Genomic DNA, 115,343 nt, shown 5'->3' on the forward strand with positions numbered 1-115,343 from the left:
CCGTCCGCCCGACCGACCGACCGACCGATCAGCAGCCCGACCGACCGACCGACCGACCGCGACCTCCCAATTACCGGCTAATCCGAGCATAAGCGTGGGCTTTTGCACCCAAAAGCTAAGCTTTCGACCGCAAAACGGGCGATTGACGAGGCGGAACGCTGTAATACCATTGGGTGATATTTAATTGCCTCCACAAGGAAAAGTATATGGCGTCACGCTGCGTAGGGCTGGTCATCACTGCAAGTGATGTGACGGTGGTTGATACGACGATCCCGGACGACCGGGATGCTCCGCTCATCCTGAACAGGGACGAGACCTGGAAGCTTGCAGGGGGCGATCGCGCGAAGGCCTATGAAACGCTGTTCCATCGCTGCACCGGGTACATCCAGCAGAACGGCATAACCCAGGTCGTTATCAAGGCCAGCGCTCTGCCTCAGGGCGGTGGTGGCAGCGGAATCCTGGACGGTGCTGAACTGCGGGGCGTGATCATGTGTGCAGCAGCTTCGGCTTGTGCGACTCGCATACTCGAAAAGAGCTGGATGAGCAGAACCTATAAGCGCAAGGTGGACGAGGTTCTCAAGGACGACGCTTTCTGGGAGCAACAACTCGACGGGGCGAAGCTGCGCAAAGGAAGCCGAGATGCAGCCATGCTGGTCGTCGCCCATAGGAACCGACCATGAGCAGCGTCGTACCTGAACTGGAAATCATCAGGAAGCTGGGCAACGGCCACTTCGGAGAAGTCTTCCTGGGAAAGTGTGGCGTCCATGGGGATGTAGCGGTCAAGGTTGTGTCTCGGCAGCCCGAGCATGACGACGCAAAGTGGCTGGCCACCAAGCAGGGTTTTTTGGCTGAAGCCAAACACCTTTCAACCGCCTCTCATCGCAACGTGGTGCAGGTATACGGCATCGAGGAGTTCGACAACAGCATCCGATTCACGATGGCGTACTGCCCTGGTGGTTCGCTGCAGGCCCTGTACGAGCAAGGCCCTATGACCTTGGCCCGCGTACATAAAGTGGCGACTGATGTGTTGATTGGTCTCGATGCCTTGCATGGAAAAGGGATGCTGCATCGGGATATCAAGCCGGGAAACATTCTGCTCGATCAGGCCGGCCTGGCGAAGCTGGGTGACTTCGGGCTCGTCACCGATGACTTGCTTCTTGGCTATGGCTCCGCAGCAGGGTATCGCGATCACATTGCGTATGAGGTTTGGCAGGGTGCAGGAACTAGTGTCAAAACCGACATTTGGGCGTTGGGCATGACCTTGTTCCGACTGCTGCACGGCGAGACCTGGTACGTCTTCCAGAATGAGGCGCCGGGAGAGATCGTGCACGAAGGTGGATTCGTGGAACACTTGCGTTGGTTGCCGCACATTCCTAAGCCGTGGCGGCGAGTCATCCGCAAAATGCTCTCGGATGATCCATCGGCCCGGTATGCCACTACCGGTGAGGTTCTGAACGCGATATCTGGGCTGCCGATCGATCCATCATGGGAGACCTCAGTGACTGCGGATGTGGTGCGTTGGGAGCTGGCCGCGCCCAAGCGCGTAAAGGTCGTCGAATGGATTCTGCACTCAGATAGGCGCCATGAGTGGAAAGCATGGAGCCAGCCACTGGAAGCGGGGCGCATTATGACTCTTGGCCAATCGCCAGGTGTCGTCGGGCGCAGGCAGGTTGATCGGGAGCTGGAAGCCTTCTTCGGGTAGCCGGAAATCTCAGCCAGCTGAGCGCAAACGCCGGGGCAGCAGATACCCATCGACAAAGTCGGGAGCGCTCAATGGTTTGAGTTGGAAATGAGCTTGGGCAGCGGCCCGACGCTGATCCGCGCAATTCGGGCAATACGTCGCGACTGCATCGATGCCTTCTGCCGGGTGCCATACGGCTCCGCAGAATGTGCATCGAGGCGACGTGAGCCTCAGGTTGGGATGGCGCTTGCTCATTTGGATCCTACCTGTCGCGAAGGCGACATATGTCGGGCATGGACGAACGAGTGTTTGTGGGCGGCAGAGCTTATACGAGTTCTTCTGGTTTGGCCTCGGTAATTGCCAAAAGGTCAATCACGTTGAGCACCTGCTATCTATACTGTATGCATGAACAGTTAATGAGGCAAGCGCCGTTACAAATCCTGTTTGCAAATCCTGTTTGCCAAGCATCAAGTAGCTTCACACCATGAGGTGTAGCAGATAACCGCAATTCCGCATGCCAACAGACGCCTGGTGCAGTCGCTCGGGCATGTTCAAGCGCTCCAAGGCACAAGAGCATTCGCAGCAGAGCATTTTCCCGGCATCATCCCGTGACGTAACTACGGGGGCATGTATGAGCGAAGGGAAGACCAAGCGTAAGAAGGCTGGCGGTGCAGCGGGAGAGGTACCCCATAAACGCCATGACTTCACTCAGGCAACCGTGCAGCGCCTGCGTGATCGGGCAGGTAACGTCTGTTCGTTCCCTGATTGCCATGTTCATACCCACGGTTCGGCTTTTACGGGCGATAAGGTGGTGGGGATTGGTGTGGCGTGCCACATCAAAGCGGCTGCGCCTGGTGGGCCTCGATACGATGCCAAGCAAACCAAGGAGGAGCGCCGCCACTTGGACAATGGCATCTGGATGTGCCAGACGCATTCGAGGCTGGTCGATGCCGATGACTCTGCCTACAGCATTGAGAAGCTGCTGGAATGGAAGCAAAAAGCGGAGGCGCGTTCAAACAGCCTGCTCAACCAGAAAACCTTAACCCAACAGGAGGTGAGGGCTGCGGTTGAGGAAGGGAATGTTTCGGTTGTCCAGCGCGTGATGAACATGTCCACCGACCCCATCAATATGCCCTTAGACACGATGATGACGGGTTACGAGACTGCCTTGGAGGCCCTTGATCCACGATTCAACGTCAAGGTGGACAGGGTTGATGGCCACTGCCACCACTTCATTAGCGCGGCGCAGGAAAATGTCACCCTGAAGCTGATCCTTCAGGATCTGGACAAGTTGGAAAGGTTTTACGAGGCCGAAAGGGCGCTATTTGAAGAAGGTCGGCAGCTTGAGATCCCAGGCGCGCATGTGATGTTTGAAGGCTCCAAGTTATTTGAGGCTATCCATCAAAAGATTCATCGGTCAGGACAGGGCGTCCTGACCATGGGCGCACCGAAACGACAGTTGACTGCCAACCTCTATGTGCGAACGCCTGAAGGCCACGAGGTATCGATCGACACGTTCACTTGCTACTACACGTCAGGTAGCGTGCGCACCGTTTTCGAAGGTGAGGCCTTGGGCGGATTCTTTGCAGTCAAGGCGTCATGCGCGCACGACGGGACTGTTACGAATTTCGACCTGACCTTTGATGCTGAGGCTTGGCGTGGGAAAGATATCCTCGATCTACCACGCTTTCCACGGCTCGCGAAGGCTGCACCTTATTTGGGGAAGGGACGCTTGGTTGTCGAGATCGAGGTCGGCAACAATGCAGCATCGTTTGACACCAGTACGAGCCCGATCAACGAGGAATACCATGCCCGGCTGCGCTGGCTGATCGAGTATCTGGGTTTTGCGCGGAAGGTAGCAGAGCAATGTAGCGAGGCTATTTTCTTGAAGAACCTGGATTTCGATCATGACGTCTACTCAATCATTCGAAAGTACACAGGTCTGATCGATGGGCCATACCTCAGCACTCGCAAGCCTGGTCTGTTGAGCAAAGGGCAATTCGACTCTCAGGAAAAATTCGATCTCGCGGGCATCAAGACAGATGGCTTCCCACTCGTTATCACGCTGGCTCACAAAAAGAGCGTGACGTTTGAGCTGTTCGGACAAGCGATTACCCCGCCTCGAATCGAGACCTTGTACACCGGGATCGAGCTTATCGCGTATACCGATCTCGACACTCCCGGCCAACCCAAGACCGAGTTCTACACGACAGAGGGCTCCACTGAAACCATGCAACTGCAGGCAGGGGATCCGTGGATCGTTCATGAAGACCTAAGCGTTCTTGACCAGCCGCTTGAGCTGGACGGCTGAGCGCAGCGAACCGGCTCTTCCGATTCGATATAATCGTGTCGATTCTCGGGAGACCCTATGAGTTCGTTGCCTATCCAGGCCGCCTTGCCGGCCCTTTTGAAAGCCCTTCATGAGCGAGATGAGGTGGTGCTTCAGGCACCACCAGGTGCGGGTAAAACTACCCGCGTTCCGCTCGCCTTGCTCGACGAGTCCTGGCTTCAGGGCCAGACCATCATCATGCTCGAACCACGCAGGCTTGCTGCACGCGCGGCAGCGGAGCGTATGGCGAGCGAGCTGGGCGAGAAGGTTGGTGAGACCGTGGGCTACCGCATTCGCCTTGAAAGTAAGGTAGGCCCCCGAACCCAGATCGAAGTGGTCACCGAAGGTATCCTGGCACGCCGGCTACAAGATGATCCTGCACTGGATGGTGTGGGCGTAGTCATCTTCGACGAGTACCACTTGCGAAACCTTGACTCTGACCTTGCACTAGCTCTGTGCCTGAGTGGCCGTGAACTGCTGCGTGATGAGCCCCCGCTGAAGTTGCTCCTGATGTCCGCAACACTTGAAGGTGCTCGTCTTTCAAAGGTGCTGAATGATGCGCCTGTGGTCACCAGCGAAGGGCGGATGTATCCGGTCTCGACGGTTTGGGGTAGCCCGTATCAGCCGGGCGAGCGAATCGATGCGAGGGTCACTGACACCTGCTTGGCCGCCATCAACGAACAGTCGGGAAGCGTTCTGGTTTTCCTTCCTGGGCAGGCAGAGATTCGGCGAGTGGCGGAGACCCTTAAGGAGCAGCTGAGCAGCCGTCCAGACGTGATCGTATGCCCTCTTTACGGCGACCTCGACCTGAATGCCCAGCGTGCTGCGATAGACCCAGCCCCCGATGGCTCCCGGAAGATCGTACTGGCCACGAACATCGCCGAGACAAGCTTAACCATTGAAGGCGTCAGGGTAGTGGTGGACAGTGGTCTTGAGCGAGTACCGAAGTTCGATCCTCGCAGCGGGATGACTCGACTCGACACGCAGCGTATATCGAAGGCCAGCGCTACCCAGCGTGCGGGTCGGGCAGGGCGACTGGAGCCAGGTGTCTGCTATCGCCTGTGGTCGGAATCGCAGCATGAGCAAATGGCGGGCTACAGCACACCTGAGATCCTGCAGGCTGATCTCGCAGCCTTGGCACTCCAATTGGCCCGGTGGGGAATGAAGCCGGAAGAGATGACCTGGCTCGACCAGCCTCCATCGGCTCCCTTCGCCCAAGCCAGAGACCTGCTGAAGCGCCTGGGCGCACTCGATGATGCTGGACAGCTCACACCACACGGATCGGCCATGTGCGAGCTTCCAGCGCATCCACGAATCGCTCACATGCTCATCAAGGGCAATGCGATGGGCCTGGATGATCTGGGGTGTAACATCGCGGCGCTGCTCGGCGAGAAGGACATCCTGCGTGGAGTAGGTGCCGACCTTCACACCAGGCTAAGTGCCTTGTCAGGCGAGCAACATTCACGTCGAAATGGCGGTTCCCTCCAGCGGGTGAAGCAGTCTGCTCGGCAGTACCGCTCCCTGCTGCGTTGGAAGGCATCCAACCCAGTTAGCGCGCTTGATCACCCACGATGGGTAGGGTGTCTACTGGCGTTCGCCTACCCTGATCGAATTGGACTCCAGAGGCGTGCAAGTGCATCCGAGTACCGTCTCTCCAACGGTCGGGCTGCCGTGTTCTCAGAGCCCGATGCTCTCACCAAGCATGACTGGCTGGTAGTTGCCGACCTGGGTAGCCGGCCAGGCCAGCGTGAGGAGCGGATCTACCTGGCAAGTGACCTCGATCCGGCCCTGTTCGATGACGAGCTGGCTGACCTAGTCAGGTCTGTCGATGAGGTCGATTGGGACGAAAGGGAAGGGGCGCTGAAGGCTGAGCGGCAGTTGAAGGTTGGGCAGCTCATCTTGTCGACGACAGCCCTGCCGAGTCTTGATGAGCAATCCCGTTCATTGGCCTTGGTCAACCTGGTGAGGCGCAAGGGCATCGAGCTCCTGCCCTGGAACCCTGAGCTGCGGCAGTGGCAAGCACGGGTCGATCTGCTGCGTCAGCTGGATATCCAGAATGGCCAGGCAGAGAGCAAATGGCCTGATCTCAGTGATGCCAACCTCCTCGACACGCTCGAAGAGTGGCTCACGCCGTACCTGGGCAAAGTCACGAGGCTCAGCCACTTCAGTCAGCTGGATCTGTCGTCGATAGTCAGAAACCTACTGCCTTGGCCGCTTCCACAGGAGCTGGAAGCCCAAGCGCCTCAGGCGATTCAGGTGCCGTCCGGCTCGAGTATCCGTATCGACTACTCGCAGCATCCCCCAATCCTCGCGGTGCGGCTGCAGGAGCTGTTTGGCCTGGCAGAAACCCCACGCATCGCTCAAGGAAAGCAGCCTTTGATTCTGCATCTCCTATCGCCGGCCCGCAGACCTGTGCAGGTCACCCAAGATCTCGCGAACTTCTGGCGCAGCACCTATACGGAGGTGAAGAAGGATCTTAAGGGTAGATACCCCAAGCACTACTGGCCCGAAAATCCATTGGTGGCCGAAGCCACTGCTCGTGCGAAACCAAGAGGGACGTAGGGGAGAGGGGATTTGCCCAAAATGGAAGTTGCTCTTGTTCGAAGTAAAGACTCGGCACGTTCCTTGGCGGTAGACATGCTCTATAACGAGGCACTTCAAGCTCTTCAGCAAGACCGGTGATACTTTAATCGTCCTTGCTGCTTCAGAGTGGCCTCATGGTCAGACCTCAAGCTGAACAACATGGCATGGACATCAGCCGAGACGCGCCATGCGAAAGGTTTCAGATGAGAGCTCCGACGGAAGCATCCGAAATCGGCCATTAGCTCAACACAATTATTGCACGGAAGGTTTTATGAACATCTTTAAGTTCGACCAAGGCAACGCCGGAGAGAGCTTGGCTGCAAGTATCTTGTCCTTGATATTCAACGGTGAAGCTCTTCGGGAGACCATGCGTGGCGAAGGCATAGGCGCCCTCGACCTCCAACTTAAGTATCCGGTCGACTTCCCTAGCCCAACTCACGCTCAAGTGGCTGTGCAAGTCAAAACTGGTGCAAGCTTCGGGCGCTGGACACCAACCAAAAATCGGTGGCGTTTACAGGGCATCGACCGGGAGCATTTGAGAAAGTGGAAGGACACCAATCAGCCGGTAATTTTGATTTGGGTGCGCCTTGATCCCGGAACCAAGATTTACTGGAAGCTCATTGATAAGAAAACGCCAATTGAAACCCTATCGGTTTCTGAAAATCACATTCTGACCCCGGCATCAAGATTTGAAATCGAGAGGCTAATTCATAAACAGCGCCGGCCTGCCAGTGGAATGGGAAGGTTCACCGTCCCTACCTTCGCTACCACTGCTCAAGTCCGAGAATGGTCTCGCCCAAGATTTTCCAAAATCCGAGGAGTAGTGTCCTGCTGCCTTGGGAAGGTATCCATCAGCAATTATGCATGGCGACACCTAACCAGAATTACACGGCCTCAATCGCATATTCGAGACAGCTTGACAACTTTGCCGTATGCTCAAAATATACTTGCAAACACCCCGCACCAAATCCAGACTCTACCTGGGATAACTGTGCAGAATGGAAATAAAATAACGGTTTCCAGAAAGGTTCTAGCAGTATACAGAAATGTACACTTTTCAGACAAAGGTGACTGTGTGGTATATGTAAGGCTCGACGAGAAAATTACTTACGAGGACAACTGGAAGGAAAAAGCTTTGATTAGGCAGAAACTCTGCCAGGAACTCAAGCTGGAAAGCATTTACAGGAAGACATCGAAAAAATAGTGCGCGTCCCCCCTCTTCACAATCCTATCCTACTCACCGACATGAATGCCGTTGAGATCAGACACATACCTGAGAAGCGCGTGTAGGTATGATCGCGCGCGAGAGCCGGGGAGCGCGCCTGTAAGATACGGCTTGCGCTAATTTTGTCAAGTGAGAACGATAACAGGCGCTGATAGGAGAGAGGCCTGCAGATTACTGGTATTCATTCGGGGAGCGCCTATCAGGCTCAGGGATGAGACCGACCGCTTCTTTCGGCCAAGCTCTCAACAACGAACACAGCGAAGGTCGAAGCAGTATGGATCGCCAGCCGCGAATGGCTTGATTTGGGATGGGTTTTTAGGTGCTTTTTCCCGCTCGCTTTTCGGAGCGGTTTACCAGTGCCTGGCTACTGTCTGCTTGGAAACGGCCAGGGCTCTGGCGACCTCGGCCTTCGTTAGCCCCTCATCCTTCAGACGTTGCACATCCTCTCGGCGTTTAGCCGCCGCCGCCACTCGGGAGTGACCCTCTTCTTGGACGACGATCAGCGGCTCAGACCCGCCGGCTAAGGCGGTTACCTCTTTCGAAACCTGCTTCAAGAGATCGCTGGGACGCGTTGCCTCTTCGGCACTGTAAGCCAGAGCAAGCAGAGAGAGGGGATGGACGCCTAGCTGCCGAGCAATCTCATCGAGCTTTTCAATCGTGACGCCACGTTCAGCGCGCTCCACTCTGCTGAGATGTGAGGCAGTCACGCCTTCTTCTAAATCGGTCAGCAGCACCTGCTGTTGCCGGCGCACATGTCTCAACGCAGCGGCGAGGGAATGCCTGAGCATTAGGGGCCATTCTCTAAAATACGACTGTATGCCCCGTTTGCCGAGTTCCGTTCAATGTCGTATAGTCAAAAGCGGAACTGGTGGCCGGTCTTTGCTCGTGTGAGAGTTGTGCCGCTGGTGCCAGGTCTTATCAATATATCGATTATTCGTCGACCGGGGCTGCTAGCTCGCTCTGGAGGGAGCGTCATGAAATTGTTGGTCTATTCGGATTTGCATCAGGAATTCGCTCCATTCATCCCTCCTAAAGTTGATGCTGATGTGGTCGTGCTTGCCGGTGACATCCATACAAAAGCGCGTGGCATTCAGTGGGCAAATGAGACGTTTAATGGTCAAGTCGTTTACGTCTGCGGTAACCACGAATTTTACGGTGGCCATATCGATCGAACGCTTCAGAAAATGAGAGGAGCTGCAGGGCCGCGTGTCCGCCTGTTAGAAAATGAGACGTGGGTTTGGAACGGCACCCGATTTCTGGGGGCCACCACTTGGACAGACTTTTCATCCACGGGCTCTCCCGCTGTGGGTACGCGCGTAGCAGCGGCTCGCATGAACGACTTCCAGATGATCCGCGCGGATCGTTGCTATCGTCGGCTGCGCCCGATAGATCTGATGTCCCGTAATGCGACCTCCCGTGCCTGGCTTGCTCGGGAGCTTGATACGCCTTTCGATGGGCGAACTGTCGTCATTACGCACCATGCACCTGTGATGAGCGTCATAGACGGGCCTCGGGATCACCTGACTGCAGCTTATACGAACCACTGGCCCGACCTGGTTGAGAAGGCTGATCTGTGGGTATTCGGCCATACGCATCGTGCCGTAGACATGAGGTTCGGTCGCTGCCGCATCGTGTCCAATCCCAGAGGCTATCCCGGTGAGCAAACAGGATTCAATGCCAGCCTGGAGATCGAGCTGTGATGAACCCAGATAAGCCTGGCCGAATCTACCCCACCTACTTGATCAAGACCTTCGGTGCGACCTCGGCGGACGTGAGGTTCAACCGACTCCCCACAGTGATCCAGAAGGCAAAGGCAGCCATCTCCTGTGCCGATATCGACGGGTTTCTGATGTGCGCCTTAGAGAGGCCCCCACTGATGACGGGCTTGATGTTTTGCGACCCTCGGCAGGAATTTCCTGAAGGGTTGCCTGTACGTACACCACCTGTGGTGGAGAGGTTTTACAGGGAGGGCTATCAGGTCGTGATGACTCAGAGTGGGGCTCAGTATGTGATTGCCCATTGGTACTACCAGAACGGTGCCCTGCGGCCATTTATTGAGGTGCACTGATATGTCAGATAGCCGGGTGGATGAGCCCATCAGCGTCGTTTGTGCTCGTACCAAAACGTTGGCTTGCCAATTACTGGATACCTCAGTGCGACAGCTTTTGACGAGCATCTGCAGTGTCTTGTCGGGGTGGTCTATGGCGAGGTAGGGGTCGGTTTCCTGACGGGGCCTGGATCAGAACATCGCCTATCGAAAGGCAATGGGAGCATGAGTGCTACAGCCTCTTTCGCACCTTCAATGGTAGTACCTACGTAGTGTGCGACTGGTTAGCGCAGGATTTGAGGCCGCGCTTCACTCGTCACTGAATCAGGTGGAGTCATGGCTTGGCGTAGAAGCAAGACGCAGCACGGATTGCACACACTGTGAGCGGAGTTGGGAGAACCGATAGACGCCACAGGTGACGCGACAGGTGAGGACACAACAAGGTGAGCGTAAGGGGTGTTGGGACGTTGAAATGGTAGATGCAGTATTGGTGAAAAACCTGTTGCTTCAGACAGGTGAACGGATACATGGAAACAGTGGGCCAGATGCAACGTTGATTGAATTGGCTATGTCCCGTTCAACAGGAAAAGCAGTCTGCGTGGTGAAGGATTGGCTGCTGCTGGATGTCATGGTCTCAGACCAAGATGAGGATTCGCTGCGAGGCCAAGGGCTCCAGCCCACGGTGTTGTTCGCTCGTGAGATTCTGTTCGACAGTCGCTGCCATGGTGCTCGATCGGGTGCACTTAGATCTGGGTTCCAGCGTTCCCATGATTCAGCGTCATTTGAAACGCCGGACGTGATTTATCTCTTGGCTGGCACAGGTCAGCGTAAGCATGCGAGCGTACCAGCACTGTTGGCATTGGACAGATTGAGCTGAAAATGGTCGGTGGCAGCAACCCCATTGCAAGTGGGCAAGGTAGCTTCCTGAGGGCGCCATGCGATAGCCCGTCGACACTGCAAATCAGTTCCGCCCGTGGCCAGCATGAGGGGAGAAATTGCCCCGCGTTCGAAGGACGGCGACGGAGTAGGGACGTGAGTGAAGCTGGGCGCTGAGCGGGCAATTCTTGTCTAGAAGAGACATTTCTTTTCTATCCAAGTCATCTTTGACAGAGCGCCTCTGTCATTTCGCAAAAAAAACGGAGTGGTTATATTTGAGAACAACAGAAAAAGCAGCGTCAGGAGACCCACCATTTAGCTCCTGAAAAACGCAGTGCTGGCCGTTCTGGCTTTTGCTCTGGCTTTGCTTCGTGATCGTCAGAAACGTCATGTTGGATGCCTCCCCGCAGGGGTGGCATGGGGGAATCGCCCTTTGGCCGCAAGGCCGCTGCTTTGCTTTTGCAATCCAAAAAGCCATTTGATTAACAAACTTTTTGTTAAGTTTACTGTTAGTGAAGTGGGACAGGTACGCCTGCGATTTGGAGTGCTATGGATCTGGCGGTGGAGCAGCAGGTTTGGAGGCTGATGCAACAGTATTGTCTCGATGATTTTCAAGCCCAGCTGATAAAGGCGCTGCGAAGCTATAAGCGAAGGCCGGGCTACTCGGCATTGACCCGGTTGCATGCTCAGCAGGTCGGAATCGGGGGCATTCAGGTGCTCACGGCGGCATTGCGCGCGCACCCGCATTGTCACGCTGAGGTGGGGGAATCGGGCTTCATTCAGCTACGTCTGCCCCTGCGAATGCACCTTTGCCAGCACTTACACACTCACCTGATCCAACACTCAATGGCGACAGAGCCGTTGCTGGAGGCATACCTCGCCCAAGACGTCGGCCTTTAGCAAGTTCACGGCACCGTGGTCTTTGACCAGGTATGCGCAGCCATAAGGTCATCCTATGCTCGACCCTCATCAGTTACGCGATCAACTACGCAGTGTGGTGGATCGCCTGACTACTCGCGGCTTCACCCTTGATGTCGCGCACATGGAATCATTGGAAGGGCGCTGCGAAGCGGTGCAGACACGTAACGAGAAACTCCAGGCGGAGCGCAACGTACGCTTCAAGGCAATCGACCCGATAATGGCCAAGAGCTCTGACTATGCATTGCGCATGGCGCACGGGGAGCGTGCAACCGATGAGCTCACCGCAGGAAAAGTCGAGCTGGATGCCATACAGGCCGAACTCACTGATTTCTTGCTGACCATCCCCAACCTGCCGGATGACCTTGTGCCCGTAGGGCGCGGTCAAGATGATAACGTTGAGGTACGCCGTTGGGGCATGCCTCGTCAGTTTGATTTTGAAATCAAGGATTCAGTGTCCCTGGTTACGCTAAGCTGCGGGTTAGATCTTGACGCCGCCTAAACGTTATCCGGTGCACATTTCTCGTTGTTGCGCGGCCCGATCGCTCGTCTGCACCGTGCCCTGGCGCAGTTCATGATTGAGATGCATACCAGCCTGCACGGCTATGAGGAGACTTATGTTCCCTGCGTCGTTCAGAGTTCAGCCCTGCAGTGCACTGGCCTGCTCCCCAGGCTCGAAGAAGACCTGTTCAGGGTGGTGAGCAACGGCACAACAAGCGGTTACCTCATCCCATCTGGTGATGTAGCGCTTATGAACCTGGTCGCCGGTAAGATCCTCGACGCTAAGCAGCTGCCACTGAAGCTGCTGGCCCACACCCCGTGTTTTCGCAACGAGGCGGGGAGGTATGGCCGAGATACGCGTGTGACGTTCAGGGAGTATCAAGCCGAGGAAGTCGCGCTGGTGAATATCGTGGAACCATCGGCCTCCATGTCGGCCTTGGAGGAGATGGTGGCCTGCGGTGAGCGCGCTCTGCAGGGCCTAGAACTGCCATATCGCATTCGAGTCGTATGCACAGGTGACCTGGGCTTCAGTGCCTTGAAAAGCTATGACCTGGAAGTATGGATGCCGAGCATGGGCAGATATCGAACCGTCGGATCTTTCAGCAATGCGGGTGACTTCCTGGCTCGACGGATGCTGGCCTCTTGGCGTACCTCGGCAACCAGCCAGCCAAAGCTGGTGCACACAGTGAGTAGCTCAGGCATGGCGGTCGGCATACTCCTGAAGGCGATCCTGGAGAACCATCAGCAGGTTGACGGTAGGATCCGCATACCGGCTGTGCTTCAGCCCATGATGGGGGGCGAGACCGTCTGATTATCTGTACTTGGTGGCGGCTTCAGGGCAGGCGCGACGGAATCAGCCCGTTGTGCAGGGATGTATAGCTGCTCGCTCTCACTGACGCGGCTGTGTTCATAGCCGCGTCAGCAAATTCTTCGATTGACCCATCAGCTTTCTTGCTCAGACTCAGTATCGCGAGCGCCTCTCTTGAGGGACTGGATCAGGCGCTTGAAACCTCTGGTCTCGGAGAATTTTTTGTACAGGGCCGGGGTGACCGTGGACAGCTTAGCCACTGCCTCCCCCATCGTGCTCCGGAGTTCAGGTGAATACTTGAATGCAGCGATCTGCTCGGCCTTGGCATCAAAGAACTTGGCCAGAGCTGGAAGCCCCTCAGGATCCCGGCTGAGGTAAGCCAGGAAAAGGACGATCCGCTGCACCTCTTGTGGATTCGATGGCTGGACGTCCGGAATCAGATGGCCATATTTTGCTAGCGGTGCGACGAAATCATCAGGCTCTACAGATTCAGCGAAGAGCAGCGACCTCAGGCGAATCCCGACAACATCCCGTTGCTGGGTGTCTAGAGCCTTAAGCAGCGTATCCACGATAGCGTAGTGTTTTGCTCCCCACGGAGAAGTCATCGACCCGTTGGCAAGAGAACTGAATATGTTGATCAGGGCGTCGATGACGGCAGCAATCGTCGGAATGGAAATGTGCTTCTGCACTATGGCGTCAATGACTACCAAATACTGCCTAGCCCCCGTAGAGATGATCTGAACCCACTCATCACGCGTACGCTCTGCACTGGTAATCTGCTCGACGATACCCAGCCGCGCTTTCGGCAGTACCGTCTCATCCGACTCCATGATGACGCTGATCAACTGACAGTCCGCGTTGAGAATGTCCTGGCAGTTTTTCTTTACGTACTCGTCCCACGGAGTCAGCCAGGTGGCGACATCACGCACAGGCACCCCAAAAGGCTCTACCGCTTTTGTCAGGACGCTGAAGTTAGCTACTACCCAGCTGTGATTTAGCGTCCCGATTCGCCGTTCTTTGATGAGGTGAGCCAAGAAGCAACTGATCGAGTCGCCCACCTCTTCATTGAGCAGCAGTTCGAACAGGGCACCTGTTTTTAGCGTTGCATTCGCGAGCGCACGGAAAACCTGGGACTCAATGATTCCGTCCAGATCCTGCAGCCTAGCCAAGGCTTCCGCATCCGCTTGGCGAATGTAGGTAATTGCTGCGACAGCCTTGATCAAGGGGCTTGCGTTGTTAGCAAGCAACGTGGTGATGGTGGTGGCAATAACCTGATCAACGCTGGTGGCGAACGCCAGGCCTACCACCGCATTCTCGACTTCGCCGGCAGCACCAACGAACTTTGCAAGCATTGCGGCATCCGCAGCAGAAATGCCACCGGTGACTCCGCCGCCAAAATTGCGATCTGCGTACAGCCATTCGAGGGCTGGGACAACCGCCTCGATGGGTAACGGCACCCGATCAAGCGGATGGTCTGGGCAACTGACCAGTTGCAAGTGCGCCTCAGGTAGACCTGAGCTCGCAAAGCTGAACGCTTGGGCTTTGATCACTCGCAGATGGGCCATATCGGGCAGCAAGTGCATAAGATGCTCTGCCCGATTTACAACGACCTCCTCGAACTCCAAGCCTTGAGCTTGAAGATAGAGATCGTACTCCTCCATGAGATTCCAGGCCGGCTCCAGCTGCTCTTGATCGAAGCTGGAATTCAGCATTTTCATCAGGTTGGACTCCAAGCGATCGCCATGCCCTGTAAGCAGGCGCCCAGCCAGTCCGTGTGCCTTGCAGTAGCGGACAGCTTCGTAAAATTCTTCAGACCCGGTGTGCGACTCACTGAAGAGCTCCAACTGCGCGGTGTTGAACAGATCCATCAGGGGGGCAATCCATTTCCCTTGATCAGCTTGGTGCGCTTGGGAAATGGTTGGCAGCAGGGAGGCCAACACTGGCCGCTTAGCGATGAGTCGCTTCATGGCGTCAGAGAAGCCGAACAGCGAAGTGAGCCTGGCCAAGTCCTCATGATCGTTGTTAGCGAATGCCTCTGCCAATGGCGAGTCCAAAAGCTCAGCGATCGCGATGTCGCCCGATGTCAGGTAATGAATCTGCAGAAACTGGATTTGCCAACCAGTCTCCATGGAGTCACCAAGGGTGGTGCTCAGCAAGGCTTTGGTGTCCTTGGCGAGTTCGATTTGGGCTTTTTGAGCTTTCTCTATCTCCTCCAGATAGGTAGCCGAAAATCCATCAGTACGCAGGATCTCCCCCAGCGAGAGTTCCGCATATTTGCAGAGCAAAAGATAACCGGCGATGGCCAAAAGGCTGATTTCCTCGCCTACAACCAGGGCTGTAGTGGCGATATCGTTAATGAATTTCTTCTGCAGCCGTGGCGTAACTAGGTTGTTTGCCATGGGACTGTGGCGCTGTAGCAACTGTGCGCTTTGCTCGACGATGCTCCCACCGTTATCGGGGAACGTGTGGTTCCACAATTGGCGAAAACCGTCTTTCCACCCCGAGGTGATGACAGGTGGCGAACGGAACACGACCGGGAATTTCTTCGCTATAAAGTCCTTGCTGTCGTACCGACGGTCACCATCAGCCTTCAAGTATTCCGCAACCTTAGTCGAGCAGAACGGAACAATGACGGTCAGGTTCGTGGCCTCCGCAGCTACTGCGATGAATATCTCCAGGTCACTCCAAACCGAACGCAGACTGTCCTTGGGCAAGCGATCCAAGTTGTCCAGGATGATGACGAAACGCTTATCTTCGACCACCTTCAACTGCTCAAGGAGCGTCCGCTTCAGATCCAGAGGCGTCACCTCCTTGCCCACCTGGATCTTTTCCTCGATATGATCATCGCTGGAGCCTTTGAAGAGGCTCAGAAGGCTCCACTTCTGACCACCGACTTCCACCTTCCTGTGGCAGTACTTAGCGAGACCAAGGATCAAAATCGGGCTGAAGAACGAAATGAGATGCACACCAATCAGCCACCAAAAGGGATCGCTCAGAGTGTTGGTGAGTGCGGCTGCTTCGGGGGACGTGCCAGTGATGGCAGCATGAGAGCTACGCGAAAGCGCGAAAAGCTCTCGAAATGAAGTCGCGGCAAAAAACAGGCTGGCGACGAGGGCCAGCGCCCAGGCACTGACCCGGCTTGTCGTCCGTTTGTTGTATTCGAACAAACGTCCCAGTGCTCGATCCCGAGAAGCCTTCAGGGCCTCTGCGTCTTTGCTCACATGAGGTACTTCTTGGAGCACCTCATTGGTGAAAAGCTCGATGAAGTTGCTCTTCGTCGACCCCTGGTAATTTTGCTCGCAATCGAAAAACCATACCCGAAAATCGGGATCGGCAGCCGTCAGCTTTCCCTTCAACATGTTCAGGATCGAGCTCTTGCCGGAGCCAAACTCACCGTCAAGGCCCACGACTTTGGAAGGCTTATCGCTCACCAGATGGCCATGCATTGCATTTGCCACCTTGTCGTGGCTGCCACCAGGAAACACATCCTGGCTTGCAGGATGCTCAGTGTGGAAATTAATCAATCGCATAGAAATCCCTTTTGCCCTCGCGGAAGAGGGGCGAGCGCGCTCAAACACTGGGCATAGGCGAATTCAACAAAGCGACGTGCGCTCAAGCCGAAACACCATATGTAGTGGTGGCCAGATTAATAACCACAAGATAGTGGTATCCTGTATGGATGGCAAGCGGCCATGCGCTCTACAGCGAGCCGACAAGCTGCCAGTTCGAGCGTTCGAACGGCAAGGGCCGTAACTGGCTCTTAACTTGGTCGTTTTCGATGGGTAAAGTCCATCGCCCAGGTACCAACGCCTAAAGTCGAGTTCGAAAGGTGAGATGGCCGGACGCTTACGTTGAAGCTTCAATCTTCATCGTTGATCGTGGTGTTGGTGTAGAGGAAATGGTTCGACTGGCCTCTCTCCAGCCAGACACGAAGCGCGCGCTCTACACGCGCGTGCAACTGTTCAAGCCTGAGTGTGATGTCCTCGGCAAACATGTATGTCGGCAGGCTCCAAGGCATTGAGTCGACAAGTACCTCAAACTCGAACATCTGAACCGCTGGGCCAGAAGCCAACCCCTTGCTGCGCGCTTCAGTGGCAGCTTTTTGCATATTGCGAGCTTGGACGCGCATGAAGGAATTCAATACGACGATTCGGTGTGCACGAATCAAGTCGAGTAGCTCGTCAACTTCCATCTCGGAGTCATCGCTGATGAAAACTTGCCGCATCCGGGCTCCTGGTTGTTTTTGGGTAGCAGCGCTTTCACCGTAAATCTGAGTGTTCTGTTGCGGCTCAGCTCTGATCGGCTTTTTTCCAGATGTCGCTCACCGTCGACCAGGGCATGCCGAGCTCATCGGCAATCTGTTGCCTCGTCTTGCCGGCTGCTTTGGCCTGAAGCACCTCGTCGACCTTCGAGGGATTGGTGCGCCGGCCCCGTTTGTGGGTGATGACTTCGCCATCTTTGTAATGCTGGTCGATCTGCGCGTCGATATTGAGCTCGGCAATCCGCAGCATCTCGTTCTTCAGATATGCCAAGTATTGATCCAGTGATTCACCACGCTCAATCCGCGAGGCGTAGCCAAGCAACGCCACCGGATCGTGCCCAAGCCGTTGGGCAACGAGCTCCAGGGTGTCGATGGTGGCGCTCGCTTTAGCGTTTTCCAAATTGTGCGTATGACGAGCCTCAGCTGCTCCGGAAAGCTGTTCCTGGGACAAGCCACGAGCGATCCGGACGAGCCTCAGCACTGCAGCCAACGGGCGTATGAGTGGCATGTGGAGTTCCCAAAAGGGAGGATAGAGCCACATTGCCTGTCACGGAACTATGCAATATAGTGCTAAATACCGTGGCAAAGAGCCATCGGTTGAGCGTTCTGAACGGCCAGGGATCGGCAGGCTCGCCCATGCACTGCAAGGATGAGCAGCTCGTCCTCCGGCTATGAGAGATCGAATCCTGAGCATCAGCTAGCCGCCGTGGCATCAACGGCCAGCGACCTGTGGTGGCCATTGGTGTTAGCCCAGGGTGAGAAAAGGGAGTACGTGCAGCAATGTCGGACATCAGCGTTGTAAGTGGGAAGCTCGCCGTGGTCGGCCCTTCCAGCAATAAACCGGATGGCAGCGAATACACCTACCTGCGGATCACGCAGAAGGACGGTAGCACACAGCTGGTGAAAAAGGTTGGAGTAGGGCACCTGGTTGAATCGCATGTCAGGCCAGGCCTTGAAGGCGACTTCCACTTCGTCAAATTGGGTCGTCTGGGGCAGATCCTGTTTGCTGTCAAAAGCTCAGCTGGGGAGAAGATCTACGAGCAGGATGGCTTCGCCACGTGGATCAAAAAGATGCGCTGGTCAGCGGCTGTCTTGGCGCTGCTGTTCCTTCCTCTGAGCTTCATCGCGTTGTTGATGGGCGGCTTTTTCGGGATCGTCGTTCCCGTAGGCTTCGTCTACATCATCTGGAAGTTGACGGTGTCGTTCCCTCGCGTGCTCAAGGAGAGCTACTTGCGAGGCCACCTGAATCAGTATGGATTCAGCAGCTGAGCCTCATGGCGGGAAGGCCATCCCCTTCCCGCCAAACCTCGTGGCCTTTTCTGCTGGGCCGGGGGTTTTGACGTCGAGACTTCACGACCGTAGCGAGTTCATGAGCGTGCCAGCTCGACGGTGTGCTGGGGACGAGCTGGACTAGAATATCCCTCTGCGAGCCGGATCGGCTCACAATGCCGTTCTGAACCTCGGTTTGCGGTCGCCGTGAATCTCAATGCACCGGAGTGGCAGCCATGAGAGATTTCAGTAGCGTACTTCACCCCGATCACGCCATGTATACCGAGGCGGTTGAGGCGTTGAAGCGCTATCACGAAGCTCAAGCAAACGGCGTGGCAGGGCCAGCGCTCGAACGCCTTCAGCAGTCACAGATTACCAACTCCGAGCGATGGGCGGCCCGTCTGCGACGAGCCACTAATTACTGCTTAACCTGGCGATCCAGCGATAGGGCGATACACCCAAGCCAGGCAATAGGCCTGCGCCACGTTCGCTCTGATTTTTATGGGCCTAGCTCAGCTCCCAGTGACCCTCATCTTTCTTCGTGATTCCTGCGCGCTGGTCAGGTTTGTGCCGATGCCGGACGATGTAGAACAGATCGCGGAACACTTTCGTCACGTCGGCTACATAGCTGTGGCCTAGGCCGAACATGTCCTTACCAGCACTGGAGACATCGATGGTCGACAGGTGATCCATAACTAGGGGTGGATTGGCGCCGCCTGCCCTTGGATTGCTGTGCACAAGCTGAGACGCAGTGATCGCTCGATCATGGCGGGATGCATAAAGCGTTACTTGCTCATACAGGTTGAACACCCGTCCGAACTGCTTAAACCGCTTTGCGTCGACGTCTGGAGCAGCAAGGATGATCTGGCTGATCGGGGTAGCGCCTGGCTTGTTTTCCCAATTTTCCAGTACAGCGAGAAGCGCCCGATTCCCCATGCTGTGGGCGACAATGTGCAATGACGTCAGGCCCAGGTTTTCTGTAACGTTCTTCAGATATTCCTTCAGATGGGCTGCTGACCAATCTACCGTCGCCTCGTCGGCAGGGTAGCCAGTCGTACTGCCCAGTGACGCCCATGAAAAACACAGCATCAGACCTGGGAACTTCAGGTCATGGCACAGCTGAGCAGACCGCCACATTGCCGCGTCGAAACTCACGTTGTACCCGTGGATGAACAGCAAGCCCTCACGGCTAGTGGATGTTTCGCTGAGCTTCGCGAGATAGGTCTTGGCGTTGTCGTACCACTCTTCCAGCTCAAAAAGAGCACAGTTGTGAATGACGATGTGCTTGTTGGGGTTCCCCTTTGAGGTAGAAGGCCACAACACGGGCCGTTCCAGTTTGCCTTCCTTATGGATGTGAGGGATGGAAACCTCTGCGATGCCATAGGACACGACGTCATCACTGCGGAACCCGCCAAACCTCACAGTCCTTGCCGATTCCAACAGGCGATCCGTTCCGAAGTAGACGGCGTATTTCGTGAATTTTTGATCGACCGGAGCTCGGCTGTAGTGGATGGGGTAGGGGTCGCTGCCGAGCGATGCACCAATGCTGTCCTCTCGCTGTGCCATGCATTCTTCATACTCCACCATATCGTCAGGGACGCTGATCATTCGCTTGACCGCTGCCTTGAATGTCGGCTGCCTGATCGTGGATAACGCCGACGCGAAGCCATCGCTCAGTAACTGTGTAGCCTCCACAACGTCCGTCAGCAACTTCAGCTCATCTGCTCGTTGGATGAGCTGCGTAAAGGCCTTCTTGGCCCTGCTGCCAGTGACCCTGTCGTGCAGGACATCAATGAACATACCCGCCGGCGCCTTTCTCCAGCATAGGAGCACCTGAGATGAACTCAGTATCCGCTTGTACGAGTTATAGGTGGCGAAGTTGATGTAGAGAATCGCGAGCGCGATCTTGAGGTCGTCCGGACTGCGGAAAGGCATTTCCATATGTGAGCTCTGTTGAAAAAGCCCAATCTAGTGCTGCTTTGCCATCATGACAACCGGTTCGCTATTGCCACGCGGTGAGGTGCCACGCAGCTGTCGGAAGGCTAAGTGCCATCATTTGATGGACTCAGGCAGTAGAATCCCCTAGATTCTCGGCAAAATGTCACGGACGTCGAGATGGATTCTAATGATTCGGGTGGTGTAGCCGCCAAGCACGGTTTCCTGTTCCAGGACTGCGTTGCCGCTTTCCATGTCACCCGGATGCTCCGCGACAAGACCATCCGCAGTGTCCGCTGCGAGGTCACGGACGATATCGATATCGTCTCCGACGGCTACGTCGATTTTGTACAGGTCAAAAGTACCGAGAAGACCCGTTGGAACATTTCGGACATTGTCAAAAACGGGAAGGGTGCCGACAAGAAAACCATTCCTTGCAGTTCGATCCTGCACAAATCGATGCAATGCGAGTCAGACTCAGGCCTGACACGGCGATACTCGATCGTCACTGAAGACAAGGTCAACAAGACCCTGGAGTATCTGACGATCAAGTCCTCGGCTCGGAAGGGCAAGCCTGGTAGGCAAGAGCTGATCGACGACCTCAACGAGCGAACCAAGGACTACCAGACGGCCTCAGGCGTTACCGTCGCTGATTGGGTTGATGCGGCTACTTGGGAGGTGTATCACACCATTCGCGAGCTGGAGCTATTGGGGATAGCCAACATTCGAAGGTCGTCCGAAGATCTGCACGGCGTTACCCTCAGCTCTGAGGCTGCTGCTGAAGATATTTGGTGTTTGATCCTCGATACGGTGACCCGCAAGGGCGAGCGTTCCCGCCGTATCCACAGTGCTGACGACAAGTCCTATGTCAGGTCAGACCTTTTTGAGTGGTTTAACCAGCGGGTGGTGGATGACCAGACCAAGGCAGGCCGCAAAATCTACGTCAAGCGTAAGTTGCCTCACATCCTCACTCCCTTCAGAGCCCCGATGGCTTCGGTCTGCGACAAGCGTCAAGGACAGGTACTGCACCAAGAATATTTTCTGAGCCAATACCGCTACAAACATATTGCCGAGAACGTGTGCAAATGGCTCGACGAGGTCTTTCTGCGGCCCAGGGAGATTGCCGATATACACAAGCTCACACTGCTGGAGAAGCGCGAGCGGCTGCGTACATCTGTCTTCAAGTCGCTTCACGATGTCCGAGAATTCCTGGGGCGAGTGCTGCTCCACGCGACCATCCGGCAACATCACGAAAGCCAGCCAATCCCCTGCATGCTGCACGTTGAAAACCCTGGGGAAGAGAGAATTCTCGAAAACGTGCACATTGTTCGTCGTGCATCGGAAGGTGATCAGCTTTGGATCGGCTTCAGCGAACTGGTAACCGAAACTGACATCTCTGTGCGGTTGCCGGAAATCCGGAATGAGCTCTATGAGGTCATCGAGGAATGCTTCGATTCGGCGCGTAGCAAAATACTGGACGTCAAGGACGATGAGTATCTGCTGCGACATGACATCGACGAAATCCTGGACGGCAGTCGTCCTTTGGACGCACACCTCGATCGCTTCAGGTTCGTACTGTTTGTTGGTTATGACTCCTGCTTGGTAACCGACCCTGAAACCCCTGGGCATGAAGACGAGCTACAGCGGGAAACGGCAGCCCTGTTTGAAGAGTTCGCCGCCGATCTTGTAGAGGGTTCGCCGTTTGGGCAGTTAGGCATCCACATCTTCATTTACCCCGCACCAAGCCTTAAGCAGCTAGCCAGGATGGTCGAAAACAAGGTGAGGGAAGTGGTATGACGCAGGTCTATGAGCAAGCGAAACACAGCCTTCAAAGCAAGGACTTCTCGTCTTTCAAATACTTGGCTGTGATCAACAAGCTGCTGTCCAACCCAGTGTCGTATGACCTGGGACGTGACTTGATCGTCCGAGCACTCGATGCACGTGAACGCTTCTCTGAACACACCACCTTGCTCAAAAATATGGTGAGAAAGTCCGGGTTGTTCCCTTACCTGAAAAAGGAGTTCTCCGACCTGACATCGGATGAGCTGAGGGTGCTGGATCTGTACCGTACCCCCTTCTCGGACAACTTTGTTTTCCACTCGATGCAGTTCCACATTTTTGATCTGCTCAAAGCAGGGCGCAATGTGGTGCTCAGCGCACCTACCAGCATGGGCAAGAGTGCCATCGTCGATTCGTTGCTGGGCCTGGGTGAGCTGAAGCGGCTTGTCCTGGTGGTGCCGACCGTGGCGCTTGCTGACGAGACACGGCGTCGACTCCAGGTCAGGTTCGGTGAGCGGTATCAGATCATTCACCACAGCTCGCAGGAATGTCATTCCGACCGGGCTGTGTACGTGCTCACCCAGGAGCGCGTGAACGAGCGAAACGACATCGTCGACATCGACCTGTTCGTGATCGATGAGTTTTACAAGCTGGCGTTCCGGGAGCTCAAGAACGGTACAACGGACTACAAGGACGAGCGCGTCATCGAGCTCAATATCGCGCTGAGCAAACTGCTTAAAGTCTCCAAGCAGTTCTACCTCACTGGGCCGTTTATCAACAGCATTCGCGGCCTGGAAAACCTAGGCTACCCACACACCTTCGTCTCCAGTGACTTCAACACCGTAGCACTCGACGTCCACACCTTCGGCATCAAACCCAACGATCAAAAAAGCAAGCTCAAGGCGCTTGGAGAGATCGCCCAACACTGCGGCGAAGCGACAATCATCTACTGTAAGTCGCCTACGGTTGCAGGCATCGTGGCGCGTGAATTGATCCGGTATGGCTATGGCAACCCGACCAGCAATCCACATATCGATTGGGTGAGCAAGGAGTTCGATCCCGAGTGGGACTATGCCGTGGCATTGAAGCACGGTATTGGCTTGCACTTCGGCGCACTGCCCAGAGCGCTGCAGCAGTACACCGCTGACCAATTCAACGCGGGCAATCTGCGCTTTCTCATCTGTACCTCGACCATCATCGAAGGCGTAAACACCATTGCCAAGAACGTGGTGATCTACGACAACCGCGACGGCAGTCGCAGCATCGACAAATTCACCCACGGCAACATCAAAGGGCGCGCTGGGCGGATGGGTGTGCATTTCGTGGGTACGATTTACTGCCTGGAGGAGATCCCGGAAGACAACCTCAACCAGGAGGTTGAAATTCCGCTTGGTACTCAGGACGTCGAGACGCCCCTTAACCTGCTCGCCAGCGTTCAGCCGGATCACCTCTCTGAGTTTTCCCAGGATCGCTTTGAGGAAGTCTTCGCGAGCGATCGTGTCCCCTTCGACCTTGTGAAAAAGCATTCCTACTTCCGCTTCGAGCAGTTTGAAGAGCTGCAGAGCATGGTCGAGATGATGGACGACACGGAATTCGCCACGCTTGTGTTCCACTGGGGCCCAGCAACCAATTTCCTCAAGACATTCGCGAAAATGATTGCCAGGCTGGTGCCTCATACGTTCAGCCGCAACGGCGTCAGCGTTAATCCGCCAGATCTTCTCATCGCCAAGCTGGCTGGCTACGTCAACGCGACCAGCTATTCGAGTTACCTGAAGAGCCAGATCGAATACGCTCGGCAATGGGTGACCGAGGGGACGAAGCGCACACTCTCCGAAGCATTGAACAACGACCTGAAGATCATCACCAATACCTACGGGTTCACCTTGCCCAAGCTCCTCGCGCTTATGGAGGATGTCGTCAAACACCATGCGCTTAAGCGTGGCATCCACAGCAAGGTTGATTACTCGCACGTCAGAATGGTCTTTGAAAGCTTCCACCTGCCACCCGGTGTGAATGCCCTGGAGGAAATGGGCATCCCTATTCAGACCCTGCACCGCCTGGCTGACCTCATGGATTTCCCTGAGAAGGCGGATGTGGATCAGCTTGGTCAGTTCATTCGAGACAACCAGCACGCCTGGGTGCGATCCGTGGGCTACGTGGATCGGATGTTCATCCAGCGCGCGCTGCGTATTGGATGACTCCAGCCCAGCATTCTGGAAAAGGCGGGTGATGGCCGATGACGCCCTGGTTAGGTTGGCCAGGGCTCTAGTTGTTGCGCAGCCAGATCATCTGTTACGGCGTTCTCAGCGACGTGGTGCGCTTCTCAGCGCTTTCAGCATCCTGCTTGTACATCCGCTCCAAATCATTCAACTGTCTGAGGTAGTCGGCGACCGGTAGGCCTTCCTCCAGCTGGAGCTTGAGGTCGTTGGAGAGCGCAAAATACTTGTCCATGGCAAGCGCCTGGTGCACTGAGCTGAGCGTCTCGGAGTAATTGGCGAGATCTCGGAAGGCTAAGTGGATGTAGTGTTCGACGGACGTCGGATCCAGATGCCCTGTCCACTGCACAACCTCTGCAACAAAGGTTTTGGTGTCGAGCAGCGCCCGACGAAAATCGTCAGCGTTGTTTAGCTTGTGCTGCGCGATGAACTGGGTGAAGACGCGGGTGACCATGGCATGCCTGAACATGTGTGGGCAGATTTGCGACTCGATGCCCGCCAGTATTCGAAGGTAGCGAATTTCATTCGATAGGTGGGTATCGCGCAGTGGTTGACCGTTGCGAGTGGAGACGAATACGTAGCCGTGATCCTTGCCTCCCTTGTAAACATTACGCATCAATTTGCGTCGTGGGCCGTCGATGAACTCATCTAACTTCTTCAGCGTAGGTCTGAAAATCGCTATGAACCGCTCCGCCCCTTCCTCGCGTTTTAACGTATCCAGTCGCAGAACGGGCTCGTCCAACTTCACGGCGTTTCGCACATCTTGCACCTTCAAATTAGCTAGCTCACCCCGCCTTGGCCCCAGGTCGGTGAGCAGCTCGATCATCATCAGGCGGCGCATCTTCACAAAATCAGAGGCCCTGTCCTTGCGGTTGGCCGCTTTGAGCATCTGAATCTGCTCGCTGGTAACGGGGTCGCGACGATGTTCTCGGTGTGACTTGCCAAAGGAATGATGCCAAAGGTAGGCCTTCGGAATCATTTTTCCGCCTCGGACTTTGACGTAAAAGGTCTCCTCGCGCGCCCGGATCGCACCGGTTGGCGAAACAAAGGTTTTGTTCCTGTAAAAGGTACCTACGAACACTAGGAAGTCGAGCCAAACCTTGCCGGTCGCGATCACTGCGTTCTGTGATTTCTTTGGCTGTGCCGGGTTGAAATCTGCCGTCTCCTTTCGGATTTCATCCACGTAGTCGGTGAACTTCATGTCGTTCAGGTTGATCGGGTCAACGCCATCCCGGTAGCACCGTTTAAGCAGTTGCCCCACATGCCCGGCATACGCTCCCATTGAGCCGCCTTTCGTACCTTTACGGGAAAGCCCGTTGCGCGTGCGACCTCGGCTGAGGAGCAGGCTCTGCATGTACAGGTTACCAATCAAGCAGGGAGAGCCGTTTGGCCAGCAAATGAACGGCATGTTTGATGCGTCGCGTGTGCTGATGCGATCCACTGAAAAGTGATTGAAAAAAGTGAAGTCGCCGAGCAACGAATGGAGCTTTTTGCTTGTCACTGCCTGCATGGTCTAGTCCTTCCTGTAGTCGGCGATATTGGGCACCTCTGCAGAAGGACTTGGCACTTCTACGGTATGCAGCGTGTTGAAAGGTGGCATGGCCATGCTCAGCACTGCGCGTACCGTATCGGCTGCGTCCTGGGCATCCTTCTCCCGTTGCAGTGCGCTGGACGCGTCACGAATGTTGTAAAACCACTCGTGACATTCCGCGATGGCTTTGAGTAAAAGCATGTTGGTCTGCCGGTGAAGCTCCAATTCATGCTCCAGCTCGGCCACTTTGAGTGAGAGGCCAGAACGGGTGCGCTTGTTGGAGCGCTCGCCGCGCTTCGCTGCGATTTCAAGCGCTTCCAAGGCTTTGAGCCGCAGGTCATTGAGAGCCTTGAAACCGCCCGGCAGATGCGCGTCGGCATAGGTCTTCAAGGTGTTGAGGCTCATGGGGATGACTTGCAGCGTGTCGCCACGGTCGTCGGTAACCGCGCGCTCCAGTTTCGCAATGCCACCTTGGCTCTTCAGGGCCTTACGCAGATCTTGATCAGAGTGATACTGCTGAGCCCGCTTGATGGCATCCACCAGCAGTGCGTGCAGCCCACGCACCGATGGAGCGGCGCGTGTAGCGAGAGAAATACCTTGACTCATGCAGCCTCCGGAGCACGCACCAGGCGCGCCACAAGTTTGAATTGCTTACCCCGATGATCTTTGAAGTACTCAGGCTCGATCTCCACCCAGCCTTCGTCCATCAACTCCCTGATCTGGTCTTCCAGGTCGTGGGCACTGATCAAGGTTAATTTCTCTGTGCCGTAACGATCCTTCAGCAACTGCGTCAGCTCAACGTAGTTTTCGATGTCACCATGGTGCAGTTGTTCGGCCACGGTCTGAGCCTTCGCGCTGGCCAACACCGCCCCGTCCGTGGACTCCGTGATGTACCGATAGACGTGTTGCGGGTCAGTATGTCCGAGCATCCACTGCAACGTGTCGAGCTTGGCGAAGCTGCCGCAGTAGAAGAACAGCATCGCGAAGAACCGACGCATCTGGTGCTGTCGGAAGTAGTAGCGTTCCCCCTTGGCATTCAGAGGGGTTTCAAAGTAGTCGCACATCAGATCCAGGTTACGATTGTACGTGTATGCGCTTGAGTCGGTCAGTTGTGCTGAACCTTTGAAATTGGGCAAGGCAAACAGCGTTTGCAACTTTGAAATGAAGCCAATCCGGCGCAACACCTTTTGCATACGAATGAGCGTCTTGATCATGTCTGCGGCAATCGGCTCGATCGGCCTAGCTTCGCGGCGACGCATGCCAAACAAGTGGCGTGTGCTCTTGGCATTGCGGAACAGCAGCCACTCTTGCGTCTCATCGAGGCAATCTTCCGCGTTCAGCCCGTATAGCTCACTGGCCCTGCGGGCCATAAGGACGCCTACCGTGAGCTGCACGCAACCCATATATACGGCCATGAGTTCATAGAGGCCGTTATTCGCCCTCAGGTTACCGAAGTAAGCTTCTTTCGTACCCTTGATAATAGAGTGGTAAACCCCAGTGTTGGTTGAGTTTACCGCCAGCGACAACCTTCGCACGCCGAAGGCCGACAGCTTCGGCCCGGCCAATTGTTGCACTTCCTCTGCGGTCAAGAAGCTCGGTGATACATTCCGTTTTTTGCATTCCAGCGCGATTCGGCAAAACGCTTTGGTGAGCTCTTGGCCATGCTCCAGGTGGAATTCGATAGCCTGTCGCAGCCCCGTGAACACCATCTCGGATGGAAGGGTGCGAAATCGCCCGATGGTCGACAGGTCAGGATTGAATTTTTCTGCTTTGACCAAGGCTTCAACCCTGGGGGCAGGTAACTCCAGCTCGTGCAGAACGCCTAGTTGATAAACTGCTCGGCGATAGGTGACATATGTGGTATCACGCATTTTTTCACGTGCACCACTGGTGACAGGAACCCCTCTGTATTCGCGATCTAATTGCGATGCATCATCATTATAAATGAGGATGCTATACATAACCTTCGATTGGTTTTTACCCCACAAAGTCTCCGAATAAATCTCCTGAGATATTTGAACTGTGTTGGGTTGGTTGCCATGGATCTGTGCGTGATAAAAGCCCTGTAGATACAGTGCGGCTCGTACCTGCGGAATTAGTTCATGTGCGATGCCCAATTCATCTTCTGCACGCTGTTCGTCGGTGATCACGGCGAGTTGTGGCTTGGATTTGAGAAGGTCTACTAGCGTTGTCGAGCAAGTGGCTTCTAACAATCGCATGCAGTAATCATGGAGACGTTCGCGCCAGTTATAGATCGACTCAGAAACTTGTGGGCTATTCGCCAATGTTTGAAGGATTTCCTGCAAGTTGCCCGCATTGAGACCTTCTAGGCCATACTTTGCAATTTGATATCGCTTGCCATTGATCAGCAGGAAGTCAATGATGTGGCAGGTACGGCAAAAACGTTGCAGTTGTTGACCCTGCAGCTCATTAGTTTCGGACAGATATCCCGACGAATCGCGCGTGCAGGAAGTAAGGTAATATTTGAAGCCAAGAAGCAGCTTCCTGTTTTTAGGGGCTGTCAGGAGGCTGCCATCTTCGAGTGTGATTCTCCAGTCTAGATATTTGGGCTTTTTGTAGTCAAAGCTATACTCCCAAATGTCCGAATCGAAGTCGTTAATTAGCCAAGTCGCATAGCGATATGCCTCAGTGGGTTCCACTAAGTATGGTGCTAGGAAGGAAAGCTCAGGCGGCAGTTGCTTTTGCATAGATCAAGTCTTCCATATGTGCGGCATTGGCATGTTGACGGGCTACTGCAAGGTATTCATGCATGGTAGTGTCTAAGCGGTCTTCGATTTCCTTTACTACCAAATCGCTGAAACGTGACCAGTAAACGGCTTTGGCACAGATCTGCTTAGCTTCTTTATGCTTGGCTTCTTCTGACTCGTTGGCATTCTGGGTAGCGTTGTTTACCGCAGCTTGAAGCGATAGCAGTGCCGTCAGTACGCCTGTGTCGATCGAGACTACGACTTGATCTGCTTTGCCTGACTGATTTGCGCCTGCCTTGGGCTTTGCTTCTGGCGCTTTGAGATAGTCAGGGTTCTGCAGGTGCTCCGGGATTTCCTTGAGCGCGTGATTTTCCAAGAACCTATGCAGTTCATCCATATCAGCGAAGCGAGCGACTTCCAGCAGACGAGGACTGTCCTTCATCGCGCGGCAGATGATCCCTCGCTGGAACAAGCGGATCCACCGGGTTTGGAAGAACGCCAGGATGGGTTCGGGTAGATAGTGGCTGAGCAGGGTGGACGTGTAACCCTTGTGGCCGAGCGCCCTCGCCATTTCCTCCACGTCGTGATTACGGAGGAAGATTTCAACCGCTGCCGAGGCTCGGAATGCAGTGACTGACAACTGAGTGATGAAGCGCTTGGTAGCTGTCTCGCCACGGTTGCCGAGCGCCATGAACTCATCCACCATTCTTCGCTGGTACTTGATGGTCTTTTGATTTAGCCTCACCGTGCTAGGTACGGTCGGTGTTTTAATTGCTCCGCTGGTGTGCAGAAAAAAGTAACGCCATTGGTCGTTGCCTGCGTGCTTAAGTTCATCTCGCAGTACTTGGGTCATGGAGATCATCAACTTAACCCATTCCGCTTCTTCGTCGGAAAGCAGGATCTTGCGCTCGCTGTTAGGCCCCTGTGCGCGGTCTTTGTAGCCCAGTAACTGGTAGTTCCCTTTTTCTGTTTTTGTGAGTCCGGTTAATTGTCCTTGCTTATTGAATAATTCAAGGTTTACGAAGAAGCCGTCAGTAATATTTGGGTGCCCATGGGTTAGCAACATTTGCAGTGCGAAAATGGTGTCTACTGTAGGAATTCCTAGGAGGCTATGCACTTCGCCCTTTGGTATGGCGCCTAGGAGTGGCGCGTTACTCTTGAGGTAAGTGACGCCATTTTTGAGGTAAGTAGCGCAAATATTTTCTGCGCCCACCTGATCTAATCTCTTGGTATTGTAATTGCCGCCAGTAATAATGGTTCCTCGCGAGCCCAGTTCAAGGCACGCCTCGTAAGCCTCCTTGGCTTTTTGAAGGCGATGCCTTGCCCACTTTAAGACGAGCGAATTGTCCTCGTGAATATCTTTGAACAGAAGCTCAATAGCTTCACTGTCAGTAAGGTGCAGTGGGATTTCGGTGATCAGTTTGTTCTTGACTGTCGTACCATCTGCTTTCTTTTTTGTGTGGGTGAGCGCACCTGGTGTGCGTTTCCCCGGGGGCTTTGGGAGCCCCCATGAAAACGGGCGCGCCCAAACTCCAGACTGGAGGAAGATTTCATCCATTGTGAAGATGAATTTAGAATAAGTTCTTGTCCTGGTTTTGACGTCAGTGCCGCTTTCCACCGCTTTCGTGAAATTGTGAAACATGAAATCAATAAATAACCGCTTGATTTCGAGTGGGCTTTGGAATGTTGATACGGGCCAGCGTTCTTTATGCTCTGATAGGTAGTATAAGAAGGTGTTGAAGTCAGTGTGGCTTGGACTCAGCCTTTTCGCCATGTTTTTGGAGTATCGGTCGAAAATGAGCTCGGCAAACTCTTGCCCATGTGAGTTCCACACGTGAGCGATCGGAAGATACCCACTATTTCCGTTGCGTCCTTGAATCTCCCACCCATTCCAATAGCGCAGCGCTACCGGATCCAGCTTCTGTTTGAGCTTCTTCCAGACGTGTTGGTACTTGCCAATTTTCCAGTCAGCATTGGTGAGCTCCGGAAGCATCGGAACCTCTTCCCGCATCTTGAGCACCAGCTTGACGAAGCCTTTTTGGTGAAGCGCTTTGGTTGGCTGTTGAAATTGGATCAAGGATTCATCATCGAACGCTCCTAGGAAGCCTTGAATGACCTTTTCAAAGCTTGGGTTGGACAGGGAGAGGAAGCTGATTGGAGTGGCTGTTACGTGGCAGTAGACATCAAAGAGCTTGATGAGGTTTACAACTTTTGTGATGAGGACTTTTTCTTCCAAAGCATCGAGGGAGCGTTGCATGAGCGCCAAGACATCAGGAGGGAGTACCGTGATGGGATAGAACTGAAAAATCTGCCTCGTCTTGATGATTGTCAAATCGCTATCCATCGGTGAATTCTCGCTCAAAGCCTTGTGATAGAAGGATTGTGAAACTGTTTGACAAGATGTTGCAAGTGGCAATCTCATGGAGCGCAGCCTGGATGCAGACCTTGCGCTGGCGCTGAGCCTCAACGGCCGGGAACTGCTACGTGATGATCCCCCGCTTAAAATCCTTCTAATGTCGGCGACTCTGGAGGGCGAGCGCCTGTCGCGTCTGCTCGACGATGCCCCTGTGGTCAGTAGCCAAGGGCGCATGCACCCAGTGGATATCCGCTGGGGGCGGCCGTTCCAGCCGGGCGAATTCATCGAACCACGGGTTGTGGATAACGTGCTGCTGGCCTTGGCTGAACAGCCTGGCAGTGTGCTGGTGTTTTTGCCCGGCCAGGCCGAAATCCGCCGTGTGCACCAGAGCTTGCAGGAGGCCCTGGGCCAGCGACCCGACATTCTGCTGTGCCCTTTGCACGGGGAGCTGGAGCTCAGCGAGCAGCGCGCGGCAATCGATTCGCCAGGCAACGGCCTGCGCAAGGTGGTGCTGGCCACCAACATCGCCGAAACCAGCCTGACCATCGACGGGGTGCGGGTGGTCATCGATGCCGGCCTTGCGCGCGTGCCGCGTTTCGACCCGGGTAGCGGCATGACCCGCCTGGACACCCAGCGCATCTCCCGCGCCAGCGCCACCCAGCGTGCCGGCCGTGCCGGGCGCCTGGAACCTGGCGTGTGCTACCGCCTGTGGTCCGAGGCCCAGCATGATCAATTGGCTGCCCACGCCAGCGCCGAGATTCTCCAGGCCGACCTAGCTGGCCTGGCTCTGCAACTGGCGCGTTGGGGCGTCACCCCAGACCAACTGCGCTGGCTCGACCAACCGCCAGCGGCGGCGTTCTCCCAAGCCCAAGACTTGCTGGCGCGCCTGGGTGCATTCAAACCGGGTAGCCATGGCCTCTTGAGCGAACATGGCCAGGCAATGGCCGAACTGCCGGCACACCCGCGCATTGCCCACCTGCTGCTGCGTGGCCAGGACTTGGGCCTGGCGAGCATGGCTTGCGAGATTGCGGCCTTGCTCGGTGAACGAGATATACAGCGTGGCGGTGGTGCCGATCTGCACAGCCGCTTGGCATTGGTCAGTGGTGACGGCAAGGCCAGCCGTGGCGCCCTGGGCGGTGTGCAGCGCGCCCGGCAGCTTGCGCGCCAGTATCGCAACCTGTTGCGCGGCAAGGCCACGGCCACGGTCGCCGACCCTGAGCACGCACGCTGGCTCGGTGGCTTGCTGGCGCTGGCCTATCCTGACCGCGTGGCGCAGCAGCGCCGCCAGGGCAGTGCCGAATACCGCCTGGCCAACGGCCGTGCCGCCCTGTTCGCGGAAGTGGACGCGCTGATGAAATGCCCGTGGCTGGTCATCGCTGACCTTGGCAGCCGCCAGGGCCAACGCGAAGAACGTATCTATCTGGCGGCCGAATTCGACCCGGCGCTGTTCGATGATGTGCTGGCAGAACAAGTCGAGCGCATCGATATCCTTGACTGGGACGAGCGTGAACAGGTACTGCGTGCCGAACGCCAGACGAAGGTTGGTGAGCTGGTACTGAGCCGTGAACCTTTGCCCGGCCTGGACGACGACGCCCGCGCCCGAGCGCTGATTGGCCTGGTGCGACGCAAAGGCCTGAACCTGCTGACCTGGACCCCGGAGCTGCGCCAGTGGCAAGCACGGGTCGCGCTGTTGCGGCAGCTGGACCTCAACAGCGAAGGCCGGAGCCAATGGCCTGATCTGAGTGACGAAGCCTTGCTGGCGAGTCTGGACCAGTGGCTGCAGCCCTACCTCGGCAAAGTGTCGCGCCTGAGCCACTTCGCTGCCCTGGACCTGCCCTCGATCTTGCGCAATCTGCTGCCCTGGCCGTTGCCCCAGCGCCTGGACGAATGGGCACCGGCCCATCTGACCGTGCCGTCCGGTTCGAACATCCGCCTGGACTACAGTGAGCACCCGCCGATCTTGGCCGTGCGCCTGCAAGAGCTGTTTGGCCTGGCCGATACCCCACGCATTGCCCAGGGCCGTCAGCAGGTAAAACTGCACCTGTTATCCCCAGCGCGGCGTCCAGTGCAAGTGACCCAGGACCTGGCCAGCTTTTGGCGTACCACCTATGCAGAGGTGAAGAAGGACTTGAAGGGGCGTTACCCGAAACATTATTGGCCCGACGACCCGCTGGTGGCCGAAGCTACCGCGCGGGCCAAGCCGCGCGGTACCTGAGCCGAATATTTTTACGTGCGCTGTTGAAGCAGGAAAGTGATGGTTTCACCTTCTTTGGTATTGAGTAGATACATGGTCTGGCCGCTGCGATGCGGCGTGTCCTTGATGGCACCCACACGGTAGCCTTGATGATCGCGCAGGTAGCAGACCAAACCGTGTTCGGTCAGCTGAAGTGGCTCGATCTTCCAATAATCTGTAACGTTGGTTCGCTGGTAGAAGCCTAAGTAGCTGTTATGGCTCAGGCCCAGCTTCTTGGGTGGTTGAGTCTTGCTTGCCAGGCTTATGTGGTAGTGCAGGCGATCGTCTGTCTGCGAGTCGAAGGCAAAATCCATCGCGATGGATTTCTCAGTGCCGCCGGCCATCAGCCAGTCGTATTGGGGGGCGATTCCCCAATTCCATTTATCGTGAGTTCTGCTCAAGCGCAACGGCACGTAGCCGCCGGTGGCGATGGCATGCAAGCGGCCGGTGAACGACCTGGCGTAAGCGTCTTGGATTTGCGAGTCCATAGCGGGTCTCCGTGTGATGAAGACCCAACCCTATGGCTTGTACGCGGTGCCTGGGAGGCAGAATGGCTTCCTCTAGGCCGTGGTCCATGCACCGCTCAGGCGCTTGCTTGACCTTCGAGCAACATGAACAGGCGGTACAGCACTACGGTACTGAACAGCTGCAGGAAGCCGCTAAGGCTATCCAAGGCCAGTTGCACACCTGGCGCAGGCTCGGGGAAGGCCATCATCAGTAGCCCGTCGATCAGCCAGATCGGTGCCAGCACCCCCAGTACGCAAATCATGATGCGCATGAAGTGCCCAGTGGTCATGCGTGCGCTTTCGCGCATCGATTGCACCACCGGTAGGCCCCGCAGTACCAGCAGGTATTCGGCGAACACCAGGTTGATCATGATCCACACGCCGGGGAACACCAGCAGTGCCAGGCCGGCCATGATCAGCAGCGAACTGATCAATACCAACAACGCCAGCTGCGGCCACAGTTGCACGGCGCGGGCGAACAGGTCGCGTTTGGGGATTGGCTGGCCGTTGCTGCGGGTATCCAGGTAAAGGATCAGCGCCGCGCTGTAGAGCGGGTAGAACAACAGGCTGATCAGCATGCCGTAGGCGGCAGAGGCCTGATCACCCAACTGGCGATACAGCAGTTCGGTGGTCAAGGCCTCGAGCACCACCAGCGGCAGGCACAGCGGGATGATGCTGGCCAGGTGACGGCGGAAGAAGTACAGGGAGTCGCGTAGAACGCTCAGCGGATTCATCAGTCAACATCGCACGGCAGTAAAAGCTGGGGCCTAACTTTAGCCTAGAGCGGTCGTTGGCTGAAAAAAGTTTCACCCGTACGATGATTGAATCTGCGGCCCGTGCGCCCCATCTTTGGCATGTCCGATGTCCTGCTCACCCCACGAGGTAGCCCAATGAACACTGATGAACAAACTCTGATCGACGGCTTGTTCGGCCGCATCAAGCAAGCCGAAGACCCCAGCCAGCCGCGTGATGCCCAGGCGCAGGCGCGGATCGAGGAGCATGTGCGCCAGCAGCCGGCGGCGCCTTACTACATGGCCCAGGCGATTCTGGTTCAGGAGGCGGCGCTCAAGCGCCTGGACGAGCAGAACAAACAACTGGAAGCCGAGCTCAAGCAGGCCCGGGCACAGCTTGAGGCCACGCGGGCGAGTAGCGGCAATGGCGGCGGTTTCCTTTCCAGCATCTTCGGTGCTGGCGCGCGCACGCCAGAGCCGAATCAGCCGCAGCGCCCTAGCACGCCGGTCGCCTCCGGCGGCGGTTGGCGCGAGCCAAGTGCGCCAGGCTTCTCTGCGGCGCAACAGCAACCACAGGCTCAGGCGCAACCTTCAGGCTTCGGCGCGGCGCCGGCCCGCAGCGGTGCCAGTAGCTTCCTGGGTGGTGCGATGCAGACCGCTGCTGGGGTTGCCGGTGGCGTGTTGCTGGCACAAGGCATCAGCAGCCTGTTCAACCACCACTCGCAGCCTGAGGAAGTGGTCGAGGTGATCAAAGAAGAGCCGACCCCGGCCAGCGACAGCGGCGGCTGGAACGACCAGGGCGGGCAACAGCAGGTCGCCGACAACAGTGACTGGAACAACGACCAAGGCGGTTGGGCCGATAGTGACTACGGCAACGACGACGGTGGCTTCTTCTCGGACGACGATACCTTCGTCTGATCGCTCTGGCATACTGGCGGCAATTCGAGGGGCGCTCTGCGCCCCTTTTCATGTCGAGGGTATGTGGTGAAAAAGATCGCGCTGTTCGCCGATGTGCAGAACCTCTACTACACCGTGCGCCAGGCCCATGGCTGCCACTTCAACTACACCGCGCTGTGGAAGGACGTCAGCCGTGAAGGCGAGATCGTCGAGGCCGTGGCTTATGCCATCGACCGGGGTGATAGCAAGCAGCAGCAATTTCAGCAGATCCTGCGCAACCTGGGGTTCGACGTACGCCTGAAACCGTTCATCCAGCGCAGTGATGGCTCTGCCAAAGGCGATTGGGACGTGGGCATCACCCTGGATGTGATCGATGCGGCCAGCCGGGTCGACCAAGTGGTTTTGGCCTCGGGGGATGGTGATTTTGACCTGTTGCTGGAACGGGTCATCCAGCGCCATGGTACCGAGGCAGTGGTGTATGGCGTGCCTGGCCTCACGGCGTTGTCGCTGATTCGCGCTGCCACCCGCTATGTGCCTATCGAGGGCGCGCTGTTGCTCAAGCACTAAGGTTTTTTTATGGAACGTATTGCGGTCATCGACTTTGAAACAACGGGCATCTCCCCCGGTGCCGGCTGCCGTGCCACTGAAGTGGCGGTGGTGATGCTCGAACGCGGGCGGATCGTCGAGCGTTATCAGAGCCTGATGAACGCTGGCGTGCCGGTGCCGGCCTTCGTCGCCGGGCTGACCGGCATCACCACTAGCATGCTGCGCAATGCGCCACCTGTGGACCAGGTGATGAACGAGGTCGCCGAATTCGTCGGGGAAACGCCGCTGTTAGCCCACAACGCCGCTTTCGACCAGAAGTTCTGGGACTACGAACTGGGCCGCATTGGCCGCAGCCGTCAGCAGCCCTTCGCCTGTTCCCTGCTGCTGTCGCGGCGCCTGCTGCCGGCGGCGCCCAACCACAAGCTGGGTACCCTGACCCGTTGGGCTGGGCTGCCGAACACCGGTACTGCGCACCGGGCGATGGCCGATGCCGAGATGGCGGCCAACCTGCTGCAACATCTGGCAGGTGTGCTGCGCCAGGCCCATGGGGTCCAGCAGCTTTCCCACCAGCTGCTGTGCCGGTTGCAGAAGACACCCGCAGCGAAAATGCGTGAAGCGTTGGCCAAGCTTGTGTGACTGGCGGTACGAAAGTGTGCCGTTAATTTCGCACTGATTTGTAACTTATCTTCCATTGCACGCAGCCCTAAACTCGGTCGCCCGAAAACGGATTTCTGAGTTGTCTGCCATGCCTGCCTCCCGTCGCTTTCCACTATTGCTCGTTGGGGCCTTTCTGGCCCTTTACCTGGTCTGGGGTTCCACCTATTTGTTCATCCGCATTGGTGTCGAGTCATGGCCACCGATGCTGATGGCGGGCGTGCGCTTTTTGATCGCGGGCAGCCTGCTGTATGGCTTTTTGCGTTGGCGCGGGGTGCCAGCGCCGACCTGGCGGCAATGGCGAGCGGCAGGTGCCATCGGGTTTCTGCTGCTCAGCTGTGGCAACGGCGGCGTGACCGTGGCCGAGCATGCCGGTGTGGCCTCGGGCGTAGCGGCGTTGGCGGTGGCTACGGTGCCGCTGTTCACTTTGCTTTTCGGCTTGCTGTTCGGCCATCGCAACTCGCGGTTGGAATGGGCCGGGATCATGCTCGGGCTGCTGGGCATCGCTCTGCTCAACCTGGGCTCGAACCTGCAAGCCAGCCCGGTGGGTGCGGCGCTGGTGCTGTTCGCAGCAGCGTCTTGGGCGTTCGGTTCGGTGTGGAGCAAAAGCCTGCCCTTACCTCAGGGCCCCATGGCCAGTGCCGCCGAGATGTTGGTGGGTGGCGCGGTGTTGTTGATCGCCAGCGTACTGTCCGGTGAGCGCATGACGCACATGCCCACTGCGGCCGGTTGGGCTGCGCTGGCCTACCTGGTGCTGTTCGGTTCGATTCTTGCCTTCAGTGCTTACATGTACCTGCTCAAGAACGTGCGCCCAGCAGCTGCCACCAGCTATGCCTACGTCAACCCTGCAGTAGCCGTATTGTTGGGCATCGTGTTTGCCGGTGAACAGATCGGCACCGAGGAATGCCTGGCCATGGCGGTGATCATTGGCGCTGTGGTGCTGATTGGCCTGCCGCAATGGCGCAAGGCACCGCAGCCGCCGTTGAACGGCGAAATCTGCAAGTAGCCCGAGGGGATGCGGTAAACTTGCCGCCTTCGCTGAACCCCCTCTGACGGTATTGCCATGAATTTCGCCAAACTCGGCCTGATCGAACCCTTGCTGCGTACCTTGCAGCAGCTCGACTACACCACGCCCACCCCGGTCCAGGCCAAGGCCATCCCTGCCGTGCTGGCTGGTCGTGACCTGATGGCCGCAGCCCAGACCGGCACCGGCAAAACAGCCGGCTTCGCGTTGCCTGTGCTGCAGCGCCTGGCCCTGGAAGGTGAGAAGGTCGTCAGTAATTCGATCCGCGCCCTGGTGCTGGTGCCGACCCGCGAGCTGGCCGAGCAGGTGCACAACAACGTGCGCGAATATGCGGAAAACCTGCCGCTGAGCACCTATGCGGTGTATGGCGGGGTCAGCATCAACCCGCAGATGATGCGCCTGCGCCGTGGCGTCGACCTGCTGGTGGCCACCCCCGGCCGTTTGCTCGACCTGTTCCGTCAGAACGCGGTGAAGTTCAACCAGGTGCAAACGCTGGTGCTCGACGAAGCCGACCGCATGCTCGACCTCGGCTTTGCCGAGGAGCTGCAATCGGTCTACGCCGCCTTGCCGCGCAAGCGTCAGACGCTGTTGTTCTCTGCCACTTTCTCCGAGCAGATCCGTGTGCTCGCGGGCCTGGCTTTGAACGATCCGCTGAGTATCGAAGTCAGCCCGCGCAACGCTGCGGCAACCACGGTCAAGCAATGGCTGGTGCCGGTGGACAAAAAGCGCAAGGCGGATTTGTTCATGCACCTGCTGCGCAAGCAGCGCTGGAAGCAAGTGCTGGTGTTCGCCAAAACCCGTAACGGTGTCGATCAACTGGTCGAGTGCTTGTTGGCCGAAGGCGTGAATGCCGACGGTATCCACGGCGACCGCCCGCAAGCCACCCGGCAGCGCGCGCTGGACAGCTTCAAAGCGCGGGAGGTGCAGGTGCTGGTGGCGACCGACGTCGCCGCCCGTGGCCTGGATATCGACGACCTGCCGTTGGTGGTCAACCTCGACCTGCCCATTGTGGCCGAGGACTACGTGCATCGTATCGGCCGTACCGGCCGCGCCGGTAACAAGGGCGAGGCGATTTCCCTGGTATGCGCCGATGAAGTGCAGATGCTGTCGGCCATCGAAGTGCTGACCCGGCAGACCCTGCCGCGCCATGAGGAGCCTGACTTTATCCCCGAGCACCGGGTACCGATGACCGATGCCAGCGGCCAGGTGATCAAGAAACCGAAAAAACCCAAGAAGCCGAAAGAGAACAGCGCTAAACGGGGGTTGGGACGTTGGATGGACAGTACCGAGTCGGGGCCGGCGGAGCCTTCGGTGAAGGCAGTGCGCAAGGTGCCGAGTTTCAACAGCGGGCCACGCAAGCGCAAACCCTAAGCAGGCCCATTGGGAGCGGGTTTATCCGCAAAAAATTCGCCGCGGTGGATGGCACGGGCTGCGCCCGTGTTCGCGGCTAAGCCCCTCCCGCAAGTCAACTGCGTTCAACTCTGGGCTTTCAGCCAGCTTGCAGCAGCGCGTCCGGCCTTTAGCCCACTGGCGAAACACGCCGTCAGCAGATACCCCCCGGTCGGTGCCTCCCAGTCCAGCATCTCGCCGGCACAGAACACACCCGGCAGTGCGCGCACCATCAACCCTTCGTCCAGCCCCTCGAAACGCACACCACCGGCACTGCTGATGGCTTCGTCCAGCGGCCGTGTGCGTACCAGGGTGATCGGCAAGGCCTTGATCGCTTGTGCCAGTGCCTGGGGCTGCGCGAAGGTCGCCTGGTCAGTCAGCTCGCGTAACAGCCCAGCCTTTACCCCGTCGATTCCCAACTGGCTGTGCAGGTGCTTGGCCATCGACCTTGACCCACGAGGCTTGGCCAGCGCCTGGACGATTTTTTCCACAGGCTTGTCCGGTAGCAGGTCAAGCAACAGACGAGCCTGGCCTTGTTGTTCGATCGCCTGGCGCAACGGCGCCGACCAGGCGTATACCAGGCTGCCTTCAACGCCTTGCGCAGTGAGAATGAACTCGCCTTTGCGCGGCGCCATGCCAGGCACGCTCAACGCGACGTTCTTGAGCGGCGCGCCTGCGTATTTATCCACAAGCACGTCGCTCCAGCCTGCCACTTCGAAACCACAGTTGCTGGGCCGCAAGGGCGAGATATCCACAGCACGCTCGGCCAACACCGGCTGCCAGGCGCCGTCCGAACCAAGCCTGGCCCAGCTGGCGCCACCCAGGGCTAATACAACTGCGCTAGCTTCGACCTGCAATTCCCCCTGTGGATAAGCGATCCGCAAGCTCCCGTCTGAATTCCAGCCCAGCCAACGGTGGCGGGTGTGGATAACCACGCCTTGATCGCGCAGGCGCTTGAGCCAGGCGCGCAGCAGCGGGGCAGCCTTCATGTCGGTGGGGAACACTCGACCCGAAGTACCGACGAAGGTGTCGACACCCAGACCGTGAATCCAGCGGCACAGGGCATCGGCATCGAAGTCGCGCAGCAGCCCGTCGATTTGGCCTTCACGCTCGCCATAGCGCGAAACGAACTGTGGATAAGCCTCCGAGTGGGTGATGTTCATACCTCCCACACCCGCCAGCAGGAACTTGCGGCCCACCGAAGGCATGGCATCGAACACCTCCACTGCCAGGCCTGCCTGGGCCATGGCTTCTGCAGCCATCAGGCCAGCGGGGCCGCCACCGATGACAACGGCCAGGGGAGGGGATGCAGGGGACAATTCGGGCATGGTGGGCAGCAGCTTGTGGAAAAGGCCGCGTAGTTTAGCGCAGCACGGGGCGCTTGAGCACTGGTCAAAAAATAATCAGTGCTCTGCAGGCCAGGCCATTAAAGGGCTACAGCGCCTTTCCCGCAGGTTATCCACAAGCGGTTCCACAGTCATTGTGAACAACCCATCACCCGCGCCGCGCTGTGGTGAAGAATGCCGTGACGCTTGGCCAGAGCTTCGCGGTCCTTGCTGTAGCCTCCACCGATCACGCCGACCACCGGAATATCGCGCCCCAGGCAGTGGCGCATTACCTTTTCGTCCCGCGCGGCCAGGCCGGCGTCGGTCAGTTGCAGGTAACCCAGCGCATCGTCCTTGTGCACATCCACGCCCGCGTCATACAGCACCAGATCGGGCTGATACAACGGCAGCAGGTAGTTCAGCGCATCTTCCACCACGTTCAGGTAAGCGTTGTCGCCCATGCCCCTAGGCAAGGGAATGTCCCAGTCGCTGTGGGCCTTGCGTGCTGGAAAGTTCTGCTCGCAGTGCAGTGACACGGTAATGGCCTCGGGCGTGTCATGGAGGATGCGGGCAGTGCCATCGCCTTGGTGCACATCGCAGTCGAAGATCAGTACCCGATGTACACGGCCGGCCTCGAGCAGGTAGCGGCTGATCACCGCCAAGTCATTGAAGATGCAGAAGCCCGCCGGGTAGTCGTAGTGCGCATGGTGGGTGCCACCGGCCAGATGGCAGGCGATGCCGTGCTGCAGCGCCATCTCGGCGGTCAGTAGCGAGCCGCCAACCGCCCGCACCGTGCGCCGGGCCAGTGCCTCGCTCCAGGGCAGGCCGAGGCGGCGTTGGTCTTCGCGCGACAGCTCACCGCTCATGTAGCGCTCGATGTAACCGCGGTCGTGGGCCAGGGCAAGGATATCGTTGGGGCAGATATCCGGGCGCAGCAGGGCTTGGTCGGTAGTCAACCCGCTTTCGACCAGGTGATCGTGCAGCAGGCGGAACTTGTCCATGGGGAAGCGATGCTCGGCGGGGAATTCCGGGCTGTAGTCTTCGTGGTAGATCAGCGGCAACGGCATGGGGAGTTCGCAATCGGGGCCAGCGCTGATCTTGCCAGTTATCGCCCCGTACTCGCCAATACCCGTTGCCAATCGGGTTCGTTCAAACGGCCAAGAACGCGCGCTTTACCCTTGGCGTCCACCGAAACGAACAGCGCACTGGCGTAGTTGCTCTCGCGTTCACCCCCGGCAACGCCTTGCTGGCGAGCAAAGTGGTCGATGCAGCCGTTGTGGGTCACCAGCACCAGGTTATGCCCCGCACGTTTGTGCGCCAGGGACTCACTGGCGAACTGATTGTCGCAGTGCTCCAACCAGGCTTGGCTCGTTACGGCCTGGCCAAGAATGAAGTGCGCCGTTTGCTGAGTGCGCAGCTTGGGGCTGGCCAGCATATCGGCGCCGGCCAGGCCCAGCTTGCCCAAACCCTCGCCCACCCGCGCGGCGGCCTCGCTGCCAGCCACGGTGATACCAGTGGGGTCGCTCAAGCAAGGGCCGGGGGCGCTGTCGCAGCGCTCGGCGTGGCGGATCATCACGATTACCGCGCCGTCGGCCCAGTCCTGCAGCAGGCCGCTGTCGCTAAGCTGTTGTTCGTTTCCAAGGTCCACGATAGGGGTCCTCGTCGCTAGCCAGGTAGTGACCGCCGCGAGCATCACGCATATACCGACAACAGCACCCAGGGCCTGGCGCGACATGCGCCACTTGCGAGGTGCGTTGATGGCGGGGTAGCCCAAGGTACTGCTCGGATGCATGCGTCACTCCAATGGCGCGGCGGTAGTTGCTGGGCATTTTGCGCAGCCAGCTGTGGGGCTACGGTGAAGGGGGTGTGAAAAATGCGTTCCGGTGGCTGCCTGCTGGGTGAAACCCCTGGCCGCGCCTACGCTGTAAGATGCCCCACCGCAAAACCGGAGTTCGCCCCATGACCCCAATCCTTCAACTGGAAAGCGCACGGCTGGTGTTGCGCCAATGGCACGATGATGACCTGCGCGAGTTCGCCGCGATGTGTGCCGACCCCCAGGTGATGCGCTATTTCCCGGCGCCGATGACGCGCCTGGAAGCTGCTGCGTTGATCGGCAGGGTTCGCGGGCACTTCAACGAATACGGCTTTGGCCTGTGGGCCTTGGAGCGCAAGGACAGCGGCGCGTTTATCGGCATGACGGGGCTGTTGAATGTCAATTTCGATGCGCCCTTCGCCCCGGCGGTGGAGATCGGCTGGCGTCTGGCGCGGCGCCACTGGGGGCTGGGGTTCGCTAGCGAGGCTGCGTGGACCTGCCTGCGCTGCGCTTTCGCCCAGTTGCGCGTGGAAGAGGTGGTGTCGTTCACCAGCAAGAGCAATTTGCCGTCGCAGAAAGTCATGCAGGCCATCGGTATGATCGAAGATGTCAACGGCAGCTTCGAACACCCGCGGTTGCCCATTGGCCACCCTTTGCGCCCCCATGTGCTGTACCGCATCGACCGTGCGCATTGGGAGCAGACGCTGCGAACGGAATGACTGGCCATGCGCGGTATCTATAGCAAAGCCTGTATCATTTGCCGACTGTAAGGTGCTCGCCGAAAACGTTCAGCGCCTGTGAAACCGAGCATCGCGAGCAAGGCTCGTTCCTACAAGGAGAACCCCCGATGAGTCACGTGTTGGACGACTTGGTCGACCTGTTGAGCCTCGAGCCGATCGAGGAAAACCTGTTCCGTGGCCGCAGCCAGGACCTGGGCTTCCGCCAACTGTACGGCGGCCAGGTATTGGGCCAGTCACTGTCGGCTGCCAGCCAGACGGTCGAGGATGCACGCCATGTGCACTCGCTGCACGGTTACTTCCTGCGCCCAGGCGATGCAAGCCTGCCTGTGGTGTACTCGGTCGACCGCGTGCGCGATGGCGGCAGTTTCAGCACCCGGCGGGTGACGGCGATCCAGAAGGGCCAGCCAATTTTCACCTGCAGTGCGTCGTTCCAGTATGACGAAGGAGGCTTCGAGCATCAGGTGCAGATGCCCGATGTGGTGGGCCCGGAAAACCTCGCGACCGAAGTGGAGCTGGCCAGCGCCCATGCCGACAAGCTGCCCGAGCGCATCCGCGACAAGGTGCTGTGCGCCAAACCGATCGAGATCCGCCCGGTGAGCGAGCGTGACCCGTTCAACCCAAAACCCGGCGACCCGGTCAAGTACGCCTGGTTCCGCGCCGACGGCAGCCTTCCTGACGTGCCCGCGCTGCATAAATACCTGCTGGCCTATGCCTCCGACTTCGGTCTGTTGACCACCTCGCTGCTGCCCCACGGCAAGTCGGTGTGGCAGCGCGACATGCAGATCGCCAGCCTCGACCACTCGCTGTGGTTCCACCGCAACCTGCGTGCCGACGAGTGGCTGCTGTATGCCACAGACAGCCCGTGGGCCGGCAATGCCCGTGGCTTCTGCCGCGGTAGCATCTTCAACCGCGCAGGCCAGTTGGTGGCGTCGTCCACCCAGGAAGGCTTGATCCGTCACCGGAAGGACTGGGCATGAGCCTGAGCGAGATTCGCAACTGGGTGTTCGACATGGACGGCACCCTTACCGTAGCGGTGCACGACTTCGCGGCGATCCGTGTAGCCCTGGACATTCCGGCCGAGGACGACATCCTCACCCACCTGGCCGCGCTGCCAGCGGCGCAGGCGGCGCAAAAGCATGCGTGGCTGCTGGAGCACGAACGGCAGTTGGCGGTCGATTCGACAGCGGCTACCGGGGCGGTGGAGCTGGTACGCGAGCTGGCCGAACGCGGCTGCCGGCTGGGTATCCTGACCCGCAATGCGCGGGAGCTTGCCCATGTGACGCTGCAGGCCATTGGCCTGGCTGACTGCTTCGATGTCGAGCACATTCTCGGGCGCGATGAGGCACAGCCCAAGCCGAGCCCCGATGGGCTGCTGAAAATTGCCAAGGGCTGGGGCGTGGCGCCCCAGGAAATGGTGATGGTCGGCGACTACCGCTTCGATTTGGACTGCGGGCGGGCTGCGGGTGCGCGCACGGTGCTGGTGAACCTGCCGGACAACCCATGGCCTGAACTGGTGGATTGGCACGCGGCCGATTGCCGGGCACTGCGGATGATGCTGGGCTGAACTGTCTGTTGTTCGTGCAGGGCTCTTCGCGGGTTCGAGCTGGCCCTGTGGGGCCGGGTTTACCTGCGAAGAGGCCGGCACAGGTAAGTCTGCACTGGCTATGCTGAACGCCAATCCTCATTGGCAATGGAGCCTTGGTCATGACCAGTAAAGCCATTTTTGTACAACCCGGCGGCGGCTACGACAAGGTCGAAGTCGGCACCTGCGAAGCCCCGGCGCCCAATGCCGGTGAAATCACCGTGCGGCTGCAGGCCAGTTCCCTCAACTACCACGATTTCGCTGTGGTGAGCGGCATGTGGGGCCCGAGCGAGCGGCGTATCCCCATGGCCGACGGGGCCGGCGAGGTGGTAGCGGTTGGCGCGGGTGTAAGCGAGTTCAAAGTTGGCGACAGCGTCGTCAGCACATTCTTCCCCGACTGGCTCGACGGCCAAGCCAATGTCGAAGGTTTTGCCCGTGTGCCCGGCGACGGCATCGATGGCTATGCCCGGCAGCAGGTCACCGCTGCGGCAACCTCTTTCACCTTGGCGCCTCGGGGTTTCAGCCATGCCGAGGCGGCAACATTGACCACCGCCGGCCTTACCGCCTGGCGTGCGCTCATGGGCGATGACCACCTCAAGCCTGGCGATACGGTGCTGGTGCAGGGCACGGGGGGCGTTTCGATCTTCGCCCTGCAGTTTGCCAAGCTGGCAGGTGCCACGGTCATCGCTACATCATCCAGCGACGCCAAGCTCGAACGCCTCAAAGCCCTCGGCGCCGACCACCTGATCAACTACCAACGTACCCCAGAATGGGGCGAAAAAGTCCGTGAGCTCACCGGCAATCGCGGGGTCGATCACGTCATCGAAGTAGGCGGCCCGGCAACGCTCGAGCAGTCGATGATCGCCGCGCGCATTGGCGGGCATGTGTCGCTGATCGGCATCCTTACCGGCGTGGCCGGGCAACTGCCGCTGGTACAAGCGCTGGTGCGGCAGATCCGCCTGCAAGGTGTGCTGGTGGGCAGCCGCGCGCAGCAGCAGGCGATGATCCGGGCGATCGATGCCAATGGTTTGCGGCCAGTGGTGGACAAGCACTTCGAGCTGGAACAGATCGTCGAAGCGTTTCGCTACCAAGAGAGCAACCGGCATTTCGGCAAGATTTGCCTGACTTGGTAGAACTGTAACGAGGCTTGGACAAGCCACTACATTTGCGTACATCGGCAGGGGAAGGCGGCTGGCTAGAATGCGCCGGACCAGATGCGACTGATTCTCCACAAGAGGATTCCCCCGATGTACCGCCTTTGCCTATTACCCCAGCGCCTGCTGCTGGCGCTGTTGTTGCTGGCTGCCCTAGCGGGTACCGCCCGCACCGCCCATGCGCTGGAGGTCACCGATGTGCTTGGGCGCAAGGTTGAAGTCGACCACAGCCCGCAGCGCATCGTGCTGGGTGAAGGGCGGCTGTTCTTCGCCTTGGCGCTGCTCGACCGCGACAACCCGTTCCAGCGGGTGGTGGGCTGGCAGAACGATATGCGCCTGCTCGACCCGCATACCTATGAGGTTTACGCCAAGCAATACCCCCAGGTCGCCAAACTGCCCTTGATCGGGCAGGCCTCGGAGCAGAGCGTTAGCGCCGAGCAGATTCTTGCGCTCAAGCCGGACCTTGCGATCTTCAGCATCGCCGGCGAAGGGCCAACCCAGCACAGCCCGGTGGCCGACTTGCTGGAGAAGGCTGGCATCCCGGTGCTGTTCATCGACTTCCGCGTGCACCCGATCCGCAACACGCGGGTCAGCATGCAAGCGCTAGGCACATTGTTGGGGCGTGAACAGCAGGCGCAGGCTTACCTGAGCCTGTATGAGCGCCACCTTGCGCGCATCAATGAGCGCGTGGCCACGCTGGCGGCTGACCAGCGGCCGAAGGTGTTCCTGGAGTTGCTGCCAGGTGTCTGGCAGGCGCCGGGTCATACCACTGGCAAAAGCGGCTTGGGTAGCGTGATCGAAGCGGTCGGCGGGCATAACATCGGTGCCGATGTAGTGCCGGGGGCCCTTGGGGATGTCAGCGTCGAATATGTGCTGCAGGCCGACCCTGATGTCTACATCGCCACCGGCAACCGCGCACCGGGCGTGCTGCTTGGGGCAGGTGTCTCGCTTGAAACCGCTCGCCAGAGCCTGGCGAAGATCACTGCCCGGCCCGAATTCGCGCCGCTACGGCCCATCCAGGCGGGGCAGGCTCACGGCCTTTGGCATGACTTTTACAACTCGCCCTTCAACATCCCTGCGATCGAAGCCATGGCCAAGTGGGTGCACCCTGAGCGCTTCAAAGATATCGACCCGCAGGCCACCATGGGCGAAATCAATCAAATGCTCAAAGTAGGCCTGGACGGCCAGTACTGGGTCGACGCCAAGTGACCGCGTTGGCTCATGACGGTGCGGCGCGCGCCGCCTGGCACTACCGTCGTCTGCTGTGGCGGCGGGCCTTGCTGGTGTTGGCGTTGGCACTGCTGTTGCTGCTGTCGGTGCTGTGCGACCTGGCCAGCGGTGCGTCGGGCATGGGCCTTGGGCAACTGCTGCATGGCATGCTCGACCCGGCCACGCTGAGCGCAACCGAACGGGTGATCATCTGGAACGTGCGCCTGCCGTACTCGCTGATGGCCGTGCTGGTGGGCGCAGCCTTGGCCCTGGCAGGCGCCGAAATGCAAGCGATCCTCGATAACCCGCTGGCCAGCCCCTTCACCCTTGGCGTGTCGTCGGCGGCAGCGCTTGGAGCATCGTTGGCGATTGCCTATCCACTGGCTATCACCTGGCTGGCGCCGAGCGCGCAGGTGACGCTGATGGCTTTCGCCTTCGCCTGCCTGTCGGTGGTGCTGCTGCAGGCCATGTCACGTTTGCGCGGTGCCGGTGTAGAGAGCCTGGTGCTGTTCGGTATCGCGCTGGTATTCAGCTGCAATGCGCTGGTTTCGCTGCTGCAATTGCTGGCCACCGAGGACGTGTTGCAGCAACTGGTGTTCTGGACCTTGGGCAGCGTAGCCCGGGCCGACTGGCAGAAACTGGGCATTCTGGCCTTGGTGCTGGCGGTGCTACTGCCGTTCTCGCTGCGTGCAGCCCCGGCCATGACATTGCTGCGCATGGGCGAGGACCGCGCGCGCAGCTTTGGTGTGGATACCCGGCGCCTGCGTTTTGCTTCGCTGCTGCGTATCAGCCTGCTGTCGGCCACGGCGGTGGCGTTCGTCGGCACCATTGGTTTTGTCGGCCTGGTCGGGCCACACATAGCGCGCCTGCTGGTGGGTGAGGATCAGCGGTTTCTGCTGCCGGCCAGTGCGCTGGTAGGGGCGCTGATGCTGTCGCTGTCGTCGCTTGCCAGCAAGTTGATCCTGCCTGGTGTGATCGTGCCGGTAGGCATCGTGACGGCACTGGTCGGGGTGCCGGTGTTCGTGCTGCTGGTGTTCCGTCGGGGGCGAAAACTGTGAGCTTGCTGATCGAGGACGTGGCGGTCGCCTATGGTGCGCGGCAGATCCTGCACGGGGTGAGCCTGCCGGCACTGCCGGCCGGTAGCCTGGTGGCGCTGGTCGGGCCGAACGGTGCGGGCAAGTCGACCTTGCTGCGTGCGCTTGCCGGGCTTGAGCGCATGACTGGCAGTCTGCATCTGGATGGCCAGGACGTGAACCGGCTGAGCTTTGCCGAGCGTGCGCGCCGTTTGGCCTATATGCCCCAGCAATTGCCACCGGGGATTGCCCTGGGGGTGTTGGAAAGCATTGTCGCGGCGCTGCGTGTGGCCGGTGAAGACGACTTGCTACGTAGCGCCTACGCGGCCCTGCGTCACCTGGGGATCGAGGCGCTGGCCGAGCGTTCCCTCGATAGCCTGTCAGGTGGCCAGCGGCAACTGGTGGCGCTGGCCCAGTTGTTGGCGCGTAACCCCCAGGTGCTGCTACTGGACGAGCCGACCAGTGCGCTGGATCTACATTACCAATTGCGGGTGATGGGGGCGGTGCGCGAGCGGGTGGTTGCGCATGGCTCGTTGGCCGTGGCGGTGCTGCATGATATCAACCTTGCTGCCAGCCATGCCGACTGGCTGGTGGTATTGCGCGAGGGTAGGGTAGTGGCCTGCGGGGCACCCCAGCAGGTGCTGCAACCTGCGCTACTGGCCGAGGTGTATGGCGTTCAGGCGCGGGTCGAGCGTTGTTCGCAGGGGCGCTTGCAGGTGCTGGTGGACCGGGCCCTGGCTTGATGCACTGCAGCACTCAATCTGGCAGTAGTCGGTCCCGACTGTTGGACAGGTGCAGGCAGATCGCTGCCCGTGCGGCATCCGGGTCTTGCCGGCGGATGGCATTGAGAATGGCCTCGTGCTCAAGGTTGGCCAGGTACGCATGCCGCGCCAGGTTGGCCCCGGCGCGTTCGGCCAGGGCCACACGGTTACGCGGGATCAGGCCGTTGCCCAACTGCGCCATCATCTCGCTGAAGTACAGATTGCCGGTGGCTTCGGCGATCAACAGGTGAAAGCGCCGATCTGCCTCAATGCAGCTGTCCCCGGCCGCCGCTCGATCCTGGTAGTCATCCAGCGCCTTGCGCATGCGTGCCAGCTGTTCGTCACTGCGGCGCACCGCAGCCAGCGCAGCTGCCTGGCCTTCCAGGCCGATGCGCAGCTCCAGCAGGTCACGCACGCTCGCCGCATTCTCCGCGCCCACCCGCAAACCTGCAGGGCCCTGGCGCTCCATCACGAAGGTTCCGATGCCATGGCGCGGCTCTACCAGGCCTGAGGCCTGCAGTTTCGATAGCGCTTCGCGTACCACAGTGCGGCTGACACCGTGCTCACGCACCAGGGTGTTCTCCGAGGGCAACCTGTCCCCTGGTTTGAAGGTGCCCAACAGAATCTGCTGGGTCAGGCTCGATACCAGGTCGTGGGTGCGACTGTGGCTACGTTTTACGCTGGCGTGGTCCATGGCAGTTTCCGGGGTAGGTCAGCTTGTATGACAAGTTAGCCTGGCAAAATTTTTTTTGCAGGATTTTTTCATCTGTGTGTCGGTCTGTTACAAGCCTTTATAGACACGATCGACTCAATTAGCTTTTTTAGCTGCTTGTATTAAGCAATTTTCGCGATGATCGGCATCTTGTCGTACAACCTCGCGAGGCATATGCTCCGTTCCACTGTCATGTCAGACAACCTCGACCCGCACAAAAACAATTAGTGGGAGATCTACCTGTGAACGACACCCTCGCTCCGTCTGCCCGGAATGAAGGCGACGCTTTGGCCAGTGCCGTGGCCAAGGTCAAACGCCATGTCCTGCCGCTGTTCGTCATCATGTTCATCGTCAATTACCTGGACCGCGTCAACATCGGCTTCGTCCGCCCCCACCTGGAGAGCGACCTGGGCATCAGCGCCGCTGCTTTTGGTTTCGGCGCCGGGCTGTTTTTCATCGGCTATGCATTGTTCGAAGTGCCGTCCAACATGTTGCTGCAAAAGGTCGGTGCACGGCTGTGGCTGACCCGCATCATGTTCACCTGGGGCCTGGTGGCCACTGCCATGGCCTTCGTGCAGAACGAAACCCAGTTCTACGTGCTGCGCTTTCTGCTGGGGGTCGCCGAAGCGGGCTTCTTCCCTGGGGTGATCTACTACTTCACGCGCTGGTTGCCGGCCGCCGAGCGCGGCAAAGCCATCGCCATTTTCCTCAGCGGCTCGGCCCTGGCATCGCTGATTTCCGGCCCCTTGGCCGGCGCGCTGATGCAGATCCAAGGGTTGGGCATGCATGGCTGGCAGTGGATGCTGTTCATCGAAGGGATGGCCTCGGTAGCACTGTGCTTCTTCGTGTTCTTCTGGCTCGACTCAAAGCCTAAGGATGCCAAATGGCTGAGCCCGGCCGAACAGCAGGCGCTGGAAGCGACCATCGACCGTGAACAACGTGAGCGTGAAGCCGCCGGCGCGGTGAAGCCATCGGCCTGGAGCCTGCTCAAGGACCGCCAGATCCTGCTGTTCTGCCTGATCTACTTCTGCATTCAGCTGACCATCTACGCTGCCACCTTCTGGCTGCCCAGCATCATCAAACGCATGGGCGACCTCAGTGACCTGCAGGTCGGCTTCTTCAATTCCATCCCGTGGCTGATCTCGATCATCGCCATGTACGCGTTCGCCGCTGGCTCGTCGCGCTGGAAATTCCAGCAGGCGTGGGTGGCAGGTGCCTTGGTGGTTGCGGCCATCGGCATGTTCATGTCCACCACCGGCGGCCCGGTGTTCGCCTTCGTTGCGGTGTGCTTCGCGGCCATTGGCTTCAAGTCGGCCTCGTCGCTGTTCTGGCCCATCCCCCAAGGCTACCTGGACGCACGCATCGCTGCGGCCGTGATCGCCTTGATCAACTCGGTCGGTAATCTCGGCGGCTTCGTTGCCCCTACCACCTTCGGCCTGCTGGAGCAGCAGACCGGGTCGATCCAGGGCGGCCTGTATGGCCTGGCCGTGACCTCGGTGCTGGCAGCCATCGCCGTATTCTTCGTACGCATTCGCCCAAAGGGCGCCCCCACTGACGAGCTCAAGGCACCTTCGGCCTTGGGCCAGACCCACTGATCACTGCGAGAAAACAATGATGAATATGCAGACCAACCCCGCCGTTCATGCACAAACCCCTGTGGTCACAGAGCTGCGCGTGATCCCCGTGGCAGGCCACGACAGCATGCTGCTCAACCTCAGTGGCGCCCACGGCCCTTACTTCACCCGCAATGTCGTCGTGCTGCGTGACAGCGCCGGCAATACTGGCCTGGGCGAAGTGCCGGGTGGCGAGGCCATCCGTCAAACGCTGGAAGACGCTCGCAGCCTGGTGGTCGGCCAGCCGATCGGGCACTACCAGCGCGTGCTCAATGCCATGCGCCAGACCTTCGACAGCCGCGATGCCGGCGGGCGCGGCCTGCAAACGTTCGACCTGCGCATCACGGTGCACGCGGTGACGGCCATCGAATCGGCGTTGCTCGACCTGCTCGGCCAGCACCTGAACGTGCCAATTGCAGCTTTGCTTGGCGAAGGCCAGCAGCGCGATGCGGTGAAGATGCTGGGCTACCTGTTCTATATCGGTGACCGCCAGCAGACCGACCTGGCCTACCGTAACGAAGCCGATGCCGACGACGACTGGTTCCGCCTGCGCCATGAAAAGGCGCTGACCCCGGAAGCCGTCGTGCGCCTGGCCGAAGCCGCCAAGCAGCGCTATGGCTTCAGTGACTTCAAGCTCAAGGGTGGGGTGCTACGCGGCGAGGAGGAAATGGAAGCGGTCACCGCCCTGGCCGAACGCTTCCCCGAAGCGCGTATCACCCTTGACCCCAACGGCGCCTGGTCGCTCAAGGAAGCCATCGCCTTGTGCCGCGACAAACACCACGTGCTGGCTTACGCCGAAGACCCGTGCGGTGCGGAAAATGGTTACTCAGGCCGTGAGGTGATGGCCGAGTTCCGCCGCGCCACTGGCCTGCCCACGGCCACCAACATGATCGCGACCGATTGGCGGCAGATGGGCCACGCCATCCAGTTGCAGTCGGTGGACATTCCCTTGGCCGACCCGCACTTCTGGACCCTTCAGGGCTCGGTGCGCGTGGCGCAGATGTGCAACGACTGGGGCCTGACCTGGGGCTCTCACTCCAACAACCACTTCGATATTTCGCTGGCGATGTTCACCCAGGTCGCTGCGGCGGCGCCGGGTGACATCACCGCCATCGACACTCACTGGATCTGGCAGGACGGCCAGCGCCTGACCCGCGACCCCCTGCGCATCGTCGATGGCCATGTGCGGGTACCGGCGCGGCCGGGGCTGGGCGTGGAACTGGACGAAGACCAACTGGCCAAGGCCCACGAGTGCTACCGCAACATGGGGTTGGGCGCGCGCGATGACAGCGTGGCGATGCAGTTTTTGATCCCAGGCTGGCGCTTCGATAACAAGCGGCCTTGCATGGTGCGTTGAGGCTGCCGGCCTGTTCGCGGGTGACCTCGCTCTCATGGGTTTTGCACAGGCTTGCGGGCCTGGACAGTTCCATACCTGTGGGGGCGGCTTACCCGCGAGCAAGCCACCGCTATCTACCCAGCTTCGAAAAATGCCCGCGCCATCTCTACAAAACCCTCAAGCACGGGGTTCGGATTATCCCGGCAAAACGCCAGGAAGATCTCAGCCTGCTGCTCCATTCCCTCCAGCGGCTTGAACACCACCTGTTCAAGGCGCAGCGCCTGCGCCGAAGCCGGTACCACAGCACACCCCAACCCGACGTTGACCAGGCCCAGAATCGAATGCGTCTGCCCCAACTGATGCAGGTAGTGCGGCTGCACCCCATGCTGGGCAAACAGGTTGGCAATGCGGTCATGGAAGTACCGCCCCTCGCTGGCGCTGTACATCACGAATGCCTCGCCGTCGAAATCGCTCGGCCTGAGCTGCTTGCGCGCCGCCAATGGGTGCCCGGCGGGCAGGGCAGCGAGGAACGGTTCGCGGTGGATCGGCAGGTATTGCACGCGGGCGCTTGGCAACACCTGGCGTACCAGGCCGACATCGATCAGGCCCGCTTCAAGGTCATGCACCTGGGTTGCCGACACCCGTTCGCGCAGCACCAGTTCGATGTCAGGCAAGGTGTGCCCGGCATGCACCAGCAAGCGCGGGATCATGCTGTAGGCGCCCACGGCAGTGAAGCCCAAGGTCAGTCTGCCTGCTTCGCCATGGGCGATACGCCGCGCCGACTGGCTGGCCGATTCAGCTACCTGCAGGATGCGCCGGGCATCCTGCAAAAAACTTTGCCCTGCCAGGGTCAGCCGCGCCTGGCGGTTATTGCGTTCAAGCAACAGCACGCCAAGAGAGTGCTCCAGCAATTGGATCTGCCGGCTCAGCGGGGGCTGGGTCATGTGCAGGCGTGTGGCGGCGCGGCCGAAGTGCAGCTCCTCAGCGACAGCGACGAAACAGCGCAGTTGGTGCAGCTCCATGATTCAATTCCTGAATTATTCAATCCAGTATCTATATTAGACCTGTATCAAATACGGGCCTAGCATCGAGTCATGTCTTCGAACTGCCGGAAGCCCAGCATGCACAACCCTACCATCGACATACTGCTGACCCAGCCTGTGCCAGAGGCCATCGATGCCGAGCTGGTCAGCCGCTACAACGTGCACCGCCTGTACCAGTACGAACAACCGCAACAGTTGCTCGCCGAGGTTGGCCCGCGCATTCGCGGCGTAGTCACAGGTGGCGCCAAGGGCCTGTCGAATGCGTTGATGGACCAATTGCCGGCTCTTGAAATCATTGCCATCAGCGGAATCGGTACCGACGCCGTAGACCTGCACCATGCGGCTGGCCGCGGCGTTCAGGTCACCACCACGCCGGGCGTGCTGACCGCCGATGTAGCCGACCTTGCCATGGGCCTGATCATCAGTAGCTTGCGCCGCCTGGGCGAAGGTGAGCGGCTGGTACGCGACGGATTGTGGGGCACGGTCAACTTGCCCCTGGCGCGCAAGGTCAGTGGTATCGAGTTGGGCATCGTCGGCCTGGGCGAGGTTGGCAAGGCCATCGCACGGCGCGCAGCAGCATTCGACATGGCCATTGCCTACAACGGGCGGCGCGAGCAGCCAGAAAGCGGCTACCGCTATGAGCCTGACCTGGTGGCCTTGGCACGCTCGGTGGATGTGCTGGTGGTCGCGGCGTCTGCCGATGGCGGGCAGGTGCTGGTGACGGCCGAGGTGCTCGATGCGCTGGGGCCGCAGGGTCATCTGATCAATGTGGCGCGCGGCAAGCTGGTGGATGAGCAGGCGTTGGTGGATGCCTTGCGTGAACAGCGCATCGCCGGGGCCGGGCTGGACGTATTCGTCGACGAACCCAACGTGCCCCCGGCGCTACGTGACCTCAATCAGGTGGCGCTGCAGCCGCATCGTGGCAGTGCCACGCTGCAGACCCGGCTGGAAATGGGCCGCATGGTGTTGAACAACCTAGAAGCCTGTTTCCGTGGCGAGGCGCCGCCGAACCGCGTCACCGGGCGTTAGGGCCTCTTCGCGGTTAAAGCCGCGCCACGGTAAGTGCGCAGGTGCTGAAAACTGCGTAGGCCATAGGGCTTCGCGGGTTCAGCCGCGAAGCGGGCAGCACAGGCAACACAAGGCCCACGGGCCATACCTTCACACAAGAACAAACGCTTCCCACGAGAAGCAAGAGGGGCCAAATGAACAGCAAATCCGCCGTCGCCGCATCGCAGGCCGGGGCCGGGATCGGTCGCCATCGCTTCCTGGTCCTGGCGCTGATCTTCGTCATCACCGTCATCAACTACGCCGACCGCGCCACGTTGTCGATCACCGGCACCGAGGTGCTCAAAGACCTTGGCCTCGACCCGGTGATGCTGGGCATGGTGTTCTCCGCCTTCGCTTGGGCCTACGCCCTGGGCCAGGTGCCGGGGGGCTGGCTACTCGACCGCTTCGGCGCGCGCCGGGTGTATGGCATCAGCCTGATCCTCTGGTCCCTGTTCACCCTGCTGCAAGGCACCGTCGGCTGGCTGGGCCTGGCGGGCGTGTCGGCGGCCGTGGCGCTGTTTTCTATGCGCTTCATGCTCGGGTTGGTGGAGTCGCCAGCGTTTCCGGCCAATTCGCGCATCGTCAGTTGCTGGTTCCCCACCCGTGAGCGCGGCACTGCGTCGGCTTTGTTCAATTCCGCGCAATACATGGCCGTAGTGGTGTTCGCACCGTTGATGGCGTGGATGACTCACACCCTGAGCTGGGAGCAGGTGTTCATCTGGATGGGCGTACTGGGGCTTGTGCTCAGCGTGGTGTGGTTCCGCTTGTATCACGAGCCCCACAGCGCACCGGGGCTCAGCCGCGAAGAGCTGGATTACATGCGCGAAGGCGGGGCCCTGGTGGACCTTGAAAAGGAACGTAAGACGGCCAAGAGCAAACCGACCCGCGTCGAAGTCGCCCAGCTGTTCACCAGCCGTAACCTGTGGGCGGTGTACATGGGCCAGTACTGCATCACCGCGCTCACTTACTTCTTCATCACCTGGTTCCCGATCTACCTGATCAAAGGCCGTGGTATGACCATCATGGAGGCCGGCTGGGTCGCCGCATTGCCAGCCATCTGCGGCTTTACCGGCGGGATTCTCGGTGGTTTCGTCTCCGACTACCTGATTCGCCGTGGTGTGCACCCGTCCAAAGCGCGCAAGACGCCCTTCGTGATCGGTATGGCGCTGTCCACCACGCTGGTGCTGGCCAATTATGTGGATGGCAACGCCGCGGTCATCGCCCTGATGACCCTGGCCTTCTTCGGCAAAGGGCTGGCGGCCGTGGGCTGGGCGGTGCTGTCGGATGTGGCACCGAAGAAGATGGTCGGCCTGTGCGGCGGTGTCTTCAACGGCATTGGCAACATCGCCGGTATCGTCACCCCGCTGGTGATCGGCTACGTGGTCGCCAGCACTGGCTCGTTCCACAACGCACTCTGGTTCGTGGCCGCCCATGGCGTGCTGGGGATCTTCGCTTACCTGTTGCTGGCCAAACGCTTCGAGCGTACTGGGCAGGCGTAGGCAGACGCCTGAGCAACAGAGGCCCCGGGATACCGGGGCTTTTTTTTGCCTGTGCGCACACATCCAAATGAAAACTGAAAGCCCCGGGTGGCAGCGTTGGCGCGATTGGACAGGCCATGGGCGACATTTGGCGTTTCTGGAAATCCGCTGTCGTGATCGAACAGTTCTGAGGCGTTCTCGTGTAATTTCCCACAGCCTTGCGGGGCTTAAATGAAGCCCGAACCTCACCAGCAGCTTGCTCTGTGACCTGTGCCCAATACCAACAAACAAGCACCTGTATCCTGTCGACTTATTGATTTGAAAGGAGATATTTTCGCCTCCCTCTGCCCGCCCTTCCTTGTGTCAGCAAAAAGAGAACAAGATCAATGAACACCGTGGGATCCGATGGCAACCTCGCGCAAGGTTTCAAGCCACGTCATGTAACGATGCTGTCCATTGCGGGCATCATCGGTGCCGGACTTTTCGTAGGTTCCGGGCACGCCATCGCGGCGGCCGGGCCAGCTACCATTCTTTCGTATTTCGTCGCCGGGACCTTGGTGGTGCTGGTGATGCGCATGCTCGGCGAAATGGCCGTCGCACACCCAGACACTGGGTCGTTCTCCACTTACGCAGACCAAGCCATCGGCCGTTGGGCCGGCTATACCATCGGCTGGCTGTACTGGTGGTTCTGGGTACTGGTGATCCCCATCGAAGCGCTGGCGGCAGGGCATGTGCTCAATGCCTGGTTCCCCGATATCCCCAGCTGGATCTTCGCCCTGGCCTCGGTGCTGCTGCTGGCAGGCACCAACCTGTTCAGCGTGGCCAAGTACGGTGAGTTCGAGTTCTGGTTCGCCATTCTGAAGGTCACGGCGATTCTCGGCTTCATCGGCTTGGGCTTCGCCGCGCTGATGGGCTGGCTGCCCAACCGTGAGGTCAGCGGTTTGAGCACGCTGATGGCCGAGCACGGCGGCTTCGCGCCCAACGGCTGGTCGGCGGTGGTCGGCGCCTTCATCACCGTGATGTTCAGCTTCATCGGCACCGAGGCGGTGACCATCGCGGCGTCCGAATCCAGCGACCCCTCGCGCAACATCGCCAAGGCCACCCGTTCGGTGATCTGGCGGATCAGCACTTTCTATATTCTGTCGATCTTCGTGATCATTTCCGTGGTGCCGTGGAACGACCCACAACTGGCAGTGGTGGGTTCGTACCAGCGTGCACTGGAAATCATGAACATCCCCAGCGCCGGCTTCATGGTGGACCTGGTGGTGCTGGTGGCCGTGACCAGCTGCATGAACTCGTCGATCTACATCGCCTCGCGCATGATGTACTCACTGGCCAAGCGCGGTGATGCACCGGCGTTCCTCAACAAGACCTCCAAAGTGGGTGTGCCCCGTGCGGCGGTGTTTGGTAGCACCTTGATCGGCGCCGCCATCGCCATCCTCAACTACTTCGCACCCAAGGGCGTCTTCGAGTTCCTGCTGGCCAGCTCCGGCGCCATTGCGCTGCTGGTGTACCTGGTTATCGCCATCTCCCAGTTACGCATGCGCCGCCGCCTGGAGCGCGAGAACACCGAGTTGAAATTCCGCATGTGGCTGTTCCCGTACCTGACGTGGGCGGTGATCATCTTCATCGCTGGCGCATTGGCGGTGATGATGTTCACGCCCGAGCACCGCGCAGAAGTGAGTTCGACCCTGGGCCTGGCGATCGTGATTTCCTTCCTGGGCATCGTCACCTCGCGAGGCCATGCGCAGGCGGTTGGTGTGCGGTCGATGGGGTGATGCGAGTGAACGTGCAGTAACGAAAAACGCCCTCGAACGGGTGGTGCCAGTTAGTCGAGCCAATTGCGGGTGCAACTAACTGGCACTGCCCTGTTGAGGTGTTTTGCAGTTTTGGGGCTCCGCAATGGGGCCTTCATTGCAAACGCCGCGCAGTTGTGGCTCATTGCAACTATCTTTTCTATTCCCCACAACTATTTGTAAGGGCAGATGTCATTTCTGCAGGCCGGCGGACACCTGGGGATGCCGGCCTTAACGCATAGGAGCGAGAAGCATATGGCAGCACTGCACGGCGGCACGTTGGAAGCGATCACCACCCATCAGGCACAGCTGCTAAATGAGTGGACTGCAAGCCTCGAAGCCAGCGGCGCCACCCGTAACATCAAGGAACAGCTACTCGCCCAGGAAACCCGCGAATTTCTGCAGGCGCTGATCAATGGCCTGCAATCGCAAAGCGGCAGCGACCTGAACGCTGCCGGTTGGGACGAAGCCCGGCGGTTCCTGGAGAAACTGTCCGCCAGCCGCGCCCAGTTAGGCCATGACTCCCACCAAACCGTCTACTTCATTTTCGCCCTCAAAGGGCCGCTGTTCGGCTTGCTACAGGCGCACTACAGCGCTAACCCTACGCAGTTGGCCGAACAGCAATGGGTGCTTTCCGAGCTGATTGACAGCATGGGCATGCACACCATGCGTACCTTCCAGAGAACCCGCGAAGCCGTGATCAAACGCCAGCAGGAAGAGCTGCTGGAGTTGTCCACGCCTGTGGTCAAACTGTGGGACGGCGTGCTGGCGTTGCCGCTGATCGGCACGCTGGATTCGCAACGCAGCCAGACCGTGATGGAATCGTTGCTGCAGCGCATCGTCGATACCGGTTCGGAAATCGCCATCATCGACATCACCGGCGTGCCCACCGTCGACACGCTGGTGGCCCAGCACCTGCTGAAAACCGTTACCGCGATCCGCCTGATGGGCGCCGATTGCATCATCAGCGGCATTCGCCCACAGATCGCCCAGACCATCGTGCACCTGGGGCTGGACCTTGGCACCCTGACCACCAAGGCCAACCTTGCCGACGCCTTGAAGCTGGCCCTGTCGCGTATGGGTGTGAGCCTGGCCGAGCAGGTATAAGCCATGGAACGCATCCCGATTCTGCAAATGGGCGAATACCTGTTAGTGACCATTCAGGTCGACATGTATGACGAACTGGCCATGCGCTTGCAGGACGATTTGACCGACCGCATCAGCAGCACCTCGGCCCGTGGGCTGTTGATCGACATTTCTGCACTGGACATGGTCGACTCGTTCATCGGCCGGATGATCGCCGACATCGCCAGCCTGTCGCGGCTGATGGATGCCCAGGTGATGCTGGTGGGCATGCAGCCGGCAGTGGCCATCACCCTGGTCGAGCTGGGCCTGACCTTGCCGGGTGTCAGCACCGCGCTGAACGTCGAACGCGGCATGCAGCGCTTGAGCCAGACAGTGAGGCGCACATGAACGCCGAGCAAAGTGGCACCCTGCCGGTACGTATCGAGCAGGATGTGGTGCTGGCTCGTCAGCTCACCCGCAAGCTTGCCGGTGAGTGCGGCATGCGCCTGGTCGACCTGACCAAACTGGTCACCGCCGTCAGCGAACTGGCGCGTAACACCGTGGTGTATGGCGGCGGTGGCGACATGGACTGGCAAGTACTGCAAGAGCCGGGGCGCACCGGCCTGCGCCTGGTGTTCCGCGATGAGGGCCCCGGCATTCCCGACATCAAGCTGGCCCTGACCGATGGCTGGACCTCCGGCAACGGCCTGGGCCTTGGCCTGACCGGCGCCCGGCGGCTGGTGGATGAGTTCGAACTGGATACCGCACCCGGCCAGGGCACACGGGTGACGATCACGCGATGGGCATAAGCATTCAAGGCAGCTGTACGCTAGTGCTGCCCCTCGAAGACAGCAGCCAGATTGGCCATGCCCGGCGCACGGCGCAAAAAATGGCGCAGCATCACGGTTTCTACGATGAAGACGCTGGGCGTGTGGCCTTGCTGGCTACAGAGCTGTGCAGCAACGTGCTCAAGCACGCCCAGCGCGGCGAGCTGCACCTGCGAGCGCTGCCAGTCGCCAACGGGGTTGGTATCGAACTGCTGGCCGTGGACCGCGCCCAGGGTTTCGATGCCACAGCTTGCCTGGCAGACGGGTTTTCCACGGGCGGCACCCAAGGCATCGGCCTTGGCGCCATCGCGCGCCTGGCCCAGGTGTTCGATGTGTACACCGACCAGCGCGGCTCGGTGATTCTGGCGCGGGTTTACCCACGCAACAGCGCCTGTGCTGACCTGCGCATCGGCGTCAGTCACCATGCCCTGCACGATGACCCGGCCTGCGGTGACACCTGGCACGTGGCGATCGATGGCAACCGTCTCAGCGCCCTGATGGTGGACGGCCTGGGTCACGGCCCGGACGCCGAAGCGGCAGCCCACGCAGGCGCCCAGGCTTTCGCCGCCGACCCGTTCGTAACCCCGTTGCTGCTGATCGAGCGCCTGCACCAGGCGATGGCCGGCACCCGCGGCGGCGCTGTGGCCATTGCCCAGCACGACACTAGCAATAGCCGCTTGACCTTCACCGGCATCGGCAACATCGGTGCCAGCCTGGTGGGCGGTGTGCACGCCCGTGGCCTGGCCTCACACCCAGGCATTGTCGGTAACCAGTACCGCAAGGCGCAGGCGTTCGACTACGCTCAGGTGAATGGCAATTTGCTGGTCATGTACAGTGACGGCTTGCAGTCGCGCTGGAAACTCGACGACTACCCGGGCCTGGTGCATCGCCACCCGGCCGTCATCGCGACCGTGCTGCACCGTGATTTCTGCCGAGGGCGGGATGATGTAGCAGTGCTGGTCGTCGACCTGGAGCCCACCTATGGCTGAACCCGCTACCGACCAGGCGGCATTGGTTGCCAGCCTGCAAGCCGAAAACGAAGCGCTGCGCGCCGAGCTGGAAGAGACCAACCAGGGCGTGCTGGCGCTGTATGCCGAGCTGGACATTCAGGCCCAGCAGCTGCGCCAGGCCTCTGACCTGAAGAGCCGCTTCTTGTCTTACATGAGCCACGAGTTCCGCACACCGCTGGGCTCGATCCTGAGCATCACCAGCCTGTTGGCCGATGAGCTGGACGGCCCTTTGTCCGAAGAGCAGCACCGCCAGGTTGCATTCGTCAGCACTGCCACCCGCGAGCTGTCGGACATGGTCGACGACCTGCTGGACCTGGCCAAGATCGAGGCCGGGCGCATTTCCATCTCCCCAGCCTGGTTTGACATGCTCGACCTGTTCGCCGCCCTGCGCGGCATGTTCCGCCCCATCGTCGAAGGCGGTGCGGTGGACCTGATTTTCGAAGAGCCGGTAGGCCTGCCCAGGCTCTACACCGACGACAAGAAGCTGGCGCAGATACTGCGCAATTTCGTTTCCAACGCGTTGAAGTTCACCTCCCGTGGCGAGGTGCGCGTATCGGCTCAGTTGCAGGGTGAAGACAAGATCCGCTTCGCCGTCAGCGACACCGGCATCGGCATACCTGAAGAGCTGCTCGGGAGCCTGTTCGAGGACTTCGCCCAGGTCGATTCGCCGCTGCAGAAGCGCCTGCGCGGCACCGGGCTGGGCCTGTCACTGTGCAAACGCTTCGCCATTTTGCTCGGCGGTGAAGTGGGCGTGACCAGCGAGCCCGGAGTAGGCTCGTGCTTCCATGTGACCATCCCGCTGGCACTGGCCCAGGAGAATGCCGATGAGAGCTGACCTGCGCCTGCTGATCGTCGACGACAACACAGCCACCCGCTATGCCTTGCGCCGACGCTTGACTGCGCAGGGTTACCAAGTGCTCGAAGCCGGCACCGGCGGCGAGGGGCTGGCGTTGATCGGTGAGCAGCACCTGGACGCGCTGATCCTCGACGTCAACCTGCCCGACATGAGCGGCTTCGATGTGGTGCGCCTGCTGCGCGACAACGAGCGCACCGCCTTGCTGCCAGTGATTCACGTGTCGGCGGCGTCGATCCAGAGCGGTGACATCATCACCGGCCTGAACGCCGGCGCCGATGCCTACCTGATCCACCCAGTGGACCCGGACGTATTGCTGGCCACTCTGCGTACCTTGCTGCGGGTGCGTGACAGCGAACGGGCACTGCGTGAAAGCGAAGCGCGCTTCCAGGAAATTTTCCGCGGTGTGTCGGCGCCGATCGCCGTGCTCGATGCCGAGCTCAGGGTGCATGAGTGCAACCATGCCTTTTCCCAGCTGGTACAAGACAACCACCAGCCCGATTACCTGCGCGACTGCTTTGCCCCGCAGCAGGATGCGGCACTGTGCGAACTGCGCGAGCACATCGGCGCAGGTGCGCGCTGGAAAGGCCAACTGGGCATGCTGGTGAACGGCCAGCCCCGCGACACCGAGTGGCAACTGTCACCCTACCGCACGCCTGGCCTGTGCCTGGTGTTCGTCGAAGATGTGACCGAGCACCGCCACCGCGAGCGCTTTCACCTGGCCCGCCTGGACGACGCCACCAACCAGCTGGCCAAAGAGGTGGCGGAACGCGCCCGCACCGAAGCCTTGCTGCTGCAACTGCAGAAGATGGATGCCTTGGGCAGCCTTACCGGCGGCATCGCCCATGACTTCAACAACCTGCTGACCGGTGTGATCACCAGCCTGGAGCTGATTCGCAAACGGGTTACCGAGGGCCGCACGGAAAAGGTCCCCAAGTACATCGAAGCGGCGCTGAGCTCAGCCAGCAGCGCTGCCGCGCTGACCCATCGGCTGCTGGCCTTCGCCCGCAAGCAGCCGCTGGACACCCGCCCGGTGGACGTCAACCAGCACGTGCATTCCCTGGAAGACTTGCTGACCCGCACCATCGGCGAACGCATCACCCTGATTCTCGAGCTTTCCAGCTCATCCACCATCGCCCTGGTGGACCCGGTGCAACTGGAAAGCGCCGTGCTCAACCTGGTGATCAACGCCCGCGATGCCCTGCCCAAGGGCGGGCATATCTGGGTGTCGACCTGCATGGCACAGGTTTACGGCGACCTGAACCTGCGCGACGGGGCCTATATTGCGGTCACCGTCCGTGACGACGGCTGCGGCATCGAGCCTGAGCTGCTGGAAAAGGTCTTCGACCCATTCTTCACCACCAAGCCGGTGGGGCAGGGCACCGGGCTTGGCCTGTCGACCATCTACGGCTTCGCCCGCCAGTCGGGTGGGCATGTGGCGCTGCGCAGCGTGCCGGGCGAGGGCACCGAAGTCACCCTGATGCTGCCCGCCACCCAATCCGCCGCCACGGCCCCACACCGCGAAGCCACAGAAGACGCGCAAGGCAATGGCGAGCATGTGCTGATCGTCGAGGACATGGCCTCGGTGCGCGTATCGGTGGCCGAGGCCCTGACCGATGCCGGTTACCGCTGCACCCTGGCCTCGACTGTGGATGAGGCACTGCAGCACCTGCGCCAGGAGCCTGGCCCAGACCTGCTGCTGACCGACGTAGGCTTGCCCACCCTGAGCGGCCGCGAACTGGCGGACTTGGCCCGCGCTTGCCGGCCCGCGCTGCCGGTGGTGTTCATGACCGGCTACGCCGACGAAGCGCGTGACCGCCAGGCGTTCTTGGGCGAGGGCATGGATATGCTGGTAAAACCCTTCCGCCTGAGCGAATTGCTGGGCACGGTGCGCCGAGCGATTGGGGCTGAGCGCCAGTAACCCCCGGAACTGAGCAAGCTCGGCTAGGCTTCCCCGCTCCGGGGTGGGCGATGCACCATACTGGACGTCTTCCTGGACGCCGGCTTCGACAGCCCCGCCTTTCGCAGTAATGCTGTTCACTTAAGCATTTGAGTCCAGGCATGGGGTCGAAAAAATTCGATACCGGTGATCTAGTGTCGGGTTTTTTTGGGGTTCAATTTGAGCCTTTTAGCGCCTGTGAGATCGAGCGCCGCCCGCGCGGTGCTCGATCTGCGCTCCACCGAAGAGCTCACGCCAAGCCTCCAGGCTTAAGTGAACAGCACTACACCTTTCGCAGAGACTTCGGCATGGCCCCCAGCACGTTCAGGCAACAGCCGAACTGGCAGACCTGGCATGCGTTTTTCAGCATTCCTCATTTCACCAGGAGCAATGCCATGCACCCTCGTATCGTCGACTTTGCCCAAGTGCGCGTCGCCGCACTGGAACACCAAGGCCCGCCTGCACAGCTGGACCAGACCGTGGAGCAGTTCATTCAGTGGCGGATGGCCAGTGGGCAGTCGCCAGTGGGTGAAAGTCGCACCTTCGGCATTCCCTACGGCAACCCGGATACCACGCCAGCCCAGGCGTTTCGCTTTGATATCTGTGGCGAGATAAAGGGGGACTTGGCGCCGAATGAATATGGAATTCGCGAGTGGGTGATACCTGCGGGGCGGTGTGCGGTGGTGCGGCATGTGGGGTCGCCGGATCATATTGGCGAGAGTATTTATCCGATTTATCGCGACTGGTTGCCGGGGAGTGGGGAAGAGCTCAGGGATCAACCGTTGTTTTTTGAGTATTTGAGTGTTTTTCCGCAGAGGCCGGTGGAGGAATGTGAGACGGATATCTATGTGCCGTTGAGGTAGGGCGAGGGCGGGGCCACTCCCATGGTGGGTTTTGGGAGTGGCCTTGGCTGTTGAGGCTTTGACCTTCAATGATTGCCGTGTTGGCTAAGCCGACTCTCGAAGTATTGCGCGGTCTCTTTGTCAGTACAGTACAGGTAGCAACCCTTCATCCCCCTTGTCATCAGCGTTCGGTACGTGTTTTTGATGATCAGGTCTGTTTCACTTTTCGCGAGGGCGGGTTGCTCTTTCATCATTTTTTTCCAGCCGCGAATCGACTTATCGTGCTTGTCGCGCTGCTCTGGAGAGGTCACTACCTGACCGTCACGTACGACCAGATCTGGTCCGATAATCACCCCGATATAGTCGACTTCCAAACCTTGGCAAGTATGAATGCAGCCAATCTGCTCGATGGAGTTCTCAGCGATGATCCATAGACTGCCATCCTGATCCAGGTTCCATTGGCGTTTATAGTTGCCAATCACGATATCAGCAGCAGTTGGGTCTTTCTTGCTCAACCAAGGCCAGCAATAGCCCGCGACCACACGAGCTTTGTTTCCGTGGTTTTTTTCTTTGATTGCTTCATGCATCGCCCGAGGTGAGTCGAACACCTTAAATTCGTACTCTTGAGTCTCAAGGGTCGGATTTGCCGTCGAGCGAATTCCAAGCGTGTCATCCAACCATGCCAGGTAACCGTCAGAACCACTGCAGCGAAACTGCGAAGACAGCACGTGTTCTTCAACCACAGCACCCTTGGCTTTCGCAAAGGCGCGAATCGCCTGCTTGCTGCCGATATCGCTCAAGGTTACGCGCTGGTCCTCATCAATGAAGAAAATGGAGCATTTCGCTGAGTCAATCAGCTCCTTGATCTGGTTCTCCCCAAGGTTTCCATAAAGCCCGCTTTTCTCATTCAGCCGGTGAGCTTCGTCCACGATAAGCGCGTCGAATGTGTTGGGCTCAGTGTCGATAAATGCCCCAGAGCCTGAAAAGAAATTCGAGAAATGGCTGCGCTTGAGGGTGCCAACCAGTTTGCTTTCGTAGACCTTGCGAGGGGCGGCATTCTTGGAGACGTATTTGCTCATCAGCTTCAATTCGGTGAGCTTCACCAGCAGATTGATGGCCAGGACAGTCTTCCCGGTGCCCGGTCCACCTTCGATGATCATCACCTTGGGTGCTTGGTCCGAAGCCTCGCTTGCCGCCGCAAGCGCCGACTCAAAAATTGCTTTCTGATCGTCAATCAATACGAACTCGGGTTTGCCTTTCATCAACCCCGCGAGGGCTTCGGCTAGCGCCTTGGATGGGCGAATTTTTCCTTCGGACAGCTCGTACAGCACCTCTTTGTTGTCGCCATGACTTATGTGCTTTTTCAGAAAAGTTCTGAGTTTACTAAGCTCTTCCGGGCCTTTCAGGAACAGCGGAGCTTTGCTGATGTGGGGCTCATAGTGGGCTGAATCTATGACCCCGTCGCTGACGTAGTTATGGAGGTAGGCGCACGGACGGATTTCGATGCTTTTGTCGTACACCGCCTCGTTGAAGCCTTCCAACAGCGCTGCATAGGACCATACCTGATAGGACGGGTGAATGGTCTCAATGAGGCCGCCACCCAGCGCTGTTTTGACGATGGCGTCTTTGGTCGTGGCGTTGGCCTTGCTCCATTGCTTCAGCTCGATAAGTACGGCCTTTTTTGCCTGTTTTTCGTCGCGACCGGTAAGTAGAAAGTCGATTCGCTTCGACGACTGCGGAATGTGCAATTCGATGGCCAGGCCCGCATCGCTCGGCAGCCCCTCATCTCTAAGGACCTTGGCCATGTACGTTAGGGACCCTTGCCACGACCTGATTTCCGAGGACGCAACGTTCTTGCCTGTAGCTTCCTTGTAATGCCTGAGGATCACCTCCTCAATGTCATCGTTATCGTTGTCTTTAAGAAATTGCTGTTTGGTCGCAGCGTAAACGATCACGGGTTGTCCTTAGGTGCGTGTTGGTCAGAGTCGGTCGTACTTTTTGCTGGTGCTTCTGGCTTTATCTACGGGGTACTTCTGGCCGTTAGAAGCGAGTTTCCGTGTCACCGCCTCGTTGAGGTCGATGCCGAGCACGCTGCTTAGGCGAACCAGGTACATCAGTACGTCCGCCAGCTCGTCCTTCACGGCTTGGCCGATTTCGGGATCTGTTGCGGCGGAGATCGAGTCGGCATCGCTCATCCATTGGAAAATCTCGCACAGCTCGCCTACCTCGCCAGTGAGAGCAAGGATGAGATTTTTGGGAGAGTGGAATTGCTGCCAGTCGCGATCATCTGCGAAGCGCTGAAGGGATGCGGCAAGCTTCACTACGTCAACCAGTGGCGCGGATAAGCTGTCTGAGTCACTCACGGAGTTATCTCTTGGGCGTCGGTGGGGGAAATATGTAGGAAATCCGGCCTTGGATTGTAAGAGTTTTTGCTGTGTCCGCAGATTTTTTTGATTTTTCGCCTGATGGCTGCCGGCCGGATTGCTCACCAATGTTCGCTATCTGCCGTTTTGCAATGGCAGCAGCGTCGCAACGCCGTTTAATTGTTTACACGGACTTGAGGGCAGTGTGGCGCCTGGTTGTAGGCATTCCTGCACGACCTTCGCCTTGAAAGATATGGGATTAGAGCTTCGTTGGCCCATGGCAACCGTTGCGATAAAGAGGATCGCTTCCACTCAAAATAGGCGGACAATACCGCCGTCAGGTTGCTGCAGGGCAGCGAGATACGGTGTATCTGGCGCACGAGCGCTATATGTGTAAAAGCATCTATCACCGGGGAGGTGACTGTACGAGCTGCCGGATGCGAATCGCCCTTGGGGAGAACCACCGCGGGAGCGGCGTGACCTTGAAAGCTCGGGTCACCTGGGGTGCTGTCAGCGGCAACCTTTGCACGGGCTGTTCTACGCCTGTGGATAAACCCGACCAAGGACAGAAATTCAGCAGTCTTGGGGGCGTGAAAAGCGGTCAAAGTGCTTTGCCCGTTGGAATAACCATCTCATACAGAAGCCTGATTACGACTGATATTCATCGCCCAGGCTCATCTCGGTGGGTTGAGAAAGCTATCCCGGCCGATGATTTAAGTCGGTTGCCCGTGCCGTTGCAGCAGCGGCTCCGATTTGGCCAAAAACAATCATTAGCCTGTTCAGCGTCAACCAAATAGGTTGCCCCATTTCGCTGTTTGTGGTCGGGTCTCGACGATCAGCGAGCTCCGCTAAAAGTTTGTGTTGGCACCTAGGATTGTTAGGGCCGCTTCGCGGCCCCTGGCCATCAAGAAGCTTTCGCCATCCCCAACTCGGCATCATCCAATAGGGCCTTGGCCAATGCGCTGAGATAGTAGGATGCCCACAGCAGTTGGGGCTTGTCTTCCATCAACCCGTCAATGCTCAAGTCGCGCACATAGCCCATTAATTCAGACGCTTGCTCACGAGCTGCCTGGCAGGGGATGCCAGCCTCGACGCGGAAGAGTGGGTGGGTTCGTTCCTCCCCTTGAAAGAACGTTGTTTTGCCGACGGTGAAACAGGTTTCATCAATGGCCATTGGGTAATCTCCCTGAAGTTGTAGATGCCTGGCCTAGCCAATCGCAGCCAAGCTGGGCGCACATCGATCCATGACTGTACGAGTGCAAGACCAGGCAGCGGTTTTTGCGGATCAGTGCTGCGTCCGCGGCTCGCTGGGCTTTTGAATCTGAACAAGCGCGGCTTCGAGCAATTTGCGCAACGCATCGGGCTCGTGCATCGAGGTCATGATCAATGCCGACACAGGCGACTTGGGCTGCATCAGCATGGCCCGCTGCGCGACGGCTTCTGCGCATGGCGCTGAGTCGGCGGCCAGTATCAGTTTGCCTTCAAGGAAATGGAGAAGGTGGGGTGGGTCGGGAACGATCTTCAGTATGGTCTTGGCCTGTTCGAGTGGGGCCACCACCGCTCTGCTGTCAAACAGAAAGGCGGCAGCTGTGCATGGGTTGACAGACCGGGAACAGACCAAACCGGCGCACACGAGGTGCCCCATGACAGCTGCCATAAAAAAGCAAAGCCATGTGGTGTGTTCAGGGCGGCCTGTCAATGCCGGCCGTTGCGCGCAACGACAGGCCGACACTAGTACCTAGCCCTGAACACCACAATGGCTGGGAGTATCTTTGGGAAATGCCCTACAAGATAGGGGTGAAATCTGATTTTGACCGTAACAGGGTGTTACGCAATTGACAGATGACAGGCATAAAAAAAGACGCCCTGGGGCGTCTTCTTCTTCGGATTTGGTGGAGCCGGGGGGATTTGAACCCCCGTCCGCCAGTACTCCGCTGTCGGTACTACATGCTTAGCCGTGTCTACTGATTTAATCCGCAGCCGCCCGACGGGCAGGGTGCTTTGGATGAGTTGGGTAAGTTTTAGTCGCTTTGCCCCCAACGTGCTACACGACGATCCTGTTCTGTATGACAATCATTTCGGGTTTACAGGCATCCCCTGATGATTGCTGGAGCCGAAGCTACCAGGAGAGCGGGCTCAGCTGCTTACGCAGCGAGAGCGTAGCCCTCGTAGTTTTCGTCATTGGCAACTATAGAAAGTTGCAACAGTGGATTTACGAGTTCTGTTACCAACTCGGCATGCACCTAGAGTTTCGCTACCGGCGTCGAATCCTGATCGGCCCCACACTAGCTCTTGGCTAACGTACCTTACGGCACGTGAAACGGAGTATACGCCATTGCGCGGGCAACGTCGACAGCTGGTCCTGTTGCCCGCGCTGTCTAGCTTCAGGCGCCGCCGCCGCCGCCAGCCGAACCGCTGCCTTTCTCGGTCTTTTCCAGGCGCAGCAGTACCTTGCTGGTGATGGCGATGCATTCTTTCGTGTCGCCAGAAGCCTGGGCGGCTTTGGCTTTGTCGACCTGTTCGGTCAGGGCTTTGTCCAGGCCTTCAGCGGTAGCGCCCGCGGTAGCCATGCTGTCGTCGATCTTCTGCAGGTTGGTGGTGCACAGGTCATCGGCGGCGAAAACCGGCGAGGCCAGGAGGGTTGCGGCCGCGAAGAGGGCCGAAAGCGCGGTACCTTTCATAGGTGTCTCCTTTAATGGCCGCTGGGAAGTGGGCCTGTAAAGGTGGACTGCTGCGGTTTGGCGAGGGTTCAATCGCAGTGATGGCTTTTGGCTTTGGAAGTGGATTGGGCGGCGAAATAAATGGGATGGCGCGGGCGTTGCCCGTGTTCACGGGTCAGCCCACCCCCACCGGTGGTGGGGGCGGGTTACTGTGCGGCCTGGGGGGTTAAAGGCTGCGTGGGCGCGTGACGCGGTCTACCAGGTAAACCAGGCCGTGATAGTCGATGCCGCTGTGGCTGGAAAGGCCGATTTCGCAGGTGCGGCTGGTGGAGATGCCTTCGCTGCAATATTGCACGGCGTCTTTCAGGCTGCGCAGCGAGTGGGCGTTCAGCTCGGGGGTGGTGAAGCCTTTATCGCCGGCAAAGCCGCAGCAGTGGATGCCTTCGGGGATCACCACCTGTGTGCTGCAACGCCGTGCCAGGTCGATCAGGGCCTGGCTTTCGCCCAAGTGCTGGGTGCTGCAGGTCACGTGCACGGCCACTGGCGCTTGCTGGGGGGTGAACTCCAGTTTGTCGAGCAGGTGGGTGCGGATGAAGCGCACCGGGTCGTACAGGTCTAGCCGGGTTTCACCCAGGTCTTGCACCAGGCGCAGGGTGCAGGGGCTGGTGTCGCAGTAGATCGGGTCCAGGCCGCCGCGGCTGGCGTGCAGCAGGGCGTTGATCAGCTCTTGGCGTTTGTGCTCGGCCTGTTCGGGGTAACCCTTGGAGGCGAACGGCTGGCCGCAGCAGAGGCTATCGGCGTTGTCGGGGAACACCACTTGGTAACCGGCTTTTTCCAGCAGGGCGCGGGTTTTGTCGAGCAGCGAGCTTTGCTCGCGGTCGGCGTAGGCAGGGCCCATCACCCGGGATACGCAGGCGGCCAGGTACACCACGCGGGGGCGGGCGTCGTTGCTCGCTGGGCCCACTGCCGGGGTGCGCAGCGGCTGTGGCATGGCAGCCGACCACTGGGGCAGGCGGCCTTTGCTGGCTTTGCTCAGCGTGGCGCTCAGGCTGGCCAGGCGCGGCGCGCCGAGCAGTTTGCGGGCGGTGTTGGCGGCGGTGAGGGTGAAGCGCGCGCCAGCCAGGGCTGTTTGAAAATGCTCGGCCAGCCAGTCGGCGGCTTTGCCATGGGTCGCGGCCTGGCTGCGCAGTTTTTTCACCAGCTCGCCTGTGTTGATGCCAACCGGGCAGCGCTGGGCGCACAGGCCGGTTGCGGCGCAGGTGTCGATGCCCTGGTACTGGTAGGTTTGCAGCAGGGCGCGGGTGTCGATACCGGCGCGCTGCTTGGCCTGGATGTCGCGCCACATCACGATGCGCTGGCGGGGGCTCAAGGTCAGGCCTTTGGAGGGGCAGACCGGTTCGCAGAAACCGCACTCGATGCACTTGTCCACGATGGGGTCGGCAGCGGGCAGGGGCTTGAGGTTTTTCAGGTGAATGTCGGGGTCGGTGCTTAGCACCACGTCGGGGTTGAGAATGCCGTTGGGGTCGAGCAGGCGCTTGAGCGTCCACATCAGCTGGTAGGCATCGGCGCCCCATTCCAGCTCCACGAAAGGCGCCATGTTGCGGCCGGTGCCGTGCTCGGCCTTGAGCGAGCCACCGAACTCCACCGCCACCAGCTGCGCTACGTCGTCCATGAAGGCCTGGTAGCGGGCGACTTCTTCGGGGCTGTTGAAACCTTGGGTGAAGACGAAGTGCAGGTTGCCCTCAAGGGCGTGGCCGAAAATGATCGCTTCGTCGTAGCGGTGCTTGTCGAACAGCTGGAGCAGGCGGTTGACGCCTTCGGCCAGCTGCTCCACGGGGAAGGTGACGTCTTCGATGATTACCGTGGTGCCGGTTTGGCGAATGGCACCGACGGCGGGGAAGGTGTCTTTGCGGATCTTCCACAGCTGGTTGTAGACGGCTGGGTCTTCGCTGAAATCGACTTTTTGTTCCAGCGGGTAATCGTCGATCGAGGCCATTACCTGGTGCAGTTGCTCGTGCAGCAGACTTTGGCTGGCGGCGCGGGACTCGATCAGCAGTGCGCAGGCATTGCCCGATAGGCCTTTGACCCATACTGGCATGCCGGGCATGTTCTGCACCGAGCGCAGGCTGCGGCGGTCGAGCAGCTCCACGGCGGACACGGGCTGGCGCTTGAGCACGGTGACGGCGCGGCAGCAGCTTTCCACGCTGGGGAATACCAGCAGGGCGCTGGCCTTGTGAGGGTGATCGGGCACCGTGTTGTAGGTGACGGCGCTGATGAAGCCCAGGGTGCCTTCCGAGCCGACCAACAGATGCTGAAGGATATCCAGCGGTTGGTCGTAGTCCACCAGGGCGTTGAGTGACAGGCCGGTGGTGTTCTTCAGCCGATACTTATGCCGGATGCGCGCGGCCAGTTCGGTGTTGGCGCGGGTTTCGCGGCCTAGGCGGGCGAGGGCTTCGAGCAGTTCGGCGTGGCTGCTTTCGAAGGCCGCGACGCTTGCCGGGTCTTCGCTGTCCAGGCGAGTGCCATCGGCCAGTACCAGGCGCAGGCCGGCGAGGGTGTGATAGCTGTTCTGCGCGGTGCCGCAGCACATACCGCTGGCGTTGTTGGCGACGATGCCGCCGATCTTGCAGGCATTGATCGAGGCCGGGTCAGGGCCGATCTTGCGCCCATAGGGTGCTAGCCAGGCGTTGGCCTGGGCGCCGATCACGCCGGGTTGCAGGCGAATCTGCTCGCCTTGGCCACGGATGTCGCGGCCATTCCAGTTGTCGCCCAGCACGATCAGCACCGAGTCGCTGATAGCCTGGCCAGACAGGCTGGTGCCAGCGGCGCGGAAGGTGACCGGCACGCGCTCGCGCTGGGCCAGTTGCAGCAGCGCCACCACTTCGTCTTCGCTTTCCACGCGCACCACCAGCTTGGGGATCAGCCGGTAGAAGCTGGCGTCGGTGCCGAAAGCCAAGGTGGAGGTTGGGTCGTCGAAACGGCGTTCGGCCGGGATCAGGCGCTCGGCATCACGCAGAAACGCAGCGGGCAGGCTCATGCAATCTCCTCACGGGGCCGCGGCGTCTGGCGCGCGGCGTGCCCCGGTCATTCAGGCGGTACGGGAGGGGGCGCTCAGGCGCCCAGTTCGCGGACCAGCGAATCGCGGTTGATTTCGCTGATCGACTTGGCGCCGGTGAGCACCATGGCCACGCGCATTTCCTTTTCGAACAGCTCAAGCAGGTTCTTCACCCCGGCCTGGCCATGCACAGCCAAGGCCCACAGGAAGGCGCGGCCGATCAGCACGGTGTCGGCGCCCAGGGCGATCATGCGTACCACGTCCAGGCCACTGCGGATGCCGGAGTCGGCGAGGATCTTCAAATCGCCTTTGACCGCATCGGCAATCGCCGGCAGTGCGCGGGCGCTGGACAGCACGCCGTCGAGCTGGCGGCCGCCGTGGTTGGACACGACGATGCCATCAGCGCCGAATTTGACTGCGTCACGGGCGTCGTCGGCGTCGAGGATGCCTTTGATGATCATTGGGCCGTCCCAGAATTCGCGAATCCATTCCAGGTCCTTCCACGAGATGGAAGGGTCGAAGTTATTGCCCAGCCAACCGATGTAGTCGGCCAGGCCCGTGGGGTTGCCACGGTATTTGGAGATATTGCCCAGGTCATGGGGCCGGCCCATCACGCCGACGTCCCACGCCCATTGGGGGTGGGTCATGGCCTGCAGCACGCGGCGCATCGGGCCGTTGGCGCCGCTCATGCCGGAGTGGGCGTCGCGGTAGCGGGCGCCGGGTACTGGCATGTCGACGGTGAACACCAGGGTTTTGACGCCAGCGGCCTTGGCCCGCTCCAGGGCGTTGCGCATGAAGCCGCGGTCTTTGAGCACATACAGCTGGAACCACATCGGCCGGTCGATGGCCGGCGCCACCTCTTCGATCGGGCACACCGACACGGTGGACATGGTGAAGGGGATGCCGTGGGCCGCTGCTGCGCGCGCGGCCTGCACTTCGCCCCGGCGGGCGTACATGCCGGTGAGGCCGACTGGGGCCAGGGCCACGGGCATGCTCAGGGTTTCATCGAACAGTTTGGTTTCAAGGCTCAGCGCAGACATGTTCTTCAGTACGCGCTGGCGCAGGGCAATGCTGGCCAGGTCCGAGACATTGTGGCGCAGGGTGTGCTCGGCGTAGGCGCCGCCGTCGGCGTAGTGGAACAGGAAGGGGGGCAGCTTGCGTTGGGCCGCGGCGCGATAGTCGGTGGAGGCGGAAATGATCATGGATTCTCGCAGCGTGGGTTGAAGGCGATGCCGAGCGCGTCATTGCGCCCGGCCCCTTTCACTTTAGTGATGAACCAGCATGCCGGTCAGCCAATAAGCCTGAATCAGGGTGATCAGGCCGACGATGGTGGCGAAGAACAGGCTGTGTTTGACGGTGAAGCGGAACAAATCCGACTCCTTGCCAACCAGGCCAGTGGCGGCGCAGGCCACGGCGATGGACTGCGGCGAGATCATCTTGCCGGTCACGCCGCCGCTGGTGTTGGCCGCGACCAGCAGGGTGTCGTTGACCCCGATCTGGTGCGCGGTGGTGGCCTGCAGCGAGCTGAACAGCGCGTTGGAAGAAGTGTCGGAGCCGGTCAGGAACACGCCCAGCCAGCCGAGGAACGGCGAGAAGAACGGGAAGGCGGCGCCGGTACCGGCCAGTACCAGGGCCATGGTCGAGGACATGCCCGAGTAGTTGGTGACGAAGGCGAAGGCCAGCACCATACCGATCGACAGGATCGGCCAGCGCAGCTCCCAGAACGTCTCTTTGAAAGTGGTAAGACCAGTTTTGAAGTTGATCTTCAGCACGGCCATGGAGATCAGCGCCGAGAGGAAGATGGCGGTGCCGGTGGCCGAGATCGGGTCAAGTTTGAACACCGCAGGCATGGCCGTAGGTGCGGTGACGATCGGCGCGGTTTTGATCACCAGCTGGTCGAGGTGAGGGATCGCGAAGTTGAACACGAAGTTGTACATCGCACCGCCCGGAGCGAAGGCCGCCTTGAAGGGTTTCAAGGTCCAGATGGTCACCAGCACGGTGAGGATCAGGAACGGCGACCAGGCCTTGAAGATTTCGCCGAAGCTGTAGGGGGTCGGCTGGCTGCCGCTTGGCTGCACCACCGCAGCGCCGACGCTGGCTTTGGCTTCGGCGAATGCGCGCTTGGGCTGCCACACTTTCAGGAACAGCGTCAGGCAGATCAGGCTGGCCAGGGCCGAGGTGATGTCTGGCAGCTCGGGGCCGATGAAGTTGGAGGTGAAGTACTGGGTGACGGCGAAGCTCAGGCCAGCGACCAAGGCGGCAGGCCAAGTTTCCTTCACGCCACGTAGGCCGTCCATCATGAATACCAGCCAGAACGGCACGAACAGCGACAGCAGCGGCAACTGGCGGCCGGTCATGGCGCCGATGTGGAAAGCGTCGATACCGGTGACCTGGCCGGCCACGATGATCGGGATGCCCAGGGCGCCGAACGCCACAGGGGCAGTGTTGGCGATCAAGCATAGGCCGGCGGCGTACAGCGGGTTGAAGCCCAGGCCAACCAGCAGGGCCGCAGTGATGGCGACCGGTGCGCCGAAGCCGGCTGCGCCTTCGAGGAAGGCACCGAAGCAGAAGCCGATCAACAGCACTTGCAGGCGCTGGTCGTCGGTGATCGACAGCACGGAGCTGCGGATCACTTCGAATTGGCCGCTCTTGACCGTGAGTTTGTACAGGAACACCGCGGCAACGATGATCCAGGCGATGGGCCAGAGGCCGTAAAGGAAGCCATAACCTGCAGCAGCCAAGGCCATGTCGACAGGCATCTGGAAGGCGAAGATAGCCACCAGGATCGACAGGGCAAGGGTAATGCTGCCTGCCAGGTGGCCTTTGAGGCGGAACACGGCCAGGGCGAGGAAGAAGAACACGATAGGGATGACCGCCGCCAGCGCGGACAGGCCGAGACTACCAAGCGGGGTATAGAGTTGTTGCCAGGTTTGCATATGGGGTGGCCCCTAATTGTTGTTGGTCAGGCACTGGCATTGGATAATTGGTAAGACCAATTTACAATGGCTGGTCGCTAGGTTAAAAGCGCGGTTAGGGGTGTGTCAATTTGTCCCGTGTAAAACCTTGGTCGCGTGGCGATGAACGGCCGGCTGTTTCATTGCGAAAATCGTCGGCTGAGGCGTGCTGGGGCGGCGCGGATCGGCGAGAATAGGCAGCCCGCTGAATAGGTCGGGGTTTGTGGAGAGCAAGTGATGGTTTTTGATCAGGTTCGCCAACGGCGCCTGTCCGACGATATCGTCGATCGGTTGGAAGGGATGATCCTTGAAGGCACGCTGACGTCTGGGCAGCGGTTGCCGGCCGAGCGCGTCCTGGCCGAACAGTTCGGGGTGTCGCGCCCGTCACTGCGCGAGGCGATCCAGAAGCTGGTGGCCAAGGGGTTACTGGTCAGCCGCCAGGGCGGGGGCAATTACGTGGCGCAGGCCCTGGGCTCGACGTTCAGCGACCCGCTGCTGCAGTTGCTCGAGCACAGCACCGAGGCGCAGCGCGACCTGCTGGAGTTTCGCCATACGCTGGAGGCGTCCTGTGCCTATTACGCCGCCCAGCGCGCCACCGAGCCGGATCGGGCGCGGCTGAAGGAGGCGTTCGATACCTTGCAGGACTGCTATGCGCGGGCCGACGAGGCAACCCGTGCCGAAGAGGGCGCGGCCGATGCGCGTTTCCACCTGGCCATTGCCGAGGCTAGTCACAACGCGGTGTTGCTGCATACGATCAGGGGCTTGTTCGACCTGCTCAAGCGCAATGTGGTGACCAACATTGGTGGCATGTACCAGCAGCGCACGGAAACACGCGACATGCTGATCAGCCAGCACCGCGAGTTGTATCAGGCGATCGTCGAGGGCAGGGCGGAGGATGCCCGGGAGGTGTCCAGCCGGCACATTCTGTATGTGCAGGAGGTGCTGGAAGAAGCGCAACACGAAGCGCAACGCGTGGCACGTGCGGAGCGGCGCAGCGGGCATTGATGATTGTTCGGGGGTGAACCTGCTCCTACAGACAGTGCGCAGGTTCCAAGGCCCTGTGCTAATCCGTGAGGGGCCACAGCTAATGCGCAGATTTCAAGCTCCGTGCATACCCTGTGGCAGCGGGTTCACCCGCGAAGCGGCCGGGCCAGGCTAGTGAAGACTCACTCTTCCTTACCCTTGTTGCGCACCGCCCGCTGAAGCTCGCGGTTGGAGTCGCGTTCGCGCATGGTGTCGCGCTTGTCGAACTCCTTCTTACCCTTGCCCAGCGCGATCTCGCACTTGATCAGGTGCTTGCTCCAGTACAGCGCCAGGGCCACACAGGTGTAGCCCTTTTGCGCCACGGCGGCCTCCACGCGCTCCAGCTCGCGCTTGTTCAGCAGCAGCTTGCGGGTGCGGGTGGGGTCAGCGATGACGTGGGTGCTGGCGGTGGTCAGCGGGGTGATGTGGCTGCCGAACAGCCAGGCTTCGCCATCCTTGAGCAGCACGTAGCTGTCGGTCAGGTGCGCCTTGCCGGCCCGCAGGCTTTTTACTTCCCAACCGGACAGGACCAGCCCGGCCTCGAACTTGTGCTCGATGAAGTAATCGTGTCGCGCTTTCTTGTTTTGCGCGATGGTCCCGGTCGGATGTTTCTTTTGTTTAGCCATAGGGGCGGCATTATAGGCAACTCATCGTGCGGTCGGCTACGGGATTTCGGTGTGCTTGAGCCACTGCAATGAATACCGGACAATACAAAGCCTGTTCTTTGTACAGAACCTGTTTTCGGCACGCTGCGAAGCGCCGCCAACCAGCCTTGGAAGTGATGCCTGGATGACTACCCATATTCAACGCTCCGCCCTGCTGCCGTACCCTGCCCAGGCGCTTTACGATCTGGTCAACGATGTGGCCAGTTACCCTGAATTTCTACCTTGGTGCTCGGCCTCGACGGTGATCGAGGCCAGCGAGACTCACATGCGCGCCAAGCTGGATGTGGCCAAGGGCGGCATCAGTCAGCACTTCGTCACCCGTAATGTGCTGGTGCCGGGCCAGTCCATCGAGATGAACCTGGAGGAGGGGCCGTTTACCCAGTTGCATGGCCTGTGGGTGTTCAAGCCGCTGGGTGATAAAGCCTGCAAGATCAGCCTGGACCTCACCTTCGATTACGCCGGCGCCCTGGTGCGCGCAACCCTGGGGCCGCTGTTCAATCAGGCAGCCAATACCCTGGTGGATGCGTTTTGCCAGCGTGCCAAAGAGCTCAATGCCAAAGGTTGAGGTGGCCTACGCCACGGCCTGAGCGTCAGTAGCTGTTGGTGAGTGCCCCCCCCGCATGGGGCGACCGTGCGTGAAGCGTTGCATTGCTCGGGTATTGCCAGGCAGGTGCAAGGCCTGGATGTCGAGCAGTGCCCAGTCGGTATTTTCGGCAAGCTGGTGGCAGTGCCCACACAACAAAAAGCCCGGACCATGATCCGGGCTTTTTGTTGGAGCCGGCTTTTACTGCGGCGAAGTGTCCAGCGGCGCGGGTGTCGGGACCGGCGTGGTCTCGATGGTATCGATTTCGCGCTGAATGGCTTCTTCCGTCGAGCCTGGTTTGGCTGGTTTTTCTTCCGGTTGCGGTGTGGCTTCCCCTGGCTGGGTAGCTGGGCTGACTGTGGTATTGCCGCTGCCACCAAGGATTTCCTGGTCGCGGCTCACCCCTGGCATGAAGTCACCCGACAGGCTGACCAACTGGTCGCTGTCGTTGAAGAAGATACTCATGCGTTCCTGCTGGCGCTGGCCGCCACCGGGTTGCAGGCTGTACAGATAATCCCAACGATTGGTGTTGAAAGTGTCCTGCAACAGCGGGTTACCCATAATAAACCTTACTTGCCGGCGGGTCATTCCCGGGCGCAATTGGTCTATCATGTCCTGCGTGACGACATTGCCCTGCTGGATGTCGATTTTGTAAACCCCGGGAAACGAGCAACCGGCGAGTGCGAGCAGTCCCGCGAAGGCGAGGCTGTTTAGCAAGAGCTTGGTGTTTTGCATCGGTGGGCGACTTCCACTATCTTGGCTGGACAACGTAAACACCGATCATACCCGTATTAAGAGAAGCTGCGAAGCAGCATCGGCGAGAAAGCTGACCATGGTTGAAAATAGCGAACTGCGCAAAGCCGGTCTCAAGGTGACACTGCCTCGAGTCAAGATCCTTCAAATGCTCGACTCTGCCGAGCAACGTCACATGAGCGCCGAGGATGTCTACAAGGCGCTGATGGAGGCTGGCGAGGACGTCGGTCTGGCAACCGTGTATCGCGTACTGACCCAGTTCGAAGCAGCAGGACTGGTGGTGCGCCACAACTTCGACGGTGGCCACGCGGTGTTCGAACTGGCTGATGGCGGCCACCATGACCACATGGTGAACGTTGATACCAGTGAAGTAATCGAGTTCATGGACGCAGAAATCGAACGTCGCCAGAGGGAGATCGTGGCCGAGCATGGCTACGAGCTGGTGGATCATAACTTGGTCCTCTACGTGCGCAAGAAAAAGTAACGATTTCTCCGTTACCAATAACAAAGGCGACCTTCGGGTCGCCTTTGTGCTTTCTGGGGTAACTCAGGCTTTACCTGACACCACCATCTTGCGAGCGTGGGCGAGGGATTCCTTGGTCAGGTCGATGCCGCCCAGCATTCGAGCCACTTCCTCGACCCGTTCACGTTTGCCCAGGCTGGTCACAGCCGTGTGGGTGGTGTCGCTGTTACGCACTTTGTGCACAAACAGATGGTGATGCCCTTGCGCGGCGACCTGTGGCAGGTGCGTCACAGTCAATACCTGGCCGCGCTCGCCCAGGCGGCGTAGCAACTGGCCGACGATTTCGGCAGTCGGGCCACCGATGCCGACGTCGACCTCGTCGAATACCAGGGTGGGGATGCGTGAGGTCTGCGCAGTGATCACCTGAATTGCCAGGCTGATCCGTGACAGCTCACCCCCGGAAGCCACCTTCGCCAGGGCCTTGAGCGGCTGCCCGGGGTTGGCGCTGACCAGCAGTTCGACCTGCTCCAGGCCATGGGCAGACAGCTCATCGCTTTCATTGGGGGTGAGTTCGATGCAGAACCGCCCGCCTGGCATGCCCAGGCGCTGGATTTCCTGCTCGACCGCAACTGCCAGCTGTTTGGCGGCCTGCTGGCGTAGAGCGCTCAGCTCCTGCGCCTTCTGTTTATAGTGCTGGGCAAAAGCGGCCAGCTCCTCGCCCAAGCGCTCGATGGACTCGTCACTGGCGTTCAAGCCCTCAAGTTCATCCATCAGTTGCTGCTGCAGCCGCGGCAGCTCGGTGGGGTGCACGCGGTGTTTGCGCGCCAGCGTATAGATGGTGTCTAGGCGCTCCTCCAGGGCTTGCAGGCGCATGGGGTCGGCATCGAAATTGTCGAGGAAGCGGTTGAGCTCCCCCACTGCTTCTTCGACCTGGATTTGTGCGCTGGCGATCATGTTGGCCGCCTCGCCCAACGCGCGCGGCGCATTGGTGGCGGCACCCAGCCGGTTGAGGCTGGCGGTGAGGGCGCTGAGCACGTTGCCCGAATCGCTTTCGCTGCACTGGTCGATGACCTGGCGGCAGATGCCGAACAGGGCTTCGGCGTTGGTCAGGTTCTTGTGCTCCTGCTCCAGTTGCTCCAGTTCGTTTTCGCCCAGGCCGAGGTTGTCGAGCTCTTCCAGTTGGTAGCTGAGCAGTTGGTGGCGGGCGCGTTGTTCGTCGCCGGAGTTGCTCAGCCGTTCGAGCTCCAGGCGTGTCTGGTTCCAGCGCTTGGCGGCCAGCTGCACCTGGCGGGAAAGGTCGACGGCGCCAGCGTATTCGTCCACCAGGCGGCGGTGGGTGTCAGTTTTGAGCAATGACTGGTGTTCGTGCTGGCTGTGGATGTCGATCAGCAGCTCGCCCAGTGCCTTGAGGTCGCCAAGCGGGCAGGGCGTGCCGTTGATGTACCCGCGGCTGCGGCCTTCGGCGGTGATGACCCGGCGCAGGATGCAAGGGCCGTCATTGGCCAGGTCGCGCTCTGCCAGCCAGGCATGGGCTTCGGGGATGTCCACCAGGTCGAATGTGGCCAGGATGTCTGCCTTGTCGGTGCCGGGGCGCACCACGCCGCTGTCGGCGCGGTCGCCCAGGGCCAGGCCGAGGGCGTCGAGCATGATCGATTTGCCAGCGCCGGTCTCGCCGGTGATGACCGACATGCCGCGGGCGATTTCGAGGTCGAGGTGTTCGACGATGGCGTAGTTGTGAATGGACAGGTGCACCAGCATGGTGGACGGCTCCCGAAGTTCAGGTCTGGTTATTTATACAGTACTTTTTTCAGACCTGCCAATGCCCCTTAGCGGAAACTGTTGCGGCCGGCAAAAACCTGCTTGCCCCTTGAAGCTGGTTTTTCCGGCCCCATATAGCCCGCAGACACGGCGAGCTTTGCTCGTACAACAGAAATTGCGGAGGAGAGAACCCATGGCTGACGAACAGCTGAATGAAAAAGACCTTAATGCCGAGGAGGCTGGTGCAGTGGATAACGGCGCCCGCGTTCAGGAGCTCGAGGAGCAGCTGGCCGCCGCCAAGGATCAGTCCCTGCGTGTTGCTGCCGAAGCGCAGAACAGCATTCGTCGCGCCGAGCAGGAGGTCGACAAGGCGCGCAAGTTCGCCCTCGAGAAGTTCTCGGGCGACCTGCTGCCGGTGATCGACAGCCTGGAAATGGCCTTGACCCACCTCGACCCTGAGGATGAGCAAGTCAAGAATACCCGTGAAGGCGTCGAGCTGACCCTGAAGATGTTCCAGGACACCCTCAAGCGCTACAACCTCGAAGCCATCGACCCGCACGGCCAGCCATTCAACGCTGAGCACCACCAGGCCATGGCCATGCAGGAGAGCGCGGACGTTGAGCCTAACAGCGTACTCAACGTGTTCCAGAAGGGTTACCTGCTCAACGGCCGCCTGCTGCGCCCTGCCATGGTGGTGGTAAGCAAGGCCCCGGCAGCCGCGCAACCTTCTATCGATGAGAAGGCTTGAAATCTTTCCGGGCATCCCCATTTAAGTGTCAAGCACTCAAGTATTACCGCAGTTGGCTAGAAACAGCCGCTGCTGAAAAATTCAAGTTTCGGGAGAGTTAACATGGGCAAAATCATCGGTATCGACCTGGGGACCACCAACTCGTGCGTCTCCATTCTGGAAAACGGTAACGTCAAGGTCATCGAAAACGCCGAAGGTGCGCGTACTACCCCTTCGATCGTGGCCTACGCCAACGACGGCGAAATCCTGGTAGGTCAGTCGGCCAAGCGTCAGGCTGTCACCAACCCGCACAACACCCTGTTCGCAGTGAAGCGCCTGATTGGCCGCCGCTTTGAAGAAGATGTCGTGCAAAAAGACATCAAGCTGGTTCCCTACAAGATCGTCAAAGCCGGCAACGGCGACGCCTGGGTTGAAGCCAGCGGCAAAGAAATGGCTCCGCCCCAGATCAGCGCCGAAGTCCTGAAGAAAATGAAGAAGACCGCCGAAGACTACCTCGGCGAGCCTGTCACCGAAGCGGTCATCACCGTTCCGGCCTACTTCAACGACAGCCAGCGTCAGGCCACCAAAGACGCCGGCCGTATCGCCGGTCTGGACGTAAAACGTATCATCAACGAGCCGACCGCTGCTGCGCTGGCTTACGGCATGGACAAGGCCAAGGGCGACCATACCGTCATCGTTTATGACCTCGGTGGTGGTACCTTCGACGTTTCGGTCATCGAAATTGCCGAAGTTGACGGTGAGCACCAGTTCGAAGTACTGGCCACCAACGGCGACACCTTCCTCGGTGGTGAAGACTTCGACATGCGCTTGATCGACTACCTCGTCGACGAGTTCAAGAAAGAGTCGGGCATGGACCTGAAAAACGATCCACTGGCTCTGCAGCGCCTGAAAGAAGCCGCTGAAAAAGCCAAGATCGAGCTGTCCTCGGCTCAATCGACCGACGTCAACCTGCCGTACATCACTGCAGACGCAACCGGTCCTAAGCACCTGAACGTGAAGATCTCCCGCGCCAAGCTGGAGTCGCTGGTAGAAGACCTGGTCAACCGTACCATCGAGCCTTGCCGCATCGCGCTCAAGGACGCCGGTATCGACGCCAGCAAGATCGACGACGTGATCCTGGTCGGTGGCCAGACCCGTATGCCGATGGTGCAGAAGGCTGTTGCTGATTTCTTCGGTAAAGAAGCACGCAAGGACGTTAACCCCGACGAAGCCGTGGCCATGGGTGCTGCCATCCAGGGTGCTGTACTGGCGGGTGATGTGAAAGACGTGCTGCTGCTGGACGTCAGCCCGCTGACCCTGGGTATCGAAACCATGGGCGGTGTGATGACCCCGCTGATCGAGAAGAACACCACCATCCCGACCAAAAAGTCGCAGGTGTTCTCGACTGCCGACGACAACCAGGGCGCTGTGACCATCCACGTGCTGCAGGGTGAGCGTAAGCAGGCTGCGCAGAACAAGTCGCTGGGCAAGTTCGACCTGGCTGACATTCCGCCAGCACCGCGTGGTGTGCCGCAAATTGAAGTGACCTTCGACATCGACGCCAACGGCATTCTGCACGTTAGCGCCAAAGACAAGGCCACCGGCAAGAGCCAGTCGATCGTGATCAAGGCCAACTCCGGTCTGTCCGACGACGAAATCGAGCGCATGGTGCGTGATGCCGAGGCCAACGCCGAGGAAGACCGCAAGTTCGAAGAGCTGGCCGCTGCCCGTAACCAGGGTGACGCGCTGGTGCACTCGACTCGCAAGATGGTCGCTGATGCCGGTGACAAGGTCACCGCTGAAGAGAAGACCGCGATCGAAGCTGCCGTGGTTGCCCTGGAAGCCGCTGTCAAAGGCGACGACAAAGCTGCCATCGACGCCAAGGTCGAAGAGCTGTCCAAGGTCTCGGCCCCAGTTGCTCAGAAGATGTACGCCGAGCAACAAGCTGAGCAGCCTCAGGGCGCTGCACAGCAGCCAGAAGCTGAAGCCAAGCACGACGACGTGGTTGACGCTGAGTTCGAAGAAGTCAAAGACGCCGACAAGAAGTAATTCTTGCAGGTTGTCGACCCGCTCACCGGCTTAGGCCGGTGAACTGGTAGGATGTCGCCGCGCGGGGGCTTGCTCCCGCGTTGGCGTATCTGGAATTCGAGATTTTTTACAGCGTTTGTCCGGGCTATCCGTGGCCTCTAGGCAGGCGCTGATGGCGCGGCGCAGATGCCGGACGCCCCAAAAGGTGCAAATGACCTATGTCCAAGCGTGATTATTATGAGGTCCTGGGTGTCGAGCGCGGCGCCACCGAAGCTGACCTCAAGAAGGCTTACCGCCGCCTGGCGATGAAGTACCACCCCGACCGCAACCCAGGCGATAAAGAGTCGGAAGACAAGTTCAAGGAGGCCAACGAGGCCTACGAAGTGCTGTCCGATGCCAGCAAGCGCGCGGCGTTCGACCAGTACGGCCATGCCGGCGTCGATCCGAGCATGGGTGGCGGCGGTGCAGGCTTCGGTGGTGCCAACTTCTCCGACATCTTCGGTGACGTGTTCAGCGACTTCTTTGGTGGCGGGCGTGGTGGCGGCCGTGGCGGTGCCCAGCGTGGCAGTGACCTGCGTTACACCCTTGAGCTGAACCTGGAAGAAGCGGTGCGTGGCACCACGGTCAGCATCCGTGTGCCTACGCTGGTCAACTGCAAGCCATGCGATGGTTCTGGCGCCAAGAAGGGCTCGACTCCTTCCACCTGCCCAACCTGCGGTGGCATCGGCCAAGTGCGCATGCAGCAAGGCTTCTTCTCGGTGCAGCAGACCTGCCCTCGCTGCCACGGCCAAGGCAAGATCATCACCGACCCCTGCACCTCGTGCCATGGCGAAGGCCGTGTCGAGGAATACAAGACTCTGTCGGTCAAGGTGCCGGCGGGCGTCGACACGGGCGACCGTATCCGTTTGTCGGGCGAAGGCGAGGCGGGGACCCACGGTGGCCCGACTGGCGACCTGTACGTGGTGATCAACGTGCGTGAGCACGAGATCTTCCAGCGCGATGGCAAGCATCTGTATTGCGAAGTGCCGATCAGCTTCACCGATGCTGCCTTGGGCGGTGAGTTGGAAGTGCCGACCCTCGATGGCCGTGTGAAGCTGAGAATCCCGGAGGGTACCCAGACCGGCAAGCAGTTCCGCTTGCGTGGCAAGGGTGTAGCACCAGTGCGCGGCGGTGGTGCCGGTGACCTGTTGTGCCGTGTTGCGGTGGAAACCCCGGTCAACCTCAGCCGCCGTCAGCGTGAGCTGCTTGAAGAGCTGCGCAGTTCGCTGGAAGGCGATAGCTCCCATTCGCCCAAGGCCAGTGGCTGGTTCGATGGTGTTAAACGCTTCTTCGGCGATCTCTGACAAGGAATAAGCTATGCGACGTATTGCGGTAATGGGCGCAGCAGGGCGGATGGGCAAGACCCTCATCGAAGCCGTGCAGCAAACCCCGGGTGCGGGGCTGACGGCGGCGGTCGATCGCCCTGACAGCTCGCTCGTCGGTGCTGATGCCGGTGAGCTGGCAGCCCTCGGTCGGATCGGCGTGCTGTTGTCCGATGATCTGGTCAAGGTGGCCGACGAATTCGACGTGCTGATCGATTTCACGCACCCATCCGTCACCCTGAAGAATCTGGCGTTCTGCCGTAAGCACGGCAAGGCGATGGTGATCGGCACCACCGGTTTCACGGCCGATGAGAAGCACCTGCTGGCCGAGGCTGGCAAGGACATACCGATCGTTTTCGCCGCGAACTTCAGCGTGGGCGTCAACCTCAGCCTCAAGCTGCTGGATATGGCGGCGCGGGTGCTGGGTGATGATGTCGATATCGAGATCATCGAGGCGCATCACCGGCACAAAGTCGATGCGCCTTCGGGTACCGCGCTGCGCATGGGTGAAGTGGTCGCCAATGCCCTGGGGCGTGACCTGCAGGAAGTGGCAGTCTATGGCCGTGAGGGGCAGACGGGGGCGCGTGACCGCAAGACCATCGGTTTCGCCACTGTGCGTGCCGGTGATGTGGTGGGCGATCACACGGTTCTGTTCGCAGCGGATGGCGAGCGCTTGGAGATCACTCACAAGGCGTCCAGCCGCATGACCTTCGCCAAGGGCGCGGTGCGTGCGGCGCTGTGGCTCGATGGCCGCGCTGCGGGCCTGTACGACATGCAGGACGTGCTCGAACTGCGTTGAGCTGTTGGCCTGCTTCGCGGGTAAGCCTACGAAGCAGGCCACGCCAATGCCGGCCTGTCGCATTGATGTGTTTTAGAGGCACATATGCGGTAGACCCAAAACGCACTTTTCTGTAAGCTACAGCTTTAGTGTGTCCACTAAAAGCGCGCAGCGAATTGAATTCAGCACATAAAAGCGGGGTGACGTGTCCATACGTCACTCCGCTTTTTTGCAACCTGCGATCGCCCTTTCATGCTTGATTAACGGGAGGTCTTCTTGACAAAGCCAGCCATACTCGCCCTTGCCGACGGCAGTATTTTTCGCGGTGAAGCCATTGGTGCCGACGGTCAGACCGTTGGTGAGGTGGTATTCAACACCGCTATGACCGGCTACCAGGAAATCCTTACAGACCCTTCCTACGCGCAGCAAATCGTTACCCTGACCTACCCGCACATCGGCAACACCGGCACCACGCCGCAAGACGCCGAGTCGAACCGTGTCTGGTCCGCTGGCCTGGTCATTCGTGACCTGCCGCTGCTGGCCAGCAACTGGCGTAACACCCAGTCGCTGCCTGAATACCTCAAGGCTAACAACGTCGTTGCCATCGCCGGTATCGACACCCGTCGCCTCACCCGTATCCTGCGTGAGAAAGGCGCTCAGAACGGCTGCATCCTGGCCGGTGACAACATCAGCGAAGAGGCCGCCATCGCCGCTGCCCGTGGCTTCCCAGGCCTTAAAGGCATGGACTTGGCCAAAGTTGTTTCCACCAAGGAACGCTATGAGTGGCGCTCCAGTGTTTGGGAGCTGAAAACCGACAGCCACCCGACCATCGACGCGGCCGACCTGCCGTACCACGTGGTTGCGTTCGACTATGGCGTCAAGCTGAACATCCTGCGCATGCTGGTCGCCCGCGGCTGCCGCGTGACCGTGGTTCCTGCCCAGACTCCGGCCAGCGAAGTGCTGGCGCTCAACCCGGACGGCGTGTTCCTGTCCAATGGCCCTGGTGATCCGGAGCCGTGCGACTACGCCATCCAGGCGATCAAGGAAATCCTCGAAACCGACATCCCGGTGTTCGGCATTTGCCTGGGTCACCAGCTGCTGGCCCTGGCCTCGGGCGCCAAGACCGTGAAGATGGGCCACGGCCACCACGGTGCCAACCACCCGGTCCAGGACCTGGACACCGGCGTGGTCATGATCACCAGCCAGAACCACGGCTTCGCCGTTGACGAAGCCACCCTGCCGGGCAACGTCCGCGCCATCCACAAGTCGCTGTTCGACGGCACCCTGCAGGGTATCGAGCGCACCGACAAGAGCGCGTTCAGCTTCCAGGGCCACCCTGAAGCGAGCCCAGGCCCGACCGACGTCGCGCCACTGTTCGATCGTTTCACCGATGCCATGGCCAAGCGCCGCTGAGCATTTTGCATCAAGGCCCCGGGCCGGCTCGCGCCGCGCCCGGAAGCGCCTGACCCAGATTGTTCAAGACGGCTTGCCGACTGACCCGCGGATTTGAGTGACAACCATGCCAAAACGTACAGACATCAAAAGCATCCTGATTCTCGGCGCTGGCCCGATCGTGATCGGCCAGGCCTGCGAATTCGACTATTCCGGCGCCCAGGCCTGCAAGGCCCTGCGCGAGGAAGGTTTCCGCGTCATCCTGGTGAACTCCAACCCGGCCACCATCATGACTGACCCAGCCATGGCCGACGCCACCTACATCGAGCCGATCAAATGGCAGTCGGTGGCCAAGATCATCGAGAAAGAGCGCCCTGACGCCGTATTGCCGACCATGGGTGGCCAGACTGCACTGAACTGCGCCCTGGACCTGGAGCGCCACGGCGTTCTGGAAAAGTTCGGTGTCGAGATGATCGGTGCCAATGCCGACACCATCGACAAGGCCGAAGACCGCTCGCGTTTCGACAAGGCCATGAAGGACATCGGCCTGGAGTGCCCGCGCTCCGGCATCGCTCACAGCATGGAAGAGGCCAACGCGGTCCTCGAGAAGCTTGGCTTCCCGTGCATCATCCGCCCGTCGTTCACCATGGGCGGCACTGGCGGTGGTATCGCCTACAACCGTGAAGAATTCGAAGAGATCTGCACCCGCGGTCTGGACCTGTCGCCGACCAAAGAGCTGCTGATCGACGAATCGCTGATCGGCTGGAAGGAATACGAGATGGAGGTTGTCCGTGACAAGAAGGACAACTGCATCATCGTCTGCTCCATCGAGAACTTCGACCCGATGGGTGTGCACACCGGCGACTCGATCACTGTCGCGCCTGCGCAAACCTTGACCGACAAGGAATACCAGATCATGCGCAACGCCTCGCTGGCGGTGCTGCGTGAAATCGGCGTGGAAACCGGCGGTTCCAACGTTCAGTTCGGTATCTGCCCGAACACTGGCCGTATGGTCGTGATCGAAATGAACCCGCGCGTCTCCCGTTCGTCCGCTCTGGCGTCCAAGGCTACCGGCTTCCCGATCGCCAAGATCGCCGCCAAGCTGGCCATTGGTTACACCCTTGACGAGCTGCAAAACGACATCACTGGCGGCCGCACTCCGGCGTCCTTCGAACCGTCGATTGACTACGTCGTCACCAAGCTGCCACGTTTCGCCTTCGAGAAATTCCCGAAAGCCGACGCCCGCCTGACCACCCAGATGAAATCCGTGGGTGAAGTCATGGCCATCGGCCGTACCTTTCAGGAGTCCCTGCAGAAAGCCCTGCGCGGTCTGGAAGTTGGCGCCTGCGGCCTGGACCCTAAAGTCGACCTGGCCAACCCGGAAGCCGCCAACATCCTCAAGCGCGAACTGACCGTGCCGGGTGCCGAGCGCATCTGGTATGTCGCGGACGCCATGCGCTCGGGCATGACCTGCGAGCAGATCTTCGAGCTGACCGGCATCGACATGTGGTTCCTGGTGCAGATGGAAGACCTGATCAAGGAAGAAGAGAAGGTCAAGACCCTGGCCCTGTCGTCGATCGACAAGGACTACATGCTGCGCCTCAAGCGCAAGGGCTTCTCGGACCAGCGCCTGGCCAAGCTGCTGGGCATCACCGACAAGAACCTGCGCCGTCACCGTCACAAGCTGGAAGTGTTCCCGGTTTACAAGCGCGTCGACACCTGCGCCGCTGAGTTCGCCACCGACACCGCCTACCTGTACTCCACCTATGAGCAAGAGTGCGAGGCCAACCCGTCGACCCGCGACAAGATCATGATCCTCGGCGGTGGCCCTAACCGTATCGGCCAAGGCATCGAGTTCGACTACTGCTGCGTGCACGCCGCACTGGCGCTGCGTGAAGACGGGTACGAGACCATCATGGTCAACTGCAACCCGGAAACCGTCTCCACCGACTATGACACGTCCGACCGCCTGTACTTCGAGCCACTGACCCTGGAAGACGTGTTGGAAGTCTGCCGCGTCGAGAAGCCCAAAGGCGTCATCGTTCACTACGGCGGCCAGACCCCGCTGAAACTGGCTCGCGCCCTGGAAGAAGCTGGCGTGCCAATCATCGGCACCAGCCCGGACGCCATCGACCGCGCCGAAGACCGTGAGCGCTTCCAGCAGATGGTGCAGCGCCTGAGCCTGCTGCAGCCGCCAAACGCTACCGTGCGCAGCGAAGAAGAGGCCATCAGCGCAGCTGGCGGCATCGGTTATCCGCTGGTGGTGCGTCCATCCTACGTGTTGGGCGGCCGCGCCATGGAAATCGTCTACGAACTGGACGAGCTCAAGCGCTACCTGCGTGAAGCGGTACAGGTATCCAACGACAGCCCAGTGCTGCTCGACCACTTCCTCAACTGCGCCATCGAGATGGACGTGGATGCGGTCTGCGACGGCACCGACGTGGTGATCGGCGCGATCATGCAGCACATCGAACAGGCCGGTGTTCACTCCGGTGACTCGGCGTGCTCGCTGCCGCCTTACTCGCTGAGCCAGCAAGTGCAGGACGAAGTACGCGTACAGGTCAAGAAAATGGCCCTGGAACTGGGTGTCGTCGGCCTGATGAACGTGCAGCTCGCTTTGCAGGGCGACAAGATCTACGTGATCGAAGTCAACCCACGCGCCTCGCGTACCGTACCGTTCGTGTCCAAGTGCATCGGCACTTCCCTGGCGATGATCGCAGCCCGTGTCATGGCTGGTAAAACCCTCAAGGAGCTGGGCTTCACCCAGGAAATCATCCCGAACTTCTACAGCGTCAAGGAAGCCGTCTTCCCGTTCGCCAAGTTCCCAGGGGTTGACCCGATCCTCGGCCCTGAGATGAAATCGACCGGTGAAGTCATGGGTGTCGGCGACAGCTTCGGCGAAGCTTTTGCCAAGGCCCAGATGGGTGCCAGCGAAGTGCTGCCAACTGGCGGTACCGCGTTCATCAGCGTGCGCGACGACGACAAACCGCAAGTGGCGGGCGTTGCCCGTGACCTGATCGCCCTGGGCTTCGAAGTGGTTGCAACGGCAGGCACTGCCAAGGTCATCGAAGCCGCTGGCCTGAAAGTGCGCCGTGTGAACAAGGTGACCGAAGGCCGCCCACACGTGGTCGACATGATCAAGAACGACGAAGTGTCGCTGATCATCAACACCACCGAAGGCCGTCAGTCGATCGCTGACTCCTACTCGATTCGCCGCAATGCGCTGCAGCACAAGATCTACTGCACCACTACCATTGCGGCCGGTGAAGCCATCTGCGAGGCGTTGAAATTCGGTCCCGAGAAGACTGTTCGTCGCCTGCAGGATCTGCATGCAGGACTCAAAGCATGAGCATTACCAAATACCCGATGACCGTCCAGGGCGCTCGCGCCCTGGAAGAGGAATTGACCTTCCTGAGCAAGACCGAGCGCCCGCGCCTGAGCCAAGCCATTGGCGAAGCGCGCGAGCTGGGCGACCTCAAGGAAAACGCCGAATACCACGCCGCCCGTGAAGAGCAGGGCATGGTCGAGGCGCGCATCCGTGACATCGAAGGCCGCCTGCAGAACTCGGTGGTGATCGACGTCACTACCATCGCTCACACCGGCAAGGTGATTTTCGGCACCACCGTGGTGCTGGCCAACACCGAAACCGACGATGAGGTGACCTACCAGATCGTTGGCGAAGATGAAGCTGACGTGAAACAAGGCAAGCTTTCGAACAGCGCACCTATCGCCCGTGCCATCATTGGCAAGGAAGAAGGTGACACCGTGGTGGTGAAGACACCAAGCGGTACGGTCGAGTACGAGATTGTCGAAGTCAAACACATCTGAGCGGCGCCTGCGGGCGCCATCCCTTGAGGGGATCCTCTGGCAACTGGCCCAGGTTTTCTGGGTCGGTGGCCTTTGGGTGTTCCATGTGGGGTTGGTGCCGGCGCTGAAAGTCAGTGGCCTTGCACCCTTGCTGGTGCAGGATGTCGCCGGGCAGATCGACCGTTGGTTGATCGGCGTGGCACTGCTTGGTTTGCTCACTCAGCTGGCGGTATTGGCGAGAGTGGACGGCCTGGCGGCCTGGTGGCGGCAGTTTCGCGGGCAAATGCTGTTGTTGGGCCTTGCGGCCTGCGTGGGGTACTACACCTTGCGCTACGGTATTTCGGTCGGCGAGCGCTGGCAGATGTTCTGTTTCCTGGTGTTGGGTTTCTCCGGCATCGTGCTGGTAGCCCAGCCGGTCCCGCTCAGGGCGCGCCAGGCGCGCCACTGACTGGGCTCAACCGCGGCCCCTGTGCAAGCAGGCGGTGCGGTGGTTGGCACGGGCTTGGCCCGTGTTCGCAGGTAAGCCCGCTCCCACAGGCATCGCACCGGGCTGTTGGAAAGCCCTAGCCCGTTACTTGTAACGGTGAATGTTGGACAGTTGCTTGTTCGGCTGTGGGTTCTTGCGATAGATCAACGCCTTCTTGCCAATGGTCTGTACCAGCTCGGCACGGCCTGCCTTGCACAGTTCGGCAATGGCGGCGGCACGTTCTTCGCGGTCTTCCGAGCGGATTTCGACCTTGATCAGTTCATGGTCGGCCAGTGCACGCTCAAGTTCAGCGATGACGCCTTCGTTCAAACCGTTGCCAGCGACGATCAGGACCGGCTTGAGGTCGTGACCAATGGATTTGTATTGCTTCTTCTGCTCGTTATTGAGCGGCATAATCTGACCCTTTCCGTCTGATTCTGTAAAATTGACCGGCATTTTACCCGAGGGCCACCGGCTCCGCCCAGTCAATCACCACGCATATCATCGAGGTGCCCCGTGGTACAACGTTCCAAAAGCAGCGCTAACTGGCTGCGAGAGCATTTCAACGATCCTTTTGTGAAACAGGCGCAGAAGGACGGCTACCGCTCGCGTGCTAGCTACAAACTCCTGGAGATCCAGGAGAAAGACCGTCTTATTCGTCCCGGCATGAGCGTCATCGACCTCGGCGCGGCCCCGGGGGGCTGGTCACAGGTGACCAGTCGTCTGATTGGTGGTCAGGGGCGACTGATCGCCTCGGACATCCTGGAAATGGACTCCATCCCCGACGTGACCTTCATCCAAGGTGATTTCACCCAGGACGAAGTGCTGCAACAGATATTGCAGGCGGTCGGTGATTCGCACGTGGACCTTGTGATTTCAGACATGGCCCCCAATATGAGTGGTACGCCTGCGGTCGACATGCCGCGAGCCATGTTCCTCTGCGAGCTGGCCCTGGATCTGGCGACCCGCGTGCTCAAACCAGGCGGGGACTTCCTGATCAAGATCTTCCAGGGTGAGGGTTTCGATATGTACCTCAAGGACGTGCGTAGCAAGTTCGACAAGGTGCAGATGCGCAAACCTTCGTCATCGCGGGATCGTTCCCGTGAGCAGTACTTGCTGGGCAGGGGTTTCAAAGGAGCATGAGGCGAATTGCGCGTTGGTCGATAGTTATTTCCAATCGGCTCTCGCGTCTGGATCGTCCGATCTTCGTGTAGTCTGAGTTTCACAAAGGGTTACAGACGGTGCCTGCGGATGCGTAGGTAATGTAGTAAGTTAGGGCGATGAATATCATGCGAGGCACGGCTGCGTCGTGCGCCGGCCTCAGAGGGTAGCGAATTGAACGACATGGCAAAGAATCTGATCCTCTGGTTGATCATCGCAGCCGTCCTGGTGACGGTGATGAACAACTTCTCCAGCCCTAACGAGCCGCAGACCCTCAACTACTCCGACTTCATCCAGCAGGTCAAGGATGGCAAGGTCGAGCGTGTGACTGTCGACGGCTACATCATCACGGGTAAGCGCACCGACGGTGACAACTTCAAGACCGTCCGCCCAGCCATCACCGACAATGGCTTGATCGGCGACCTGGTCGACAATCACGTGGTCGTCGAAGGCAAGCAGCCCGAGCAGCAGAGCATCTGGACCCAGCTGTTGGTGGCGAGCTTCCCGATATTGGTAATCATCGCCGTATTCATGTTCTTCATGCGCCAGATGCAGGGGGGTGCAGGGGGCAAGGGTGGGCCGATGAGCTTTGGCAAGAGCAAGGCGCGGCTGCTGTCCGAAGATCAGGTCAAGACCACGCTGGCTGACGTCGCCGGTTGCGACGAAGCCAAGGAAGAGGTTGGCGAGCTGGTCGAGTTCCTGCGCGACCCAGGCAAGTTCCAGCGCCTGGGTGGCCGTATTCCGCGGGGCGTGCTGATGGTCGGCCCGCCTGGCACGGGTAAAACATTGCTGGCAAAAGCCATTGCCGGTGAAGCCAAGGTGCCGTTCTTCACAATCTCTGGTTCCGACTTCGTCGAGATGTTCGTCGGCGTTGGTGCCAGCCGTGTGCGTGACATGTTCGAGCAGGCCAAGAAGCACGCGCCTTGCATCATCTTCATCGACGAGATCGACGCGGTGGGCCGCCATCGTGGTGCCGGCATGGGCGGTGGTCATGACGAGCGTGAGCAAACCCTCAACCAGCTGCTGGTGGAGATGGACGGCTTTGAAATGAACGATGGCATCATCGTCATCGCCGCCACCAACCGCCCAGACGTGCTCGACCCTGCGCTGTTGCGCCCTGGTCGCTTCGACCGCCAGGTCGTGGTGGGCTTGCCGGATATCCGCGGCCGTGAGCAGATTCTCAAGGTGCACATGCGCAAGGCGCCGATCGGCGATAACGTCAACCCGGCTGTGATTGCCCGTGGTACCCCTGGTTTCTCCGGTGCCGACCTGGCCAACCTGGTCAACGAGGCTGCGCTGTTTGCGGCACGTGCCAACAAGCGCTTGGTCGAGATGAAAGAGTTCGAGCTGGCCAAAGACAAGATCATGATGGGCGCGGAGCGCAAAACCATGGTCATGTCCGAGAAAGAAAAACGAAACACCGCTTACCACGAAGCGGGCCACGCCATCGTCGGGCGCCTGGTGCCTGAGCACGACCCAGTCTACAAGGTTTCGATCATTCCCCGTGGTCGAGCCCTGGGTGTGACCATGTTCCTGCCGGAAGAAGACCGTTACAGCCTGTCCAAACGCGCTTTGATCAGCCAGATCTGCTCGTTGTACGGCGGCCGTATTGCCGAGGAAATGACCTTGGGCTTCGATGGTGTCACCACCGGTGCCTCCAACGACATCATGCGCGCCAGCCAGATCGCTCGTAACATGGTGACCAAATGGGGCCTGTCGGAAAAACTAGGCCCGCTGATGTACGCCGAAGAAGAAGGTGAGGTGTTCCTCGGTCGTAGCGCTGGCAGCCAGCACGCAAGCGTCTCCGGTGAAACCGCCAAGCTGATCGACTCCGAAGTGCGCAGCATCATCGACCAGTGCTATGCCACGGCCAAGCAGCTGTTGATCGAGAACCGCGACAAGCTTGAAGCGATGACCGAAGCGCTGATGAAGTACGAAACCATCGACTCCGATCAGATCGACGACATCATGGCTGGCCGTACACCGCGTGAGCCTCGCGATTGGGACGATGATAAGAACTCGGGCACTCCAGCAGCCCAGGACGATCGTCCGGAATCGCCGATCGGCGGGCCGGCAGCGCAACACTAAGGGCATCTATGAGCTCAGTGCAGTACCCGACCCGGTTGCCTTGCGGCAACCGGGTTCTTGACCTTTCCCGTACCCATGTTATGGGTATTCTCAATGTCACCCCGGATTCCTTCTCCGATGGCGGTCGCTTTAGCCAGCGCGACGAGGCGTTGCGCCATGCCGAGGCGATGATCACGGCTGGCGCCACCTTGATCGACATCGGGGGTGAGTCGACCCGGCCCGGTGCGCGCGCGGTTTCGGTCACTGAAGAGATCGAACGCGTGGCGCCGATGGTCGAGGCCATCAACAGCCGGTTCGATGTGGTGATCTCAGTCGATACTTCCACGCCCGCGGTGATCCGCGAATCGGCGCGCCTTGGTGCTGGCCTGATCAACGACGTACGTGCCCTGGAGCGCGACGGCGCCCTGGATGCCGCGGCGGACACCGGCTTGCCGGTTTGCCTTATGCATATGCGTGGCGAGCCTGGGAACATGCAGGATGATCCGCATTACGACGATGTCGCCGCCGAGGTTGTGAGCTACCTCGAACAGCGCATGGCGGCGTGCGCTGCTGCAGGTATCCCCGCTGAGCGCATCATTCTTGATCCAGGTTTCGGGTTCGCCAAGACGCTGGCGCACAACCTCAGCCTGTTCAAGCATCTCGAAGCGTTCTATCGCCTTGGTCGCCCGCTGCTGGTGGGCGTTTCGCGCAAAAGCATGATCGGCCTTACGTTGAACCGTCCGGTCGATGAGCGGCTGTACGGCAGCCTCGCGCTGGCAGCATTGGCCATGACCAAGGGTGCCAGCATTCTGCGCGTCCATGATGTGGCCGAAACCGTCGATGTCGTGCGCATGATCGCTGCGGTGCAGAACGCCGAATAAGAACTTTTGGAGTCACTATGAGCAGAAAATACTTTGGTACCGACGGTATCCGTGGCCGCGTCGGTGAGTACCCGATCACGCCGGATTTCATGTTGAAGCTGGGCTGGGCGGCCGGCATGGCCTTCCGCAAGCAAGGCAACTGCCGGGTGCTGGTGGGTAAGGACACGCGTATTTCCGGTTACATGTTCGAATCGGCGCTAGAGGCAGGTTTGTCGGCGGCGGGGGCTGACGTGATGCTGCTCGGGCCGATGCCGACCCCGGCCATCGCGTACCTGACCCGCACCTTCCATGCCGAAGCCGGCATTGTCATCAGTGCCTCGCACAACCCTCACGATGACAACGGCATCAAGTTCTTCTCAGGCCAAGGCACCAAGCTGCCCGACGAAGTCGAATTGATGATCGAAGAGTTGCTCGACCAGCCGATGACCGTGGTCGAATCGAGCAAACTGGGCAAGGTGTCGCGCATCAACGATGCGGCGGGGCGTTACATCGAGTTCTGTAAGAGCAGCGTGCCGAGCAGTACTGGGTTCGAAGGCCTCAAACTGGTGGTCGATTGTGCTCACGGCGCCACCTACAAGGTTGCACCAAGCGTGTTTCGCGAGCTTGGAGCCGATGTGACCGTGCTCCATGCGCAGCCCGACGGCCTGAACATCAACGAGGGTTGCGGCTCGACTCACATCGAATCGTTGCAGGCTGCCGTGCTGGTCGGTCATGCCGACCTGGGTATCGCTTTTGACGGCGATGGTGACCGCGTGCTGATGGTCGATCACACAGGGGCGATCGTCGACGGTGACGAATTGCTGTACATCATTGCTCGCGACCTGCACGAACGTGGCAAGTTGCAGGGCGGGGTGGTCGGCACACTGATGAGCAACCTGGGCCTGGAGCTGGCGCTCAAGGACTTGGATATCCCCTTCGTGCGCGCCAAGGTTGGCGATCGCTACGTGATGGCTGAGCTGCTCGAGCGTGACTGGTTGATTGGCGGGGAGAACTCCGGGCATGTCGTTTGCTGCAATCACACCACGACGGGTGACGCGATCATTGCCGCGCTGCAGGTGCTGATGGCGCTCAAGCGCCGGGGTGAAACCCTGGCTCAGGCTCGCCAGGCGTTGCGCAAGTGCCCTCAGGTGTTGATCAACGTGCGCTTTGGTGCGAGCAAGGTCGACCCGTTGGAGCACCCTGCGGTCAAGCAAGCCAGTGCCAAGGTCACCGAAGCCATGGCTGGGCGTGGGCGCGTGCTGCTGCGTAAATCCGGCACCGAGCCCTTGGTGCGGGTGATGGTCGAAGGCGACGACGAAAACCAGGTGCGCGGCCATGCCGAAGCCTTGGCCAAGCTGGTCACCGAAGTTTGTGCCTGAAAGAGGCTTGCCAGCGCAGATCGGGTTGGGTAAGATCTGCGCCCACTTTGACCGACGAGGTAAAGCATGCGTCGCCCCATGGTAGCTGGTAACTGGAAGATGCACGGTACCCGCGCCAGCGTCGCTGAGCTGATCCTGGGCCTGGGCGATATGTCCGTGCCGAACGGTGTCGAAGTAGCGGTGTTTCCACCCGCGTTATTCATCAATCAAGTCGTTGATGGGTTGCAAGGCAAGGAAATCGCCGTCGGAGCACAGAATTCTGCAATAAAGCCCGAACAGGGCGCGCTGACCGGTGAAGTTGCACCCAGTCAGTTGGTTGAAGCAGGTTGCAAGTTTGTCTTGATTGGCCATTCCGAACGCCGCCAGATCATTGGCGAAAGTGAAGAAGTGTTGAAAGAGAAGTTTGCAGCCGCTCAACTTAGTGGTTTAATGCCGGTGCTTTGCGTAGGGGAAACCCTCGAAGAGCGCGAGGCAGGCAAAACCCTCGAAGTTGTCGGGGGTCAACTAAGCAGTATCATCGACGCGTTCGGTGTTAAGGCTTTTGCCAAAGCAGTAATTGCCTATGAGCCTGTTTGGGCCATTGGCACAGGTTTGACGGCTTCGCCTCAGCAGGCTCAGGATGTGCACGCAGCCATCCGGGCGCAGTTGGCAGCCGAAGACGCCGAAGTTGCCGCAAGCGTGCAGCTTCTCTACGGCGGCAGCGTGAAGGCGGCCAATGCGGCCGAACTGTTCGGCATGCCGGATATCGATGGGGGGCTCATTGGTGGAGCTTCCCTGAACGCAGACGAATTCGGTGCAATTTGTCGCGCCGCAGGAAACTGAACAAATGCTGGAAACAGTTATCGTTGTTTTTCATCTGTTGGCAGCGCTGTCGCTTGTAGTGCTGGTTCTGCTGCAACAGGGTAAAGGTGCGGAAGCAGGAGCATCTTTCGGCGCAGGTGCCTCAAACACTGTGTTCGGAAGCCAAGGTTCTGCAACGTTCCTAAGTAAATTAACTGCTATACTCGCTGCCACTTTCTTTTTGACAGCACTTGGGTTAGGATACTTCGCGAAGCAACAAGCTCACCAGCTTAGCCAAGCAGGTCTTCCAGATCCAGCAGTGCTTGAAGTGAAAGAGCAGCCCAAACCGGCAGTTAATGATGATGTACCGGTGCTCCAGGAGCAGAAGAGCGAAACCACCAGTAAAGGTGATGTACCTCCTCCGGCCGAAGAGCAGAAGTAACGGGTTTCAAGTAGTAGTATTGCCGAGGTGGTGGAATTGGTAGACACGCAACCTTGAGGTGGTTGTGCCCATAGGGTGTAGGGGTTCGAGTCCCCTTCTCGGTACCAATTGAAGCTTGAGAGCCCGCTTTAGCGGGCTTTCTTGCAGGTGAAGGTTTGGATTTGACCCTTGAGTAGGTTAGGTCTTATACTTTCGCCCCAGCTTTGTCGCGGGGTGGAGCAGCTTGGTAGCTCGTCGGGCTCATAACCCGAAGGTCGTTGGTTCAAATCCAGCCCCCGCAACCAGCTTCAGCGGAGCCCCTTTTAAGGGGCTTTTTGCTAGCTGAAGAATTTACGGCGTCGTTGTCCTACGGCGCTTTCAGGGATGGGCGCTTCGCCCATTTTTTATTTGCACAGCATGCACGAGGGGGTTCAGGTGTCGAGCAAGCTAGAACAGTTGCAGGCCTTGTTGGCCCCGGTGGTCGAGGGTCTGGGCTATCAGTGCTGGGGGATCGAGTTCGTATCCCAGGGTAAGCATTCGGTACTGCGCATCTATATCGACAAGGAAGGTGGCATCCTGGTGGACGACTGCGAAGCGGTCAGCCGGCAGGCCAGCGCGATCCTCGATGTGGAAGATCCTATCAGCAGCGAATATACCCTTGAGGTCTCCTCTCCAGGCATGGATCGCCCACTGTTCACGTTGGAACAGTTTGCCTCGCATGCCGGCGAACAAGTGAAGATCAAGCTGCGTTCACCCTTCGAGGGTCGTCGTAACTTCCAGGGCCTTCTCCGTGGTGTGGAGGAGCAGGATGTGGTGGTTCAGGTGGACAACCAAGAGTTCCTGCTGCCGATCGACTCGATCGACAAGGCCAATATTATTCCCAGTTTTGACTGAGACGTGCCGGGCCCGGCGGATTATCCGGGCCCAATGGCTTGCGCAAGGCGAGGCGTACGATGAGCAAAGAAGTACTGCTGGTTGTTGAATCGGTATCCAACGAAAAAGGTGTACCGCCCGGCGTCATTTTCGAAGCGCTGGAGGTGGCCCTGGCCACTGCAACCAAAAAACGTTTTGAGGACGAAGTCGACCTGCGTGTGGAAATCAACCGCCACACCGGTAGCTACGAAACGTTCCGTCGCTGGACCGTGGTCGACGAAAACGACCTGGACGATCCTGCGATCGAAACCTGGCTGGACAAGATCAAGGACACGCATCCGGAAGCCAAAATCGGTGATGTGATCGAAGAAAAGATCGAGTCCATCGAGTTCGGCCGTATCGCCGCGCAGACCGCCAAGCAGGTCATCGTGCAGAAGGTCCGTGAAGCCGAGCGCGCCCAGGTGGTCGACGCCTACCGCGAGCGGGTCAACGAGATCATCTCCGGCACCGTCAAGAAAGTTACCCGCGACAACGTCATCGTTGACCTGGGCAACAACGCCGAGGCCCTGTTGGCCCGCGAAGACATCATTCCACGTGAGACCTTCCGAGTCGGTGTACGCTTGCGTGCCCTGCTCAAGGAAATCCGCACCGAGAACCGCGGCCCTCAGCTGATTCTGTCGCGTACCGCGCCACAGATGCTGATCGAGCTGTTCCGCATCGAAGTGCCGGAAATCGCCGAAGGCCTCATCGAAGTCATGGCAGCCTCCCGTGATCCGGGTTCGCGTGCCAAGATCGCCGTCCGCTCCAAGGACAAGCGTATCGATCCGCAAGGTGCCTGCATCGGCATGCGTGGTTCGCGCGTCCAGGCCGTATCCGGCGAGCTGGGTGGTGAGCGTGTGGATATCGTCCTGTGGGACGAGAACCCGGCGCAGTTCGTCATCAACGCCATGTCGCCGGCTGAAGTCGCGGCGATCATCGTTGATGAAGATGCCCATGCAATGGACATCGCCGTCGCCGAAGACAACCTGGCCCAGGCCATTGGCCGTGGTGGTCAGAACGTTCGCCTGGCCAGTCAGCTGACTGGCTGGACCCTGAACGTGATGACCGAGAAGGACATCCAGGCCAAGCAACAGGCTGAAACCGGTGACATCCTGCGCAATTTCATCGAAGAGTTGGAAGTCGACGAGGAGCTGGCCCAAGTGCTGGTCGACGAAGGCTTCACCAGCCTCGAAGAAATTGCCTACGTACCGTTGGAAGAAATGCTCAACATCGATGGCTTTGACGAAGATATCGTCAATGAGCTGCGCGCTCGTGCCAAGGACCGTTTGTTGACCAAGGCCATCGCTACCGAAGAAAAACTGGCAGACGCTCATCCGTCCGAAGACCTGCTCTCCCTCGAGGGCATGGACAAGGACCTGGCAGCGGAACTGGCGGTGCGCGGCGTGGTTAACCGCGAAGACCTGGCCGAGCAGTCGATTGACGACCTGCTCGACATCGACGGCATCGACGAAGAGCGTGCCGGCAAGTTGATCATGGCCGCCCGAGCCCACTGGTTCGAGTAATTAGGCGCGGCCTGAGGAGAGAAGTGCATGACGCAAGTCACGGTGAAAGAACTGGCCCAAGAGGTCGAGGCACCGGTAGAGCGCCTGCTGCAGCAGATGCGTGAGGCAGGTCTGCCGCACACCGACGCCGGTCAGGTAGTGACCGACAATGAGAAGCAGACTCTGCTGACCCATTTGAAAAGCAGCCACAAGAGCAAGGCGGAAGAGCCGCGCAAGATTACCTTGCAGCGCAAAACCACCAGCACCCTGCGTGTCGCCGGTAGCAAGAGCATTAGCGTAGAAGTACGCAAGAAGAAAGTTTTCGTGCAGCGCAGCCAGGAAGAAATCCAGGCTGAGCAAAAACGTGAGCTCGATGAGCGCCGCGCGGCTGAAAATGCCGCTCGCGAAAAGGTCGAGGCCGAAGTGCGCCAGCGCAATGAAGAGCAGGCTCGCCGTCAGGCGCAAGCCACTGCCTCCACTGCGGCGCCTGCCGCCAAGGGTGAGCCCGCGCCGGCACCAGCTCCAGCTCCGGTCGTGGCCGACGCACCAGCGTCCGAAGACGCCGCAGCCCGTGCTGCCGAGCGCAAGAAGGACGAAGCCCGTCGCAACGAAGGCCGCACCCGTGACGAAGACCGTCGTGGTGGCGAGCGTCGTGGCGAAGCGCCACGTGTGTCGATCAAGGTCAAGGTCAAGGAGAAGGAAAAAGCTCCGACCCCTCGTGCCGCGCCACGCACCACCGATGAAGAGAGCGATGGCGTACGCCGTGGCCGCGGTGGCAAGAGCAAGCTGAAGAAACGCAACCAGCACGGCTTCCAGAACCCGACCGGCCCCGTCATCCGTGACGTGACCATCGGCGAGACCATTACCGTCTCCGAGCTTGCCAACCAGATGTCCGTCAAGGGCGCCGAAGTGGTCAAGTTCATGTTCAAGCTGGGTACGCCGGTCACCATCAACCAGGTGCTCGACCGGGAAACCGCTCAGCTGGTCGCCGAAGAACTGGGCCACAAAGTGACCCTGGTTAGCGATACCGCCCTGGAAGACTCCCTGGCCGAGTCGCTGAAGTTCGAAGGTGAAGTTGAATCCCGCGCGCCGGTCGTCACCGTCATGGGTCACGTTGACCATGGCAAGACCTCGCTGCTCGACTACATCCGTCGTGCCAAGGTAGCTGCCGGCGAAGCCGGTGGTATCACCCAGCACATCGGTGCCTACCACGTGGAAACCGACCGCGGCATGGTCACCTTCCTCGATACCCCAGGCCACGCCGCGTTCACCGCGATGCGTGCCCGTGGTGCCAAGGCCACCGACATCGTCATCCTGGTAGTGGCGGCGGACGACGGCGTGATGCCACAGACCCGCGAGGCCGTTCAGCATGCCAAGGCAGCTGGCGTTCCGCTGGTGGTTGCAGTGAACAAGATCGATAAGCCTGGTGCCGACCTCGATCGCATTCGCAACGAACTGGCCGTCGAAGGCGTAACCTCCGAGGACTGGGGTGGTGACACGCCATTCGTCAAGGTTTCGGCGAAGATGGGTACCGGTGTCGACGAGCTGCTTGAAGCCGTCCTGCTGCAGGCCGAGATCCTCGAGCTGACCGCTACTCCGACCGCTCCTGGTCGTGGCGTGGTGGTCGAATCGCGCCTGGACAAGGGCCGTGGCCCGGTGGCAACCATCCTGGTTCAGGACGGTACCCTGCGTCAGGGCGACATGGTCCTGTGCGGCTCCAACTATGGCCGCGTGCGTGCCATGCTCGACGAGAACGGCAAGCCTGTGAAGCAAGCCGGCCCGTCGATCCCGGTCGAGATTCTTGGCCTGGACGGTACCCCGGAAGCCGGTGACGAGCTGTCCGTGGTTGCCGACGAGAAGAAGGCCCGCGAAGTTGCCCTGTTCCGTCAAGGCAAGTACCGCGAGGTCAAGCTGGCCCGTGCTCACGCCGGCAAGCTGGAAAACATCTTCGAGACCATGGGTCAGGAAGAGAAGAAGACCCTCAACATCGTCCTCAAGACCGACGTTCGCGGCTCCCTGGAAGCACTGCAGGGTTCGCTGTCGGGCCTGGGCAACGACGAAGTTCAGGTACGCGTGATCGGTGGCGGCGTCGGTGGTATCACCGAAAGCGACGCCAACCTGGCGCTGGCTTCGAATGCAGTACTGTTCGGCTTCAACGTGCGTGCCGATGCCGGTGCGCGCAAGATCGTCGAGCAGGAAGGTCTGGATATGCGTTACTACAACGTGATCTACGACATCATCGAAGACGTCAAGAAAGCTCTGACCGGCATGCTCGGCAGCGATGTTCGCGAGAACATCCTGGGTGTGGCCGAAGTGCGTGACGTGTTCCGTTCGCCGAAGTTCGGCGCCATCGCTGGCTGTATGGTCATCGAAGGTACCGTGTATCGCAACCGTCCGATCCGCGTACTGCGCGAAGACGTTGTGATCTTCGAAGGCGAGCTGGAATCGCTGCGTCGCTTCAAGGACGACGCTGCCGAAGTGCGTTCGGGCATGGAGTGCGGTATTGGCGTCAAGAGCTACAACGACGTCAAGGTCGGCGACAAGATCGAAGTCTTCGAGAAAGTCCAGGTTGCTCGTACCCTCTAAGGGAGAGCAGGGCGCCAGCCCCCGCCGCAGGGCGGTGGGCAGTGCCTCAGTAGGTAGCGCCCGGTCAGGCACCCGCCTCACCGGGCGTTTGCCGCTTTAAGTTACAGGTAGCAAGAATGGCCAAAGAATACAGCCGTACCCAACGTATCGGGGATCAGATGCAGCGTGAGCTGGCCGAGCTGATCCGCCGTGAAGTCAAGGACCCACGCGTCGGCCTGGTGACCATCACCGCCGTGGATGTCAGCCGCGACCTGGGCCATGCCAAGGTCTTCATCACCGTCATGGGCGAAGAAGCGCCAGACGCCGTGCAGCAGTCGCTCAAGGCCTTGAACAGCGCCGCCAGCTTCCTGCGCCTGCACCTGGGCCGCTCGATGCAGCTTCGCAGCGTGCCGCAACTGCACTTCCACTTCGATGAAAGTGTCAGCCGCGGTGTTCACCTGTCGGCGCTGATCGAGCGTGCAGTGGCCGAAGACCGCCTGCACAAGGATGCCGACGAGCCGGACGCCAAGGAGTAAGCGGTGGCCCAGGTCAAACGTATCCGCCGCAACGTCAGCGGCATCATCCTGCTCGACAAGCCGCTGGGTTTCACTTCCAATGCTGCGCTGCAGAAAGTCCGCTGGCTGCTCAATGCCGAGAAGGCTGGTCACACCGGCAGCCTCGACCCGCTGGCAACTGGCGTGCTGCCACTGTGCTTCGGTGAGGCCACCAAGTTTTCGCAGTACTTGCTCGATTCCGACAAGGGCTACGAAACGGTCATGCAGATGGGGCAGACTACTACTACTGCCGACGCCGAAGGCGAAGTCCTGCAGACCCGCGAAGTGACCGTTGGTCGCGCCGACATCGAAGCCGTTATCCCGCGGTTTCGCGGGGAAATCCGTCAGGTACCGCCGATGTACTCGGCACTCAAGCGCGACGGCCAGCCGCTTTACAAGCTGGCGCGCGCAGGAGAGGTAGTGGAGCGCGAGGCGCGTTCTGTTACTATTGGCCGCTTGGAGTTGCTCGAGTGCGAAGGCACCCGCGCGCGATTGTCGGTAGGCTGCAGCAAAGGCACCTATATCCGTACCCTGGTAGAGGATATCGGTGAGGCGCTAGGCTGCGGTGCATACGTCGCCGAGCTGCGCCGCACCCAGGCCGGGCCCTTCGCCCTGGCCCAGACGGTTACCCTCGAGGAACTCGAGCAGGCCCACGCCGAAGGCGGAAATGAGGCGCTCGATCGCTTCCTGATGCCGTCCGACAGTGGGCTGCAAGACTGGCCACTGGTGTGCCTGTCCGAGCACAGCGCGTTCTACTGGCTGCATGGCCAGGCAGTGCGGGCGCCGGACGCACCGCAGTTCGGCATGGTCCGCGTACAGGATCACAATGCCCGCTTCATCGGTATCGGTGAAGTGAGCGAAGACGGGCGCATCGCGCCGCGTCGACTGATTCGGTCGGAATGACCGAAACCATCGGCCGAAGCTTGTGCCGAAACCGGTGGGCGAGGGTGGCTGTTAGTAGGCACGGTCACAACTCATTTTATTAATACAGGGTTCAGTCCCTGGCCTATTGGAGCCCGCTTGCGGGATCCGTTGAATTTGGAGAAGCCTCATGGCCCTCAGCGTTGAAGAAAAAGCTCAGATCGTTGCCGATTACCAGCAAGCCGCCGGCGATACCGGTAGCCCGGAAGTGCAGGTTGCTCTGCTGACCGCCAACATCAACAAGCTGCAAGGCCACTTCAAGGCCAACGATAAAGACCACCACTCCCGTCGTGGTCTGATCCGTATGGTCAACCAGCGTCGTAAGCTGCTGGATTACCTGAAGGGCAAAGACACCACTCGTTACAGCGCCCTGATCGGTCGCCTGGGCCTGCGTCGCTAATAGCGGCCTGGTCAGTGGTGTGCATGGCGTGTCGCAAGCTTCGGCTATGCTGCTTTGCAGTATCGCCGTCGGGCACGCCACGCGTATCTGCGAGGTTGGCAGCCTGGTTGTGCTGAGCGGTTTTCCGCGCAGCGGCCAGGCTCCCAACCTCGTGTTGTATCTGGACGGTCAATGGGGCCGATTCCCCGTTCTGCCCAAGAATTCGCAAGAAACCAGTTCCCCCAGAGCCACTGAAAAAAGGTAGGAAACCGTGAACCCGGTAATCAAGAAATTCCAGTTCGGTCAATCGACCGTTACTCTCGAAACGGGCCGTATTGCCCGTCAGGCAACCGGCGCCGTGCTGGTTACCGTCGACAACGATGTCACCGTGCTGGTGACCGTGGTCGGCGCCAAGCAGGCCGACCCAGGCAAGGGCTTCTTCCCTCTGTCTGTCCACTACCAGGAAAAGACCTACGCTGCCGGCAAGATCCCAGGTGGCTTCTTCAAGCGTGAAGGCCGTCCTTCCGAGAAAGAGACGCTGACCTCGCGCCTGATCGACCGTCCGATCCGCCCGCTGTTCCCAGAAGGCTTCATGAACGAAGTGCAGGTCGTCTGCACCGTGGTTTCGACCAGCAAGAAGACCGACCCGGACATCGCAGCGATGATCGGTACCTCGGCCGCCCTGGCGATCTCCGGTATTCCGTTCGAAGGCCCGATCGGCGCAGCCCGCGTTGCCTTCCACGAAAGCACTGGCTACCTGCTGAACCCAACTTACGAGCAACTGGCTGCCTCGAGCCTGGACATGGTTGTTGCCGGTACTTCCGACGCCGTGCTGATGGTTGAGTCCGAAGCACAAGAGCTGACCGAAGACCAGATGCTGGGCGCAGTACTGTTCGCCCACGACGAATTCCAGGCGGTCATCCAGGCGGTCAAGGAGCTGGCTGCAGAAGCTGGCAAGCCAACCTGGGACTGGAAACCGGCCGTTGCCAACACCGAGCTGTTCAACGCCATCCGCGCCGAATTCGGCGAAGCCGTTTCCCAGGGCTACACCATCACCGTCAAGGCTGACCGCTATGCGCGCCTGGGCGAGCTGCGTGATCAGGCCGTTGCCAAGTTCTCCGGTGAGGAAGGCCAGCCGTCGGCTGCTGAAGTCAAAGAGATCTTCGGCGAAATCGAATACCGCACCGTGCGCGAAAACATCGTCAACGGCAAGCCTCGTATCGACGGCCGCGACACCAAGACCGTGCGCCCGCTGAACATCGAAGTTGGCGTGCTGCCCAAGACTCACGGTTCGGCGCTGTTCACCCGTGGCGAAACTCAGGCCCTGGTCGTTGCGACCCTGGGTACTGCACGTGATGCCCAGCTGCTGGACACCCTGGAAGGCGAGAAAAAAGACCCGTTCATGCTGCACTACAACTTCCCACCGTTCTCGGTAGGCGAATGTGGTCGCATGGGTGGTGCTGGCCGCCGCGAAATCGGTCACGGCCGCCTGGCCCGTCGTTCGGTACAGGCCATGCTGCCTGCTGCCGACGTGTTCCCGTACACCATCCGCGTAGTGTCGGAAATCACCGAATCCAACGGTTCCAGCTCCATGGCTTCGGTCTGCGGTGCCTCCCTGGCGCTGATGGACGCTGGCGTGCCGATGAAGGCGCCGGTTGCCGGTATCGCTATGGGCCTGGTCAAGGAAGGCGAGAAATTCGCAGTTCTGACCGACATTCTGGGTGACGAAGACCACCTGGGCGACATGGACTTCAAGGTAGCCGGTACCGCCAAAGGCGTGACCGCGCTGCAGATGGACATCAAGATCAACGGCATCACCGAAGAGATCATGGAGATCGCCCTGGGCCAAGCCCTGGAAGCGCGCCTGAACATCCTCGGTCAGATGAACCAGATCATTGGCCAGTCGCGTACCGAACTGTCGGCCAACGCCCCGACCATGATCGCGATGAAGATCGACACCGACAAGATCCGTGACGTCATCGGCAAGGGCGGCGCGACCATTCGCGCCATCTGCGAAGAAACCAAGGCCTCGATCGACATCGAAGACGACGGCTCGATCAAGATCTTCGGCGAAACCAAAGATGCGGCAGAAGCTGCCAAGCAGCGTATTCTGGGCATCACCGCCGAGGCCGAGATCGGCAAGATCTACGTCGGCAAGGTCGAGCGCATCGTCGACTTCGGCGCCTTCGTCAACATCCTGCCAGGCAAAGACGGCCTGGTGCACATCTCGATGCTGAGCGACGCTCGTGTCGAGAAAGTGACCGATGTGCTGAAAGAAGGCCAGGAAGTTGAGGTATTGGTACTGGACGTGGACAACCGCGGCCGTATCAAGCTGTCGATCAAGGACGTAGCTGCAGCCAAGGCTTCGGGCGTCTAAGCGTCTGACCTGAGAACGAAAAAGGGCCCTTTGAGGGCCCTTTTTTTATGCGCTTCGGGAACCTTTTGCGGACTTGCATCTTGCATGCAGGTTTTTCCTGCTGATTGCAAAATGCACGACAAGCACCTTAGATGAATTTATGTAAGTGTATGATTTATAAGGTAAATACTAAATTCTGAAAGCTGGCACAGCACATGCAATCGTATAAGTACCTGCCGCCAGGACACACGGCGCAGACCTTTCGATAAACAGGAGTGACCCAAATGAAGAAGTTCGCCATTGCTGCCGCTACTGCTACCGCTCTGACCCTGACCATGGCTAACGCAGCGTTCGCCCAGCAGTCCACCCAGGCTCCAATGACCCTGGCTGCTGGCGAGATGACTAAAGCCAAGGAAGCTACCTCGGACACCTGGATCACCACCAAGGTTAAATCCGATCTGCTGACCGAGAAGGGCATCCCAGGCAGCGACATCAAGGTCGAGACCAACAAAGGTGTCGTATCCCTGTCGTCCACCACTGCTGTGACCGAATCTCAGAAAGAAATGGCCGTATCTATTGCCAAGAAAATCAAAGGCGTCAAAGCCGTTTCGGCTGACGGCCTGAAAGCCGAATAAGGATTGTCCCGTCGGCCAAACGGATTTGGCCACTCATACCCAGCAAGCCCCGGTTATTACCGGGGCTTGCTTTTTGTGCAGTCAGAAGCCCGGATTGCGGGCCACGACATCGCTCTCGAAGCATTCCTGCTCGAGGATCAGAGGTTCGACCAGGGGCCTGCTGTCACGAAAATGCGCAGTCTGAATATGCGCTTCGTACGCATCTACGTCGGTGTAGATTTCGTAGAGATAGATCACATCAGCATCCGCTCGGTCTTGTGAGACGTCGAAAACCAGGCATCCCGGCTCATTTGCCACCGAGGCGGCAGCGTTGACTTTGATGGCGGTCAGAAATGCCTCGGCACAGCCAGCTTTGACGCGATTCTTGATAAACAGACTGTACACAGCACGCTCCTTTTGTTTTAAATTCAATATTAAATTGTATACAAAAAAGGAGCCGCGCCAATGTCTGATTTACCAGTTCGCCCGGGTCGCCTGAATGGCCTGCGCCACATCGCATTGTTGGTACCCAACCTTGAGGAGTGCGAGCGCTTTTATGTCGATGTAATGGGCATGAAGGTACTCAACCGCGCCAATGAAGACCTGGTGTACCTGACCTGTGGCAATGACAACCTTTCGCTGGGGCGTGGGGCAGGGGTGGCCAATGGGCTGCAGACCCTGGACCATTACGGGTTCATCGTCGATAGCGTGGAGGAGCTGGAAGCCTGGTTCCACTACTTCAAGGCGCGGGGCGTGACCCTGCTGGACAAGCCATTCAACCATGGTGACGGCGCCCGCAGTTTCCACATACTCGACCCTGCTGGGAACAAGGTGCAGCCGCTGTATCACCCGGCAGTATCGGGCCAGCGGCTGGTGTAAGCGTGAACTGGCCTTCGTGGCTAAGCGCGAAGGCCCCTGCCTGGTTCAAGGCTCACTCTGCGTCCAAGTGCATCGGCGTGATCACCCGCCCATCAGGCTCGGCTTGTCCCAGGCTGGTGTCGATGAAGTACACCCGGTCATCTTCGAGCTTGCCCTTGTCTACCAGATAGTCCTTGATGCTGCTCGCCCGCTCCTGGCCCAGGGTACGAAGCAGCGCGGTGCTTTCGGCCCACGACTTGATCACCGCTTCGCGTAGTTTGGCGGTGCGTTGCTCGCGGCTCAGTTGTTCCCACTCAGCCGGTGGCTGCTGTTTGAGGCGGGTGCGATAGATGCCTTCGAGCATCGCCGGTTTGTCGCTGTCATCGACCTGGAGCATCGAGGGGTTGGCCGGGACCTTATCGCCACGGCGTTGCAGAATCTTGTACCAAGTGGCCTGGTACTCGCGCTCCAGGCGCTGCTGCGCAATCAAAGGGCCGTCGCTGCTCTGGGCGCTGGTGCCTTCGATTTCCAGGCGCAGCTCTGGGCGTTCCTTGAGTGCTGCTGCCAGCTTATTGAGTGCCGCCTGGGCTTCTGCACTAAGGTCGCTGGAACCAGGGGCGAATGCCACGGTGCCGAGGTCTTGCGAACTACCACCGCTGATCAGCCCACCGATGAACTTGAACGGTGCCTGCGCGGCGCGCAGTACTAGATTGCGCAGCGTCTGCCAGACGATTGGCATGACGCTGAACTGGGGGTTGTTCAAATCGCCCGTGACTGGCAATTCGATGGAGATACGCCCCTGGGTGTCCTTGAGCAGGGCGATTGCCAGTCTAATCGGCAGGTCCACGGCATCCGGGCTGTCGACCTTTTCGCCTAGTTGCAGTTGCTCGACCACCACCTTGTTCTCTGCCTTGAGTTGGCCGTTGGTGATCAGGTAGTGCAGGTCGAGGTTCAACCGACCTTTGCGAATCCGAAAGCCCGCGAACTTTCCGGAGTAGGGGGTCAACGTGGTGAGCTCGACGCGTTTGAAGCTGGTGGCGATGTCCAGGCTGGCCAGCGGGTTGAACGGGTTGAGGGCGCCTTTGATGGTAACTGGGGCATAACGGTCGACTTTGCCTTTCACGTCGACCTTGGCCGGTGTCGGCTTATGGTTGTCGATGGTGCCGATCTGGCCGTTGAGCTGTTGAATGGCAGTGGCGAAGTTCGGAGTCAGGGTCAGGTCGGCGAAGTTAGCTGAGCCGTCTTTAATGTCGATCTGGCCGATATGAATGCCGAGCGGTTTGCTGGCTGCAGCCTGGCTCGCCTTGGCGGGGCTGCTTGCAGCTGCGCCAGCCGGTTGCGGAATCAGCAGGTCGTCGACACTGGTGGTTCGGTCTTCGTTGATGATGAACCGCGCATACGGCTGCATCAAGGTCACCTTATCGATGGCCAGAGCATCACCGTGCACATACGACAGGCCATCGACGTTGACTTGCTGCCACTTGACGAAATCACGGCCTTTGATGGTATCGAGTGTGTGCAACTGGTTGATCTGTGCCTTGCCCGCGACGGTGAAGGCCAGCGGTTCGGTGCCCTTGAGGTCGACCTTCAGATCGCTGGCAAGCATGCCGCTGCGAAGTTCCAGGCGAATGTAGGGGCTGATGTAAGCCTGGGCAACGCGCAGGTCGATATCACGGGTACTGACATTCAATTTGGCCGTGACCGGCGCCAGGTTAACCTCACCGTCCGCCTGCAGCTTGCCTTGTTTACCCACGCCAGTATCGAGCTTGAGGGTAAAGGGTGACTGGTTGAGGCTGTCGTAGCCTTGCAGGTCGATGTTCAGCGGGCCGACATCCAGGGCCACAGGCTCCGGCTGGCTGCGGTCGGCCAGGTGTACCTGATAGTTGCGCAGTTGCACATCCTTGAGCAGCACCTGCCAGGGTTTGCTGGGCGCATTGGCGGCTTGTTGATCCTTGGCAGGTTCGGCAGCCGCAGGTTCCGCCTTCTGTTTGGGTGTGGCCTTCGCAGGTTGGCTGGCGAACAGTTTCTGCCAGTCAAGTTGACCGTCCTTCTCCAGCGCCGCCCAGGTTTCCAGTTTTTCACTGCGCACCTTGCCGACGGTGACCCGCTGTTTGGCCAGGTCGATGGAGGTCTCACTCACCTGCAGGTTGGCCAGGCGCACCAGGGGGCGACCATCGGGGGCCTTGATGGCGAATGGGGCGACTTTCACCGATGTATTGTCCAGCAACAGCTCGGTTTGCTTGGAGAGATTGAGGGTGTAGTGGGTGTCGAGGTTGACCACGCCGTCTTCGAGCACTAGAGGCACGGCATCACGTACATAGGGCCAGAACAGTTTCATCTTGGCGTCGGTGACTTTCAGCGTGCCTTGCGAGGCAATCGGTGCCAGGCTGAGCGTGCCGCTCCAGTCGATGCGCCCGCCATTGGGGCTCAGCGCCACCAGCGTCATGTCGGCGTTGTCGTCCGGCAGGGTGCTGAGGTTCTTCAACTCAAGGTTCATGTCGTCGTAGAGGAATTCGATTGGCTCGCTTGGGCGCTGGTCCTCGAAATGCAAATAGCCGCCAGTGAGCTTGATGCTGCCGATACGCAGGGGAAACGGGTCGCTGGGGGGCTCATCCGGCTTGGGCTGGCTGGGTGGTAATTTGAATAGCTGGGTCAGGTTCAGCGTACCGTCCTTGGCGAACAACACCTCGTTGCGAGGCTTGTCGAGCTCAATGGCTTGCAGGTGCAATGCGCCGGTCCACGCACTGTCGAGTGCCAGGTTGGCGTAGAGCCGTTCGAAGCCTACCTGCTCCTTGCCTGGCTCGCCCAGTTGCAGGCCCCACAGCGTCAGCTCGAGGCTGAAAGGGTTGAACTCCACACGTTGCAGGTGCGCAGGCACGGTGGCGTACTGGGCCAGTTGCTGGTTGGCCACACGCAAAGCGACCCCAGGAACCACAAGAAAGCCGAGCAGGCTATAGAGGCCGACCAGAGCCAGCAGGGCGCCAAGGGCGCGAGTCAATCCTTTGTACATGTGTCGCTTCGTCTGTCCAAGCAGGAGTGATTGGAGTATGGCACGTTAAAACGGTTCCGCTGCGGCGAGCCGATTTCCCCTCACTCGATGCCCATGCGTCGCCTGGCCCGGTGCGCCGAGCCGTCTTGCATGGCCCAGCGCAGGATCGGCGCCGTGCGCTGCAGGCCAAGGCGGACCATGCGCCGTTGCAGCGGCCCTTGTTGCAGGCCGAGCATGGCTTGGGCCCAGTCCGGTAGCAGATCGATGCCGGCCTGCAGCATCAGCTTGCCGACAGGCTCGGCGAGCCGGCTTGGAGCAGGCGCCTTGAGTAGAATCCCCACCACTTCAAGGCTGCGTGAACTGCATTGCAAAGAGGGGCGCATGCGTTGCAGGTAATCCTCGACCTGCTGACAGGAGCGTGGCACATCGCGCGCCCCCAGGCGTTCGGCGATCAGGGCGATCTCGGCGTAATAGGCATCCTGATCGGCACGTGAGAGATGGGGGGCGCGGTAACGCAAGTGGGCAGCGAGAAAGCTGCTGACTTCGGCCACGTGTACCCAGGTCAGCAGATCTGGGTCGCTGGCAGCGTAGGGCGTGCCGTCAGGGGCGGTGCCGGTTACCTGCAAATGGATGGTGCGCACTTTGTCGAGCAGCCATTCGGCATCGCGGGTTGAGCCGAAGGTTGTCCCGGAAATGAATTGGCTGGTGCGGCGCAGGCGCCCGAGCAGGTCTTCGCGGAAGTTGGAATGGTCCCACACCCCGGCCAGCGCCAGCGGGTGCAACAGCTGCAGCATCAAGGCACCGATGCCGCCGACCAGCATGCTTGGAAAGTCGCCATGTACTTGCCAACTGATGCTGTGCGGGCCGAACAGGCCAGGGTCACCCTTAGGTGATTCGAGGTCGAGCTGGCCGAGGGCCAGCCCGGTAAGGCTCATGACCTGGGTTTCGATGCGGCGGCGTAGAGCTTCCATGGCGTCCTGTGTCGCAGGGCGGCCATGGCAGCTGGCGGCCCGCTATTGATTGAGGCGTTTATCGATCAGCTCTTGTACCACGCTCGGGTCGGCCAGGGTCGAGGTATCGCCGAGGGTGTCCAGTTCATTGCAAGCGATCTTGCGCAGTATACGCCGCATGATCTTACCCGACCGTGTCTTGGGCAAGGCCGGGGCCCACTGGATCAGCTCGGGCTTGGCGAAGCTGCCAATCTCCTTGCTGACCAACGCCAGCAGTTTCTCCTTGAGCGTATCGTCCGGTGTGATGCCGCTCATGGGGGTGACGAAAGCGTAAACACCTTGGCCCTTGAGGTCATGGGGGTACCCCACCACCGCGGCCTCGGCGACGCTGTCGTGCAGCACCAGTGCGCTTTCTACCTCGGCCGTGCCGATTCGGTGGCCGGATACGTTGATCACATCATCGATGCGGCCTGTGATCCAGTAGTCGCCGTCGGCATCCCGGCGCGCGCCATCGCCTGTGAAGTAGTAGCCAGGCATGGGCTTGAAGTAGGTGTCGACCATGCGCTGGTGGTCGCCATAGACGCTGCGGATCTGCCCCGGCCAGCTGGCCTTGATCACCAGCAGGCCGGCGCCTGGGCCTTCTATAGGCTTGCCCTGTTCGTCCAGCAGCGCCGGTTGTACCCCGAACATCGGTTGGGTGGCGCATCCGGGCTTGAGTGTGCGATCGCCCGGCAGAGGGGTAAGCATGATCCCGCCGGTTTCGGTCTGCCACCAAGTGTCGACGATGGGGCAGCGCTTTTGCCCGACCGCTTCGAAATACCACTCCCAGGCTTCCGGGTTGATGGGTTCGCCAACACTGCCAAGCAGGCGCAGGCTTTGGCGAGAGGTGCCTTGCAACGGGGCTGAGCCCTCACGCATCAGGGCGCGCAGGGCGGTAGGCGCGGTGTAGAAGATGTTGACCTGGTGCTTGTCCACCACCTGCCAGAAGCGCGAGGTGTCCGGGTAGTTGGGTACGCCTTCGAACATCAGCGAAATTGCACCATTGGCCAGGGGGCCATAGACGATGTAACTGTGGCCGGTGACCCAGCCGACGTCCGCGGTGCACCAGAACACCTCGCCATCGCGGTAGTCGAACACCACCTTGAAGGTCATGGTCGCCTGCAGCAGGTAGCCGGCGGTGGTGTGCAGCACGCCCTTGGGCTTGCCGGTGCTGCCGGAGGTGTACAGGATGAACAGTGGGTCTTCGGCCTGCATTGGCTCTGGCGGGCAGTCGTCGCCGGCGTGCTCGGTGGCTTCGTGATACCAGAGGTCGCGGCCTTCGCTCCAGGCTACACCGGCCCCAGTGCGGCGCACCACGAAGACACTGTCGACCGCTGGGCAGCTGGTCAGCGCCTTGTCGACGTTGTGCTTGAGCGGGATGCGTTTACCACCACGAACACCTTCATCGGCGGTGATCACGGTGTGGCAATCGGCATCGAGAATTCGATCACGCAGCGCGTCGGGCGAGAATCCGCCGAACACCACCGAATGGATTGCGCCAATGCGGGTGCAGGCCAGCATGGCATAGGCGGCTTCAGGGATCATCGGCATGTAAATGCAAACCCGGTCGCCTTTGTTCACCCCGCGTGCCTTGAGGGCGTTGGCCAAGCGGCAGACCTGACGGTGCAGTTCGCGATAGGTGACAGCTTTCGAGTCCTTGGGGTCGTCACCCTCCCACAACAGGGCAGTCTGCTCGCCGCGCTGAGCCAGATGGCGGTCGATACAGTTATGGCTGACGTTCAACTGGCCGCCGTCGAACCAGCGGGCGCTGCCGGTGTTCAGGTCGCATTGCTGCACCGTCGACCAGGGTTTGACCCAGTCCAGACGCTTGGCCTGTTCTGCCCAAAATGTGTCGGGGTCATCGACCGATTGACGGTACAGGCGCTGATATTCGTCGGGGGTGAGGCTTACCGATTGGCTGACTGCCAGGGCGTGGGGATATTGCTTGATATCGAACATGGCGGGTGGTCCTGCTCTTGTCGGAGGGACTGCAACGGCTATTCGATGGATAGTGTAGCTGGAGGTGGTGTTCACCCTGTGCCGGCCCTCTCGCAGGGTTACCCGCGAAAGGGTCGAAACAGGCTGTCGGTCAACCGCGATGACGGCCGCGGAAGTAGTTGATCAGGCCCTGGGTGGAGCCATCTTCGGCGCTGTCTTCCAGGCTGCCGACCAGGCGCTGGTACACACCCTTGCCCAGCTCTTTGCCCAGCTCGACGCCCCACTGATCGAAGGCGTTGATACCCCAGACCACGCTCTGTACGAACACCTTGTGCTCGTACATCGCCACCAACGCACCCAAGCGGCGCGGGCTGATGCGCTCGACCACCAGTGTATTGCTTGGGCGGTTGCCCGGAATCACCTTGTGCGGAGCGAGTTTTTCGATGTCGGCCTCGCTCATGCCCTTCTGGCGCAGCTCCGTCTCGGCTTCTTCGCGGGTCTTGCCCAGCATCAGCGCCTGGCTCTGCGATAGGCAGTTGGCGTACAGCCATTGATGGTGGTCGGCCACCGGGTTGAAGCTGACCACTGGCACGATGAAGTCGGCGGGGATCAACTGGGTGCCTTGATGCAACAGCTGGTGGTAGGCGTGCTGACCGTTACAGCCCACACCGCCCCAGATCACTGGGCCGGTCTCGGTTTTCACCGGGGTGCCGTCCTGCAGCACGCTCTTGCCGTTGGACTCCATGTCCAGCTGTTGCAGGTGCTTGGTAATGTTGCGCAGGTAGTGGTCGTACGGCAGGATCGCGTGGCTGCTGGCGCCCCAGAAGTTGCCATACCAGACGCCCAGCAAGGCCAGCAGTACCGGCATGTTCTTCTCGAACGGGGCGGTCTGGAAGTGCTGGTCCATGGTGTAGGCACCGGACAGCAGCTCCTTGAAGTTGGCGGTGCCAATGGCTAGCGCAATCGGCAAGCCGATGGCCGACCACAGCGAATAGCGCCCACCGACCCAGTCCCACATCGGGAAGATGTTTTCTTCGCGGA

The 115,343-nt window shown here is 59.7% G+C and carries 94 protein-coding genes, 2 tRNA genes, 1 other RNA gene and 4 pseudogenes (1 of these 101 running past the window's edge); 67 read left to right on the top strand and 34 right to left on the bottom strand.

Going from position 1 to position 115,343, the window contains the following annotated elements:
* Positions 1-206: 206 nt before the first annotated feature.
* From J5M56_RS13790 to J5M56_RS13810, 5 genes are all read left to right on the top strand, one after another.
* On the top strand, positions 207-680 hold the full coding sequence (locus tag J5M56_RS13790) for a hypothetical protein (RefSeq protein ID WP_207937141.1): 474 nt from the start codon (positions 207-209) through the stop codon (positions 678-680).
* On the top strand, positions 677-1,702 hold the full coding sequence (locus J5M56_RS13795) for a serine/threonine-protein kinase (protein ID WP_207937142.1): 1,026 nt from the start codon (positions 677-679) through the stop codon (positions 1,700-1,702). The genes J5M56_RS13790 and J5M56_RS13795 overlap by 4 nt, the downstream gene beginning before the upstream one ends.
* A gap of 610 nt (positions 1,703-2,312) precedes the next feature.
* Complete coding sequence (locus J5M56_RS13800; RefSeq protein ID WP_207937143.1) at positions 2,313-3,992, top strand: hypothetical protein; 1,680 nt, start codon at positions 2,313-2,315, stop codon at positions 3,990-3,992.
* Positions 3,993-4,049: 57 nt separating this feature from the next.
* Positions 4,050-6,572 (top strand): ATP-dependent helicase HrpB, encoded by a 2,523-nt coding sequence (hrpB, locus tag J5M56_RS13805; protein ID WP_207937144.1) that lies wholly within the window; start codon positions 4,050-4,052, stop codon positions 6,570-6,572.
* A gap of 292 nt (positions 6,573-6,864) precedes the next feature.
* Positions 6,865-7,797 (top strand): DUF4365 domain-containing protein, encoded by a 933-nt coding sequence (locus tag J5M56_RS13810; RefSeq protein ID WP_207937145.1) that lies wholly within the window; start codon positions 6,865-6,867, stop codon positions 7,795-7,797.
* Between the two features lie 371 nt (positions 7,798-8,168).
* On the opposite strand, the gene J5M56_RS13815 is transcribed toward J5M56_RS13810, so the two are convergent.
* Entirely contained in the window at positions 8,169-8,552 is a 384-nt protein-coding gene (locus J5M56_RS13815) for a transcriptional regulator (RefSeq protein WP_207937146.1), read from the bottom strand.
* 240 nt (positions 8,553-8,792) lie between these two features.
* On the opposite strand from J5M56_RS13815, the gene J5M56_RS13820 reads away from it, so the two are divergent.
* From J5M56_RS13820 to serS, 4 genes and pseudogenes are all read left to right on the top strand, one after another.
* Positions 8,793-9,518: a metallophosphoesterase family protein gene (locus J5M56_RS13820; RefSeq protein ID WP_207937147.1), complete on the top strand. Its 726-nt coding sequence runs from the start codon at positions 8,793-8,795 to the stop codon at positions 9,516-9,518.
* On the top strand, positions 9,518-9,886 hold the full coding sequence (locus J5M56_RS13825; RefSeq protein ID WP_207937148.1) for a hypothetical protein: 369 nt from the start codon (positions 9,518-9,520) through the stop codon (positions 9,884-9,886). Before J5M56_RS13820 ends, J5M56_RS13825 begins: the two co-directional genes overlap by 1 nt.
* Positions 9,887-10,337: 451 nt before the next feature.
* Complete coding sequence (locus J5M56_RS13830) at positions 10,338-10,742, top strand: hypothetical protein (protein ID WP_207937149.1); 405 nt, start codon at positions 10,338-10,340, stop codon at positions 10,740-10,742.
* A 954-nt stretch (positions 10,743-11,696) separates the two neighbouring features.
* A pseudogene (gene serS / locus J5M56_RS13835) lies at positions 11,697-12,971 on the top strand (serine--tRNA ligase).
* Between the two features lie 131 nt (positions 12,972-13,102).
* On the opposite strand, the gene J5M56_RS13840 reads toward serS, so the two are convergent.
* The 3 genes from J5M56_RS13840 to J5M56_RS13850 all read right to left on the bottom strand — a co-directional run bounded on the left by J5M56_RS13840 (position 13,103) and on the right by J5M56_RS13850 (position 17,737).
* A complete protein-coding gene (locus J5M56_RS13840) occupies positions 13,103-16,498 on the bottom strand; it encodes a P-loop NTPase fold protein (RefSeq protein ID WP_207937150.1) in 3,396 nt (1,131 codons plus the stop codon).
* A gap of 329 nt (positions 16,499-16,827) precedes the next feature.
* Positions 16,828-17,193, bottom strand: coding sequence for a hypothetical protein (locus tag J5M56_RS13845; protein WP_207937151.1), 366 nt, complete (start codon positions 17,191-17,193; stop codon positions 16,828-16,830).
* A gap of 64 nt (positions 17,194-17,257) precedes the next feature.
* Positions 17,258-17,737, bottom strand: coding sequence for a helix-turn-helix transcriptional regulator (locus J5M56_RS13850; protein WP_207937152.1), 480 nt, complete (start codon positions 17,735-17,737; stop codon positions 17,258-17,260).
* A gap of 272 nt (positions 17,738-18,009) precedes the next feature.
* On the opposite strand from J5M56_RS13850, the gene J5M56_RS13855 reads away from it, so the two are divergent.
* Together J5M56_RS13855 and J5M56_RS26765 are read left to right on the top strand one after the other, a co-directional pair.
* Positions 18,010-18,498 (top strand): hypothetical protein, encoded by a 489-nt coding sequence (locus J5M56_RS13855; protein WP_207937153.1) that lies wholly within the window; start codon positions 18,010-18,012, stop codon positions 18,496-18,498.
* 236 nt (positions 18,499-18,734) lie between these two features.
* A pseudogene (locus J5M56_RS26765) lies at positions 18,735-18,916 on the top strand (hypothetical protein).
* Positions 18,917-19,005: 89 nt separating this feature from the next.
* Here the strand turns inward: J5M56_RS26765 and J5M56_RS13860 are convergent.
* The gene (locus tag J5M56_RS13860; RefSeq protein ID WP_207937154.1) at positions 19,006-20,439 is read right to left on the bottom strand and encodes an alpha/beta fold hydrolase; all 1,434 of its coding nucleotides are present in this window, start codon (positions 20,437-20,439) and stop codon (positions 19,006-19,008) included.
* 174 nt (positions 20,440-20,613) lie between these two features.
* On the opposite strand from J5M56_RS13860, the gene J5M56_RS13865 reads away from it, so the two are divergent.
* Positions 20,614-22,230 (top strand): dsDNA nuclease domain-containing protein, encoded by a 1,617-nt coding sequence (locus tag J5M56_RS13865; RefSeq protein ID WP_207937155.1) that lies wholly within the window; start codon positions 20,614-20,616, stop codon positions 22,228-22,230.
* Positions 22,227-24,410, top strand: coding sequence for a DEAD/DEAH box helicase (locus J5M56_RS13870; RefSeq protein WP_207937156.1), 2,184 nt, complete (start codon positions 22,227-22,229; stop codon positions 24,408-24,410). Before J5M56_RS13865 ends, J5M56_RS13870 begins: the two co-directional genes overlap by 4 nt.
* A 94-nt stretch (positions 24,411-24,504) precedes the next feature.
* Here the strand turns inward: J5M56_RS13870 and J5M56_RS13875 are convergent, their stop codons facing one another.
* From J5M56_RS13875 to J5M56_RS13890, 4 genes are read right to left on the bottom strand one after another with little or no spacing between them, the layout of a single operon-like run.
* Entirely contained in the window at positions 24,505-25,938 is a 1,434-nt protein-coding gene (locus J5M56_RS13875) for a tyrosine-type recombinase/integrase (RefSeq protein ID WP_207937157.1), read from the bottom strand.
* A 3-nt stretch (positions 25,939-25,941) separates the two neighbouring features.
* Complete coding sequence (locus J5M56_RS13880) at positions 25,942-26,565, bottom strand: hypothetical protein (RefSeq protein WP_132844285.1); 624 nt, start codon at positions 26,563-26,565, stop codon at positions 25,942-25,944.
* Positions 26,562-28,667, bottom strand: coding sequence for a site-specific integrase (locus J5M56_RS13885; RefSeq protein WP_132844288.1), 2,106 nt, complete (start codon positions 28,665-28,667; stop codon positions 26,562-26,564). Before J5M56_RS13885 ends, J5M56_RS13880 begins: the two co-directional genes overlap by 4 nt.
* A complete protein-coding gene (locus J5M56_RS13890) occupies positions 28,645-31,089 on the bottom strand; it encodes a hypothetical protein (RefSeq protein ID WP_243430769.1) in 2,445 nt (814 codons plus the stop codon). The genes J5M56_RS13885 and J5M56_RS13890 overlap by 23 nt, the downstream gene beginning before the upstream one ends.
* 1 nt (position 31,090) lies before the next feature.
* On the opposite strand from J5M56_RS13890, the pseudogene hrpB (J5M56_RS13895) reads away from it, so the two are divergent.
* Positions 31,091-33,238 (top strand): annotated as a pseudogene (hrpB, locus tag J5M56_RS13895) (ATP-dependent helicase HrpB); the annotation flags it as partial.
* 11 nt (positions 33,239-33,249) lie between these two features.
* Here hrpB (J5M56_RS13895) and J5M56_RS13900 read toward each other — a convergent pair.
* Positions 33,250-33,744 (bottom strand): hypothetical protein, encoded by a 495-nt coding sequence (locus J5M56_RS13900; RefSeq protein WP_207937158.1) that lies wholly within the window; start codon positions 33,742-33,744, stop codon positions 33,250-33,252.
* Positions 33,745-33,839: 95 nt separating this feature from the next.
* Positions 33,840-34,496 (bottom strand): YciC family protein, encoded by a 657-nt coding sequence (locus J5M56_RS13905; RefSeq protein ID WP_186478810.1) that lies wholly within the window; start codon positions 34,494-34,496, stop codon positions 33,840-33,842.
* Between the two features lie 156 nt (positions 34,497-34,652).
* On the opposite strand from J5M56_RS13905, the gene J5M56_RS13910 reads away from it, so the two are divergent.
* The 5 genes from J5M56_RS13910 to J5M56_RS13930 all read left to right on the top strand — a co-directional run bounded on the left by J5M56_RS13910 (position 34,653) and on the right by J5M56_RS13930 (position 38,985).
* Positions 34,653-35,411, top strand: coding sequence for a DUF2076 domain-containing protein (locus J5M56_RS13910; RefSeq protein WP_207937159.1), 759 nt, complete (start codon positions 34,653-34,655; stop codon positions 35,409-35,411).
* 66 nt (positions 35,412-35,477) lie between these two features.
* Entirely contained in the window at positions 35,478-35,957 is a 480-nt protein-coding gene (locus tag J5M56_RS13915) for an NYN domain-containing protein (RefSeq protein ID WP_027917740.1), read from the top strand.
* Between the two features lie 9 nt (positions 35,958-35,966).
* Positions 35,967-36,572: a 3'-5' exonuclease gene (locus tag J5M56_RS13920; protein WP_207937160.1), complete on the top strand. Its 606-nt coding sequence runs from the start codon at positions 35,967-35,969 to the stop codon at positions 36,570-36,572.
* Between the two features lie 109 nt (positions 36,573-36,681).
* Positions 36,682-37,596 carry a drug/metabolite exporter YedA gene (yedA, locus tag J5M56_RS13925; RefSeq protein WP_207937161.1) on the top strand — a complete coding sequence of 305 codons (915 nt, stop codon included), beginning with the start codon at positions 36,682-36,684 and terminating at the stop codon, positions 37,594-37,596.
* A 57-nt stretch (positions 37,597-37,653) separates the two neighbouring features.
* Positions 37,654-38,985, top strand: coding sequence for a DEAD/DEAH box helicase (locus J5M56_RS13930; protein ID WP_207937162.1), 1,332 nt, complete (start codon positions 37,654-37,656; stop codon positions 38,983-38,985).
* Between the two features lie 104 nt (positions 38,986-39,089).
* Here J5M56_RS13930 and J5M56_RS13935 read toward each other — a convergent pair whose 3' ends face one another.
* The 3 genes from J5M56_RS13935 to J5M56_RS13945 form a co-directional block, all read right to left on the bottom strand.
* Positions 39,090-40,331 (bottom strand): TIGR03862 family flavoprotein, encoded by a 1,242-nt coding sequence (locus J5M56_RS13935; protein WP_207937163.1) that lies wholly within the window; start codon positions 40,329-40,331, stop codon positions 39,090-39,092.
* A 149-nt stretch (positions 40,332-40,480) separates the two neighbouring features.
* Positions 40,481-41,395, bottom strand: coding sequence for a histone deacetylase (locus J5M56_RS13940; protein ID WP_060479453.1), 915 nt, complete (start codon positions 41,393-41,395; stop codon positions 40,481-40,483).
* A gap of 38 nt (positions 41,396-41,433) precedes the next feature.
* Positions 41,434-42,120, bottom strand: a complete 687-nt coding sequence (locus tag J5M56_RS13945; protein WP_186478815.1) for a histidine phosphatase family protein — start codon at positions 42,118-42,120, stop codon at positions 41,434-41,436.
* Between the two features lie 167 nt (positions 42,121-42,287).
* On the opposite strand from J5M56_RS13945, the gene J5M56_RS13950 reads away from it, so the two are divergent.
* The 7 genes from J5M56_RS13950 to J5M56_RS13980 all read left to right on the top strand — a co-directional run bounded on the left by J5M56_RS13950 (position 42,288) and on the right by J5M56_RS13980 (position 48,642).
* On the top strand, positions 42,288-42,860 hold the full coding sequence (locus J5M56_RS13950; protein WP_186478816.1) for a GNAT family N-acetyltransferase: 573 nt from the start codon (positions 42,288-42,290) through the stop codon (positions 42,858-42,860).
* A gap of 128 nt (positions 42,861-42,988) precedes the next feature.
* On the top strand, positions 42,989-43,858 hold the full coding sequence (tesB, locus tag J5M56_RS13955) for an acyl-CoA thioesterase II (RefSeq protein ID WP_207937164.1): 870 nt from the start codon (positions 42,989-42,991) through the stop codon (positions 43,856-43,858).
* Positions 43,855-44,445, top strand: a complete 591-nt coding sequence (locus J5M56_RS13960; RefSeq protein ID WP_060479448.1) for an HAD family hydrolase — start codon at positions 43,855-43,857, stop codon at positions 44,443-44,445. The genes tesB and J5M56_RS13960 overlap by 4 nt, the downstream gene beginning before the upstream one ends.
* Before the next feature lie 140 nt (positions 44,446-44,585).
* A complete protein-coding gene (locus tag J5M56_RS13965) occupies positions 44,586-45,596 on the top strand; it encodes an NAD(P)-dependent alcohol dehydrogenase (RefSeq protein ID WP_207937165.1) in 1,011 nt (336 codons plus the stop codon).
* 114 nt (positions 45,597-45,710) lie between these two features.
* Positions 45,711-46,826, top strand: coding sequence for an ABC transporter substrate-binding protein (locus tag J5M56_RS13970; protein WP_207937166.1), 1,116 nt, complete (start codon positions 45,711-45,713; stop codon positions 46,824-46,826).
* Positions 46,823-47,884: an iron ABC transporter permease gene (locus tag J5M56_RS13975; protein ID WP_060479445.1), complete on the top strand. Its 1,062-nt coding sequence runs from the start codon at positions 46,823-46,825 to the stop codon at positions 47,882-47,884. Before J5M56_RS13970 ends, J5M56_RS13975 begins: the two co-directional genes overlap by 4 nt.
* Positions 47,881-48,642, top strand: a complete 762-nt coding sequence (locus J5M56_RS13980; protein ID WP_207937167.1) for an ABC transporter ATP-binding protein — start codon at positions 47,881-47,883, stop codon at positions 48,640-48,642. The genes J5M56_RS13975 and J5M56_RS13980 overlap by 4 nt, the downstream gene beginning before the upstream one ends.
* Positions 48,643-48,655: 13 nt before the next feature.
* Here J5M56_RS13980 and J5M56_RS13985 read toward each other — a convergent pair whose 3' ends face one another.
* Positions 48,656-49,354, bottom strand: a complete 699-nt coding sequence (locus J5M56_RS13985) for a FadR/GntR family transcriptional regulator (protein ID WP_207937168.1) — start codon at positions 49,352-49,354, stop codon at positions 48,656-48,658.
* 260 nt (positions 49,355-49,614) lie between these two features.
* Here J5M56_RS13985 and J5M56_RS13990 point away from each other — a divergent pair, with 260 nt between their 5' ends.
* Positions 49,615-50,967, top strand: coding sequence for an MFS transporter (locus J5M56_RS13990; protein ID WP_207937169.1), 1,353 nt, complete (start codon positions 49,615-49,617; stop codon positions 50,965-50,967).
* Positions 50,968-50,986: 19 nt separating this feature from the next.
* Positions 50,987-52,342, top strand: coding sequence for a glucarate dehydratase (gene gudD / locus J5M56_RS13995; protein WP_186478831.1), 1,356 nt, complete (start codon positions 50,987-50,989; stop codon positions 52,340-52,342).
* A gap of 113 nt (positions 52,343-52,455) precedes the next feature.
* On the opposite strand, the gene J5M56_RS14000 is transcribed toward gudD, so the two are convergent.
* A complete protein-coding gene (locus J5M56_RS14000; protein ID WP_060479440.1) occupies positions 52,456-53,343 on the bottom strand; it encodes a LysR substrate-binding domain-containing protein in 888 nt (295 codons plus the stop codon).
* 99 nt (positions 53,344-53,442) lie between these two features.
* On the opposite strand from J5M56_RS14000, the gene J5M56_RS14005 reads away from it, so the two are divergent.
* From J5M56_RS14005 to J5M56_RS14050, 10 genes are all read left to right on the top strand, one after another.
* Positions 53,443-54,393: a 2-hydroxyacid dehydrogenase gene (locus J5M56_RS14005; protein WP_207937170.1), complete on the top strand. Its 951-nt coding sequence runs from the start codon at positions 53,443-53,445 to the stop codon at positions 54,391-54,393.
* A gap of 173 nt (positions 54,394-54,566) precedes the next feature.
* Positions 54,567-55,910 (top strand): MFS transporter, encoded by a 1,344-nt coding sequence (locus J5M56_RS14010; RefSeq protein WP_207937171.1) that lies wholly within the window; start codon positions 54,567-54,569, stop codon positions 55,908-55,910.
* A gap of 365 nt (positions 55,911-56,275) precedes the next feature.
* A complete protein-coding gene (gene gabP, locus J5M56_RS14015) occupies positions 56,276-57,667 on the top strand; it encodes a GABA permease (RefSeq protein WP_207937172.1) in 1,392 nt (463 codons plus the stop codon).
* A gap of 273 nt (positions 57,668-57,940) precedes the next feature.
* Positions 57,941-58,792, top strand: coding sequence for an STAS domain-containing protein (locus J5M56_RS14020; RefSeq protein WP_186478826.1), 852 nt, complete (start codon positions 57,941-57,943; stop codon positions 58,790-58,792).
* A 3-nt stretch (positions 58,793-58,795) separates the two neighbouring features.
* On the top strand, positions 58,796-59,158 hold the full coding sequence (locus tag J5M56_RS14025) for an STAS domain-containing protein (protein ID WP_060479435.1): 363 nt from the start codon (positions 58,796-58,798) through the stop codon (positions 59,156-59,158).
* On the top strand, positions 59,155-59,559 hold the full coding sequence (locus J5M56_RS14030) for an anti-sigma regulatory factor (protein ID WP_207937173.1): 405 nt from the start codon (positions 59,155-59,157) through the stop codon (positions 59,557-59,559). The genes J5M56_RS14025 and J5M56_RS14030 overlap by 4 nt, the downstream gene beginning before the upstream one ends.
* Positions 59,556-60,566 (top strand): ATP-binding protein, encoded by a 1,011-nt coding sequence (locus tag J5M56_RS14035; protein ID WP_207937194.1) that lies wholly within the window; start codon positions 59,556-59,558, stop codon positions 60,564-60,566. The genes J5M56_RS14030 and J5M56_RS14035 overlap by 4 nt, the downstream gene beginning before the upstream one ends.
* Positions 60,559-61,422, top strand: a complete 864-nt coding sequence (locus J5M56_RS14040; RefSeq protein WP_186478827.1) for an ATP-binding protein — start codon at positions 60,559-60,561, stop codon at positions 61,420-61,422. Before J5M56_RS14035 ends, J5M56_RS14040 begins: the two co-directional genes overlap by 8 nt.
* A complete protein-coding gene (locus J5M56_RS14045) occupies positions 61,412-63,361 on the top strand; it encodes a response regulator (protein WP_207937174.1) in 1,950 nt (649 codons plus the stop codon). The genes J5M56_RS14040 and J5M56_RS14045 overlap by 11 nt, the downstream gene beginning before the upstream one ends.
* A gap of 140 nt (positions 63,362-63,501) precedes the next feature.
* Positions 63,502-64,242, top strand: a complete 741-nt coding sequence (locus J5M56_RS14050) for a GyrI-like domain-containing protein (RefSeq protein ID WP_207937175.1) — start codon at positions 63,502-63,504, stop codon at positions 64,240-64,242.
* A gap of 65 nt (positions 64,243-64,307) precedes the next feature.
* Here J5M56_RS14050 and J5M56_RS14055 read toward each other — a convergent pair whose 3' ends face one another.
* The 9 genes from J5M56_RS14055 to J5M56_RS14095 all read right to left on the bottom strand — a co-directional run bounded on the left by J5M56_RS14055 (position 64,308) and on the right by J5M56_RS14095 (position 75,235).
* Positions 64,308-66,176 (bottom strand): DUF2075 domain-containing protein, encoded by a 1,869-nt coding sequence (locus J5M56_RS14055; RefSeq protein ID WP_207937176.1) that lies wholly within the window; start codon positions 66,174-66,176, stop codon positions 64,308-64,310.
* Positions 66,177-66,200: 24 nt separating this feature from the next.
* Positions 66,201-66,584: a nucleotide pyrophosphohydrolase gene (locus J5M56_RS14060; RefSeq protein WP_060480014.1), complete on the bottom strand. Its 384-nt coding sequence runs from the start codon at positions 66,582-66,584 to the stop codon at positions 66,201-66,203.
* 904 nt (positions 66,585-67,488) lie between these two features.
* Positions 67,489-67,758: a DUF3077 domain-containing protein gene (locus J5M56_RS14065; RefSeq protein ID WP_207937177.1), complete on the bottom strand. Its 270-nt coding sequence runs from the start codon at positions 67,756-67,758 to the stop codon at positions 67,489-67,491.
* Positions 67,759-67,869: 111 nt separating this feature from the next.
* Entirely contained in the window at positions 67,870-68,112 is a 243-nt protein-coding gene (locus J5M56_RS14070) for a hypothetical protein (protein WP_207937195.1), read from the bottom strand.
* A 362-nt stretch (positions 68,113-68,474) separates the two neighbouring features.
* Positions 68,475-68,866, bottom strand: a transfer-messenger RNA (tmRNA) gene (ssrA, locus tag J5M56_RS14075).
* A gap of 102 nt (positions 68,867-68,968) precedes the next feature.
* On the bottom strand, positions 68,969-69,265 hold the full coding sequence (locus tag J5M56_RS14080) for a hypothetical protein (protein WP_186478864.1): 297 nt from the start codon (positions 69,263-69,265) through the stop codon (positions 68,969-68,971).
* A 205-nt stretch (positions 69,266-69,470) separates the two neighbouring features.
* Positions 69,471-72,281 (bottom strand): FAD-binding and (Fe-S)-binding domain-containing protein, encoded by a 2,811-nt coding sequence (locus J5M56_RS14085; protein ID WP_207937178.1) that lies wholly within the window; start codon positions 72,279-72,281, stop codon positions 69,471-69,473.
* A 74-nt stretch (positions 72,282-72,355) separates the two neighbouring features.
* Positions 72,356-73,501, bottom strand: a complete 1,146-nt coding sequence (lldD, locus tag J5M56_RS14090; protein WP_060480026.1) for an FMN-dependent L-lactate dehydrogenase LldD — start codon at positions 73,499-73,501, stop codon at positions 72,356-72,358.
* Between the two features lie 63 nt (positions 73,502-73,564).
* Positions 73,565-75,235 carry a lactate permease LctP family transporter gene (locus J5M56_RS14095; RefSeq protein ID WP_207937179.1) on the bottom strand — a complete coding sequence of 557 codons (1,671 nt, stop codon included), beginning with the start codon at positions 75,233-75,235 and terminating at the stop codon, positions 73,565-73,567.
* A gap of 255 nt (positions 75,236-75,490) precedes the next feature.
* Here J5M56_RS14095 and J5M56_RS14100 point away from each other — a divergent pair, with 255 nt between their 5' ends.
* Complete coding sequence (locus tag J5M56_RS14100) at positions 75,491-76,258, top strand: FCD domain-containing protein (protein ID WP_186478862.1); 768 nt, start codon at positions 75,491-75,493, stop codon at positions 76,256-76,258.
* Between the two features lie 161 nt (positions 76,259-76,419).
* Here J5M56_RS14100 and smpB read toward each other — a convergent pair whose 3' ends face one another.
* Positions 76,420-76,902 carry an SsrA-binding protein SmpB gene (gene smpB / locus J5M56_RS14105; protein WP_003249914.1) on the bottom strand — a complete coding sequence of 161 codons (483 nt, stop codon included), beginning with the start codon at positions 76,900-76,902 and terminating at the stop codon, positions 76,420-76,422.
* A gap of 163 nt (positions 76,903-77,065) precedes the next feature.
* Between smpB and J5M56_RS14110 the strand changes: the two genes are divergently transcribed.
* On the top strand, positions 77,066-77,506 hold the full coding sequence (locus J5M56_RS14110; RefSeq protein ID WP_186478861.1) for a type II toxin-antitoxin system RatA family toxin: 441 nt from the start codon (positions 77,066-77,068) through the stop codon (positions 77,504-77,506).
* A gap of 42 nt (positions 77,507-77,548) precedes the next feature.
* Positions 77,549-77,665 (top strand): annotated as a pseudogene (locus J5M56_RS27060) (RnfH family protein); the annotation flags it as partial.
* 60 nt (positions 77,666-77,725) lie between these two features.
* Here the strand turns inward: J5M56_RS27060 and J5M56_RS14120 are convergent.
* Entirely contained in the window at positions 77,726-78,259 is a 534-nt protein-coding gene (locus J5M56_RS14120; protein ID WP_186478860.1) for an outer membrane protein assembly factor BamE, read from the bottom strand.
* 97 nt (positions 78,260-78,356) lie between these two features.
* On the opposite strand from J5M56_RS14120, the gene fur reads away from it, so the two are divergent.
* A complete protein-coding gene (fur, locus tag J5M56_RS14125; RefSeq protein WP_060478651.1) occupies positions 78,357-78,761 on the top strand; it encodes a ferric iron uptake transcriptional regulator in 405 nt (134 codons plus the stop codon).
* Positions 78,762-78,824: 63 nt separating this feature from the next.
* On the opposite strand, the gene recN is transcribed toward fur, so the two are convergent.
* A complete protein-coding gene (gene recN, locus J5M56_RS14130; protein WP_207937180.1) occupies positions 78,825-80,498 on the bottom strand; it encodes a DNA repair protein RecN in 1,674 nt (557 codons plus the stop codon).
* A 193-nt stretch (positions 80,499-80,691) separates the two neighbouring features.
* Here recN and grpE point away from each other — a divergent pair, with 193 nt between their 5' ends.
* The 8 genes from grpE (at position 80,692) to J5M56_RS14170 (ending at position 91,039) form a co-directional block, all read left to right on the top strand.
* A complete protein-coding gene (gene grpE, locus J5M56_RS14135) occupies positions 80,692-81,246 on the top strand; it encodes a nucleotide exchange factor GrpE (protein WP_060478649.1) in 555 nt (184 codons plus the stop codon).
* Positions 81,247-81,348: 102 nt separating this feature from the next.
* Positions 81,349-83,274 (top strand): molecular chaperone DnaK, encoded by a 1,926-nt coding sequence (gene dnaK / locus J5M56_RS14140; RefSeq protein ID WP_207937181.1) that lies wholly within the window; start codon positions 81,349-81,351, stop codon positions 83,272-83,274.
* Positions 83,275-83,471: 197 nt separating this feature from the next.
* A complete protein-coding gene (gene dnaJ / locus J5M56_RS14145; RefSeq protein WP_060478647.1) occupies positions 83,472-84,596 on the top strand; it encodes a molecular chaperone DnaJ in 1,125 nt (374 codons plus the stop codon).
* 13 nt (positions 84,597-84,609) lie between these two features.
* Entirely contained in the window at positions 84,610-85,413 is an 804-nt protein-coding gene (gene dapB / locus J5M56_RS14150; protein ID WP_060478646.1) for a 4-hydroxy-tetrahydrodipicolinate reductase, read from the top strand.
* A 255-nt stretch (positions 85,414-85,668) separates the two neighbouring features.
* Positions 85,669-86,805 carry a glutamine-hydrolyzing carbamoyl-phosphate synthase small subunit gene (gene carA / locus J5M56_RS14155; RefSeq protein ID WP_060478645.1) on the top strand — a complete coding sequence of 379 codons (1,137 nt, stop codon included), beginning with the start codon at positions 85,669-85,671 and terminating at the stop codon, positions 86,803-86,805.
* Between the two features lie 106 nt (positions 86,806-86,911).
* Entirely contained in the window at positions 86,912-90,133 is a 3,222-nt protein-coding gene (gene carB, locus J5M56_RS14160; RefSeq protein WP_207937182.1) for a carbamoyl-phosphate synthase large subunit, read from the top strand.
* The gene (greA, locus tag J5M56_RS14165; RefSeq protein ID WP_081016656.1) at positions 90,130-90,612 is read left to right on the top strand and encodes a transcription elongation factor GreA; all 483 of its coding nucleotides are present in this window, start codon (positions 90,130-90,132) and stop codon (positions 90,610-90,612) included. Before carB ends, greA begins: the two co-directional genes overlap by 4 nt.
* A complete protein-coding gene (locus J5M56_RS14170; RefSeq protein WP_081016655.1) occupies positions 90,590-91,039 on the top strand; it encodes an MFS transporter in 450 nt (149 codons plus the stop codon). Before greA ends, J5M56_RS14170 begins: the two co-directional genes overlap by 23 nt.
* A gap of 123 nt (positions 91,040-91,162) precedes the next feature.
* Here the strand turns inward: J5M56_RS14170 and yhbY are convergent, their stop codons facing one another.
* On the bottom strand, positions 91,163-91,471 hold the full coding sequence (gene yhbY / locus J5M56_RS14175) for a ribosome assembly RNA-binding protein YhbY (RefSeq protein WP_054892619.1): 309 nt from the start codon (positions 91,469-91,471) through the stop codon (positions 91,163-91,165).
* 102 nt (positions 91,472-91,573) lie between these two features.
* Between yhbY and rlmE the strand changes: the two genes are divergently transcribed.
* The 16 genes from rlmE (at position 91,574) to J5M56_RS14255 (ending at position 107,549) form a co-directional block, all read left to right on the top strand.
* Positions 91,574-92,200, top strand: a complete 627-nt coding sequence (gene rlmE, locus J5M56_RS14180) for a 23S rRNA (uridine(2552)-2'-O)-methyltransferase RlmE (RefSeq protein ID WP_054885642.1) — start codon at positions 91,574-91,576, stop codon at positions 92,198-92,200.
* Positions 92,201-92,401: 201 nt separating this feature from the next.
* Positions 92,402-94,306: an ATP-dependent zinc metalloprotease FtsH gene (gene ftsH / locus J5M56_RS14185; RefSeq protein WP_060478643.1), complete on the top strand. Its 1,905-nt coding sequence runs from the start codon at positions 92,402-92,404 to the stop codon at positions 94,304-94,306.
* An 8-nt stretch (positions 94,307-94,314) separates the two neighbouring features.
* Positions 94,315-95,166 (top strand): dihydropteroate synthase, encoded by an 852-nt coding sequence (gene folP / locus J5M56_RS14190; protein WP_207937183.1) that lies wholly within the window; start codon positions 94,315-94,317, stop codon positions 95,164-95,166.
* A gap of 17 nt (positions 95,167-95,183) precedes the next feature.
* Positions 95,184-96,524, top strand: a complete 1,341-nt coding sequence (gene glmM / locus J5M56_RS14195; protein ID WP_060478641.1) for a phosphoglucosamine mutase — start codon at positions 95,184-95,186, stop codon at positions 96,522-96,524.
* Positions 96,525-96,590: 66 nt separating this feature from the next.
* Positions 96,591-97,346 (top strand): triose-phosphate isomerase, encoded by a 756-nt coding sequence (gene tpiA, locus J5M56_RS14200; RefSeq protein WP_186478855.1) that lies wholly within the window; start codon positions 96,591-96,593, stop codon positions 97,344-97,346.
* Between the two features lie 4 nt (positions 97,347-97,350).
* Positions 97,351-97,746, top strand: coding sequence for a preprotein translocase subunit SecG (secG, locus tag J5M56_RS14205; protein ID WP_207937184.1), 396 nt, complete (start codon positions 97,351-97,353; stop codon positions 97,744-97,746).
* A gap of 21 nt (positions 97,747-97,767) precedes the next feature.
* Positions 97,768-97,853, top strand: a tRNA-Leu gene (locus J5M56_RS14210).
* A gap of 100 nt (positions 97,854-97,953) precedes the next feature.
* Positions 97,954-98,030, top strand: a tRNA-Met gene (locus J5M56_RS14215).
* Positions 98,031-98,160: 130 nt separating this feature from the next.
* A complete protein-coding gene (rimP, locus tag J5M56_RS14220; RefSeq protein ID WP_009685348.1) occupies positions 98,161-98,619 on the top strand; it encodes a ribosome maturation factor RimP in 459 nt (152 codons plus the stop codon).
* 59 nt (positions 98,620-98,678) lie between these two features.
* Positions 98,679-100,160 (top strand): transcription termination factor NusA, encoded by a 1,482-nt coding sequence (gene nusA / locus J5M56_RS14225; RefSeq protein WP_060478638.1) that lies wholly within the window; start codon positions 98,679-98,681, stop codon positions 100,158-100,160.
* A 27-nt stretch (positions 100,161-100,187) separates the two neighbouring features.
* Positions 100,188-102,725, top strand: a complete 2,538-nt coding sequence (gene infB, locus J5M56_RS14230) for a translation initiation factor IF-2 (RefSeq protein WP_207937185.1) — start codon at positions 100,188-100,190, stop codon at positions 102,723-102,725.
* Positions 102,726-102,841: 116 nt separating this feature from the next.
* Entirely contained in the window at positions 102,842-103,240 is a 399-nt protein-coding gene (rbfA, locus tag J5M56_RS14235) for a 30S ribosome-binding factor RbfA (protein WP_033696035.1), read from the top strand.
* A gap of 3 nt (positions 103,241-103,243) precedes the next feature.
* On the top strand, positions 103,244-104,161 hold the full coding sequence (gene truB, locus J5M56_RS14240; RefSeq protein WP_186478853.1) for a tRNA pseudouridine(55) synthase TruB: 918 nt from the start codon (positions 103,244-103,246) through the stop codon (positions 104,159-104,161).
* 148 nt (positions 104,162-104,309) lie between these two features.
* Positions 104,310-104,579, top strand: a complete 270-nt coding sequence (gene rpsO, locus J5M56_RS14245) for a 30S ribosomal protein S15 (RefSeq protein ID WP_016391796.1) — start codon at positions 104,310-104,312, stop codon at positions 104,577-104,579.
* A gap of 250 nt (positions 104,580-104,829) precedes the next feature.
* Positions 104,830-106,935 carry a polyribonucleotide nucleotidyltransferase gene (pnp, locus tag J5M56_RS14250; RefSeq protein WP_060478635.1) on the top strand — a complete coding sequence of 702 codons (2,106 nt, stop codon included), beginning with the start codon at positions 104,830-104,832 and terminating at the stop codon, positions 106,933-106,935.
* A gap of 263 nt (positions 106,936-107,198) precedes the next feature.
* Positions 107,199-107,549 (top strand): BON domain-containing protein, encoded by a 351-nt coding sequence (locus J5M56_RS14255; protein WP_186478852.1) that lies wholly within the window; start codon positions 107,199-107,201, stop codon positions 107,547-107,549.
* Positions 107,550-107,630: 81 nt separating this feature from the next.
* Here the strand turns inward: J5M56_RS14255 and J5M56_RS14260 are convergent, their stop codons facing one another.
* Positions 107,631-107,933: a putative quinol monooxygenase gene (locus J5M56_RS14260; RefSeq protein ID WP_186478851.1), complete on the bottom strand. Its 303-nt coding sequence runs from the start codon at positions 107,931-107,933 to the stop codon at positions 107,631-107,633.
* A 60-nt stretch (positions 107,934-107,993) separates the two neighbouring features.
* On the opposite strand from J5M56_RS14260, the gene J5M56_RS14265 reads away from it, so the two are divergent.
* Positions 107,994-108,407 carry a VOC family protein gene (locus J5M56_RS14265; RefSeq protein ID WP_186478850.1) on the top strand — a complete coding sequence of 138 codons (414 nt, stop codon included), beginning with the start codon at positions 107,994-107,996 and terminating at the stop codon, positions 108,405-108,407.
* A gap of 52 nt (positions 108,408-108,459) precedes the next feature.
* On the opposite strand, the gene J5M56_RS14270 is transcribed toward J5M56_RS14265, so the two are convergent.
* The 4 genes from J5M56_RS14270 to pgi form a co-directional block, all read right to left on the bottom strand.
* The gene (locus tag J5M56_RS14270; RefSeq protein ID WP_207937186.1) at positions 108,460-111,396 is read right to left on the bottom strand and encodes a DUF748 domain-containing protein; all 2,937 of its coding nucleotides are present in this window, start codon (positions 111,394-111,396) and stop codon (positions 108,460-108,462) included.
* 80 nt (positions 111,397-111,476) lie between these two features.
* Positions 111,477-112,346: an oxygenase MpaB family protein gene (locus J5M56_RS14275; RefSeq protein WP_060478630.1), complete on the bottom strand. Its 870-nt coding sequence runs from the start codon at positions 112,344-112,346 to the stop codon at positions 111,477-111,479.
* Between the two features lie 42 nt (positions 112,347-112,388).
* Positions 112,389-114,323, bottom strand: coding sequence for an acetate--CoA ligase (gene acs / locus J5M56_RS14280; RefSeq protein ID WP_186478847.1), 1,935 nt, complete (start codon positions 114,321-114,323; stop codon positions 112,389-112,391).
* Between the two features lie 130 nt (positions 114,324-114,453).
* Positions 114,454-115,343 carry the 3' portion of a glucose-6-phosphate isomerase gene (gene pgi, locus J5M56_RS14285; RefSeq protein WP_186478846.1) on the bottom strand. 775 nt of this gene lie beyond the right edge of the window, so only the last 890 of its 1,665 coding nucleotides appear in the window; its start codon lies off the right edge, out of view; the stop codon is at positions 114,454-114,456.

The sequence above is a fragment of the Pseudomonas sp. 51_B genome (genome assembly GCF_017491595.1).
Classification (GTDB): domain Bacteria; phylum Pseudomonadota; class Gammaproteobacteria; order Pseudomonadales; family Pseudomonadaceae; genus Aquipseudomonas; species Aquipseudomonas promysalinigenes.

Excerpts from the sequence above, each read along its gene's own strand:
- J5M56_RS13950 (WP_186478816.1), top strand. The coding sequence starts at position 42,288 with ATGACCCCAATCCTTCAACTGGAAAGCGCACGGCTGGTGTTGCGCCAA.
- J5M56_RS14080 (WP_186478864.1), bottom strand. The coding sequence starts at position 69,265 with ATGAAAGGTACCGCGCTTTCGGCCCTCTTCGCGGCCGCAACCCTCCTG.
- nusA (WP_060478638.1), top strand. The coding sequence starts at position 98,679 with ATGAGCAAAGAAGTACTGCTGGTTGTTGAATCGGTATCCAACGAAAAA.
- recN (WP_207937180.1), bottom strand. The coding sequence starts at position 80,498 with ATGCTGGTGCACCTGTCCATTCACAACTACGCCATCGTCGAACACCTC.
- J5M56_RS14085 (WP_207937178.1), bottom strand. The coding sequence starts at position 72,281 with ATGAGCCTGCCCGCTGCGTTTCTGCGTGATGCCGAGCGCCTGATCCCG.
- J5M56_RS13800 (WP_207937143.1), top strand. The coding sequence starts at position 2,313 with ATGAGCGAAGGGAAGACCAAGCGTAAGAAGGCTGGCGGTGCAGCGGGA.
- rbfA (WP_033696035.1), top strand. The coding sequence starts at position 102,842 with ATGGCCAAAGAATACAGCCGTACCCAACGTATCGGGGATCAGATGCAG.
- J5M56_RS13885 (WP_132844288.1), bottom strand. The coding sequence starts at position 28,667 with ATGCAAAAGCAACTGCCGCCTGAGCTTTCCTTCCTAGCACCATACTTA.
- J5M56_RS13865 (WP_207937155.1), top strand. The coding sequence starts at position 20,614 with ATGGATTCTAATGATTCGGGTGGTGTAGCCGCCAAGCACGGTTTCCTG.
- J5M56_RS14025 (WP_060479435.1), top strand. The coding sequence starts at position 58,796 with ATGGAACGCATCCCGATTCTGCAAATGGGCGAATACCTGTTAGTGACC.
- smpB (WP_003249914.1), bottom strand. The coding sequence starts at position 76,902 with ATGGCTAAACAAAAGAAACATCCGACCGGGACCATCGCGCAAAACAAG.
- J5M56_RS13960 (WP_060479448.1), top strand. The coding sequence starts at position 43,855 with ATGAGCCTGAGCGAGATTCGCAACTGGGTGTTCGACATGGACGGCACC.
- J5M56_RS14100 (WP_186478862.1), top strand. The coding sequence starts at position 75,491 with ATGGTTTTTGATCAGGTTCGCCAACGGCGCCTGTCCGACGATATCGTC.
- fur (WP_060478651.1), top strand. The coding sequence starts at position 78,357 with ATGGTTGAAAATAGCGAACTGCGCAAAGCCGGTCTCAAGGTGACACTG.
- J5M56_RS14030 (WP_207937173.1), top strand. The coding sequence starts at position 59,155 with ATGAACGCCGAGCAAAGTGGCACCCTGCCGGTACGTATCGAGCAGGAT.
- J5M56_RS13820 (WP_207937147.1), top strand. The coding sequence starts at position 8,793 with ATGAAATTGTTGGTCTATTCGGATTTGCATCAGGAATTCGCTCCATTC.
- J5M56_RS13890 (WP_243430769.1), bottom strand. The coding sequence starts at position 31,089 with ATGAGATTGCCACTTGCAACATCTTGTCAAACAGTTTCACAATCCTTC.
- J5M56_RS13875 (WP_207937157.1), bottom strand. The coding sequence starts at position 25,938 with ATGCAGGCAGTGACAAGCAAAAAGCTCCATTCGTTGCTCGGCGACTTC.
- grpE (WP_060478649.1), top strand. The coding sequence starts at position 80,692 with ATGGCTGACGAACAGCTGAATGAAAAAGACCTTAATGCCGAGGAGGCT.
- J5M56_RS14045 (WP_207937174.1), top strand. The coding sequence starts at position 61,412 with ATGAGAGCTGACCTGCGCCTGCTGATCGTCGACGACAACACAGCCACC.
- folP (WP_207937183.1), top strand. The coding sequence starts at position 94,315 with ATGAGCTCAGTGCAGTACCCGACCCGGTTGCCTTGCGGCAACCGGGTT.
- J5M56_RS14110 (WP_186478861.1), top strand. The coding sequence starts at position 77,066 with ATGACTACCCATATTCAACGCTCCGCCCTGCTGCCGTACCCTGCCCAG.
- dapB (WP_060478646.1), top strand. The coding sequence starts at position 84,610 with ATGCGACGTATTGCGGTAATGGGCGCAGCAGGGCGGATGGGCAAGACC.
- J5M56_RS13855 (WP_207937153.1), top strand. The coding sequence starts at position 18,010 with ATGTCGGACATCAGCGTTGTAAGTGGGAAGCTCGCCGTGGTCGGCCCT.
- J5M56_RS13825 (WP_207937148.1), top strand. The coding sequence starts at position 9,518 with ATGAACCCAGATAAGCCTGGCCGAATCTACCCCACCTACTTGATCAAG.
- lldD (WP_060480026.1), bottom strand. The coding sequence starts at position 73,501 with ATGATCATTTCCGCCTCCACCGACTATCGCGCCGCGGCCCAACGCAAG.
- J5M56_RS13870 (WP_207937156.1), top strand. The coding sequence starts at position 22,227 with ATGACGCAGGTCTATGAGCAAGCGAAACACAGCCTTCAAAGCAAGGAC.
- J5M56_RS13880 (WP_132844285.1), bottom strand. The coding sequence starts at position 26,565 with ATGAGTCAAGGTATTTCTCTCGCTACACGCGCCGCTCCATCGGTGCGT.
- dnaJ (WP_060478647.1), top strand. The coding sequence starts at position 83,472 with ATGTCCAAGCGTGATTATTATGAGGTCCTGGGTGTCGAGCGCGGCGCC.
- J5M56_RS14095 (WP_207937179.1), bottom strand. The coding sequence starts at position 75,235 with ATGCAAACCTGGCAACAACTCTATACCCCGCTTGGTAGTCTCGGCCTG.
- J5M56_RS13935 (WP_207937163.1), bottom strand. The coding sequence starts at position 40,331 with ATGCCCGAATTGTCCCCTGCATCCCCTCCCCTGGCCGTTGTCATCGGT.
- glmM (WP_060478641.1), top strand. The coding sequence starts at position 95,184 with ATGAGCAGAAAATACTTTGGTACCGACGGTATCCGTGGCCGCGTCGGT.
- J5M56_RS13830 (WP_207937149.1), top strand. The coding sequence starts at position 10,338 with ATGGTAGATGCAGTATTGGTGAAAAACCTGTTGCTTCAGACAGGTGAA.
- tpiA (WP_186478855.1), top strand. The coding sequence starts at position 96,591 with ATGCGTCGCCCCATGGTAGCTGGTAACTGGAAGATGCACGGTACCCGC.
- J5M56_RS14270 (WP_207937186.1), bottom strand. The coding sequence starts at position 111,396 with ATGTACAAAGGATTGACTCGCGCCCTTGGCGCCCTGCTGGCTCTGGTC.
- carB (WP_207937182.1), top strand. The coding sequence starts at position 86,912 with ATGCCAAAACGTACAGACATCAAAAGCATCCTGATTCTCGGCGCTGGC.
- yhbY (WP_054892619.1), bottom strand. The coding sequence starts at position 91,471 with ATGCCGCTCAATAACGAGCAGAAGAAGCAATACAAATCCATTGGTCAC.
- dnaK (WP_207937181.1), top strand. The coding sequence starts at position 81,349 with ATGGGCAAAATCATCGGTATCGACCTGGGGACCACCAACTCGTGCGTC.
- J5M56_RS13900 (WP_207937158.1), bottom strand. The coding sequence starts at position 33,744 with ATGGACTCGCAAATCCAAGACGCTTACGCCAGGTCGTTCACCGGCCGC.
- J5M56_RS14265 (WP_186478850.1), top strand. The coding sequence starts at position 107,994 with ATGTCTGATTTACCAGTTCGCCCGGGTCGCCTGAATGGCCTGCGCCAC.
- tesB (WP_207937164.1), top strand. The coding sequence starts at position 42,989 with ATGAGTCACGTGTTGGACGACTTGGTCGACCTGTTGAGCCTCGAGCCG.
- acs (WP_186478847.1), bottom strand. The coding sequence starts at position 114,323 with ATGTTCGATATCAAGCAATATCCCCACGCCCTGGCAGTCAGCCAATCG.
- J5M56_RS13945 (WP_186478815.1), bottom strand. The coding sequence starts at position 42,120 with ATGCATCCGAGCAGTACCTTGGGCTACCCCGCCATCAACGCACCTCGC.
- J5M56_RS13850 (WP_207937152.1), bottom strand. The coding sequence starts at position 17,737 with ATGCCACTCATACGCCCGTTGGCTGCAGTGCTGAGGCTCGTCCGGATC.
- J5M56_RS13840 (WP_207937150.1), bottom strand. The coding sequence starts at position 16,498 with ATGCGATTGATTAATTTCCACACTGAGCATCCTGCAAGCCAGGATGTG.
- ftsH (WP_060478643.1), top strand. The coding sequence starts at position 92,402 with ATGGCAAAGAATCTGATCCTCTGGTTGATCATCGCAGCCGTCCTGGTG.
- J5M56_RS14010 (WP_207937171.1), top strand. The coding sequence starts at position 54,567 with ATGAACAGCAAATCCGCCGTCGCCGCATCGCAGGCCGGGGCCGGGATC.
- J5M56_RS13860 (WP_207937154.1), bottom strand. The coding sequence starts at position 20,439 with ATGGAAATGCCTTTCCGCAGTCCGGACGACCTCAAGATCGCGCTCGCG.
- J5M56_RS13940 (WP_060479453.1), bottom strand. The coding sequence starts at position 41,395 with ATGCCGTTGCCGCTGATCTACCACGAAGACTACAGCCCGGAATTCCCC.
- J5M56_RS13985 (WP_207937168.1), bottom strand. The coding sequence starts at position 49,354 with ATGGACCACGCCAGCGTAAAACGTAGCCACAGTCGCACCCACGACCTG.
- gabP (WP_207937172.1), top strand. The coding sequence starts at position 56,276 with ATGAACACCGTGGGATCCGATGGCAACCTCGCGCAAGGTTTCAAGCCA.
- J5M56_RS13930 (WP_207937162.1), top strand. The coding sequence starts at position 37,654 with ATGAATTTCGCCAAACTCGGCCTGATCGAACCCTTGCTGCGTACCTTG.
- J5M56_RS13910 (WP_207937159.1), top strand. The coding sequence starts at position 34,653 with ATGAACACTGATGAACAAACTCTGATCGACGGCTTGTTCGGCCGCATC.
- J5M56_RS14005 (WP_207937170.1), top strand. The coding sequence starts at position 53,443 with ATGCACAACCCTACCATCGACATACTGCTGACCCAGCCTGTGCCAGAG.
- J5M56_RS14040 (WP_186478827.1), top strand. The coding sequence starts at position 60,559 with ATGGCTGAACCCGCTACCGACCAGGCGGCATTGGTTGCCAGCCTGCAA.
- J5M56_RS13810 (WP_207937145.1), top strand. The coding sequence starts at position 6,865 with ATGAACATCTTTAAGTTCGACCAAGGCAACGCCGGAGAGAGCTTGGCT.
- J5M56_RS14065 (WP_207937177.1), bottom strand. The coding sequence starts at position 67,758 with ATGGCCATTGATGAAACCTGTTTCACCGTCGGCAAAACAACGTTCTTT.
- secG (WP_207937184.1), top strand. The coding sequence starts at position 97,351 with ATGCTGGAAACAGTTATCGTTGTTTTTCATCTGTTGGCAGCGCTGTCG.
- J5M56_RS13845 (WP_207937151.1), bottom strand. The coding sequence starts at position 17,193 with ATGCGGCAAGTTTTCATCAGCGATGACTCCGAGATGGAAGTTGACGAG.
- hrpB (WP_207937144.1), top strand. The coding sequence starts at position 4,050 with ATGAGTTCGTTGCCTATCCAGGCCGCCTTGCCGGCCCTTTTGAAAGCC.
- J5M56_RS13795 (WP_207937142.1), top strand. The coding sequence starts at position 677 with ATGAGCAGCGTCGTACCTGAACTGGAAATCATCAGGAAGCTGGGCAAC.
- J5M56_RS14020 (WP_186478826.1), top strand. The coding sequence starts at position 57,941 with ATGGCAGCACTGCACGGCGGCACGTTGGAAGCGATCACCACCCATCAG.
- greA (WP_081016656.1), top strand. The coding sequence starts at position 90,130 with ATGAGCATTACCAAATACCCGATGACCGTCCAGGGCGCTCGCGCCCTG.
- infB (WP_207937185.1), top strand. The coding sequence starts at position 100,188 with ATGACGCAAGTCACGGTGAAAGAACTGGCCCAAGAGGTCGAGGCACCG.
- J5M56_RS14255 (WP_186478852.1), top strand. The coding sequence starts at position 107,199 with ATGAAGAAGTTCGCCATTGCTGCCGCTACTGCTACCGCTCTGACCCTG.
- J5M56_RS14050 (WP_207937175.1), top strand. The coding sequence starts at position 63,502 with ATGGGGTCGAAAAAATTCGATACCGGTGATCTAGTGTCGGGTTTTTTT.
- rpsO (WP_016391796.1), top strand. The coding sequence starts at position 104,310 with ATGGCCCTCAGCGTTGAAGAAAAAGCTCAGATCGTTGCCGATTACCAG.
- J5M56_RS14000 (WP_060479440.1), bottom strand. The coding sequence starts at position 53,343 with ATGGAGCTGCACCAACTGCGCTGTTTCGTCGCTGTCGCTGAGGAGCTG.
- J5M56_RS13905 (WP_186478810.1), bottom strand. The coding sequence starts at position 34,496 with ATGAATCCGCTGAGCGTTCTACGCGACTCCCTGTACTTCTTCCGCCGT.
- J5M56_RS13965 (WP_207937165.1), top strand. The coding sequence starts at position 44,586 with ATGACCAGTAAAGCCATTTTTGTACAACCCGGCGGCGGCTACGACAAG.
- J5M56_RS14275 (WP_060478630.1), bottom strand. The coding sequence starts at position 112,346 with ATGGAAGCTCTACGCCGCCGCATCGAAACCCAGGTCATGAGCCTTACC.
- gudD (WP_186478831.1), top strand. The coding sequence starts at position 50,987 with ATGAATATGCAGACCAACCCCGCCGTTCATGCACAAACCCCTGTGGTC.
- J5M56_RS13920 (WP_207937160.1), top strand. The coding sequence starts at position 35,967 with ATGGAACGTATTGCGGTCATCGACTTTGAAACAACGGGCATCTCCCCC.
- yedA (WP_207937161.1), top strand. The coding sequence starts at position 36,682 with ATGCCTGCCTCCCGTCGCTTTCCACTATTGCTCGTTGGGGCCTTTCTG.
- J5M56_RS14120 (WP_186478860.1), bottom strand. The coding sequence starts at position 78,259 with ATGCAAAACACCAAGCTCTTGCTAAACAGCCTCGCCTTCGCGGGACTG.
- J5M56_RS13970 (WP_207937166.1), top strand. The coding sequence starts at position 45,711 with ATGTACCGCCTTTGCCTATTACCCCAGCGCCTGCTGCTGGCGCTGTTG.
- J5M56_RS13790 (WP_207937141.1), top strand. The coding sequence starts at position 207 with ATGGCGTCACGCTGCGTAGGGCTGGTCATCACTGCAAGTGATGTGACG.